114 protein-coding genes, 3 tRNA genes and 10 pseudogenes (1 of these 127 only partly in view) are annotated in these 115,343 nt (G+C 41.2%); 67 read left to right on the top strand and 60 right to left on the bottom strand.

What is annotated here, in order from left to right; all coding sequences use genetic code 11:
* Positions 1–154: 154 nt before the first annotated feature.
* A complete protein-coding gene (locus NSTC731_RS08125; protein WP_445630362.1) occupies positions 155–337 on the bottom strand; it encodes a type II toxin-antitoxin system HicB family antitoxin in 183 nt (60 codons plus the stop codon).
* Between the two features lie 232 nt (positions 338–569).
* Between NSTC731_RS08125 and NSTC731_RS08120 the strand changes: the two genes are divergently transcribed.
* From NSTC731_RS08120 to NSTC731_RS08100, 5 genes and pseudogenes are all read left to right on the top strand, one after another.
* Positions 570–992 (top strand): hypothetical protein, encoded by a 423-nt coding sequence (locus tag NSTC731_RS08120; RefSeq protein ID WP_445630361.1) that lies wholly within the window; start codon positions 570–572, stop codon positions 990–992.
* A gap of 139 nt (positions 993–1,131) precedes the next feature.
* Complete coding sequence (locus tag NSTC731_RS08115) at positions 1,132–1,356, top strand: DUF433 domain-containing protein (protein ID WP_445630360.1); 225 nt, start codon at positions 1,132–1,134, stop codon at positions 1,354–1,356.
* A 2-nt stretch (positions 1,357–1,358) separates the two neighbouring features.
* A complete protein-coding gene (locus NSTC731_RS08110; protein WP_445630359.1) occupies positions 1,359–1,718 on the top strand; it encodes a DUF5615 family PIN-like protein in 360 nt (119 codons plus the stop codon).
* Between the two features lie 9 nt (positions 1,719–1,727).
* Positions 1,728–2,087 (top strand): annotated as a pseudogene (locus tag NSTC731_RS08105) (XisI protein).
* Between the two features lie 18 nt (positions 2,088–2,105).
* Positions 2,106–2,585, top strand: a complete 480-nt coding sequence (locus NSTC731_RS08100) for a hydrogenase maturation protease (RefSeq protein WP_445630358.1) — start codon at positions 2,106–2,108, stop codon at positions 2,583–2,585.
* 22 nt (positions 2,586–2,607) lie between these two features.
* Here NSTC731_RS08100 and NSTC731_RS08095 read toward each other — a convergent pair whose 3' ends face one another.
* The 5 genes from NSTC731_RS08095 to NSTC731_RS08075 form a co-directional block, all read right to left on the bottom strand.
* Positions 2,608–2,982 carry a hypothetical protein gene (locus NSTC731_RS08095; RefSeq protein WP_445630357.1) on the bottom strand — a complete coding sequence of 125 codons (375 nt, stop codon included), beginning with the start codon at positions 2,980–2,982 and terminating at the stop codon, positions 2,608–2,610.
* Between the two features lie 18 nt (positions 2,983–3,000).
* The gene (locus NSTC731_RS08090; protein ID WP_445630356.1) at positions 3,001–4,287 is read right to left on the bottom strand and encodes a nitroreductase family protein; all 1,287 of its coding nucleotides are present in this window, start codon (positions 4,285–4,287) and stop codon (positions 3,001–3,003) included.
* Entirely contained in the window at positions 4,250–4,738 is a 489-nt protein-coding gene (locus NSTC731_RS08085; RefSeq protein ID WP_445630355.1) for an ankyrin repeat domain-containing protein, read from the bottom strand. Before NSTC731_RS08085 ends, NSTC731_RS08090 begins: the two co-directional genes overlap by 38 nt.
* 327 nt (positions 4,739–5,065) lie before the next feature.
* Positions 5,066–6,205 carry a homocitrate synthase gene (gene lysS / locus NSTC731_RS08080; RefSeq protein WP_445630354.1) on the bottom strand — a complete coding sequence of 380 codons (1,140 nt, stop codon included), beginning with the start codon at positions 6,203–6,205 and terminating at the stop codon, positions 5,066–5,068.
* Positions 6,206–6,240: 35 nt separating this feature from the next.
* The gene (locus NSTC731_RS08075) at positions 6,241–7,122 is read right to left on the bottom strand and encodes an AAA family ATPase (RefSeq protein ID WP_445630353.1); all 882 of its coding nucleotides are present in this window, start codon (positions 7,120–7,122) and stop codon (positions 6,241–6,243) included.
* A gap of 296 nt (positions 7,123–7,418) precedes the next feature.
* On the opposite strand from NSTC731_RS08075, the gene NSTC731_RS08070 reads away from it, so the two are divergent.
* The gene (locus NSTC731_RS08070) at positions 7,419–7,628 is read left to right on the top strand and encodes a TOBE domain-containing protein (RefSeq protein WP_322667910.1); all 210 of its coding nucleotides are present in this window, start codon (positions 7,419–7,421) and stop codon (positions 7,626–7,628) included.
* 415 nt (positions 7,629–8,043) lie between these two features.
* Here NSTC731_RS08070 and NSTC731_RS08065 read toward each other — a convergent pair whose 3' ends face one another.
* From NSTC731_RS08065 to NSTC731_RS08010, 12 genes and pseudogenes are all read right to left on the bottom strand, one after another.
* Entirely contained in the window at positions 8,044–8,343 is a 300-nt protein-coding gene (locus NSTC731_RS08065) for a 2Fe-2S iron-sulfur cluster-binding protein (RefSeq protein ID WP_445630352.1), read from the bottom strand.
* A 228-nt stretch (positions 8,344–8,571) separates the two neighbouring features.
* Positions 8,572–8,943 carry a HesB/IscA family protein gene (locus NSTC731_RS08060; RefSeq protein WP_322681497.1) on the bottom strand — a complete coding sequence of 124 codons (372 nt, stop codon included), beginning with the start codon at positions 8,941–8,943 and terminating at the stop codon, positions 8,572–8,574.
* A gap of 280 nt (positions 8,944–9,223) precedes the next feature.
* A complete protein-coding gene (locus NSTC731_RS08055) occupies positions 9,224–10,021 on the bottom strand; it encodes a HesA/MoeB/ThiF family protein (protein WP_322709710.1) in 798 nt (265 codons plus the stop codon).
* Positions 10,022–10,031: 10 nt separating this feature from the next.
* Complete coding sequence (gene nifW / locus NSTC731_RS08050; RefSeq protein ID WP_322674579.1) at positions 10,032–10,349, bottom strand: nitrogenase-stabilizing/protective protein NifW; 318 nt, start codon at positions 10,347–10,349, stop codon at positions 10,032–10,034.
* Complete coding sequence (locus tag NSTC731_RS08045) at positions 10,346–10,561, bottom strand: CCE_0567 family metalloprotein (protein ID WP_265270016.1); 216 nt, start codon at positions 10,559–10,561, stop codon at positions 10,346–10,348. The genes nifW and NSTC731_RS08045 overlap by 4 nt, the downstream gene beginning before the upstream one ends.
* A 178-nt stretch (positions 10,562–10,739) precedes the next feature.
* On the bottom strand, positions 10,740–11,216 hold the full coding sequence (locus tag NSTC731_RS08040) for a NifX-associated nitrogen fixation protein (RefSeq protein WP_445630351.1): 477 nt from the start codon (positions 11,214–11,216) through the stop codon (positions 10,740–10,742).
* Positions 11,213–11,626 carry a nitrogen fixation protein NifX gene (gene nifX / locus NSTC731_RS08035; protein WP_445630350.1) on the bottom strand — a complete coding sequence of 138 codons (414 nt, stop codon included), beginning with the start codon at positions 11,624–11,626 and terminating at the stop codon, positions 11,213–11,215. The genes NSTC731_RS08040 and nifX overlap by 4 nt, the downstream gene beginning before the upstream one ends.
* Before the next feature lie 191 nt (positions 11,627–11,817).
* A complete protein-coding gene (nifN, locus tag NSTC731_RS08030; RefSeq protein ID WP_445630349.1) occupies positions 11,818–13,155 on the bottom strand; it encodes a nitrogenase iron-molybdenum cofactor biosynthesis protein NifN in 1,338 nt (445 codons plus the stop codon).
* Entirely contained in the window at positions 13,156–14,538 is a 1,383-nt protein-coding gene (gene nifE / locus NSTC731_RS08025) for a nitrogenase iron-molybdenum cofactor biosynthesis protein NifE (protein ID WP_445630348.1), read from the bottom strand. It lies immediately after the preceding gene.
* 155 nt (positions 14,539–14,693) lie between these two features.
* A complete protein-coding gene (locus tag NSTC731_RS08020; protein WP_445630347.1) occupies positions 14,694–15,041 on the bottom strand; it encodes a Mo-dependent nitrogenase C-terminal domain-containing protein in 348 nt (115 codons plus the stop codon).
* A gap of 207 nt (positions 15,042–15,248) precedes the next feature.
* Positions 15,249–16,784, bottom strand: coding sequence for a nitrogenase molybdenum-iron protein subunit beta (nifK, locus tag NSTC731_RS08015; protein ID WP_445630346.1), 1,536 nt, complete (start codon positions 16,782–16,784; stop codon positions 15,249–15,251).
* Positions 16,785–17,004: 220 nt separating this feature from the next.
* Positions 17,005–17,172 (bottom strand): annotated as a pseudogene (locus NSTC731_RS08010) (nitrogenase molybdenum-iron protein alpha chain); the annotation flags it as partial.
* A gap of 296 nt (positions 17,173–17,468) precedes the next feature.
* Between NSTC731_RS08010 and NSTC731_RS08005 the strand changes: the two are divergent.
* The 4 genes and pseudogenes from NSTC731_RS08005 to NSTC731_RS07990 all read left to right on the top strand — a co-directional run bounded on the left by NSTC731_RS08005 (position 17,469) and on the right by NSTC731_RS07990 (position 20,138).
* Positions 17,469–18,810, top strand: a pseudogene (locus NSTC731_RS08005) (site-specific integrase).
* 43 nt (positions 18,811–18,853) lie between these two features.
* On the top strand, positions 18,854–19,129 hold the full coding sequence (locus NSTC731_RS08000) for a hypothetical protein (RefSeq protein WP_445630345.1): 276 nt from the start codon (positions 18,854–18,856) through the stop codon (positions 19,127–19,129).
* Positions 19,114–19,413 (top strand): PIN domain-containing protein, encoded by a 300-nt coding sequence (locus NSTC731_RS07995; protein WP_445630344.1) that lies wholly within the window; start codon positions 19,114–19,116, stop codon positions 19,411–19,413. The genes NSTC731_RS08000 and NSTC731_RS07995 overlap by 16 nt, the downstream gene beginning before the upstream one ends.
* A 203-nt stretch (positions 19,414–19,616) precedes the next feature.
* On the top strand, positions 19,617–20,138 hold the full coding sequence (locus NSTC731_RS07990) for an alpha-ketoglutarate-dependent dioxygenase AlkB (RefSeq protein WP_445630343.1): 522 nt from the start codon (positions 19,617–19,619) through the stop codon (positions 20,136–20,138).
* Positions 20,139–20,198: 60 nt separating this feature from the next.
* On the opposite strand, the pseudogene NSTC731_RS07985 reads toward NSTC731_RS07990, so the two are convergent.
* A pseudogene (locus tag NSTC731_RS07985) lies at positions 20,199–20,768 on the bottom strand (Uma2 family endonuclease).
* A gap of 123 nt (positions 20,769–20,891) precedes the next feature.
* On the bottom strand, positions 20,892–21,494 hold the full coding sequence (locus NSTC731_RS07980; RefSeq protein WP_445630342.1) for a hypothetical protein: 603 nt from the start codon (positions 21,492–21,494) through the stop codon (positions 20,892–20,894).
* Positions 21,495–21,730: 236 nt separating this feature from the next.
* Between NSTC731_RS07980 and NSTC731_RS07975 the strand changes: the two are divergent.
* Positions 21,731–22,087: pseudogene (locus NSTC731_RS07975) on the top strand (XisI protein).
* A 65-nt stretch (positions 22,088–22,152) separates the two neighbouring features.
* Here NSTC731_RS07975 and NSTC731_RS07970 read toward each other — a convergent pair.
* A complete protein-coding gene (locus NSTC731_RS07970) occupies positions 22,153–22,692 on the bottom strand; it encodes a DUF2267 domain-containing protein (RefSeq protein ID WP_445630341.1) in 540 nt (179 codons plus the stop codon).
* Between the two features lie 448 nt (positions 22,693–23,140).
* Between NSTC731_RS07970 and NSTC731_RS07965 the strand changes: the two genes are divergently transcribed.
* On the top strand, positions 23,141–23,938 hold the full coding sequence (locus NSTC731_RS07965) for a dienelactone hydrolase family protein (RefSeq protein ID WP_445630340.1): 798 nt from the start codon (positions 23,141–23,143) through the stop codon (positions 23,936–23,938).
* Positions 23,939–24,139: 201 nt separating this feature from the next.
* Here the strand turns inward: NSTC731_RS07965 and NSTC731_RS07960 are convergent, their stop codons facing one another.
* Together NSTC731_RS07960 and NSTC731_RS07955 are read right to left on the bottom strand one after the other, a co-directional pair.
* On the bottom strand, positions 24,140–24,787 hold the full coding sequence (locus tag NSTC731_RS07960; protein WP_445630339.1) for a class I SAM-dependent methyltransferase: 648 nt from the start codon (positions 24,785–24,787) through the stop codon (positions 24,140–24,142).
* 396 nt (positions 24,788–25,183) lie between these two features.
* Positions 25,184–27,370 (bottom strand): sensor histidine kinase, encoded by a 2,187-nt coding sequence (locus NSTC731_RS07955; RefSeq protein ID WP_445630338.1) that lies wholly within the window; start codon positions 27,368–27,370, stop codon positions 25,184–25,186.
* Between the two features lie 378 nt (positions 27,371–27,748).
* On the opposite strand from NSTC731_RS07955, the gene NSTC731_RS07950 reads away from it, so the two are divergent.
* On the top strand, positions 27,749–28,633 hold the full coding sequence (locus NSTC731_RS07950) for a glycoside hydrolase family 75 protein (protein ID WP_445630337.1): 885 nt from the start codon (positions 27,749–27,751) through the stop codon (positions 28,631–28,633).
* A gap of 291 nt (positions 28,634–28,924) precedes the next feature.
* On the opposite strand, the gene NSTC731_RS07945 is transcribed toward NSTC731_RS07950, so the two are convergent.
* Positions 28,925–29,350: a hypothetical protein gene (locus tag NSTC731_RS07945; RefSeq protein ID WP_445630336.1), complete on the bottom strand. Its 426-nt coding sequence runs from the start codon at positions 29,348–29,350 to the stop codon at positions 28,925–28,927.
* Positions 29,351–30,142: 792 nt separating this feature from the next.
* On the opposite strand from NSTC731_RS07945, the gene NSTC731_RS07940 reads away from it, so the two are divergent.
* Both NSTC731_RS07940 and NSTC731_RS07935 read left to right on the top strand, forming a co-directional pair.
* Positions 30,143–31,420: a hypothetical protein gene (locus NSTC731_RS07940; protein ID WP_445630335.1), complete on the top strand. Its 1,278-nt coding sequence runs from the start codon at positions 30,143–30,145 to the stop codon at positions 31,418–31,420.
* Entirely contained in the window at positions 31,404–32,480 is a 1,077-nt protein-coding gene (locus tag NSTC731_RS07935; RefSeq protein WP_445630334.1) for a hypothetical protein, read from the top strand. The genes NSTC731_RS07940 and NSTC731_RS07935 overlap by 17 nt, the downstream gene beginning before the upstream one ends.
* 145 nt (positions 32,481–32,625) lie before the next feature.
* Here NSTC731_RS07935 and NSTC731_RS07930 read toward each other — a convergent pair whose 3' ends face one another.
* Positions 32,626–33,276, bottom strand: a complete 651-nt coding sequence (locus tag NSTC731_RS07930; protein ID WP_445630333.1) for a TraX family protein — start codon at positions 33,274–33,276, stop codon at positions 32,626–32,628.
* 274 nt (positions 33,277–33,550) lie between these two features.
* On the opposite strand from NSTC731_RS07930, the gene NSTC731_RS07925 reads away from it, so the two are divergent.
* The 10 genes from NSTC731_RS07925 to NSTC731_RS07880 all read left to right on the top strand — a co-directional run bounded on the left by NSTC731_RS07925 (position 33,551) and on the right by NSTC731_RS07880 (position 41,320).
* Positions 33,551–34,129, top strand: a complete 579-nt coding sequence (locus NSTC731_RS07925) for a hypothetical protein (protein ID WP_445630332.1) — start codon at positions 33,551–33,553, stop codon at positions 34,127–34,129.
* A 61-nt stretch (positions 34,130–34,190) separates the two neighbouring features.
* The gene (locus NSTC731_RS07920; RefSeq protein ID WP_445630331.1) at positions 34,191–34,538 is read left to right on the top strand and encodes an immunity protein TriTu family protein; all 348 of its coding nucleotides are present in this window, start codon (positions 34,191–34,193) and stop codon (positions 34,536–34,538) included.
* A 193-nt stretch (positions 34,539–34,731) separates the two neighbouring features.
* Positions 34,732–36,315, top strand: coding sequence for a phytoene desaturase family protein (locus NSTC731_RS07915; protein WP_445630330.1), 1,584 nt, complete (start codon positions 34,732–34,734; stop codon positions 36,313–36,315).
* A 326-nt stretch (positions 36,316–36,641) separates the two neighbouring features.
* Positions 36,642–37,136 carry a COP23 domain-containing protein gene (locus NSTC731_RS07910; protein WP_445630329.1) on the top strand — a complete coding sequence of 165 codons (495 nt, stop codon included), beginning with the start codon at positions 36,642–36,644 and terminating at the stop codon, positions 37,134–37,136.
* Positions 37,137–37,276: 140 nt separating this feature from the next.
* A tRNA-Tyr gene (locus NSTC731_RS07905) sits at positions 37,277–37,353 on the top strand.
* Position 37,354: 1 nt separating this feature from the next.
* A tRNA-Tyr gene (locus NSTC731_RS07900) sits at positions 37,355–37,430 on the top strand.
* A gap of 398 nt (positions 37,431–37,828) precedes the next feature.
* Positions 37,829–38,128 (top strand): hypothetical protein, encoded by a 300-nt coding sequence (locus NSTC731_RS07895; RefSeq protein ID WP_445630328.1) that lies wholly within the window; start codon positions 37,829–37,831, stop codon positions 38,126–38,128.
* Positions 38,129–38,311: 183 nt separating this feature from the next.
* Positions 38,312–38,384 (top strand) — tRNA-Ile (locus tag NSTC731_RS07890).
* A gap of 407 nt (positions 38,385–38,791) precedes the next feature.
* A complete protein-coding gene (locus NSTC731_RS07885; protein ID WP_445632043.1) occupies positions 38,792–40,318 on the top strand; it encodes a slipin family protein in 1,527 nt (508 codons plus the stop codon).
* 597 nt (positions 40,319–40,915) lie between these two features.
* Positions 40,916–41,320, top strand: coding sequence for a hypothetical protein (locus NSTC731_RS07880; protein ID WP_445630327.1), 405 nt, complete (start codon positions 40,916–40,918; stop codon positions 41,318–41,320).
* 314 nt (positions 41,321–41,634) lie between these two features.
* Here the strand turns inward: NSTC731_RS07880 and nifD are convergent, their stop codons facing one another.
* From nifD to nifS, 5 genes are all read right to left on the bottom strand, one after another.
* Positions 41,635–43,077, bottom strand: coding sequence for a nitrogenase molybdenum-iron protein alpha chain (gene nifD / locus NSTC731_RS07875; protein WP_445630326.1), 1,443 nt, complete (start codon positions 43,075–43,077; stop codon positions 41,635–41,637).
* A 148-nt stretch (positions 43,078–43,225) separates the two neighbouring features.
* Positions 43,226–44,119, bottom strand: coding sequence for a nitrogenase iron protein (gene nifH / locus NSTC731_RS07870; RefSeq protein ID WP_445630325.1), 894 nt, complete (start codon positions 44,117–44,119; stop codon positions 43,226–43,228).
* A gap of 338 nt (positions 44,120–44,457) precedes the next feature.
* Positions 44,458–44,814 (bottom strand): globin domain-containing protein, encoded by a 357-nt coding sequence (locus NSTC731_RS07865; RefSeq protein WP_322709718.1) that lies wholly within the window; start codon positions 44,812–44,814, stop codon positions 44,458–44,460.
* 224 nt (positions 44,815–45,038) lie between these two features.
* A complete protein-coding gene (gene nifU, locus NSTC731_RS07860; protein ID WP_445630324.1) occupies positions 45,039–45,938 on the bottom strand; it encodes a Fe-S cluster assembly protein NifU in 900 nt (299 codons plus the stop codon).
* Positions 45,939–46,041: 103 nt separating this feature from the next.
* Positions 46,042–47,250: a cysteine desulfurase NifS gene (nifS, locus tag NSTC731_RS07855; RefSeq protein WP_445630323.1), complete on the bottom strand. Its 1,209-nt coding sequence runs from the start codon at positions 47,248–47,250 to the stop codon at positions 46,042–46,044.
* A 136-nt stretch (positions 47,251–47,386) separates the two neighbouring features.
* On the opposite strand from nifS, the gene xisF reads away from it, so the two are divergent.
* Together xisF and NSTC731_RS07845 are read left to right on the top strand one after the other, a co-directional pair.
* Entirely contained in the window at positions 47,387–48,931 is a 1,545-nt protein-coding gene (xisF, locus tag NSTC731_RS07850; RefSeq protein ID WP_445630322.1) for a fdxN element excision recombinase XisF, read from the top strand.
* 182 nt (positions 48,932–49,113) lie between these two features.
* Positions 49,114–49,695, top strand: a complete 582-nt coding sequence (locus tag NSTC731_RS07845) for a Uma2 family endonuclease (protein ID WP_445630321.1) — start codon at positions 49,114–49,116, stop codon at positions 49,693–49,695.
* A gap of 260 nt (positions 49,696–49,955) precedes the next feature.
* Here NSTC731_RS07845 and NSTC731_RS07840 read toward each other — a convergent pair whose 3' ends face one another.
* From NSTC731_RS07840 to NSTC731_RS07810, 7 genes and pseudogenes are all read right to left on the bottom strand, one after another.
* Positions 49,956–50,084 (bottom strand): hypothetical protein, encoded by a 129-nt coding sequence (locus NSTC731_RS07840; RefSeq protein ID WP_445630320.1) that lies wholly within the window; start codon positions 50,082–50,084, stop codon positions 49,956–49,958.
* Between the two features lie 299 nt (positions 50,085–50,383).
* Positions 50,384–50,764, bottom strand: a complete 381-nt coding sequence (locus tag NSTC731_RS07835) for a transposase (RefSeq protein WP_445630319.1) — start codon at positions 50,762–50,764, stop codon at positions 50,384–50,386.
* Between the two features lie 22 nt (positions 50,765–50,786).
* Positions 50,787–50,942 carry a hypothetical protein gene (locus tag NSTC731_RS07830; protein WP_445630318.1) on the bottom strand — a complete coding sequence of 52 codons (156 nt, stop codon included), beginning with the start codon at positions 50,940–50,942 and terminating at the stop codon, positions 50,787–50,789.
* Positions 50,939–51,307: a hypothetical protein gene (locus tag NSTC731_RS07825; protein ID WP_445630317.1), complete on the bottom strand. Its 369-nt coding sequence runs from the start codon at positions 51,305–51,307 to the stop codon at positions 50,939–50,941. The genes NSTC731_RS07830 and NSTC731_RS07825 overlap by 4 nt, the downstream gene beginning before the upstream one ends.
* A gap of 54 nt (positions 51,308–51,361) precedes the next feature.
* Positions 51,362–52,215: pseudogene (locus NSTC731_RS07820) on the bottom strand (protein kinase domain-containing protein); the annotation flags it as partial.
* A gap of 496 nt (positions 52,216–52,711) precedes the next feature.
* Positions 52,712–52,960: a hypothetical protein gene (locus NSTC731_RS07815; RefSeq protein WP_445630316.1), complete on the bottom strand. Its 249-nt coding sequence runs from the start codon at positions 52,958–52,960 to the stop codon at positions 52,712–52,714.
* Between the two features lie 112 nt (positions 52,961–53,072).
* Positions 53,073–54,608, bottom strand: coding sequence for a phytoene desaturase family protein (locus tag NSTC731_RS07810; protein WP_445630315.1), 1,536 nt, complete (start codon positions 54,606–54,608; stop codon positions 53,073–53,075).
* A gap of 922 nt (positions 54,609–55,530) precedes the next feature.
* Here NSTC731_RS07810 and NSTC731_RS07805 point away from each other — a divergent pair.
* The gene (locus tag NSTC731_RS07805; protein ID WP_445632042.1) at positions 55,531–55,710 is read left to right on the top strand and encodes a hypothetical protein; all 180 of its coding nucleotides are present in this window, start codon (positions 55,531–55,533) and stop codon (positions 55,708–55,710) included.
* Between the two features lie 402 nt (positions 55,711–56,112).
* Here NSTC731_RS07805 and NSTC731_RS07800 read toward each other — a convergent pair whose 3' ends face one another.
* The 3 genes from NSTC731_RS07800 to NSTC731_RS07790 all read right to left on the bottom strand — a co-directional run bounded on the left by NSTC731_RS07800 (position 56,113) and on the right by NSTC731_RS07790 (position 57,919).
* The gene (locus NSTC731_RS07800) at positions 56,113–56,976 is read right to left on the bottom strand and encodes a DUF6671 family protein (protein ID WP_445630314.1); all 864 of its coding nucleotides are present in this window, start codon (positions 56,974–56,976) and stop codon (positions 56,113–56,115) included.
* 170 nt (positions 56,977–57,146) lie between these two features.
* Complete coding sequence (locus NSTC731_RS07795; protein WP_445632278.1) at positions 57,147–57,347, bottom strand: hypothetical protein; 201 nt, start codon at positions 57,345–57,347, stop codon at positions 57,147–57,149.
* 140 nt (positions 57,348–57,487) lie between these two features.
* A complete protein-coding gene (locus tag NSTC731_RS07790) occupies positions 57,488–57,919 on the bottom strand; it encodes a hypothetical protein (RefSeq protein WP_445630313.1) in 432 nt (143 codons plus the stop codon).
* Positions 57,920–58,946: 1,027 nt separating this feature from the next.
* Here NSTC731_RS07790 and gnd point away from each other — a divergent pair.
* Together gnd and zwf are read left to right on the top strand one after the other, a co-directional pair.
* Positions 58,947–59,969: a phosphogluconate dehydrogenase (NAD(+)-dependent, decarboxylating) gene (gene gnd / locus NSTC731_RS07785; RefSeq protein ID WP_445630312.1), complete on the top strand. Its 1,023-nt coding sequence runs from the start codon at positions 58,947–58,949 to the stop codon at positions 59,967–59,969.
* 11 nt (positions 59,970–59,980) lie between these two features.
* Positions 59,981–61,360: a glucose-6-phosphate dehydrogenase gene (gene zwf / locus NSTC731_RS07780; protein ID WP_445630311.1), complete on the top strand. Its 1,380-nt coding sequence runs from the start codon at positions 59,981–59,983 to the stop codon at positions 61,358–61,360.
* A 453-nt stretch (positions 61,361–61,813) separates the two neighbouring features.
* On the opposite strand, the pseudogene NSTC731_RS07775 reads toward zwf, so the two are convergent.
* Positions 61,814–61,984 (bottom strand): annotated as a pseudogene (locus NSTC731_RS07775) (transposase family protein); the annotation flags it as partial.
* Between the two features lie 169 nt (positions 61,985–62,153).
* Between NSTC731_RS07775 and NSTC731_RS07770 the strand changes: the two are divergent.
* From NSTC731_RS07770 to NSTC731_RS07705, 14 genes are all read left to right on the top strand, one after another.
* Positions 62,154–62,519, top strand: a complete 366-nt coding sequence (locus NSTC731_RS07770) for an ATP-binding protein (protein ID WP_445630310.1) — start codon at positions 62,154–62,156, stop codon at positions 62,517–62,519.
* Complete coding sequence (locus NSTC731_RS07765; RefSeq protein ID WP_445632041.1) at positions 62,422–63,093, top strand: response regulator transcription factor; 672 nt, start codon at positions 62,422–62,424, stop codon at positions 63,091–63,093. The genes NSTC731_RS07770 and NSTC731_RS07765 overlap by 98 nt, the downstream gene beginning before the upstream one ends.
* A gap of 18 nt (positions 63,094–63,111) precedes the next feature.
* A complete protein-coding gene (locus NSTC731_RS07760) occupies positions 63,112–63,318 on the top strand; it encodes a hypothetical protein (protein WP_445630309.1) in 207 nt (68 codons plus the stop codon).
* 186 nt (positions 63,319–63,504) lie between these two features.
* The gene (locus NSTC731_RS07755) at positions 63,505–63,819 is read left to right on the top strand and encodes a DUF4278 domain-containing protein (protein ID WP_445630308.1); all 315 of its coding nucleotides are present in this window, start codon (positions 63,505–63,507) and stop codon (positions 63,817–63,819) included.
* Positions 63,820–63,926: 107 nt separating this feature from the next.
* The gene (locus NSTC731_RS07750; RefSeq protein ID WP_445630307.1) at positions 63,927–64,439 is read left to right on the top strand and encodes a hypothetical protein; all 513 of its coding nucleotides are present in this window, start codon (positions 63,927–63,929) and stop codon (positions 64,437–64,439) included.
* Positions 64,440–64,471: 32 nt separating this feature from the next.
* Entirely contained in the window at positions 64,472–66,025 is a 1,554-nt protein-coding gene (locus tag NSTC731_RS07745) for a GMC family oxidoreductase (protein ID WP_445630306.1), read from the top strand.
* Between the two features lie 515 nt (positions 66,026–66,540).
* Positions 66,541–67,149 (top strand): helix-turn-helix domain-containing protein, encoded by a 609-nt coding sequence (locus NSTC731_RS07740; protein WP_445630305.1) that lies wholly within the window; start codon positions 66,541–66,543, stop codon positions 67,147–67,149.
* Positions 67,149–68,309, top strand: coding sequence for a phosphotransferase (locus NSTC731_RS07735; protein ID WP_445630304.1), 1,161 nt, complete (start codon positions 67,149–67,151; stop codon positions 68,307–68,309). The genes NSTC731_RS07740 and NSTC731_RS07735 overlap by 1 nt, the downstream gene beginning before the upstream one ends.
* A 22-nt stretch (positions 68,310–68,331) precedes the next feature.
* Positions 68,332–69,447, top strand: coding sequence for a T3SS effector HopA1 family protein (locus tag NSTC731_RS07730; RefSeq protein WP_445630303.1), 1,116 nt, complete (start codon positions 68,332–68,334; stop codon positions 69,445–69,447).
* Positions 69,448–69,870: 423 nt separating this feature from the next.
* Positions 69,871–70,080: a hypothetical protein gene (locus NSTC731_RS07725; protein WP_445630302.1), complete on the top strand. Its 210-nt coding sequence runs from the start codon at positions 69,871–69,873 to the stop codon at positions 70,078–70,080.
* A gap of 127 nt (positions 70,081–70,207) precedes the next feature.
* Positions 70,208–71,161 (top strand): aminoglycoside phosphotransferase family protein, encoded by a 954-nt coding sequence (locus NSTC731_RS07720; RefSeq protein ID WP_445630301.1) that lies wholly within the window; start codon positions 70,208–70,210, stop codon positions 71,159–71,161.
* Positions 71,162–71,178: 17 nt separating this feature from the next.
* Positions 71,179–72,222 (top strand): T3SS effector HopA1 family protein, encoded by a 1,044-nt coding sequence (locus NSTC731_RS07715; RefSeq protein WP_445630300.1) that lies wholly within the window; start codon positions 71,179–71,181, stop codon positions 72,220–72,222.
* 18 nt (positions 72,223–72,240) lie between these two features.
* On the top strand, positions 72,241–73,260 hold the full coding sequence (locus NSTC731_RS07710; protein ID WP_445630299.1) for a ThiF family adenylyltransferase: 1,020 nt from the start codon (positions 72,241–72,243) through the stop codon (positions 73,258–73,260).
* A gap of 63 nt (positions 73,261–73,323) precedes the next feature.
* Entirely contained in the window at positions 73,324–74,253 is a 930-nt protein-coding gene (locus tag NSTC731_RS07705; RefSeq protein ID WP_445630298.1) for an MsnO8 family LLM class oxidoreductase, read from the top strand.
* Here the strand turns inward: NSTC731_RS07705 and NSTC731_RS07700 are convergent.
* The 4 genes from NSTC731_RS07700 to NSTC731_RS07685 all read right to left on the bottom strand — a co-directional run bounded on the left by NSTC731_RS07700 (position 74,235) and on the right by NSTC731_RS07685 (position 80,369).
* Positions 74,235–74,999 carry a peptidylprolyl isomerase gene (locus NSTC731_RS07700; RefSeq protein WP_445630297.1) on the bottom strand — a complete coding sequence of 255 codons (765 nt, stop codon included), beginning with the start codon at positions 74,997–74,999 and terminating at the stop codon, positions 74,235–74,237. The genes NSTC731_RS07705 and NSTC731_RS07700 overlap by 19 nt on opposite strands.
* Before the next feature lie 104 nt (positions 75,000–75,103).
* Positions 75,104–76,633, bottom strand: a complete 1,530-nt coding sequence (locus tag NSTC731_RS07695) for an HlyD family efflux transporter periplasmic adaptor subunit (RefSeq protein WP_445630296.1) — start codon at positions 76,631–76,633, stop codon at positions 75,104–75,106.
* A 46-nt stretch (positions 76,634–76,679) separates the two neighbouring features.
* Positions 76,680–79,748 (bottom strand): peptidase domain-containing ABC transporter, encoded by a 3,069-nt coding sequence (locus NSTC731_RS07690; protein ID WP_445630295.1) that lies wholly within the window; start codon positions 79,746–79,748, stop codon positions 76,680–76,682.
* Between the two features lie 75 nt (positions 79,749–79,823).
* Positions 79,824–80,369, bottom strand: coding sequence for a helix-turn-helix domain-containing protein (locus tag NSTC731_RS07685; RefSeq protein ID WP_445630294.1), 546 nt, complete (start codon positions 80,367–80,369; stop codon positions 79,824–79,826).
* 1,188 nt (positions 80,370–81,557) lie between these two features.
* Between NSTC731_RS07685 and NSTC731_RS07680 the strand changes: the two are divergent.
* Positions 81,558–82,492 (top strand): annotated as a pseudogene (locus NSTC731_RS07680) (IS630 family transposase); the annotation flags it as partial.
* A 337-nt stretch (positions 82,493–82,829) separates the two neighbouring features.
* Positions 82,830–83,304 (top strand): annotated as a pseudogene (locus tag NSTC731_RS07675) (transposase); the annotation flags it as partial.
* A 61-nt stretch (positions 83,305–83,365) separates the two neighbouring features.
* Here NSTC731_RS07675 and NSTC731_RS07670 read toward each other — a convergent pair.
* The 4 genes and pseudogenes from NSTC731_RS07670 to NSTC731_RS07655 all read right to left on the bottom strand — a co-directional run bounded on the left by NSTC731_RS07670 (position 83,366) and on the right by NSTC731_RS07655 (position 87,017).
* Entirely contained in the window at positions 83,366–83,686 is a 321-nt protein-coding gene (locus NSTC731_RS07670; protein WP_445630293.1) for a 4Fe-4S binding protein, read from the bottom strand.
* A 103-nt stretch (positions 83,687–83,789) separates the two neighbouring features.
* Positions 83,790–85,235 (bottom strand): nitrogenase cofactor biosynthesis protein NifB, encoded by a 1,446-nt coding sequence (gene nifB, locus NSTC731_RS07665; protein WP_445630292.1) that lies wholly within the window; start codon positions 85,233–85,235, stop codon positions 83,790–83,792.
* Between the two features lie 1,036 nt (positions 85,236–86,271).
* Positions 86,272–86,613 carry a XisI protein gene (locus tag NSTC731_RS07660; RefSeq protein ID WP_445630291.1) on the bottom strand — a complete coding sequence of 114 codons (342 nt, stop codon included), beginning with the start codon at positions 86,611–86,613 and terminating at the stop codon, positions 86,272–86,274.
* Positions 86,595–87,017, bottom strand: a pseudogene (locus NSTC731_RS07655) (element excision factor XisH family protein). Before NSTC731_RS07655 ends, NSTC731_RS07660 begins: the two are co-directional and overlap by 19 nt.
* A gap of 114 nt (positions 87,018–87,131) precedes the next feature.
* Between NSTC731_RS07655 and NSTC731_RS07650 the strand changes: the two are divergent.
* Positions 87,132–88,094, top strand: coding sequence for an NAD(P)-dependent alcohol dehydrogenase (locus NSTC731_RS07650; protein WP_445630290.1), 963 nt, complete (start codon positions 87,132–87,134; stop codon positions 88,092–88,094).
* 271 nt (positions 88,095–88,365) lie between these two features.
* Here the strand turns inward: NSTC731_RS07650 and NSTC731_RS07645 are convergent, their stop codons facing one another.
* Positions 88,366–89,973 (bottom strand): PQQ-dependent sugar dehydrogenase, encoded by a 1,608-nt coding sequence (locus NSTC731_RS07645; protein WP_445630289.1) that lies wholly within the window; start codon positions 89,971–89,973, stop codon positions 88,366–88,368.
* A 156-nt stretch (positions 89,974–90,129) separates the two neighbouring features.
* Between NSTC731_RS07645 and NSTC731_RS07640 the strand changes: the two genes are divergently transcribed.
* From NSTC731_RS07640 to NSTC731_RS07565, 16 genes are all read left to right on the top strand, one after another.
* Positions 90,130–90,303 carry a hypothetical protein gene (locus tag NSTC731_RS07640; RefSeq protein ID WP_445630288.1) on the top strand — a complete coding sequence of 58 codons (174 nt, stop codon included), beginning with the start codon at positions 90,130–90,132 and terminating at the stop codon, positions 90,301–90,303.
* A 340-nt stretch (positions 90,304–90,643) separates the two neighbouring features.
* Positions 90,644–94,255 carry a HEAT repeat domain-containing protein gene (locus tag NSTC731_RS07635; RefSeq protein ID WP_445630287.1) on the top strand — a complete coding sequence of 1,204 codons (3,612 nt, stop codon included), beginning with the start codon at positions 90,644–90,646 and terminating at the stop codon, positions 94,253–94,255.
* Positions 94,256–94,270: 15 nt separating this feature from the next.
* Positions 94,271–94,501: a hypothetical protein gene (locus tag NSTC731_RS07630; protein ID WP_335215026.1), complete on the top strand. Its 231-nt coding sequence runs from the start codon at positions 94,271–94,273 to the stop codon at positions 94,499–94,501.
* Entirely contained in the window at positions 94,494–94,754 is a 261-nt protein-coding gene (locus NSTC731_RS07625) for a type II toxin-antitoxin system RelE family toxin (protein WP_445630286.1), read from the top strand. The genes NSTC731_RS07630 and NSTC731_RS07625 overlap by 8 nt, the downstream gene beginning before the upstream one ends.
* Positions 94,755–94,756: 2 nt before the next feature.
* The gene (locus NSTC731_RS07620) at positions 94,757–94,981 is read left to right on the top strand and encodes a type II toxin-antitoxin system HicB family antitoxin (RefSeq protein WP_445630285.1); all 225 of its coding nucleotides are present in this window, start codon (positions 94,757–94,759) and stop codon (positions 94,979–94,981) included.
* 25 nt (positions 94,982–95,006) lie between these two features.
* Entirely contained in the window at positions 95,007–95,261 is a 255-nt protein-coding gene (locus tag NSTC731_RS07615; RefSeq protein WP_445630284.1) for a hypothetical protein, read from the top strand.
* A gap of 9 nt (positions 95,262–95,270) precedes the next feature.
* Positions 95,271–95,714, top strand: coding sequence for an HNH endonuclease (locus NSTC731_RS07610; RefSeq protein ID WP_445630283.1), 444 nt, complete (start codon positions 95,271–95,273; stop codon positions 95,712–95,714).
* Between the two features lie 90 nt (positions 95,715–95,804).
* Positions 95,805–96,281 carry a hypothetical protein gene (locus NSTC731_RS07605; protein ID WP_445630282.1) on the top strand — a complete coding sequence of 159 codons (477 nt, stop codon included), beginning with the start codon at positions 95,805–95,807 and terminating at the stop codon, positions 96,279–96,281.
* 286 nt (positions 96,282–96,567) lie between these two features.
* Positions 96,568–96,846, top strand: a complete 279-nt coding sequence (locus NSTC731_RS07600; RefSeq protein ID WP_445630281.1) for a hypothetical protein — start codon at positions 96,568–96,570, stop codon at positions 96,844–96,846.
* Between the two features lie 569 nt (positions 96,847–97,415).
* Positions 97,416–98,156: a serine O-acetyltransferase gene (cysE, locus tag NSTC731_RS07595; RefSeq protein ID WP_445630280.1), complete on the top strand. Its 741-nt coding sequence runs from the start codon at positions 97,416–97,418 to the stop codon at positions 98,154–98,156.
* A 52-nt stretch (positions 98,157–98,208) separates the two neighbouring features.
* On the top strand, positions 98,209–98,439 hold the full coding sequence (locus NSTC731_RS07590; RefSeq protein WP_069070444.1) for an Asr1405/Asl0597 family protein: 231 nt from the start codon (positions 98,209–98,211) through the stop codon (positions 98,437–98,439).
* Positions 98,440–98,745: 306 nt separating this feature from the next.
* Entirely contained in the window at positions 98,746–98,943 is a 198-nt protein-coding gene (locus tag NSTC731_RS07585; protein WP_094349915.1) for a DUF2949 domain-containing protein, read from the top strand.
* Between the two features lie 371 nt (positions 98,944–99,314).
* Positions 99,315–100,448 (top strand): homocitrate synthase, encoded by a 1,134-nt coding sequence (nifV, locus tag NSTC731_RS07580; protein WP_445630279.1) that lies wholly within the window; start codon positions 99,315–99,317, stop codon positions 100,446–100,448.
* Positions 100,435–100,722 carry a nitrogen fixation protein NifZ gene (locus tag NSTC731_RS07575; RefSeq protein ID WP_445630278.1) on the top strand — a complete coding sequence of 96 codons (288 nt, stop codon included), beginning with the start codon at positions 100,435–100,437 and terminating at the stop codon, positions 100,720–100,722. The genes nifV and NSTC731_RS07575 overlap by 14 nt, the downstream gene beginning before the upstream one ends.
* Positions 100,697–100,900, top strand: coding sequence for a putative nitrogen fixation protein NifT (gene nifT / locus NSTC731_RS07570; RefSeq protein ID WP_069070440.1), 204 nt, complete (start codon positions 100,697–100,699; stop codon positions 100,898–100,900). The genes NSTC731_RS07575 and nifT overlap by 26 nt, the downstream gene beginning before the upstream one ends.
* Positions 100,901–101,036: 136 nt before the next feature.
* Positions 101,037–101,579 (top strand): (2Fe-2S) ferredoxin domain-containing protein, encoded by a 543-nt coding sequence (locus tag NSTC731_RS07565; RefSeq protein WP_445632040.1) that lies wholly within the window; start codon positions 101,037–101,039, stop codon positions 101,577–101,579.
* A 132-nt stretch (positions 101,580–101,711) separates the two neighbouring features.
* On the opposite strand, the gene NSTC731_RS07560 is transcribed toward NSTC731_RS07565, so the two are convergent.
* The 5 genes from NSTC731_RS07560 to NSTC731_RS07540 all read right to left on the bottom strand — a co-directional run bounded on the left by NSTC731_RS07560 (position 101,712) and on the right by NSTC731_RS07540 (position 106,849).
* Entirely contained in the window at positions 101,712–102,053 is a 342-nt protein-coding gene (locus NSTC731_RS07560) for a protochlorophyllide oxidoreductase (RefSeq protein ID WP_445630277.1), read from the bottom strand.
* Positions 102,043–102,549 (bottom strand): hypothetical protein, encoded by a 507-nt coding sequence (locus NSTC731_RS07555; protein WP_445630276.1) that lies wholly within the window; start codon positions 102,547–102,549, stop codon positions 102,043–102,045. The genes NSTC731_RS07560 and NSTC731_RS07555 overlap by 11 nt, the downstream gene beginning before the upstream one ends.
* A 648-nt stretch (positions 102,550–103,197) precedes the next feature.
* Positions 103,198–104,127 (bottom strand): XDD3 family exosortase-dependent surface protein, encoded by a 930-nt coding sequence (locus tag NSTC731_RS07550; RefSeq protein ID WP_445630275.1) that lies wholly within the window; start codon positions 104,125–104,127, stop codon positions 103,198–103,200.
* Between the two features lie 498 nt (positions 104,128–104,625).
* The gene (locus NSTC731_RS07545) at positions 104,626–106,008 is read right to left on the bottom strand and encodes a 1-acyl-sn-glycerol-3-phosphate acyltransferase (RefSeq protein ID WP_445630274.1); all 1,383 of its coding nucleotides are present in this window, start codon (positions 106,006–106,008) and stop codon (positions 104,626–104,628) included.
* Positions 106,009–106,279: 271 nt separating this feature from the next.
* Positions 106,280–106,849, bottom strand: a complete 570-nt coding sequence (locus tag NSTC731_RS07540; protein WP_445630273.1) for a Uma2 family endonuclease — start codon at positions 106,847–106,849, stop codon at positions 106,280–106,282.
* Between the two features lie 174 nt (positions 106,850–107,023).
* Between NSTC731_RS07540 and NSTC731_RS07535 the strand changes: the two genes are divergently transcribed.
* Entirely contained in the window at positions 107,024–108,832 is a 1,809-nt protein-coding gene (locus NSTC731_RS07535) for a proline--tRNA ligase (protein WP_445630272.1), read from the top strand.
* 562 nt (positions 108,833–109,394) lie between these two features.
* The gene (locus tag NSTC731_RS07530; RefSeq protein ID WP_445630271.1) at positions 109,395–110,006 is read left to right on the top strand and encodes a GerMN domain-containing protein; all 612 of its coding nucleotides are present in this window, start codon (positions 109,395–109,397) and stop codon (positions 110,004–110,006) included.
* Between the two features lie 71 nt (positions 110,007–110,077).
* On the opposite strand, the gene NSTC731_RS07525 is transcribed toward NSTC731_RS07530, so the two are convergent.
* From NSTC731_RS07525 to efp, 3 genes are all read right to left on the bottom strand, one after another.
* Positions 110,078–110,425 (bottom strand): ArsR/SmtB family transcription factor, encoded by a 348-nt coding sequence (locus NSTC731_RS07525; RefSeq protein ID WP_094349905.1) that lies wholly within the window; start codon positions 110,423–110,425, stop codon positions 110,078–110,080.
* A 62-nt stretch (positions 110,426–110,487) separates the two neighbouring features.
* A complete protein-coding gene (gene accB / locus NSTC731_RS07520; protein WP_445630270.1) occupies positions 110,488–111,045 on the bottom strand; it encodes an acetyl-CoA carboxylase biotin carboxyl carrier protein in 558 nt (185 codons plus the stop codon).
* Between the two features lie 108 nt (positions 111,046–111,153).
* Positions 111,154–111,711, bottom strand: coding sequence for an elongation factor P (gene efp, locus NSTC731_RS07515; RefSeq protein ID WP_109012189.1), 558 nt, complete (start codon positions 111,709–111,711; stop codon positions 111,154–111,156).
* 345 nt (positions 111,712–112,056) lie between these two features.
* On the opposite strand from efp, the gene NSTC731_RS07510 reads away from it, so the two are divergent.
* Positions 112,057–113,163 (top strand): peptidylprolyl isomerase, encoded by a 1,107-nt coding sequence (locus NSTC731_RS07510; RefSeq protein ID WP_445630269.1) that lies wholly within the window; start codon positions 112,057–112,059, stop codon positions 113,161–113,163.
* A 44-nt stretch (positions 113,164–113,207) separates the two neighbouring features.
* On the opposite strand, the gene NSTC731_RS07505 is transcribed toward NSTC731_RS07510, so the two are convergent.
* The gene (locus NSTC731_RS07505) at positions 113,208–113,795 is read right to left on the bottom strand and encodes a Uma2 family endonuclease (RefSeq protein WP_445630268.1); all 588 of its coding nucleotides are present in this window, start codon (positions 113,793–113,795) and stop codon (positions 113,208–113,210) included.
* A gap of 89 nt (positions 113,796–113,884) precedes the next feature.
* On the opposite strand from NSTC731_RS07505, the gene thiL reads away from it, so the two are divergent.
* Positions 113,885–114,928: a thiamine-phosphate kinase gene (gene thiL, locus NSTC731_RS07500; RefSeq protein ID WP_445630267.1), complete on the top strand. Its 1,044-nt coding sequence runs from the start codon at positions 113,885–113,887 to the stop codon at positions 114,926–114,928.
* A gap of 72 nt (positions 114,929–115,000) precedes the next feature.
* On the opposite strand, the gene NSTC731_RS07495 is transcribed toward thiL, so the two are convergent.
* Positions 115,001–115,343 carry the final stretch of a type I glyceraldehyde-3-phosphate dehydrogenase gene (locus NSTC731_RS07495; protein WP_322681363.1) on the bottom strand. The gene runs 671 nt beyond the window's last position, so only the last 343 of its 1,014 coding nucleotides appear in the window; its start codon lies beyond the right edge, outside the window; its stop codon occupies positions 115,001–115,003.

Raw genomic sequence — 115,343 nt, 5'->3', positions numbered from 1 at the left:
ACCAGCACTAAAAACATATTAACCGATCGTCAATGCGGATTAGCTTAAGTTTTTTTGATACACACAGTTTGCGGACAGCAGGAAGTAGCTCAGTGAGTGTCATGTTTCGCGCTTCATTTATCCAACTAGGCTCACTTACAGCTTACTAGATTGGTCATCCAACTGAGCAGAAGCCCAGATCCTCGTCCTCTAGAAGCATTTCAATAACTTCATGCAAATTTTCCTGCAATTCATCCAAGGTTTCACCTTGAGAATGCGCTCCAGGAAAACCAGGAACATAGCCGACATAAAACTTAGTATCAGGATCTCTTTCAGCGATCGCAGTAAAAGTTTTCATATCACAATCATCAACAACGCTCACTTACAGCTTACTAGATCGGTCATTTACCTGAGTGATTGTCCAAAAGATAAATTTGGGCAAAATGAGGGAAAAATAACCTATGCCCAATGCCCTATTCCCAATGCCTCATATTCAAAACTCGTAGCGTAACACACTAAAACTTATAGAAATAGTGCGTTAGGCTTGCCTTAATTCACTTCAACAAAACAGAAATTTACAAGGTAAGCTTGTGTCTGATTTAGCGCTACATAATTATCTCCCTCGCGTTCCCGATGCAGCATTGCAAGAATACATAGAATGGTGTGTTTTAGAGCAAGCTCAAGCCGCAGAATGTAACTTTACTCCAGATAGAAGTAAGTTAGATAATTTGCCACCAGAAGAGTACGTTCCTAAACTTGTCGATCAGTTCATGAAAGTTAAACCAGACCCTATTAAAGCCGGTTTGGTAGCTGCGATCGCTGGCAAAGAAGCTGACAAACATAATTTATCCGGTTTAGCGATCGCTGCTGATTTTGTATCTCTTTATGTCAAGTATTTAATTCCTAAAGAAGGAAGTACTAAAGAACAGGCTGAAGAGATATTAACTCAAGCATCACAACATCAGTATGAGAAACTGACTGAAATTGCCAAGCAACATGGTGTAGCTTTATAGTTTCCTGCTGATAAATTATTTTTCAGAGGCTTTGTCTATCCCATCATTCAAAGCCTCGTATTTTGCAGATTATGGCAAAAACTCGAAATAATCAATTTTATTTTATAATTTAGGAAACATATTATTAGTTTATAATTATATGGACAGAATCGTAGTTAATTCTCAGATTCATTTCGGTAAACCTTGCATCGCAGGAACACGCATCACTGTACAAAGCATTCTTGAACTGCTCAATGACGGACTCTCATTTGAAGAAATTATCCAAGACTACTATCCAGACCTAAAAATTGAGGATATTCGTGCTTGCTTAGGATACGCGATCGCTCTAGTTGCAGCTGAAGACATTCGCCTAGTATCTATTTGAGCATGAGATTATTACTAGATCAAGATGTGTATGCGGTAACAGCAAGATTTCTAGTTGATACCGGACATGATGTAGTTCTTGTTGCTCAGATTGGTCTTTCGCAAGCAAGTGATGAAGAAATACTTAGAACAGCACAGGAACAGAACCGTATTCTCATCACGCGAGATAGAGATTATGGAAATCTTGTTTTTGTTCGAGCAATGGGATCTGGAGTCATCTATCTCCGAATCCTACCTACAACTGTGAATAAAGTTCATAACGAACTAATACGAGTTATAGAAACTTACTCGGAAGTCGAATTGGTAGGCGCATTTGTAGTTATAGAACCAGATGGACACAGGTTTAGAAAAGTATCTTTGTAAAAGTTTCAAATGGATAAACTAAGTAACTACAGAAATATTATTAAAAATATTCTCATAGAATATGACCGCATCTGCAATAGCTCGCCTGATGAGGACTTAGAAAGCCTTTTAGCACTCGATGATGAACGCGATCGATATCTATGGTTTCAGATTGGCTAGCAAAAAAATCGCCGAATTAAAGGTATTACTGTACATATTCGGATTAAAAATAACAAAATTTGGATTGAAGAAGATTGGACTGAAGAAGGTATTGCCACTGACTTATTAAACGCCGGCGTTCCTCAAAGTGATATTGTGTTAGCCTTTCATCCTCCGAGCGATGCCTACGGCGGTAAACTACGCGCTTTAACTAAATTTGCAACTAATTAAACAATTAAATCTCATCCCATGCTCACTATTATCGGTTGTGGCAATCTAAATCGCAGTGACGACGCTGTAGGCGTAATCATCGCCCAACGCTTACAAAAATATCTAGCTGAAAACCCCAATCCTAAAGTGCGTGTTTATGATTGTGGCACCGCAGGGATGGAAGTAATGTTTCAAGCTAGAGGTAGTAAACAATTAGTAATTATTGATGCAAGTTCAACTGGTTCTGAACCGGGTGCTGTGTTTAAAGTTCCAGGAAAAGAACTGGAAGCAATGCCCGAACCTAGTTATAACTTGCACGATTTTCGTTGGGATAATGCTTTAGCCGCCGGACGGAAAATCTTTCAAAATGACTTTCCCGAAGATGTGACAGTTTATTTAATTGAGGCTGCAAATCTTTCTTTGGGACTAGAGTTAAGCCCTGCTATCAAACATTCTGCTGATTTAGTTTTTGAAGAGGTAGCTGCACTCATCAGCCAAAATAATGAGCAGAAATTTTAAACTCCTAACTCCTAACTATTTTTTAAGCCCAATCCCGATAAACAGAAAGTTCATCTACTCTCATCTCAAAAGGTACACCTTGACTTTCTGGCGGACAAACACGAATTTTAGCACTGCTAACAATTCCATATAGCAATGTCCCCATTGGCACAATTTTTTGCAAAACCCGCCAATTAATAACTTGATCTGGACATTCAATTACTAATGTTAGAGCATTGGCGTGGGTTGTGACATACCAGCGACAATCAGACAGAAGATTTTGAATTGTGCGATCGCAAGCGTCATAAAAGTATCTACTAATAGAATCCTCTAGCTGCTGCCGCAGTATAATATCTGCCGATGTCGGTTGTATTGGATGTGAGTCATCATTATTAAAGTAATACATATTTCTAACCATCTCTGTTTCACTTCCTGCTTATATTCCAATCACCATTCCATAAAGTACATCTTTATTTGTTTCTAAGAATTCCTGGGTTTCATCATCATAATAAGCACCAATACCACTACACTGAATACCCAAATAATTACTAGTTAAATAAAGCCTATGTCCAAGAAAACCAGCTATTTGTATAGCAGTTTGATAGTTTAAATAATGTGACACAAAAAATAAAGTTACAGCGCCATCTCTAGCAATAGCTTGATTAATACATAAGTAACCTGTCTTTTCACTAAAGTTACCTGCTTTAACCAGATACGTACCTTTATATAACCCAGGTGTCATTCCTTCTACTCGATGCACCACTGAGTAAATTTCTATCTCCTCATAGTTTTCTGTCGGTATTGACTGCTGAAGTTGTTGCACTACATATAAATAATCTTCTTGAGAAATAGCCTCTTTCCGGAAACGTCTAATAGAACGTCTATTCCAAACAACTTGATAAAATTTATCCCGATCAAAGTCAAATTGAGGATACTCTAACTTCTGCTGGCGACTCTTTTGTAGAGCAGTTGCTTGATAAGCATCTTCAATCAATTGATTGGATTCAAAATAATCAGTACCGCAGACAAAAGGAACTTTCAGCCTTAAGCGTCTGATTTTCTTGTCTTGTACTTCTCCTGACACCGCACAAGCAGTGATAAACTCCTTATTCTCAAATCCTAAATCCGAATTGAGAGTAAGTTTATCAAAGTCAAAAACTAGTTGTATATCTCGGTTGTGGAGAAAAGCTGAAGCGGCAACTGCACCTAAATGGTGTCCGCTATCTAAGAAGCAATATCTTATGCTCCTGTTTTGATATTTCCAGCTAGACCTATAATAAACACAACTAATTAAAAAGATGAATCCGTTGATACATTTACCAGGTATAATATAATTCTCTAACCCATCATCAATTAATTCATAGATGAGAGTTAGACAATTATTCTCAACTTCTAGATGGTATATACCATTTACTATTCCCTCAATGCCGCGAACCTGTACATAAACTTCTGTAGGATACAGAGCGCCTGCTGATGGATTTACTCGCAGTTTTAATGGGCCATCTTTATATACTTTTTCTAGTGTTATCGCACTGGTTAATGAGATAAAAGAGTGAACAGGATTATTGAGATTTAATTTCACTCTCCGATAAAACTTGGGATAAACTTTAAATGAAGATGGCTGTGTTGAAGCATCTACATAATTTGGATCGAGTTGTACCGATAAGTAAGAATGCTTGGTAGCGTCATGATAAGCTTTGCCCGATATCTGACTTGATGGCATTTTTAATTATCCTCAAAACTTCTACGTTGCTAGCAAAATCTATTGCTTTATAATCATCTAAGTTTTTTAAATATAAATTAGGATGATGTTGTAAAAGTAACTTTACGACTTCTGTCTTTCCGGCTGATGCTGCGTACATTAAAACAGTTGCACCGTTATCATTTTGGTTATTAATATCAATGTTATGAGCTAACAGTAAATTAATTAAATTGTAGTGATTTCCAAAACAAGCAAACCACAAAGCATTGTTGCGATCGCTATTTCGAGCATTGATATCCGCACCGGCATCAATTAATTCTTTAACGACTGTATAAACTCCTTCTCTTGTCGCTTTCATCAAAGCTGTATCGCCATTTTCACCCGGCTGATTTAAATGGTTAAGATTATAGCCTTGTTCTATTAACCATTGGGTTGTTGCTTCACTCAATTTTTGACTGTTGGTTCGATTCATAACTACTCCTAAGTTAACTTTTTTACTAATATAAATTTGCTTGGCAAATAGAATGGTGAGCAATGCTCACCATTTTTGCAAAAATGTTATTTAAATTCTTTTAACTTACATATATGCTATCAATTTTATAAGTTTAAATTATGAATTATTTATAAATAACAGCAAATATTCTTTTTAAAAAAGCTGGAAAAAGAATGGAAAAGCAGTAATTTTTACAGTTTTATTTTAGAAGATAGATTAATAGCAGATATAAGTGGATTTAAATCTCCGACTTCTTCAAAAAGTCGGGGATCTGTACTTGAATAGTAAGTGCGTATATTTTTAAATTTACTGGCAATGATAAGAATATAAAATCTTGTCTACATCTTCGATAGTAAGATTTTGTTTGTCAGCTAAAGTTTTTAGCATATTGGTAATATCTTGAAGCTGGGATAAATTAAAGGAAAGTCCTAATTCATTAGCTCGGTGATTAACCGCCTGTTTTCCAGCCAATTTATGATTGATTAAAATTGAGCGCGTTACACCAAAACTTCGGGGATTAATAGCTTCATAAGTCTCAGAGTTATTAAGCATAGCCTTAGTATGAATGCCAGCTTTATGACTAAAAGCACTCTCACCAAAAACACAGTGGTTAAAAGGAATAGAAATTCCTACTTTTCTTGCAACTAATTCATGCAAGTAACTAAGTTCTTCCAAGCGATATTTCGACTTAATCTGCTCAGGATTTGTAGCATATAACCTCGCAATAAATCCAGCTAGTGAGGTAATACCATTGCGCTCACCAATTCCCAAAACACAAGTGTCAATATGAGTTGCTCCCGCTTCTAATGCTGTATAACTGTTAGCATTTGCACATTCTGTATCATTATGACCGTGAAACTCAATATCTAAATTGGTGAACTGGCGTAAAGTCTTCACTAATTCAAATACTTGCATTGGCGTAATAATTCCTACTGTATCAGCAATTCCTATGCGTTTGACAATTCCTAATTTTTCAATCTCGGAATAAACTGTGATTAAATCTTCTATGGAAGTACGTGACGAATCCTCAGCTGAAAACCGTAACTCAATATCGGGAGCTTGTTGATGAATAAAAGTTAAAACTTCAGATGCTAAATCAATAATTTGATTAATATTTTTACCATGACTGAACTGACGCATCAAAGAAGAACTACCAATAGTTAAATTAATTCCGGCTACGCCTGTTGCTAAAGCAACTTTAGCATCTTCTAAGTGACAGCGAATGTGAGTTAATATTTTGGATGGCAAGCCTAACCGAGCCAATCGTTCACAGTCTTGTCTAGACTGAGGTGAAGCAATTGGTGACGTTAACTCTATATATTCCACTCCAAATGCAGCAAGGGCCTCAGCAATTTCGACTTTATCATCTGAAGAAAAATTGGCTTTGACGAATTGTTCGCCCTCACGGAGAGTACTTTCTACAATTGCAAATTCAGATAGCGACATTGAGCAATCCCTATACTAATTCTGACTAAGGATATTCACTTATTAGTTTTTATATTAGCAGATTTGCATAATCGAGAAATAATTGCTTTGGCTGATTCTTGGGGACTGGCTATAGTATCAATTATAAGAGAGCGATCGCTCGTATCCATCGTCTCTAAAATCTGTTTCGTCGAAACCGAATCATAGTTCTGACTTTCTTCGACAAATATTTTTAGTTTTTCCTGCAATTCTAGACTGGTGACAACTTGTTTACTGACAAGCTCTAAGATTTGTTGTTCTTCTTTAGGAGTAAAATAAGCAGAAGCTTCTGGTACGCCCAAACTAGCAAAATTGCTCAGTACTTTGGGAATAATTTGCATCCGATCGTCTAACTCTTGATTAGCAATTCGATCGAAAGAATCATGACGTTTTATAAGTCTTTCTAAACGTACAGTATTTGGTACAGTCAACATTACAAATTTAGCATTTTTTAAAGCCTTAGCTGCATAGCGAATCTCATTTTCACCACGTAAACTATCGAAAACTAACATAGAGTTGACTTGTTGTGGATTAATATGTAGCGAAGCTAAAATGTGACCCATTCCACCAGGAAAGTGTTCTCGATAAAGGCGAGTATAAGTTAGGCGTTTAATCCGGCAATGGGGTTGCATGAGTTTCTCTTGCATTTTTAACATTGGCGCAATTATTACGCGTTCGGTTAAAACACGACGATTAGGTAAAAGTGTAAAATCCAAGCCTTCTTCAGCCAAAGCTTTCGCGATCGTGCTTTTTCCAACGCCAGTCATACCTACTATGATTAGTAAAGGGAAACTTGTTATTGGCAACCAGTCTTTAGGAACAGGAAATCCTACGCCTACACCTAGACTTAAATGTTCAAAAAATAGATTTTGCCTTGTTGTATTAACTCGATCCTGCACAATATGAACCTCTTTTTAAACTAGTTATTATAAAGATGCAATCATATTAGTACCTCAGTATTTCCACATAACAAAATAGCCATCTTAAATTGATGATAATATACATTAATAGTTAGTTTTTTAAAGTTTTTGTCTTACTTTTTGGAGCAAATGACCGTCCCACCTATTTGCGTAATGCTCGTCAAACAAATAAGGTTATTTAAAAATTATTAAGATATTTTAATAAAAGCTATTTTTAAAATCAAAACTTGCTAACTTACTAAAGTATAAATAGTTCAAATTAGTGGATTAAAAACATGGAAATTAGCGCTCGTAATTCTCTGAAGGGTACTGTCAAAAAAGTTGTACATGGTTCAGTTAATACTGAGATAACTTTAGAACTAGCGCCAGGAGTAGAGCTAGTCTCAATTATCACAAAATCATCAGCAGAAAAGCTATCACTTGCAGAAGGTAAGCAAGCTTATGCTGTGATTAAATCATCAGATGTGATCGTTGCTGTTGATTAAAAAATAGAGTTGGCTTCCTTTGCGAGCCACTCTATTTTTTCATATAAAATTGCATTTATTTATACAATTAGAAAACATAAATTGCTCGGATATTTTCTAAATCTAGGACAAAATCTATGTTATCAAGATTGAGGAAGGATCAAATAAAAAAAATCTTGTTGCAATCTGATATGAGTTTTTATTATTATTCCTATTAATACAATTTTTTTCAAGATTGTTTTATTTTGAGTTTTATAAAAAGTTGCGATTCCTCGCTTTTCCATTCTCAATAATTATAATGAACGGCCAAAAACACAAAAGCAGATAAATATTTTAATTATAAATTAGGAATTGTGAAAGGAGGAAGGAAGTATATTTTCATCCTTCATCCTTCATTTTTTATTTGGTTGCGAAAGGCAGCAACCAAAGTAATAATTTAGACCAGATATGCTTCTTGATGTGTTTTAATTGTGCAATTAGAACGAGGATAAGTTACACAAAGTAGAGCGTATCCTTTAGAAACCTGATCGTCATCTAAAAAGTTTTGATCGTCTTGATTAACTTCACCTTCGACAACTTTACCAACACAGCTAGAGCAAGAGCCTGCATGACATGAAAAGGGCAACTCAATACCATTTTCTTCTGCTGCTTCTAAGATGGTAGTCTCTTCGTCAACTTCAATTGTGGTGTCGAGGTCTTCTTTTTTGTTGATTAATCTAACTTGGTAGGTAGCCATTTTCAGATTCTCCTCAAACGTTATACAGTTGGTCTAATTTCCGAATTTTTTGAGCAACCTATCCTACTTTTTGCTTCCCTTCTTCTGACAGAGATGCTAAGTTTAGTTAGCTTTTTTATAGAGATAAGGGATGCAATGCGAACTAGAAGCTATCTCAAGGGCATTGAAACTCTGCGGAGTGCGTTGATGAGAAGTCTCTACAATTGACTTAGCACTAATAGAATGATGTTAGCTGCAAGGTACACCAGTAGGCGTACAGTCGCCTGCTTTAAAAGACTTTCCACAACCGCAGGTATCAGTTGCATTAGGGTTGATGAATTTAAAACCGCTTTCCATCACTCCCTCAACAAAGTCAACGATAACTCCGTCTAATAAAGGCGCACTTTTAGCATCAACGTAAACCAGTACTTTGCCTTGCTGACTTACTAAATCATCTGGTTGGGGCTTGCTGGTGATATCGATCGCATATTCATAGCCACTGCAACCACCATCTTTTACAGAGATACGGACACCTTTAGTTGCGCCATCAGCATCGGGTGCGGAACCTTTAAGGAATGCCCGCAGATGAAATTCTGCTTTTTCTGATAAAATAACGGCCATCAGTTCTCCTGATTTGTAGCGATTAGTTGTTCTGATTTTAGGTGGGGTTGTCCTTCGTCATTTGTCCTACACTGCGGGTTCGCCCTTGGCGTTCTCGTTCGCGCAGCGTCTCCGTCAGGAGAAGAGTAGCCGCAGTAGCGTCTATGTCATTTGTTATTTACTAATGACCAATGACCAATACTTCTCTACGAGAGGCTGCGCCCGAAGCGTAGCTATGCCGCAGGCTTTACGACTACGCGGTAGTTGAGCTCAGTCGAAACTCAGTACAAGTGACCAATGACTAATGACTATTGACTGTGGGTTCCATCGAATTGGATTGCGCGTGTCTCCAAGGCGCACTATTACCGCATACTGGACAAGAGCGATCGCGGTAAGAACGGCGTTTCGCAAATTCCATCCGATTTAAGTCGATTGTCAGCAATTGCGACAATAGAGGCTGACTAAACCCGGTGATCAGCTTGATAGCTTCCAAAGCTGTTAGACAAGCTAGTGTTCCAGAAACAGCGCCTAGAACTGAAAAGCCGCGCTGATCCCAATCAGGCTTTTCTGGAAACAGACAAGATAAACAAGGAGTCACACCAGGAATAATCGTTGTCAGGTAAGCCTCCATCCCATTCATTGCGGCTTCTACCATTGGCTTACGCGATCGCACACAGGCTTCATTTAACAAATTGCGCTCTGTAAAATTGTGGGCGCAGTCAAGAGCCATATCCGCAGATTGCACTAACGAATCTACATTTTCCGGGGTGATGTAATCATGAACAGCTTCCACTTGGACATCAGGATTAATCGCATCCAGAGTTTCTTTAGCTTTGAATACCCTTGGCTTACCTACCCAATCATCAGTCATAAGAACTTGACGATTCATATCATCTAGCCGCAAGTCACCACCCCGGACTAAGATTAGCCGCCCAACGCCCGCTACTGCTAAGTAAAGCGCCGCCGTACCGCCTAATCCTCCCACACCCGTAACCAAAACTGTCGCTGACTTCAGGCGTTTCTGTGCTGTTTCGCCAAAATTCGGAAGCATCATTTGGCGACGATAGCGTTCTAATTCGGTAGGCGTTAGGTTAACCAATTTATACCTCCTAATCAGAAGTGATTTCTGTCAGTGTGACTACATTTTTCGGCTTGTCGTTAAATACTTTGAACAGCTTTTGTTCGTGGGGTGTTGATTCGACAAATACCTGATAAGCTTTTTGCAAAGCCAAAGAATATTGATTTAATCTCTCTTCTTGATTCAAGTCAGGAGAATTATCATCAATTTCCTGGATGTATTGAGAAAACTTTTTCAGAATATGTAGACGATTTACATTCACAACTTCTAAATCGTAGGACATATTAAAGAATTGAAAAAATTCTTCTGCATCTACGAGTTTCTTGAATTCATCAATAGTTCCAGTCATTTCGCATTCTCCAATTGTTTTAGATGTTGCTTAAGTTCATCTAACTGGCGATAGATTTCATAAGTTGCGGCTGCAACATCCATAAGTTGTTTGTAATCTGTTGGCAGACCTTCAGCTAAATCATGCAGATCCATCTTCATTTGACCTGCTTTGCTGTTGAGCCGTCTGATTTGTCCCTGTAGTTCCTCAATACTCGTTTCTTCTGCTTGCACAATCAGCCACTCCTTTTCAGTGCTGAGTACTGAGTGCTGAGTTATGAGTTACAAGTAATGAGTTAGAAGTTAGAAGTTATGAGTTGAAAGTTATAAATTATATAATTTTTAATTTATAACTCTTCACTATTTACTCTTAACTCTTCACTCAGCACTCATGACTCAGCACTCAGCACTCTTAAAGTTTGCCAACTTCAGGAAAACGCTTCGCCAAATCAAGACCTTTTTTGACGTAGTTCTCTCCCTCTTCTGCTAATTTTTCTAGGGAGTCAAAGCCAAAACGATGAGCATCTCGCAAAGTTTTCACAGTTAGCAAAAGACGACCAGAAAAAACTAGCGCCCAGCCAAATCCTTCATGGCTCAAATCAACTACAACCTGGGATATCAAACCTGTTTCTTGTTCAATCCCAGCCGCTACAGCTCGAAAAAATGCCAAAATCCGGGCTTGAGTTACCGCATCAACTTCGCCCTCAACGGAGATTTCCCGTTTCTTTTGTTTGCTAACAATAAAGGGTTTGAGAATCAACTCATCCGACCAAGTACGATAAACTCCATAGCTGTCTTGACCACGGATTTGTTTGATTAATACCTTAAGAAAAGGTGAGTTCAAGACTTCAGTTGTAGCGGTTCCGTTAACACTATTATTTGCGGTCATACTGTTGCTTCGTCTTCGATTTCATCAGCAAAGTTTGTGGTTTTTGGTTGTAAAGCTTTACGCAACCAAGGTGGAGGATTACCTTTGAGGGTTTGCACTAGCTTGTTTAGCACTTCACTAATTTCTTCTTCTTCCGATCGCGCCTTCACTGGGGTGACACCTTTCTTGATTAACCGAGCGGCGGCACTACCACCAATTGCTGTTACGTAAATAATCGTACAGTCGCCTATTGCTTCAAGTTTTGGGGTGATTTTGTCTTCATTTCCGTCTTCTTTGAGTTCGCCTTCAAAGGTGAGGGTTTCTACGAAGTGATATCCCTCATCGGAAATTTCGTAAACATCAATCATTTTTGCCCATCCGAAGTGAGCGTTAATATGAACTCGGTCGCTCGTTGTGAAGGCTATTTTCATTGTAATTCTCCTCTCTAAAGTTTTGAATTTTGAAGCAATACGGTTCAGTTAGTAATATTTAGCTTCGGAAGATCCCCCCAACCCCCCTTAAAAAGGGGGGCTAATTTAAGACTTGCTCTATTCCCTCCTTTTTAAGGAGGGTTAGGGAGGATCAACTCTTAACTGAACTGTTTTGAATTTCAAGTGTGAATTCAAAACTCTGCGCTGACAGTTCCGAATTCTTGGAACTGCTTAACTCTCGCTTCTTCTGCCTCTAAAAACAGGTTGCCGATGCCAAACAAAAGTTCCATTGTGCCTCGATAGCCAACTTTGGTAAATTGACCATTACCTAAGCGGTCATAAATGGGCAATCCTAAACGATAAAGAGGAATCGAAAGGCGTTTTGCGATCGTACCCACATTTGAGTTACCAATCAGCAAATCAGAACCGCCTGCTAGACTCTCAAAGTCTTCCAAGTCGCCGATGGTGATGCTTTTAACCGGGAGTTTTTCTAAGAGAGGCGATCGCGTGGTTGTCACCACTGCATGAATTTGCGCTCCCATCGATTGCAAGAAATGCACTGTTGACCACAACAAATCTGGTTCCAGTGCTAAGGAAACTCGTTTTGCACCGAAGTAAAAGTGAGTATCCAGCATCGCATCTTGCAACTGACGACGTTGGCGGCGGTATTTTTCGGGTACGCTATTACCGCTCAGAATCGCCAATGCTTGGATAAATTCATCTACTGGTTCTAATCCAGTCAGTTCGCCAAACACTTCGTAAGGTGTGCCAAAGCGTTCTTCGAGAATCTTGGCAGCACCCCGCATACTTTCACCCAATGCCAAGGTGAAAGCAGAACTACCCACTTCTCGTAGCTGTTTTAAGGTAGTTCCACTGACTGTAACCGCACTATAATTATCCTCTAAATGTCCATCTAGAGAAGCGCCAAGGTCAGGTACAAAGATCGGCACTAATCCAAAGGAGGTGACTATCTCTTTGATTTCCTGTACATCCCCAGGTGTGAAAGCAGAACCCGCCAAAATTGTGACTTGTTCAGTTCTGAGTCCACCTGCGCGGGGGATTTCCTTAACTATGCTTTCCACAGCGACGGCAAAACCATCTTGCAACGCACCTTTAAAATCTGGGGTAGGTGCAAAAACGATCGCTAAATTATTCAATTCGGGATGGCGATCGCGGATTTCCTTCAGAAAACCTTCAATATCATCGCCTCTAGTTTCCGTTAACCCAGTACTACATAAACCAATAATTTCTGGGTTAGCCTTTTCTACCAGAGTCAGAATTGCTTGCTCCACATTTTCTTCACCACCCAAAATGGTCGTGACTTCCGTCATTGCTGTCGTAGCTAAGGGAATCGCTTCCCGGAAATGTCGCACTAGGACAACTTTGGCGAAAGCAGTACAACCTTGAGAACCGTGGAATAAGGGCATCGTCCCTTTCAATCCCAAAAAGGCTAAGGTTGCGCCCAAAGCTTGACTTTGCTTGAGGGGATTAACTGTCAGTGCTTTGTTAGAAGCGGTAACGATCGCCATTTAAACTTCCTCCTCTTCTTCCCAAGGAGCGGGTTTGCGTATTTGTTCCCAAATCGGGCTATACAGAGCTTCGTACAGTTCCCGCGCCATCTCAATCATTCCCACATAACCTGCATAAGGATGGTGGCGTTCTTGGTTGATATCAAGGAAAGGAATTCTAGCTTTCAAAGCGGTGTATTGGTTACGTCCACCAGCAATCAGCATATCTGCTTTGGTGTTTTTAACCAGTTGTAGCAATTCTTGAGCGTTGCCTTTCTCTAGCATGATGCCATCGTTGCCAATCAACTTCTTGATTTTGGCTTTATCTTCTTCAGTACTTTTCCGAGTACTGGTAGCAACAACTTCAATGCCTAAGTCTCTAGCCGCCGAAATAATCGACCAACTCTTAACACCACCAGTATACAAAACAACCCGCTTACCTTTGAGTCGAGCGCGATAGGGAGCCAGTGCCAAATCTAAAGCAGCCGTTTCTTCTGCAATCAGCTTTTCTGTCCGCTCTTGTAAATCGCGATCGCCTAATTTAGCGGCGATGTTTCGCAGACAGCGATTCATATCATCGATGCCGTAGAAAGACTCTTCAATGTAAGGGATGTTGTAACGCTCCTCCATCTTTCTCGCCATATTGAGCAGCGCTCGCGAGCAGATCATGACGTTGAGCTTGGCGCGGTGGGCGTAGCGAATTTCATTGTAGCGAGCATCGCCCGTAATTTTAGACAAAATACGGATGCCTAATTTTTCTAGCAGTGGTGTTACTCCCCACATTTCCCCGGCGATATTGTATTCACCGATTAAGTTAATATCATAGGGCGTTGTATGTTCCGGTTCTGCTGTGCCGACAACATATTCTAATAAAGATTCACCGCCAAAACGGTTGCCCAGATTTTTACTGCCAATGAATCCTGGAGCAATGACGGGAACAACAGGAATACCAATTTTCTCAGCCGCCGCTTTGCAGACAGCATCCATATCATCGCCAATTAAGGCTGTAACGCAAGTGGCATAGACGAATACTGCTGCTGGTTGGTAGCGCTCGTGAAGTTCCAAAATTGCTTTGTAGAGTTTCTTTTCGCCACCGAAGATGACATCATTTTCACCCAAGTCAGTCGTAAAGCCCATTTTGTAGAGTTGAGGGCCAGACGACAGACTACCACGACTGCCCCAGGAATTACCAGCACAGGCGATCGGCCCGTGGACTAGATGCGCTGCATCTGCGATCGGCACTAAAGCAATCATTGCACCATCAAAGGCACAGCCCCCTTGAGCCGCGCCAGGTTGTGCCTGTTGAGCGCATGACTTGTTTTTCTTTTCGGATTGTTTGTGCTGATTATGCTCGCATCCTGTCTCAGTCAGCAGCTCGTTGATTTTGCCTTGGGTGCTTTTCATCTCTCTTCTCTTAATTGTTAATTGTCCTTTGTCATTTGAATCGACTATTGTACAGACGCGTAGACGCTCGAAGAGCGGCTTCTCGCAGAGTATAATCGCGTCTCTACCAATGACTAATGACTAATGACCAATGACCAATGACCAATGACTAATGACTAACAAATGTATTTTGTGACATCCTCTCCACAGACATCGGTCAGGTAAGATAGAGCGCGGAAACGCAATCCTACAAATTCGTCATATAAAGGATTGAGTTTACATAGTGGTGGGATATCAATACACTTTCCAAATAATTTAATTTGTCGCTCAAAGGGACAACAACAAGGAATTGTTTGACAAATTAGATGAGCGAAGCGATTATTTTTAACCTGAATTCCATCCACTACACCACGCAACGGATTCAGAAGATTGTTGAACCATCCTCGTTTTTTCTGATTAGGTGGATGGTAATTAGGATGAGGATGAGTGTGAGTATGTTCGTGAGTGCGATTGATGGTTTCCATTTATAAATCCCTTGGGTAAATGCTATCAAGAAAAAGGAAAGTTGGGGATGGGGGATTGGGCATCGGGCATTGGGTTTGGATATTTCCCTATTCCCGTTCGGCTACGCTACTTCGACTGCGCTCAGTACAAGTCACGGCAAGCCTATTCCCTATTCCCTATTCCCCTTCTTTACCCTTTAATTAACACGTTGTGTTTCTACGCAATTTCTAACGAATCAAGTCGTAGGAAATATCTGTCTTAGAAGGAATGTTGGTGTTGCGATCGATTTCTTCAAACAGGGTATTTACAGTCCAGTTGAGGAGGTTGATCACACCTTGATAACCAATGGTGGCGTAGCGGTGTAAGTGGTGGCGATCCATGATGGGGTAGCCGATTCTCACGAGGGGAATCTTGGTGTCGCGCCACAGGTACTTACCGTAGGTGTTACCAACTAAGAAGTCTACTGGTTCGGTGAACAACAATGAACGCATGTGCCACAAATCCTTACCAGGCCAAACAGTTGCATGTTGACCGAAGGGGCTAGAAGCAAGCAATTCTTTGATTTCTGCTTCAAATACTTCGTTGCTGTTGTGAACCAAGATATGCACAGGTTCAGCACCCATTTCTAGCATAAAGCCAACTACGCTGTATACTAAATCTGGTTCGCCGTAGATAGCGAAGCGCTTACCGTGAATCCATGCGTGAGAGTCAGTCATGGCATCAACTGCCTGACCGCGTTCAATTTCCAATTGTTCGGGAATGGGGATACCGCTCAATTCGCTGAGTTTCATCAAGAACTCATCAGTACCCTTAATGCCCCAAGGACGGGAAACTGAAGTTGGTTGGTTCCACTCTTTTTCAATGTACTCGCGGGTTTTGGGGGTAGAGTGTGCTTGCAGAGCGATCGTTGCTTTTGCATTGATTGAATCTGCTGCATCTTCTAACTTTGTACCACCTGGGTACATATCGAACTCACCTGTGTTAGGTGAATCCAAGTAGTCGCTGTTATCAGCTAGAATTGTGTAGTCAAAGCCGAACAGCGAAGCAATCCGCTTGATTTCGCGGTTGTTACCTACATAGGTGTCAAAACCTGGGATGAAGTTGATTTTACCATTGCTGGTTTCTTTCTTATGACCTGCGGTCAAGTTAGAAAGAATTCCCTTCATCATGTTGTCGTAACCAGTGATGTGGGAACCGACAAAGCTTGGGGTGTGAGCGTAAGGTACTGGGAAATCTTGAGGAACTGAACCAGCTTGTTTAGCGTTGTTGATGAAGGCTTGTAAGTCATCACCAATTACTTCTGCCATACAGGTGGTGCAGACAGCGATCATCTTGGGCTTGTAGAGTTGGTAAGAGTTCGCCAAGCCGTCAATCATGTTTTGCAGACCACCAAACACGGCTGCATCTTCAGTCATTGAAGAAGATACACCAGAGAATGGTTCTTTGTAGTGACGGGTTAAGTGGGTGCGGAAGTAAGCAACGCAACCTTGAGAACCTTGAACGAAAGGTAGAGTACCTTCAAAACCAACAGCAGCAAAGATTGCTCCTAGTGGTTGACAACCTTTAGCAGGGTTAACGGTTAAAGCTTCACGAGCGAAATTCTTTTCACGATAATCCCAACTCTTTGTCCACTCTGCAACCCGTTGTACTTCTTCGGTTTCGTGACCGTTTTCAAACTGCTTTTTGTTTTCAAATAGCTGTTGGTACTCAGGCTGGTGGAATAACTCGACGTGGTCTTGAATTTTTTCTGGATTCTGAGGCATTTCTGGATCTCCAAGCTTACTGAATTCTTTACTAATCGAGGTGGAAGTGGGAGAGAGGCAATTAATCGCGTCTCTACAAGGGAGTGAGAATATGATTCAAAATTCAAAATGCAAAAATCAAAAGAAATTTTAATCTTTCAATTTTGAATTTTGGATTCCCAACTCCCCCCTGGGGTTTTAAGCCCCAGGTTATCCTTACTTATCGCTCTCTCCCATTTGCCTAGACGGCAGCCTTAGCCTTAGCTTCAGCCTTCTTAGCCTGAGCTTTTTCATTCCAAGGAGCGCCAATTAATGACCAAGTTGGGCTGTTGAGTGCCAAGTCCATATCGCGTGCGAAGATGGCGAAGCCGTCATAACCGTGATAAGGGCCGGAGTAATCCTTTTTGTGGTTTAATTTTTTTCTACTGTCTAATGTTTGCAGTAAGCAATGTCTCTGCTAAACATTGTTTTCTGAGAACACATTTATTTTTAGCCTAAATATAGGCTAAAAACACAGCGATGCATAATCAGGTTCAGGACTCACGCATCATCTAAATGTTGTCCTGAGCCAAGGCGTTGCTGAATTAAGTGATGATTCTTGTAGGGTGGGCATCCTGCCCGCCTGGAAATACAAGGGACGGGCTTTTCGGCCCATCCCACAAAACCAGCAAAATCATCTCGCAAATATGCAACACCGCCCGGTGTTTGTGTTCATCTCTGCAATCACAGAAACAAAGAGCGCATGATCAGAGCAAAAGTACTACTGGAATTAGAGAAAGTTAATCTGCGTTTGAAGTCTGCAAAAGCAAAGGTAACAATTAGAGAATCGAATGGAAGTCTGCAATTACGGGCGACGTTGCCAATTAAACCAGGAGACAAAGACAGCAACGGTACTGGCAGAAAGCAATACAATCTCAGTTTAAATATTCCCGCTAACTTGGATGGACTCAAGACGGCTGAGGAAGAAGCTTATGAGTTAGGGAAATTAATCGCTCGTAAAACTTTTGAATGGAATGATAAATATTTAGGTAATGAAGCAATTAAAAAAGATTTTCAAACTATAGAGAAATTACTTGAAAAATTTGAAGAAGAGTATTTTAAAACTCACAAACGCACAACTAAAAGCGAACATACTTTTTTTTATTACTTTTCCCGTACCAAGAGATTTACCAATCCTCAAGATTTGGCAACTGCGGAAAATCTGATCGGTTCAATTGAGCAAATTGATAAAGAATGGGCGAAATATAATGCAGTGAGAGCGATCGCTGCATTTTGTGTGACATTCAATATCGAAATTGATTTATCTAAATATTCCAAAATGCCTAACAATAATTCCCGCAATATACCAACCGATGCAGAAATAACTGAGGGAATTCTCAAATTTGAAGATTATCTCAATAGTAGAGGCAATCAAGTTAATCAAAATGTTCAAGATAGTTGGCAGCTTTGGCGATGGACGTATGGAATGTTAGCAGTTTTTGGTTTACGTCCAAGGGAACTTTTTATTAATCCCGATCTTGATTGGTGGTTGAGTCAAGAAAATGTAGATTTAACATGGAAAGTTCATCAGGATTGTAAGACTGGTGAGAGAGAAGCATTACCATTACATAGGCGATGGATTGAGGATTTTGATTTGAGAAGTCCGAAGTATTTGGAGATGTTGAGGAGTGCGATCGCTAAAAAAGATAACACTAATCATGCTGAAATAACGGCGTTAACACAGCGAGTTAGTTGGTGGTTTCGCAAAATAGGATTGGATTTTAAACCCTATGATTTACGTCATGCTTGGGCAATTCGGGCGCATATTTTGGGAATACCAATTAAAGCGGCGGCAGATAATTTGGGGCATAGTGTGCAAGTTCACACCCAAACTTATCAGCGTTGGTTTTCGCTAGATATGCGGAAGTTAGCGATTAATCAGGCGTTGAATAAGAGGAATGAAGTTGAGTTAATTAGAGAGGAGAATGCTAAGTTAAGGATGGAGAATGACAAGTTAAGATTGGAAATTGAAAAGTTGAGAATGGAAATGGTTTATAAACAAAGTTAAACTTGCCCAAATAATGATAATATAATAAGCTAGGAGGCCAATTATGGAAAGCATTAAAATTAGAACATATATAGGTGATGATGGAATTCTGCAAATCCAGCTTCCGCCTGAAATTGCTAACCAAGAATTAGATGTAGTGATTGTCTTTCAACCTGTCATACAAAAATCCTCACAGTCTCCAAACAAAACGCCGGAAGAACTAGGATACTCTCGTAAGTTTGTTGAAGAAGTAATAGGTAGTTGGGAAGGCGATCCGCTTGAACGTCCAGAACAACTTCCCTTTGAGGAGAGGGAGGAGATTCAATGGCCTATCTCCTAGATACAAATGCATGTATCCAAATTTTGAATTCACTAAATTCACCTGTAGCCCAAAAAACTTTATTAATTGCTTCTAGGGAAATTTATATTTGTACGGTTGTTTATAGTGAACTATATTACGGAGCTTACAAAAGCGCAAACGTTAATAGAAATCTCACTCATCTAGAAGATTTATTTACTGAATTTGTTGATTTACCACTCGATCGTCAAGCTGCAAAAATAGCTGGAAAGATTCGCGCTCGTCTCAATGCTTTGGGAACTCCAATTGGGCAAATGATTTGTTAATTGCTGCGTAGGCGTAGCCAGCCGTAGGCATCGCTTTAGCAAATGACCTTACTCTTGTTACCCACAACACCCGTGAATTTAGCCGTATTGATGGCTTGAAATACGATGATTGGGAATAGTTATGTATGAATGAAAGAGTCTAAAATATAAATGTTATATAAAATAATTATGCACAATGTAATAATATAGTTAACTCCTTGATTATGGACGCACCTGCTATTTATCTCAAATCGGATTTTATCCACTCAGCCGATGCTTTATTTCAGCACCTAAAAGAGTCTGTTTCTTGGGATGAGCGTATGAAATCTCGCAAGACTGCAAGTTTCGGTGTCTCATATAATTATTCTCAAATTTCTTATAAACAAACCTCTATGCCTAGCCAGATAGAGCAAGTTTGCACAGAAATACATAGGATTCTTGGTTTTTTTCCTAATAATTGCTTGCTAAACTATTATCCGAATGGCAACTCTTCTATGGGTTTTCACTCTGACTCTAGTCAAGAGCTTGCTGAAGGGACGGGTGTGGCAATTGTTTCATTAGGATCTGTGCGTTCAATTGTGTATCGTCATAAACATAAAAAAGACATAGAGTTTAGCTACCCATTGCCTAATGGCTCACTTCTTTATATGTCAAATGAAATTCAAGAGCAGTGGCTCCATGCAATTTTGAAAGCTCCAGAAGTTGGGGAAAGGATTAGTCTCACGTTTAGATTAATAGTTATATGATGTCTACGACAGGCAACGCCTATGCACCCCTCCCAAAGCATACATCGTCACAAAGCTGATTTACTCAAAAATAAGGCTGCGATAAATTTCTGCCATCGATAATGCAATCGCAACTGAATCTAAAGAAATAGATACCTCTAAGCTGCTAAAATCACTGAGCAACCAACCTTCTGGTTGTTTACTATAGCGTTCCACAAAAGGTTCATCTTGCTCGACTAATAAATATTCGCTAAAACTTGGAATTGATCGATACATCCGAAATTTACTTTGGCGATCGTAATCTGCGGTGGAAGGTGATAGAACTTCAACAATCAAAATGGGATTCAATACTTCATCTAAACCTTCTGCATTTAGTTGCGGTTCGCCGTCAAAAACCATTACTTCTGGGTATACTCCGCGTCGATGTTCGGGAATCCCAGGCGTAAATTGCTGTTAATTGGCCCGAATTGAGTATCGCGGAACACAGAGGTAACAATAGATCAAAATGTTTCCACCGATGCGGCTGTGTTTGAGCGTTCCTCCAGGTATGGGTACAATTTCTCTATCTCGATATTCGCTGCGTCCTTCGGCTTTTTCTGCGATCGCCCGATATTCATCTAAGCTGTAGCGGCGCGAGATAGTAGAAATCATAGATTGTAAGCGTTGGCGTAGCCCGCCGGCAGGCATCGCATTAGCGATAAAATAACAATATTATTTTGTCACAGATTTGCTTCTGAGGTGATATCGTACTGCAATGCGATGCCCACGCATCTATCAACTATTTTGAACCATCCAAACTAAAAATCCGAGAATTTGTTCCACAGGTGGAAGGGGATAATCCGTCAAATCGATAGTGACAAGATTATCCTCCAGCTTCAGGAATCGCCATTGTGTACCACTGCTAATAGAACCATAGATTACAGCAATTGGACGATTTTTTGCGGCGTTGAATCTTTGTGCTGCAACCATTTCTGCAATACATTGTCCAAACCCTGTTCTTAAATCAGCTTTTTTTGCTTCCAAAATTACAATTGCAGGTGCTTCAATTTCTAGAACTTCCGGCGAACGACTTAAAAGAAAATCACACATTCCATTAAGTCCAACTGCTTCATCAACTGTAAAATCTTCTCCAGAGAATAAGCTAATTTGGCGATTTAATATTCGTCTAACTTCTAATAATACTGGGTAAATAATTCCTTCTGAACGCGCTTTTTCACTTGCTGAAGAAGCAAGTGGCAGACTTTCTTCAAGATATGCCGTCAGTGTAGCAGATACTTCAATTGGTTCAGTGGCAGGAATAAATCGCCCACCTTCCTGCGTTTTTAACCCGAAAGCTTCTTTAACTTTACTGATAGTTGTAAACTGACTATAAGGCATAATTGGTAAAAATCATAAGTCGTAGGCCGCCGGAGGCATTGCACTGGCTATAAGATAAAAATATTATTTTCTCACAGATTTACTTGTGAGGTGATACGATCTTGCAGTCTATATATTCTTTTTTCTACAAAAGACTGCGCGATCGCTTTCAGGTTCTGCAAATTTATTCAAACGGTCATTGTCTGTAACAAAATTCCCCTTTTAGTGTATGACACAGAAAAACAGAAGATTGCAGAATGGATAAGCTAAATTTGTATCGTGAACTAATTCAGAAATTATTGACGGCGCGAGCAAAGTTGCGTTCTAAGAGCGATCCAGTAGAAAGTCAAACCATTTTTGATACTACAAAAGACCACTATCAGCTTGTGCATGTGGGATGGAAAGATAATAGTACCCGGATTTATGGCTGTGTGCTGCATATAGATATTAAGGATGGGAAGATTTGGGTGCAGCATGACGGAACGGAGGATGCGTAGGCGTAGCCCGTCGTAGACATCGCAGATCAACTTGTGAGGGAGGGAGTGCCTAAGCAGGATATTGTCATAGCATATCATGCACCTCATGTACGGCAGTATACATTTGCTGTAGGCTAAACCTATTGAAAAAGTCTGTTTGCGATCGCTACTCGCAAACAGACTTGACTTTTTCACCTTTCTAATTAAGCCTGTTCCCAAAGCTGACGTACATCATCAGGGAGCGCGCCAGCAACTTCCTGAATCCGCTCTGGGGAAAGTTCGTCTTTGGTAGCAGAAAACACCGCTTTAACTGCCTGTTCTGCGTTGACCGATCCTGGAACCCCTCCTTCATTAGCAACCCGCGTTAGAAATAGTTTGGAATCAATTCCAATAGGAGCCGGGCCTTTTAAAGGTTGACGGATTTTACTTATAAATCTCACAATTGGATTGGTGTCTTTCCAGAGTTCAGCCACTTCTAACTGGAGTGCTTTTTCATCTGTGGACACAGCCTCTGTATGCAGTTCTGACTCGACGCGATCGATTGTGTCTGTAGTCATTAAGTCACGCATAACGCGATACACAACTTCGGTAAAGTCTCTTGCATCATACAAATCTGCAAATCCGCTTTGAACCATAACTTTTTCAAGAAATGAGTGATGTTCGTCGGCGATCGCAGTTCGATTATCTTCAATCTCCGTTGGGTCAACTTCTGGAATATCTGTTCTAAAACTTTGATCTGGCATTGTTTTTTCTTCTGGTTATTAATTTTGAGTCTTTATGCTTACCTTATGTAAGGTCGCACAAATCAAAAACCCTTAGTATCATCCAGAAGTTTGAGATGCCATCTATTCAAAAGTTAGAAATTCATCTGATTTGCATGGATACAGGTAGCAGGACTACGCCCCAACAAAGGTTTTGGAGGGCACATATTTAATTTCTGAAAACATCATATCTATTAGATATCTTGGCATTTGTAACTTTTGCCTTGACGTTGGGGTGCATGTGAAAGGTTACTGGGTTTGAGAAAATTCCATCCTTTACCCTTTCCCCTTTACCCTTTACCCCACAAATGCCAAGAAATCTATTGAGTAGAGCAATACTCCTAGTGTTTTTGCTTGTTGTAGACATCGCCCATTGGTACCAAAAAACAGTCAAAATAAATGAGTTAGTATAAAAGTAGCCGAAACAAAGATGCTAGAAACAACAAACGTCGAAATTCACACTTCCCATGTCAAAGTTCCTAACAATGACTTAAAAATCGATGCTTATTTAGCTCAACCAGCACAAAATGGAATCTTTGGCGCGGTTATAGTTTTTCCAGAAATTTTTGGTATCAACAGTAATATTCGAGATATCACCGAATTAATCGCCAAACAAGGTTATGTAGCGATCGCTCCGGCAATGTATCAACGTATTGCTCCGGGTTTTGAGGCTGATTTTAGCGCTGAAGATGTTGGATTTAGTCCAGAAGCCTATCGGCTGGGGTTGGAATATTATCAACAAGTAAAATATCAAGAGATATTCAGTGATATTCAAGCTACCATTACTTATCTCAAAACTTTACCCAATGTCAAAGATGATGCGATCGGTGTGATTGGTTTCTGTTTTGGCGGTCATGTTGCTTATATGGCTGCAACTTTACCGGATATCAAAGCCACAGCTTCGTTTTATGGTGGCGGGATTACCACTGCTAGTTATGGTGAAGACACTCCAACCGTTAATCGTACCTCGGAAATTAAAGGTACTATTTATGCATTTTTTGGTACAAGAGATACATTAGTTTCCCAGGAAGAAAACGAGCAAATTGAAGCAGAATTAAAGAAACATCACATTAATCATCGTGTATTTCGATACGATGCCGGACACGGTTTCTTCGCCGGATTCTTCAAAGACAAGTACCCATTTATGGAACAACACCCAAGTTATAATCCTGAAGCGGCTCCTGATGCTTGGCAACATGTTTTAGAACTGTTTCAAAATCACTTGTGAAATGTAAGAATTCAGGAATCAGAAGTCAGAATCCAGAATGATTATTAAATTAAGGATGCTATAACTTCTTAATTATTAAGCTTGGTTTCCAAAATCTTCTTAATTTTGTAGCATCGCTTTTATTTCAATTTGCCAAAATTTTGAGTAATAACGCACATACTGCGATCGCACTCATTGGACAAGAGTGCGATACTGTTGTCTTTAAGCTTTTGAGTTTTTCAGCAGTAATTGACAACCACATAAAAACGGGTTTGGATTTTCTATGCGATCGTCTGCAAGCACTTCAATGGTAAGCTTGCTGTTGTAAATCAATTTGTCATAATCCATCAATGCATCCCACTTGATCTTGCCAGTCGGGAAGCCTAGCTGTGAAGCTGAATCAAATATCAACTCTTGCCATTTCTGAATCTCTGGATCTTGTGATTTGCAGTAATCGAGAATGGCAATTAAGGCACCAGGCTTAGTAACTCGCAGAATCTCTGCAAGGGCGCGGACTGGATCGCTAACGACACAGAGGGTAAATCCCGATGCTGCTGCATCAAAACTATTATCAGGAAAATCCAGATTGCAGAGATCCGATACCTTAAAGGTGATGTCTGCGGATACGCGCTTTTTACGTGCTTCATCCATCATCTTCTCAGAAAGATCGACACCAACGACACTTACACCTTCAGGATAGGCTGGAAGATTAAGGCCAGTTACTACCGCAGCATCCAATATGGTTTGTCCTGGTTTGAGCTGCAAGGAGGCAATTAAGGGTTCGCGCTCAATGTGCCAGTAACGCTTCATAATTGCGTCATAATCCATCGATCCCCGATCGTAGGTTTCAATCACCTGATGTATGTGCATAGATTTTTTAACAAACAGAACTACTGACTTTAACTATCTGTTCAACTGTATAATCTGTTCGCGCCCAAAACTTGTATATTCTCTAACCAACAAAAAAACTTTATAGTATATTCTCTAACCAACAAAAAAACTTTATAATAGATAAATTCTCCGATATCCTTTGAGCGAACAATATCTATAGCAGCGAAGTGACAAGAGTGGTTGGTGTATTATCAAAAATCGCGATCGCCCTAAACAGCAAATCATTGCTCAAGCTTCGTAAATTAGCAAAGGTATTGTTACTTACAGCAGTTTACAAGTCAATGAAATACACCCTTCCTCAACTTGAAATCTGCTGTATAATTCAAAACTCTCTACATCTTCCTGTGCCCCCATGCCTCAGCCATAATTCATAGTTCAACCATTCTTTAGCCGCAGAGGAATCTGAATGATAAACTCGGTTCCTTTTCCAGGAGTTGAGAAACACTCCAGTTTACCGTTATGTTTTTCTGTGACAATTTGGTAGCTGATGGACATACCCATTCCGGTTCCTTTGCCAACGGGTTTAGTGGTGAAAAAGGGATCGAATATTCGTTGCTGAAATTCTTGAGAAATACCAACTCCGTTATCAGCGATCGCCACTTCTAACCACGTTGAATTAACTACCGATGTGCGAATTTTAATTTGACTGGGATTTTCCTTAATTTCCTCATAGGTAAGTTTAGTATTATTTTCTTCTAACGCATCAATCGCATTTACTAAAATATTCATAAATACCTGATTGAGTTGTCCGGCATAGCATTCTACTAGGGGTACAGTGCCATAGTCTTTAATCACCTGAATTTCAGGTTGTTCTGGTTTAGCTTTGAGGCGGTGCTGCAAAATCATCAAAGTACTGTCGATGCCTTCATGAATATTGACCCGTTTAAATTCTGCTTCATCGATGCGAGAGAAATTCCGCAGCGACAGTACAATTTGGCGAATGCGATCGGTGCCTACTCTCATTGAAGACAACATTTTTGGCAAGTCTGACTGCAAGAACTCTAGATCGATGTCTTCAGCAACGGTTTGAATTTCAGCAGCAGGGTAGGGATTATATTGCTGATACAACTGCATCAGTGCTAATAAATCCTGAGTATATTCCTGCACATGGGCGAGGTTGCCATGAATAAAGTTAACCGGATTATTAATTTCGTGTGCAATTCCAGCAACTAGTTGTCCCAAACTAGACATTTTTTCACTTTGAACAACTTGAGATTGAGTACGCTGCAATTCTCCCAATGCATTTTTAAGTTCAGTGGTGCGTTCTTCTACCCGTTCTTCTAGTTCTTCTTTGCTTTTCTCTAAAGCAGTAAAGGATTCATGCAATTGCCCTGCCATCTGGTTGAAAGAGTTAGATAGGGTATTAAGTTCTTGAATGGAACTAGTTTTTAATGTCTGATTGAAATTACCAAACGCCATTGCCTCACTTGCCCAACTCAAGCGCAGAATCGGGCGGACAATCCAATGGGAGGTAAACACGCCCATCACAGAAGCAACAACTAATGCGCCAAAACAAAGAGCGATCGTGGTGCGCGTGTTGGCGTTAATTTGGGACATAAATGTGTTTTCTGGCACACTCACTACCATCAGCCAATTCAAACCATATTTGTCACGCCAAGGTAAAACATGGACAAAATGCCGTTTTCCTTCCATCTCAATTTGAAAATCTGTGTCTTGGGTAATAGACCCAAACCCAGAAGTTTGGAAATGTTTGCCAACGTTCTGGATGATTGGGTCAGAACTATCGATCGAGTGCAAGCGCCGGGTCTGTTGATTGACCACGACAAAAGGCTTCTCTGTACCGGAACTGGCAATTAATGTGCCATCCCGCTCCAAAAGGAACACTCGCCCAGACTGACTAATATTCAAACTGCGTAAAAAATCGCTGAGTTTTAGTAGGTGAATGTCTGTTGCAATCATTCCTAATAAGCGATTTTGCGAATCATAAATCGGACGACTAGCAGAGGCGGCAATGTAGGGGCCAGTGGGATAATTTCCAGCTACAATCTTTGCCCAAATAGGTTTACCAGCGGCGATGGGTTGGGTATACCAAGATTCAGTAAAATTGTTCCAAGTCCATCGGGTATTTATTTGAGTTCGATTACCTCGATCGTCTGTGGCATAAGTGAAAGTATTATTGGAAAGCTTGGCAGTCCAATCATCAATGGTAATAGTTTTGCCATCATAACGAGCGACTCCCAGCCCCTCACCCGTTGTTAGTCCAATACCAATATAAGTTAGGTCATAAGCCTGCATCTGATCCCAGAAATACTTGCCAAGGGTTTGGCGATCGTCCACATCCAATAGTCCCCTGTGAATAGCATCTGCGTTGATCTGATTAAGGGTTTGTGGAATGGAAAGATAAGACTTGAGGTGTTCATCCACTACATCGCTGGTGCGATTTATCAACTGTTCGGCTAGGTCGTTAACTGCTCTTTGCCCATTTTTAAAAGACAAATAACCTACTAAGCTGACTGCTGCAAAAATTTGGATCAGGAAGGGAACAATAAGAACAATCTGTAATGGGAACGCCTTAGCTTTGCCGAGATAGGGAGTTTTCATTGCTGGAAGCTGAAAGTTGTGCTGATTTGATTTGCTTCTATAGTTCCCAAGATGTTCGCATACTCACATTTGTTGAAATTTTTTTGTCCAGTCAAAGTCGGCTTTAGGGTGGAATGGTACTTTCTTAGGCAAAAATTGCTGCCCAGATTCCCAACTTCTACCCTTTGGGGTCTGCAAGCAGTTGGGGATCTAAATCCAGCGATTTAGTAAGTGACATTTAGATTTAGGGTGCGTTGCAGAAGTTATTTTTCGTGTATTTGCCTTGCTTCAAAGCAGGAAAATCAGAGTTTAATTCTAGATATTAGCAATCACATCAGCACAAAATTTGATTTTTTCAATGTATTTTGAGGAGTTCAACTTTTAAATTTGGAGTAATTTATGCAGCAATTTCAAGTAATCTCAGATAGTTTGAATATACGTTCAGCACCGATTGTTGATGAAGCTAATCAATTAGCATCTCTTTCAAAAGGATATATTGTATCTAAAATTCAAAATTCTGATAATGAAAAGTGGTGGAAGGTTGCAACTATTATTGAAGGAAAAACTTTAGAAGGTTTTGTCGCTCAAAAATTCCTGAGTCCAGTCACAAAATTTTCTATTAAGACCGTTCTGAAAATTGGTGAAATTCCTATTCTCCAGGCGAATGGAGAATCTGCATTTTTCTATGAAGCAGGGATGAGCATTAATGCTGATGGTGCGCCTAATGCTTATCACCCCGCAGATAAAGGGATTGATTTTTTGGCAAATGCTGGGTATTCAGATAACTGGTGGGCACTAGCTGTAGATAAAAACGGCAATCCATTTATTCAAGGCAGTACCGATCCATATCCTGGATACTATATTTCTACAACTGCATTATGCGACTCTGGATTTGCTAAACAAGATCCACGTCGCTATGTTGATTCAACAAAGATTCCGTATATTGTTCTTCCAGGAAATGATGGTTTTAGAAAAGCTACAGGCGTTAAATTAGGAGATTTTGCAGTTGTTTACAACACTAACAACAAAAAACTCGCTTTTGCAATTTATGCTGATGTTGGCCCTAAAAACCAGATTGGAGAGGGTTCAATAGCTTTGTCTCAGGCTGTTGGAAACGATCCATTAGTACAATCAAGAGTCAAGCGAGGAATTCCCAAGGATATCGTTTATATTGTTTTTCCAGGTTCTGGGAATGGACAGCCAAAAACAATTTCCGAAATAGAAGCTGAAACTCAACGATTCTTTGAAATATGGGGTGGCGTAGAACGGATCGAGTCTTTATAAAAGTGTACCTGATGGAAAATTTGAGGTGCGATCGCATCTCAGAGTTCGGTTACAACTAAGGGAACTCCAAGAAATAAATTATCCAATATTATGGACTGGATCGGCTTTTCGTCCCAGTCCATAGGGCGGGCGAGACGCCCACCCCACAATAAATAGTTGTATATTTTTTTATTTGGAAGTCTCTAATACTTGTCAGGTTTTGGGGAAGGAGAAAAGGGAAAAAACCTTTTCCCCTTCCCCTTTAACCTTTTCCCCAAACCTAATTCGGAATTTTGAGTAATAACCCACATCCTAAGTTGTCGTTGCTGGTTTGTTTCCATTCTTGCTCTCCACACTGGCAACGAATGACGATTGCTCATTACTGGGAGTTGGTGACTCGCCTCGTAGTCTCTGACGACGCTGATTTTTAGGAACTCCTCCCGCCATCCCGTACTCCACACTGCTTTTGCCGTATCGAGTCCCCACTGCCATTAGCATGTGTTCTGTCATATCTGCCAATTCGCCTTCTGTTTCCAGCATTTCACGATACAATTTATCCAAGCTGGAAAGGGCACTATTATATGCATTTTCTTTAGTTCGCATCGTTTCGATTAGAGTAGAAAAGGCAGGTAAAGTAAGTCCATTGCCTAAATCTAAACTTGGATCGATTGAGTTGATGCTAGCCGCACGACGCACTGCTTTTTCTAGCACTAGAGAAGTTCTTTTTCTCCGAGCCACGATCTACACCTTTTAATAAAGTACGGTTAATATTCTTTACCTTAAAAGGCTTACGTATAATTCAGCCTGAGAGAATTCTGGCAAATCTGCAATGGTTTTTGCTACAAGCGCGATATTTGTCATGAATGCGCGAAATACTGAAATGAGAAAGCAAACTGGGGTTTGAGAAAGTAAAAGTTGCTTTTGCTTGCGGAAAACACCAAAATGAGTAAGTAAAAGCTGCTTTTGCTTGCGGAAAACACCAAAATGAGAAAGCAAAAGCTGCTTTTGAGTAAGTCAAATGCCATTTTGCTTGCGGAAAACACTAAAATGAGAAAGCAAAAGCTGCTTTTGAGTAAGTCAAATGCCATTTTGCTTATTAAATTTGACTTTATCTATATTTTTGGGCTGTGATGACTAGTTTCGATCGTTGTGATGGTGGTGCGATCGCTGTTTAATTATAGGATTACTCTAGCTCAATCTTTTGCTGTCAAGTTTAGATCGAGCTATGATGTTGACAGTCATAGATTAAGGCTGCATCCGATGAAGTGTCCTCGAAGATAATAGCCCTGCTACAATCCAAATATCCATACAGAGAGATTGTCTAAACTGTTTACTTACAAGTTTTAATGCGCTGCACTGTGGACAACACACTTGCCAGCTCTTATTAATTTTAAAGAATTGGATACCAGCTTTCTTAAAGAAAAATTTATTTCATTTACGAGCGCCGGACAATCAACAAATTATGTTACGCTGTCAGAGTTATTTGCCAGATAATCAATAGACCTAAATTCCGAAAATTAAAATCACGTAATGCAGCTTTCTCTTTTTACTGATTCCATAGATCCGGCTCTTGCACCAACGAATCTTACAAGCTCACGTCATCCTATTCATAGGTGGGTAAATTTCATAGCTGGATATTCACCTGAGTTTGTCTCAGCATGTATCCGAGAAGCAGGTTTATCTTCGGGAGATACAATTTTAGATCCTTTCGGTGGTTTAGGAACTACACCAGTCCAGAGTTTACTTGATGGTTTCAGTTGCATTGCCTGTGAAGCTAATCCTTACTTTGCCGACCTTGCAACAGCAAAATGTCAAGCTGCACTTGGTGCTATTAACCCTGATGAAGTTTTCTCTATTTTACATCAACTTGCTCCTTATAAAGGAGAATTAACAGATATTTATTCAGTTGATGCTTTAACATTTCTACGAAAACTAGTTCCAGAAACCGAACTTAAAATTCTTGTGAATGCAAGACTAAAAGAATCAGAAATTACTTCAGATAATAAGCTTTTTTATAAATTGGTAGTCTCTATCATTCTTGAACTAACTAGTAAATCTCAAACTGATGGTATTTACAAAGCACCTACAACCAAAAAAAAATCAAATTCATTCCAAGATGCTTTGCTACGTGTTGAGTCACAAATACTTACAGACTTGAACTTAGTCATCAAAAAACAAGATATCAACTATGAGATTATTAAAGGTTCTGCTCATAATTTATATCAAAAGACTTCTTCTATAGCATCTCTATGTATTACTTCTCCACCATATCTTAACAATTTTGATTATGCAGAAATGAGCCGAATGGAGTTGTATTTTTGGGGATACGCTTCATCTTGGCGAGAGATTACAAATATAGTAAGAAGTATACTGATACCAAATACAACAACTATTCCCAGAGAAATTAAAAATAATCATGAACTTTATGCTCAACAATTAAGTAATAAGTTTATAGAATCTGTCAGCCCAATTATTAATGAGCTAAAAATTATGAAAAATCAGAGAGCAGGAAAAAAAGAATATTATTCTCTCATTTTTCCGTATTTTGCCGAGATTAAAAAAGTTTGGTCTGAATGTTTTAGACTACTAAAATCAAACGCTGAAATTCATATTATTGTTGGTGATGCTTATCTTTATGGTATACATATTCCCACTGGGCAGCTTACTCTATCTTTGCTTCAAGAAATAGGTTTTGAAAAAACGGAAATAAAGCTTTTGAGAAATAGAGGAAGTCGTTGGATTCAATCAAAACGTGAAGGTGCAGGTACACCCATAGGAGAGTATTGGATTTATGGAAGAAGACCTTGAGTTTTCTCAAAATAGCGAGATTGATATCACAGAATCTACTACTCTGTACAAAATAGCATTTGATGCTATGGAAGACTGTATTGAAGTTTATCTCGGTCTTAGCAAACAGTCTAATGGGTTTTCAAATATTCAAAATCTTGATTTGACTTCTCGTAATAGTCGTATAGTTGTTATACATGGGCTTTCATTGGAGTTAGATCCAGAGACTTCAACCTCAGAAGAAATTAAACGTGAGGCGGAACGGATGTTAGCGGTAAATTTTGATACAGAATCAGCAATTACAGCAGGAGTTTATGAAAAAATGCGTTTTTTTGCTAACTCTTTGGTGGATAATTTATTTAAAGAGACTGATGAACTCAAATTTTTACCGCCAGAGTATTTGTCATCTAACCCAGGATTACTACCGTTATTTCAACAGCTAGCAGGATTTAGAAGCAAATCAGAACTAAAGCGGGAAGTTGGTAATGCTTCTGACAAAAAAATATCTAAAATTGTTGCAAACAAAATAGCAGAGCGTATTAGCCGCAACTTAAAAATTCGACCTTTCTCAAAAGAAAGACTTTTGCAATCTGTTGAACCTACTTTAGAAGGAATAGTGCGCGATTTAGTAGGAAAAGTCCTACTAGAAAATATAGTTGCTGATGCATTATCTGATTTACAAGTACCTTTTATGCGTGAATCAGAATATGAAAGCCTTAGGGGAGTTATTTATGATTTCCGTGCTGACTTTGTAATACCAGATGCTAAGAATCCACTTGCTTTTATTGAAGTGAGAAAAAGTTCTTCGCGCCATGCTTCACTATATGCTAAAGACAAAATGTTTTCTGCAATTAATTGGAAGGGAAGAAATAAAAAACTTCTGGGTATTGTGGTTGTAGAAGGAGCTTGGACAAGAGAAACTCTTCGTGTCATGGCAAATGTTTTTGATTACGTTACACCTTTAACTCGTGTTTCTCAAGTTGCAGAAGTTATCAGAGCATATCTAAATGGTGATGAGACAAAGCTGAAATGGTTGGTTAATTTTAATATTGAAGAGGCAAAGCCCAACAACGTCACCTAACACTGCGTTGGGGCAGATAAAATAGACCTCTTGCAGAAAAGTTTTGTGATATGCTTAAGATTTTTATAAAAAATCTATACCATCATCTATACAGAGAATTTTTGTTACCTCGTTGAGATGTCTGACAGAGATAGATATAGAAATCTTACCTAAACCGGATTAAATGATTGATTATACCTAAAATAATTAAATGAGCCGGGTAAAACACATAAAACCATCTAGCTCGTGAACCTTGTTTTCCATTGAATTGAAAAACAATGAATCCTGCAATAATAGCCCAATATTGCACTCTATCACTTATAAATAGAGTTACTAAAATAAAGTGAAAGAAGCACCAGTAAAGCAACCATACATTAGGCTTTAGTTTTTCTATTAGGGACATTAAAAAAATTACTCCAATCCCATATACTCTATATTCAACGCCCAAGCCCTCGGCAACTACTGCACACAAGCCGATAATTATTAATTGCTGCCATAATTGCGAATAACGCCTTACTAAGCGCAACATCACAAGTCCCAGAAGAAGCGTAAAGAGAATATTAAGTGCTAAACTCTGGAAAACAATACTATAAATAGGCTGAGATATTATTGCTGTAATTAATAGTCTCCTCCCATAGCGGTATGCATTTTGGGTGTGTTTTTCGCCTTTAACCAGAAGCCATGCAAACAGGGGAAAACTGAATCGCCCAACTAAGTGCAAGATTCTTAACTCTGGCATTAGCAAATAGCACACATGATCCATAACCATGAACACTGCGGCTAAGATTTTAATGTTAAAAGCTGAAACTTTAATCACAATGTCACAGTTACCTTGGATTCTTTTATATAATAGAATCCCAAAAATTTTATTTAATTTTATTTATTTAATATAAGAGTTATTCAAAATACTAGCAATTTGATAACATATACAAAAAGGGCAATGTCTACGATGGGCTGTTACCCTCCTGTGTCGCTTTAAGCATACTCCTACGGAGAAGCAAGCTACGCGTAGCGTCTCAAAGAGAGCTATGCCAGAGGCTTTACGCTACGCTATTGGTGACGCCCTCTTCAGCAGAAAATCCAGAAACACTATGGCAAAGCGTAAAAAAAGCAATCTTCAGTGGATAAAAGAAACCCTTGAACTAAAACCCGATCATCGCTGGGAATCTCCATCAGGTTATAAAATTTTTGTCGCAGATCGAGGCGCTGTTCGCTTCAATGTACCCCAAAATTGGGTGTTTGAGCCACAAGAGAAATCCTTCAAGTTCATGGATAAAAAACCGCCCAACGATGATTGCTGTCTGGAAGTATCTTTTAATCGCCTCCCACCCAACGACTGGAGCCAGTTTCCGCTAAAATCCACATTGAAGAAAATCCTGGAAGACGACAGCCGCAACGTCATTGAGAGAGGAGAAATTATTACCGTTAAGCGTCAAACTGCCAGAATTGTCTGGACAGAGATGAAGTTCATTGACACTCAAGAAGAACCACGGGAAGCTTTTTCGCGGACTTGCATTGGTTTGGGGTCGAATGTTCAATGCTTAATTACATTTGATTATTGGGCAGATCAAGCAGAACAACTAATACCCGTTTGGGATGAAGCAATCCGTAGTCTCACGTTAGGGCTGTATATCCGTGACCCTATGACTGGTTTGGCTTTCCCAGATTGAGCCATAAAGATGAATCGTGAGAAGGGTAGAATTAATAATACTTCTGCTTTCAATATCGGGAATGCATCTAAATCCACTCACGCAGCTAATTTTAAAACGAGGTTTTGACAGATTTCAATCAGGATTAAGATCGCGTTTCGCTGTTTATAGGCTGAAATATACACTGACTTACTGTGAACCTAGTGATAATTCAGCTATGCGTCTTGATTTTGAAAGTTCATTACATCTTGGTAGAGTAACAGTTTGGGAGTCAGGAGCTTGTGAGATGGATATTTTAGAAATATCTACTAGTAACAATGTCTTTTATGAAAGTCACCAGTTCAATAACGAAAAAGAATTTCATCGAACCTATCCAAGACTGGTAATTTTTATGCGTGATATGTTGCGACTTAATTCAGACGATATTTAGTTAAAAACCATTATAAATAAGTGCTAGCGTTTTCGTTTTTCTTAGTGTATCAATCCTATTTGATTTGCTCTCTATAAACAGACTCAGATCCTCAGGGGAAAAGCATTTAATTTGTTTTGACAAAATGTAACTCACTTGAAGTTGACAGCGACAACATCTACATTCTTTGTGAGAATTCTTTGTGAGAGCAACTATGCTAACAACAACTCGACAGCAGCAGTTTGATGCAATTGTAATTGGCTCTGGAATTGGTGGGTTGACGGTTGCCGCGCTCCTATCTAAGCTTTATCACAAAAGCGTTTTAGTGTTAGAACAGCATTTCACCCCTGGAGGATTCACCCATACCTTTGAGCGCAAGGGAAAATTTCTTTGGGATGTGGGGCTGCACTATGTTGGAAATATGGGAGATGGAGGCACTGGCAAAGCTGTGTTTGACTATCTCACCAATGGCAATTTGAATTGGCACAAGATGCCCGATCCGTTTGAAAAATTTGTCTACCCGAACTTCACCTTTGAGGTTTATTCTGACCCCAATCGCTTTCAGTCCGATCTAATCCAGCGCTTTCCTCGCGAGCAGACAGCTATTCGACGGTACTTTAAGGATGTCCAGAAAGCGGCATTTTGGTTTGGGGCGCATTCAATGTTGGAGCTATTTCCGGTATTGCTGCATCCTCTACTCAGGCGGTTTGTTCGTCATTTTGGGGCTATTGCTAGACAAACGACCCAGCATTATTTGAACAGACATTTTCAAGATGCCCAACTCAAAGCATTACTGGCTTCCCAGTGGGGAAATTATGGCTTACCGCCATCCCAAAGTTGCTTTGGGATTCATGGTGCGATTGTTACCCATTATTTTAAGGGCGGCTGGTATCCTGTGGGTGGGGCAAAGGCGATCGCCCAAGCCATTATTCCCGTGATTGAACAGGGGGGTGGTGTCGTCATCACCCAACGCCGAGTCACAGAAATCTTGTTGGAATCCGGGGTGGCAGTGGGAGTGAAAGCCCAAGATACAGCACATACCAAGGCAGACCTGGAAACGTACTTTGCACCTATTGTGGTATCTGATGCCGGAGCCTTCAATACTTATGTGAAGCTGATTCCACCCAACTACGCGCTGGCAGAGCGCCAGAAAATTCAAGCGTTTCCAAAAAGTAGCAGTATGGTGACGGTATATTTAGGGTTAAAAGATAGTCCACAGCAACTAGGGTTTCAGGGTGAGAACCATTGGATTTACACGACCTATAACCACGATGCAATTTTCCAAGATCCACCCATCTCTGCTGATAATTTACCTAAATTCTGCTATCTCTCGTTTCCATCGCTGAAAGATCCATTAGCTGAGGGGCATACGGCAGAAATCATTGCCTACGTTGACTATGATTTCTTTTCGCAGTGGCGAGAACAATCCTGGCGACGGCGAGGCGCGGATTACACTGAACTCAAAGCCCAAATTACCCAATCCCTGATTCAGTTAGTGGAGCGCCACTATCCTGGCTTTCAGGATTTGATTGAGTATACCGAACTCTCGACTCCACTGACGGTGGAACACTTTGATGCTAGCGATCGCGGTGCTATCTTCGGCATTCCCTGTATTCCTGAACGCCTCGATCAATCCTGGATCGGGGCTAGAACACCAATTAAAAATCTATACCTGACCGGAGTCGATACACTTTCACTCGGCATTATGGGAGCGATGATGGCTGGAGTGAAAACAGCAGGTGTTTTAAATGGAGCATTCGGCTTTTTTAAGATTATGACAACCATCATGAGAAGGTGACAGAGAAAGCTTTACGAGTATATAACATTGATAAACTCAGACATAAGATATTACTTAAGTCATAATTTAACTAGTTACTTTTATCCCTAGTCTATAGCTGTTTGAAATCATATTCTTATAAACATAAGACATCAACCAGATTAAGGTTTCCAGAACTTTAATCATACAATTTACTAAAGGAAATTTAGTCATGAATATCAAACAAATTCTTGCTAGTGCAGTGCTTCTTTTACCATTTGCTGTTATATTCTCTCTCTATTTTTAGTAGGGAGAGTGTGAAATGCAAGGTAAATAAAAACTTTTTACTGAAGATTTGAGAGATAGTCATGAAATTAGCATCAGTGACAAATGTTTTGGTTGCAGGTGCGATCGCTCTCGGCGCGACTGCAACCATCAATCAGCCAAGTCAAGCCGAAAGTAGGCGAGGATTTTATTGTGACACATCAGGAAACAAACCCGTAACGGTGTACACAAATTTTAGAGGTGTTTCTGAGCCTTGGATTCGCTGGACTTCCAATTACTTCAGAGACGCTGGCTACAATAAACTAACGCGCTGTCAAGACGTAAGCCACCGTTTGGAAACTTACCGCCGCAACAGAGAACTGAAGTTTATTACTGTCGGCAAAATGAATGGACAAAATGTGGTTTGCACCGCAAATCAAGTTAGTGGACGCTGTGAAAACTTGATATTGACCCTCAAACCCAATGAAGATGGTGTGCAAGCGCTAAATAATCTCCTAGCTTGGCACCAACCCCTGAGTAAAAGCAATAGAACACCTTACGTTGATTTGAGAGAACATCTAGGGATTCCTAAAGAATAGATTACAGCGTTTTTCCTGTGCTAGATTTGAAGCGGGATAGTAATAAAGTTACAAAGCTATAGTTTAGGTTCTATACGCCTAACTGGTGCGCCAAGCTTTTGCATAAGCGTATACCGCCGAGGGCTTTAAACTATACCATCGTTTGATTAGCTCAGTTGGCAGAGCGATCGACTGTAACATCGATACGTCACAGGTTCGACTCCTGTATCAAACACCAAAGGAAGTTAGCTCAGTTGGTAGAGCAATCGACTGTAAATCGATGTGTTGTAGGTTCGATTCCTATACTTTCAACCAAAACCCTGTCCGGGTTAAAAGACAATACCCTTCCAAGGTAGCCAATATGGTACGAATCTTAACAGATTCGAGACCCCTCATTTTCTCAACTCTGCGGTGCAGTGTTCTGCTGTCGGTCATCACTCGTAAGGGTGATGTTCGGTAGCCACAGTCAAGGAGTAAGCGCAACTGCATTTTTCCCTAACTTGAGTATGTCCCTTCGTTTTCTACATCTAGTTTTCCTTCGGGGATTCTAGATTGGTAAATTGAATGGTATATTTGAGCGCGGTTCTTTTTCTAGATTGTTATTGAGCGGTTTGGGAAAAGTAACAGCAATCTTAATCCAGCTTTGGAGAAGCTTTTGCCCACACCTAAACTGTAAACACTTGCACTTGCAGAGTAAAAAAATATTTTGTATTATGTACGGCAAAAATCTCAGCACTACCTCATTAGCGACTGAAAGTAATCTAGAAAAGTTGCGAACTGATAATTTAGCACTTTTGCGATCGCATGGTTTAGCTGAATATAATACTGCCGAAGAAATAGCCTTGGCAATGGGGATAAGCTTAGAAAAACTGCGCTTTTTAACAACTAGTACATCCCTAACTACACATTACCTCCCTTTCAAAATTTCAAAAAAGACAGGTGGAGAAAGAATTATTTCTGCACCAAAGCCCGAACTTAAAGCTGCTTATTTAGCTAGAAAAGACTCATTTTAGGTGTACCTCAGCCAATAATAGCCAGCGCGAATGAAATTCACCCTTTTAACTTTTTACCTGTGCTAGATTTGAACCGGAATAGTAACAAAGTCACCAAGCTGTAGTTTGGGTTCTGTATACCCGACTGGTACGCTAACCTCTGGTAATAGCGTATACCGCCCAGTACTTTCAACTATTTCACCATGAAAGTTAGCTCATTTGGTAGAGCGATCGGTGTATCGCCGATTATTTGTAGGTTCGATTCCTATACTTTCGGGCAAAAACCCTCGCCCTGGGTACGGGCACCTTGTTAGGGACAAGGCCGCAGAATTATTGGGTATTCAAAAAGACCCAATCAAAAAAACTTTTTGTTTTTTCTACTCTGTTATGCAGGTATTTATAACAGTCAAGGAGCTAGCGCAACTGAATCTCTCCCTAACTTGAGTATGTTCCTTCCTTTTCTTACATTTGGTTTTCCTTTGGGGATTCTGAATTGGCAAAGCGAACGGCATATTTGAGCGCGGTTCTCTTTTTTTAGATTGTCATTGAGCAATTTGGGAAAAGTAACAGCAATCTTAATCCAGCTTTGGAGAAGCTTTTGCCCGCACCGGAACTGTAAAAACCTGCATTGGCAGAGTAATACCAATTCATAAGCTATCACACAAATTATTTATGCAAATTACTATGTGGCAAACGTTTTATATTAAACCTAACGAAATCGGTATCTTATATCACCGCAGTGACTTTAAGAAAATTTTGCAACCCGGTACGTATACATATTTAGGTTGGCATTGGCAAGTAAAAATTTATGACCTCAATCAGCCACTAGCTCAGATTGAAAACCTAGAACTGTTGTTGCGAAATCACCAAGCCGAACTACAAGAACACTTATTGATTATCAGAACCGCATTCAATCAAGTTGCATTAGTCCGCTACGGTCAAAATTGGGTAAGCGTTGCACCAAATAAATTGATTGCTTTTTGGCGTGGTTTTATCGAAGTAGAGTCTCATATATTCAACTTGGAAGAAAGCTTAGAATTGCCTAGTTCCTTTGTGCAGCAATTGCGCTCAGTTACGTTGAATGGAGTGAAGAAGTTCCAAATCTCAGAGTATGAGATTGGTTTACTATATGTGCAAAATAATTTTGTGCGACCTCTAGAACCAGGAGAGTATGCTTTTTGGTCGGTAGATAGAGATGTTACAGTCCGAATTCTCAGCCGGATTATCCCTAACCCAGACTTTCCCCTCGAAGATGTACTCATTGAAAAACATCCCGACTTTATTGCTGCTTACTGTGAAACCGTGCAATTACTGGCTTCGCAAGTTGCAATTGTGCGATATCGAGGGAAAGTGATTTCTATTTTGCCACCCACCAGCCGCAAGCTATTTTGGCAAGGTGTTGCAGTGGAAATTCTCGACATCAGCGCTGATGCTCAGTTACAGCCTAACTTAGTAGCTGAGTTAGTTGAAGGTTTAACAGAAGTGAAATTGCTCAGTCGTAACTGTTTGCATATTTGCCAAGTTCCCGCCCAGCACGTGGGACTAGTATACATTAATCAAGAGTTTCAAGGATTGCGATCGCCAGGGACACACGCTTGGTGGTTATTTGGCCGCTCTTTTCAAACCGAAACCATTGACTTGCGACTACAAAATATGGAAGTATCCGGTCAAGACATCCTTTCTAAAGATAAAGTACCTCTGCGGTTGAATTTGACGGCTGGCTTCCGCATACTCGACCCATTGAGAGCAAAAAACGGCTTATCAGATATTTCTGGTTATTTGTACAAAGAATTGCAGTTTGCTTTGCGTGGTGCAGTCGGCGAACGCAACTTAGATGCTTTGTTAGAAGATAAAGGTGCAATGGATAGAAGCATCTCTGAATACATTCGCCAAAAAGCCGCAGACTATGGAATTGAAGTAGATTCTGTAGGTGTCAAAGACATTATTTTACCTGGCGAGATTAAGAGTATCTTGAGTAAAGTAGTCGAGGCAGAAAAAGCTGCTCAAGCAAACGTAGTCAGACGTAGAGAAGAAACTGCTGCTACCCGCAGTATGTTAAACACAGCCAAAGTGATGGAGGATAACCCGGTTGCGTTGCGTTTAAAGGAACTCGAAGTGTTAGAGCGGATTGCAGAGAAGATCGATCGCATTCAAGTTAACGGCAGCTTGGATAATCTTTTGACAGATATGATTCGGATGAATCCGCAATGATTTAGTTATTAAAGGCGATCGTACTATCTCGTAAATTAGTTTTATTAACACGCAATCATCGGGATCTTAGCAAAGTACCCGAATTGTTAATTGCGGATTGGACAGTTTAATGCGTAGGCGCAGCCCGTCGTAGACATCGCCTAGTTTATTTTCGAGTAAAGGCGATCGCTACAATGCTTTACTTCTTATGCATCTCACACACAATCTCTAAATATAAAGTGGTGTGTTGTTGATTAAAGGCGAGCGCTACAACGGTCTACTTCTTGTCCAAAATTTTGTAAATAGCAAGATATTAGTAATATAAAAAAATCACTGGTATCATCAAAAAGCCCAAAACCCTTAATTTAACTTAGTTGCTAATACTGTTATCTATCTAGTAATATTCAGTATAATTAGGTGATTAAAAAGCGGCAATTTTGGGTATTATCTTCATAATGATACATTTGCTAAACGATACTGAAATACCAAAAAGTGATAAAACTTCAAAAAAAACTATATTTCATATTTGATGCAGCTTTTATAAAAATGCCACTTTTTTTAGCTCTAGTATCTTCATAACTCTCAGTGGTCAAGCAAATCTTATGAACTCTGTTAAAGTTGAGTAACTTTTTTGCATCTCCAAACACAGGGATGATAGGAGAATTAATTACTATTTTAAATAATGAATATGAATTAAAAACAAACAATCAAGTGTTTAGACTAAACCAGGCACAGTTTAACAAACTGATACAAGTTCCAGACACTATACTTCACTTATTGAACTGCCCAGAAGAAATATCGTTAGCAACTAATAAGCAACTTATAGATTCTTTTCTTGGAGCAGCTAAGGTGTTGTATTTTGATGGAAAAATGGAATATACAGTGCTTGAAGAATGGCGAGAGAAGCTTGGTTTTATATTTTCTAATGAGATGTCTTCAGTAACGAATTATGGCGACTCATTAGAGTATGGCGGTCTATATCTGTGTGGGGATTGGAGAGATGATTACGATCCACGTTACTAAATTTTGACCTTGAATCTGTTTTTCACTTCATAATACATACTACACCAGACAGGTAATTACTTCTAATAATGCAAGAAGTTACTTGCCACAAGTTAGGTAGTTAGTGCTATTGCTCCTGCAAAGCGAGGTTATCGCATTTACCCTTCAAAGCGATCGCACCATTTAATCTAAAAAATCGTCATTAAAAATAGTTTTTTATTTTACAGTTTTTCTTGGAGCAAAATGCAAGCAAAATCCAAAAACTAGACTCCATAAGAGTTATAGTATCTAAGGCATCAAAACAGATTGTTCTTATATAACCCTGCAACAGGCATTTAGGCTAGAAATAAACTCTTTTTTCTCTTGCGGCGAAAAAACCTTGCATTATATAAATTGTAAGAGCGATCGCTAGGTTCGGAGTAATCCCAAGAGTGCATTTGACGGAAAGGTAGACCCATCTTTTGGAAGACGTACTTCTCTTTCACACCAGAAGCTACCAAATCAGGCTTCAGCGCTTTGATAAATTCCTCGAATTCGTAAGCGGTAACGTCGTCATAAACGATGGTGCCGTTTTCGATATAGTGAGTGGTACGTTTGTAGTCATCGTTATGAGCGAACTCATAACCTGTACCAATCATCTTCATGCCCAAGTCTTGGAAAGCTGGGACAACGTGGCGAGGACGTAGACCACCAACCATGATGGCAACGGTCTTACCTTCCAAGCGGGGGCGGTACTTAGCAACTACCGCATCCATTGTGGGCTGATACTTGGCAATTACCTTCTCAGCGTTTGCTTGGATTGTTTCGTCAAATTTGGAAGCGATTTCCCGTAAAGATTCAGCAATCTTGGTGGGGCCGAAGAAATTGTATTCCAACCAGGGTATACCATAAGCTTCTTCCATGTGACGGCTGATGTAGTTCATCGACCGGTAACAGTGGATGAGGTTCATCTTCACATTGGGGGTCATCAACATTTCGTTGATGGTGCCATCACCTGACCACTGAGCGACTACGCGCAAGCCGATTTCTTCTAACAGGATGCGGCTAGCCCAAGCATCTCCACCGATGTTGTAGTCACCAATGATGGCTACATCATAAGGAGTACTTTCAAACTGAAGTGTACCGTCTTTTTTCGCTTTGTCTGCTCTGGTGAATACCCAGTCACGAACCATGTCGTTCGCAATGTGGTGTCCCAAAGATTGAGAAACACCCCGGAAGCCTTCGCAACGCACAGGTACAACTGGCTTACCAATTGTTTTCGATGTCTTGCGAGCAACAGCTTCGATGTCATCCCCAATTAGACCGATGGGACATTCAGATTGAATGGAAACACCACGGTTGAGGGGGAAAAGTACATCTAGTTCTTCGATCAGCTTGACAAGTTTCTTGTCACCGCCGAAAACGATATCTCTTTCTTGGAAGTCAGAGGTGAAGTGCATGGTACCAAAGGTATCAACACCTGTGGTACCGATGTAGTAGTTACGACGACCAGACCAAGACCAGTAACCGCAACCTACAGGCCCGTGGCTGATGTGGATCATGTCCTTAATAGGGCCCCAAACCACGCCTTTAGAACCGGCGTAAGCACAACCACGAGCGGTCATTACCCCAGGAAGGGATTTGATGTTAGACTTAACGCCGCAATCGGACTTACCTTCTTCGTATACGCCTAAGTGCTTTTCGCGCTTTTTAGCAGCTTTTTCTGGGTAAGCACTGAGAACTTCTTTAATTAGTTCTTTTCTTTCTTCGATGATGTTTTGATTTTCTGGAGGTGTCATATTTAGCCTCTGTGATTCGTAAGGATCGGGGCATAGGGGGACTAGGAGTCCCCTCTAAGGTTAGGGGGGAGATGCTAGAGAGAGGAAAAGGTAAGATATAAAACTCTTCCTTTTTCCTTGTGCTAAAGCGTTATTTATTAGCAGCGACTTAGACTACAGGAGCTTCAGCAGCAGTCTTACCAACTAACTTGGCAGCATTTTCGTCGCTTTCGAGAATACCGAATTCAATCAACAATTCTTCTAGTTCTTCCATTTCGATGGGTGTAGGAATAGCCAGATTCTTGTTGTCGATAATTTTTTGAGCCAAAATCCGATATTCGTTAGCTTGGTTGCTTTCAGGTGCGTACTCGTTAACAGTCATCCGGCGCAATTCTGCGTGTTGAACAATGTTGTCACGAGGTACGTAGTGAATCATTTGGGTGTTCAACCGGCTTGCCAAGGTTTCGATCAATTCGATTTCTCGGTCTGTGTTACGGCTGTTACAAATCAAACCACCCAAACGCACGCCACCTGTGTGAGCATACTTAAGAACACCACGAGCGATGTTGTTAGCAGCGTACATCGCCATCATTTCACCAGATGTAACGATGTAGATTTCTTGTGCCTTACCTTCGCGGATTGGCATAGCGAAACCACCGCATACAACGTCACCTAATACGTCGTAAGATACGAAGTCTAGGTCTTGGTAAGCACCGTTTTCTTCTAAGAAGTTGATGGCGGTGATAATACCACGACCGGCGCAACCTACACCAGGTTCTGGACCACCAGATTCTACGCAACGTACACCCCGGAAACCGGTGAGCATTACTTCTTCGATTTCGATATCTTCTACTGCACCACGTTCTGCGGCGAGGTGAAGAACGGTTGTTTGAGCCTTGCTGTGCAGCATCAAACGGGTAGAGTCAGCTTTCGGGTCGCAACCGACGATGAGGATGCGTTGACCCATTTCTGCCATAGCTGCTAAGGTGTTTTGGGAAGTGGTAGATTTACCGATACCGCCCTTTCCGTAGAAAGCTATCTGTCTTATATTTTCGTCTGTCATGGTTCGTATTTCCCTGCAATTGGTTGGTTAGTGGGTCTGTGCGTTTGTCAGTTGCGTTCACGCCAGTTGAGCGACAGTAGTGAGCGCGTGTAGAGCATCGTTGGTAGCGTTGGCATAAATGCCTGCTGGGGGCGATCGCTCCACAGCTAAAATGATTGAGAGTAGGTACATATATTTCGTGGTTAAATTTCTTTTCTTTTTGTCCTTTGTCCTTTGTCAAAAAATGACAAAGAACAAAGAAAATTACGCAATTTACAAATACGTCATAATGTGTTTCAGCTTGCAAGATTCAATAGGACTTGATGTTGTTATTTGTCAACAATCAATGCATGGTCCTATTACTTGTTCAAAATAGCGCCCTTGAAATTTGAGATGCGCTCTAGTGCAGCTTTGGTATCTTCTGGCGACTCTCCACGCACAGCCATTGATTCACCCAGGAGTTTTGCAATCTCATCGAAGTGTTGTTGCTGTAAATTCAATCCTGCGTGGGTTTTGTCCATTGGACGACCGGCGTACTGCTTTGGCCCTTCAAATATTTGAGATAAGAAAGCAACTAGATGATTACGTTGCTTCGCCATATCTGTACCAGCAAAAATGGGATTGAGGAGGCTGTCTGTGGCAATGCGTTTGTGGAGTTCATCTACTATTTGTTCAATAGCTGATTGTCCACCAAGTTTGTCGTACAATGTGCTCATATCCTGTTCCTTTGAAGCGAGTTGGATGATGAAAGAAAGCAAGTAGGCGCTTAATGTATGAAGCCTATATGCTGTTAGCCGTGATAGCTAATCTAGCTATCGGTTCTCGGTAGGATTGAAGCATTGATGTGGAGACAATTATATGGTTCAAATCCTACTTTCTGTTACTGGCTGAATGCATATTAGAGCGTATTTGTAGATTACGTTAAGTCCTACAGCAATTCCTAAACTGCTTCGACTACAAGGCTCTTGCTGACACGATCTTGTAATCTGGCTTCGATCGCAATTTTTAGGGTTGCTGTACTACTTGAACAGGAACCGCAAGCACCTTGCAGTACAACTTTAACGCGATCGCCTTCGACATCATAGAGTTCTACATCTCCCCCGTCAGCGATGAGTACGGGTCTGACTTCTTCATCAAGAACCTTTTGAATTAGAGCAATCTTTTGCACGTTTGTTAGCGATCGTTCTTTGGACGTAACAATTTCTGTGGCAACTTGTACGCCGTAATTGTTGAGAGCAGGTGAGGCGTATTCCTGTTGAACTGATCTAATAATATCATCAATGTTCGCCAGACAGGAACCGCATCCGCCACCAGCTTTTACATAATTTGTTACTTGTTCGGCATCCGTGAGATGATTTTCTAGAATCACGCGGCGAATTTTGGACTCGCTGATGCCAAAGCAACTGCAAACTAATGCACCTTCATCGTCATCATCGTGGGAAGCTAGAGGTATGCCACGATAATTATAGATAGCAGCTTCTAGCGCTTCTTGTCCCATCACAGAGCAATGCATCTTTGCTTCTGGCAAACCACCCAGGTAATCTGCAATGTCTTTATTGGACACTTTCAGAGCTTCATCTAAAGTTAAACCTTTGACCATTTCGGTTAATGCACTAGAAGATGCGATCGCACTAGTACAACCAAAGGTTTGAAAACGAGCATCTAGAATCTTATCAGATTCTACTTCCACTTTCAGGTGCAATCTCAGAGCATCACCGCAAGCAATGCTACCGATTTCTCCCGTTGCAACCTTAATTCCAGGTTCGCTCGTTTCTTCAATTTCTCCCTGATTTTTGGGATCGTAAAACAGTTCTAATACTTTATCGGTGTAGTCCCACATAACGAATTTTAGATTTTAGATTTTGGATTTTAGATTGGGGATTGGGCATGGGGCATAGGTTCCATTCTTAATGCGCTATGCCCTATTCCCTATTCGCTAGTTCCTAACGATGCGCTAGTGCTTGTTCTTGTCCTTGCAACCAACCTGCATCATCATTTTTGAATGGTGAGAGAGCGCGTAAACGTTCTACAATACTGGGCATTACCTCTATGACTCGATCGATTTCGGCAACTGTTGTGTAGCGACAAAGACTGAAGCGAATTGAACCGTGCAAAGTTGTGTAGGGTAAGCCCATTGCCCGCAGAACGTGGGAGGGTTCTAGAGAACCGGAGGTGCAAGCAGAACCGGATGATGCACAGATACCGTATTTGTTCAATAACAGTAGAATTGCTTCACCTTCGATGTACTTGAAGCCGATATTGGTTGTGTTTGGCAATCTCTGCGTAACGTCACCATTGACTACACAATCGGGAATTTTAGCTAGTAAAGTTTGTTCCAGGCGATCGCGCAGCTTTCTTTCTCTGGCTGTCGCTTCTTCTAAGTGTAACAGTTCTAGTTGGGCAGCTTTGCCCAAGGCAATAATTCCTGGAACATTCTCTGTTCCCGCCCTACGTCCGCGTTCTTGGTGTCCCCCAATCATGAAGGGACGGAACCGAACTCCACGCCGGATATATAAAGCACCAATTCCTTTCGGGCCGTGCAGCTTGTGACCAGACAGGGTTAACATATCCACCGTGCTAGTCTTCATATTCAAGGGGATTTTTCCCACTGCTTGCACCGCATCTACATGGAAGATAGCGCCATATTCTTTGACGCGCAACCCAATTTGCTCAATCGGGAAAACCGTGCCGGTTTCGTTATTAGCATACATAATTGTCACCAAGGCGGTGTTACCCGTCAAGGAAGCTTCTAGTTCATCTAGATCCAGCTGCCCTTGATGATTTACTGATAAATAGGTAACAGTGTAACCTTGGGTTTCTAATTGTTTGCAGACATTGAGTACTGCTGGATGTTCAACTTGGGTGGTGACAATATGTCGCTTTTCTGGTTGCGCCAACAGTGCGGCTCGAATCGCCGCGTTATCTCCCTCAGTTCCACAACTTGTGTAGACAATTTCAGATTCATCGGCTCCCAAGATGGCTGCAAGTTGTTCTCTTGCTGTTCTCACTGCTTTACCGACTTGCCCACCAAAGGTATGCATACTGGATGGATTGCCGTAATAATCTGTAAGGTAAGGTAGCATTACCTCTATAACTTCTGGGTCTACCTTAGTGGTGGCATTATTATCGAGATAGATGCAGTTATTTTGCATTGTTGTCTTCAATTATGAATTACGAATTACGAATTACGAATTGTTTGGGGTTGGCGCTTTTGCAACTGTTCCGAGTATTTCTGGGAATAGAAGTATCTGCTATCAAATATAATAAAGGTTGTGTCAATGCGTTGTTATGGAAAATTGGGGTTACGCAAGAGTTAGCGGTGAGGAGCAGCAGACAGATAAAGGTGCGTTGCGTAAACAAATAGAACGCTTGCAGGATGCTGGATGTTCAAAAGTATACTGGGATATTCAATCACGGACAACCGAAGTCAGGGAAGGACTACAACAATTAATTAATGACTTGAAGACATCTTCAAAGGGTAAGGTAAAATCACTTCAATTTACCCGGATTGATCGTATCGGCTCATCATCGCGTTTGTTTTATTCATTGTTGGAGGTATTGCGCTCCAAGGGAATTAAACTAATAGCTCTAGATCAAGGAGTTGACCCAGAGAGTCTTGGTGGGGAATTAACGATTGATATGTTGCTTGCTGCTGCCAAATTTGAGGTAAGAATGGTGACAGAGAGGTTAAAGAGTGAACGTCGTCATAGGATAGACCAAGGAAAAAGTCACCGAGTTGCCCCATTGGGATACCGTATCCAAAAGGATAAATATATACGCGATGACTCACTATGCGTTTGCTTGTTGGAAGGACAAAGAGAATTAACGGTGTCTGACCTGGCCCGATATATTTTTAATACTTTTTTTGAGTGCGGTTCAGTTGCTGCTACTGTTCGTAAGCTGCACTCCGATTTTGGTATAGAAACAAAAGCTTTTGCTTGGAATAAGCCTGAAACAAGTTCACGGATTATCAGCGACGATGACTTAGATAAAATGGTATTTACACCAAATAAAGCTAATCATCCCTTGCGTTATCCGTGGTCTGGACTGAGATGGTCAATTGCAGGCTTAAAAGCATTATTAGTAAATCCTGTTTACGCGGGAGGCTTGCCTTTTGATACTTACGTTAAATCAAAGGGAAAGCGAAAACATTTTGACGAGTGGAAGGTAAAATGGGGAACCCACGACGAAGAGGCAATCATTACCTGCACAGAACATGAACAAATAAAACAGATTATCCGAGGCAATCGACATAACCGATGGGCTTCAAGAGACGATAACGAAGTAAACCCGTTTTCTAATTTAATCAAATGCGCTCATTGCGGAGGTTCAATGACGCGCCATGCAAAACGGGTAAATAAGGATGGGCAAGCTATCTATTATTTTCAGTGCCGTTTGTATAAAGCTGGCAACTGTAGCAATAAAAATATGATTTCATCAAAAATATTAGACATCCAAGTAGTAGATTTCTTGGCACAAGAAGCCGAACGGTTAGCAAATTTGGTGGAAACAGATGAGCAAACTGTTGTAGAAGAATCGGCAGAAGTCAAAACTCTGCGTGCATCGCTGAATACTCTGGAAACGCTTCCACCAAGTTCAGCAATCGAACAAATAAAAAATGACCTCAAAGAACAGATTGCGATCGCACTTGGAGCAACAAATAATGCAATCAAACAATCTTTGATTGCTAAGGAACGAATTATACTGGCTTTTTCTAATAAAAGTTACTGGCAAGGGCTTAATGCCCAAGATAAAAGAGCAATACTCAATGGCTGCGTTAAAAAAATATGCGTAGATGGTAACTTTATTACAGCCATTGAGTATCGTTACTAGATTAAAGCGTTTTCCACATCTCCTAAATGTCACAATCGCACTGTTACATTGCAACCATGACAAATTTCATGCCGTGTTGCAGGTATGGTAAAAAAGGTGCGATCTGACAACTATGAATATCTGAGGGAGAAAAACACCCTACCCTATTCGCTAAAATCAAAACAAACTGGAAAAATCTTGCTATGGTAGCCATCTCTCAACAACCGCAAAAAATGACCATCGAGGAATATCTTGTATGGGAACCCCAGCAAGACCTTCGCTACGAATACATTAACGGTGAAGTTTTTGCGATGACAGGTGGTACAATTCCCCACAATGATATTGCACTTAATTTTTACAGAGCCTTATATCCACATTTACGTGCTAGAGGTTGCCGGGTGAATGTGTCGGATGTGAAAGTGCAAGTTACGCCTATAAGTCCTTACTATTATCCTGATGTTATCGTCAGTTGCGACTCTCAAGACCTCAATGCCCGCAAATTTATTCAAAACCCAAAAATAATTGCCGAAGTTCTCTCCCCTGGTACAAGCAGCAAAGATAGGGGCGAAAAATTCACTAATTACCTGAAAATGCCTTCTTTACAAGAATATTTATTGATAGATTCAGAAATAATCTCCGTCGAACGCTACTCTCGTGGAGAGGGAAGAATGTGGCTTTACTATCCCTACACTGAGGGAGATATTATTACCTTATCCAGCATCGAATTTGAATTTGCGATCGCACTACTGTATGAAAGGGTTATATTAGGAGCCGAAGCAGAATAAAGTTTGAAAGTACCGGATTAAAAAATTACCTGAAACAACAGATTGCGATGGCGTACCCGCCCGCCATAGGCGATCGCATTAGGAACAACAAATAATGCCTCCAAAGAATCTCTGTTTGCTAAGAAGAGAATTATACAGGATTTTTCTAATAAAAATTACTGGCAAAGACTAAATACTCAAGATAAGAGATCAATACTCAATGGCTGCATCAACAAAATATGTGTAGATGGCAACTTCATAACAGCCATTGAGTATCGTGACTAGGCAGTTTTGGGTTTGCGCTTTGTTTTTTGTTCGGGAATAACCGAGGTAGATTTTAGCTCTGCTTTACGTTTTTCCCATTCAATAACTGTGCGAATTACAACTTGTGACCAAGATTCGTAAGCCATAAGCACTATTGTTAGTTAATATGAGGATAGCGAAATTTGAAAACTTTTCTGTTCATGGCAAGCCAGTCGCTTCCAATAAAGTTTTTTGGGAGAAAATTTTCAACAAGTAGTTTAGATGCCCAAAACTGAGAGACTGACAAAGGGACTGAACTAGTTGGAATAAAGGAATTTGACACTTTTTCCGTAGAGAAAGAAGTCGCCTTGCAATAATTTTCGGAGGATTTGAAAATCTGTTAGAGAATTAAGTGTTATGGAGCGGCTTCAGATAGTTAGTAATAAATTATACTAAACAATTGAGATTAATCAAGTGTTTCAGTCACAGTATCAGAAGATTTGAGGTTTTGTAACTCTTGAAAGCTCAAAAAACGCAATTCCGCCATTCTTTGCTTGACTAGGCCTAAAAACTCTTTAAACTGAGGACAAGACTGACACTTTAGCTGATTACCTGGAATTAGACATTCACACACAAACCATGGTCTTTCTTGAAATGTGCGATCGCAGTCATTGCATAGATATTTTTGGATACCATTATATCTACTATTTTTTACAAGCCGAGTGGAATTGCATCGAGGACATTCAATACCATAAGTTTTAGGCTGCGGTTGCCATTTCTGTAGAGCTTGTTGCATAGCAACTTCACATCTAAGTTTATTTAAATCAAAAATTTTTTGAGTGTTCATAAGCCCAAATTAAAATAAACCTTCAAATTTTGACAGTAACTTCTTTAACTTCTCTGTTTTGGACAGTGATGTTATGGACAATTTGCTGAAAAATTGTGACTTTATCATCAGGAGAAAGTGTGTGCCAGATTGCCAAGTTATTCCCTGCACGAATGATTTCCTTCGTACTCTTATTCAAAAGAGAATCAGAAATAAAAGGATTAATTTCCTCCTCAATTTGCTGGCGAACCTTAGCCTTGAGGTTTTCCAAGTCTGGATCAAAACCCGGAATTCTATGGAGAGCATCATCGGTAATGAGTCTGTGTTCGGGATGTGTATTATAGATAAATTCCCAGTTTTTACGCTGATTTTGTCTTTCTCTTTTTGCTCAGATATTAAAATTCCATTAGCCTTAAGAACAAAATCTGGTAAAAGCCCAAACCCTTGAATATAGTCGTTTCGGCTGGGCTTTTCTTTGCCTTGTATATTCAATCTCCAGATTATTGGATTGTAGATACCTATTTTCAATTCTTCTGCCCGCAAGAAATTTTTATTTTGATTCATTTTTTATCCTCTTAATAACTAACCAAATAATTAGTGGCAAATATCAAGAACATTATAAATTTCTTGCACTAGGGCTGATTTGCCAATCCCTGAATAACCTGTGACAAGCATCATCTCACTTTGAGGCTTGCCCTTTGTGGATGCATCTACTACTGAACTTGAGGCTGTACTGATTCGCTCAAACGCTGCCAATAACTTCTCAACTTGAGCTTCACGTCCATAGAGTTTTTGCGGAATCTGAAACTTATCATAAACATCGTGACTACTTAATTGGAACGCTTCCATTCCACCTGTGTTTTCTAGCTGGTGCAGACATTGCTCTAAATCTGCTTTGATTCCCCAAGCACTTTGATATCGTGACTCAGCATTTTTCGCCATTAATTTCATGATGATGCCAGAAACAATTTCAGGAATTTCTGTATTCACTTTGTGGGGTGGAACAGCCTCAAGAGCAATATGACTATGCACCAATTCCAGTACATCTGTTGCGACAAACGGCAATTGCCCAACTAGCAGTTCGTAGAAACTGACTCCTAGCGAGTAAAAATCCGTGCGGTAATCCAGCATCCGGTTCATTCTTCCCGTTTGCTCTGGTGAGATATAAGCAACGTGCCTTCTAATACATTAGGGTTTTTAAAGCTCGGATTCGTGCGAGCAAATCGTGTAGCAATACCAAAATCAATAATTTTTACCGTCCCAGTAGCTGGGTTGAGAACGATATTACTGGGGTTAATGTCCTTGTGGATGACATTGTTGCTGTGAATGTTACCCAATATCTCTGTGAGCTGAATCGCCAAACGCAAGAAATCAGGCAGGGACATTGGGCTAAACTCGGGCAATTCAGAACTCAATTTTGCTAATGACTCCCCACCAAAATCCTCCAACACCATCACGAGTGTTCTTTGATATAAAACTATACGCATGAGTAAAACTTTTCTTTCTCCCAGTAACCCAAACTGCACACTTGATAAATTCATTAGTCAACAAGAAATTTTTGATAGCAATGGATTCATTCATTACCGTAATCATGCTTTAAAATGGAATCCTTGCCACCGAATATTTGCTGACTATGAATTCTTACTCTAATGTGCTAAAAAATATGGAATTAGTACATTTAAAGTCAATCCTCAAGTTTTAGTTAATTATATTCAGTCGTCTGAAGGAACTATTGGCACTTCAACTTATAGACAGTGGGCAGAAGAACTCAAACAAATAATCAAATCAGCTTCTTTTTACTCACTTGAATCATATCAAGTTGAGCGTCTACAGGAACTTACTAGAATGTATAACAATATAGCTAATAACCACGCACCAGCATTTGTATAGTGTGCAAATTTGAAAGCGATCGCCTGGGAGCAAGCCGCAGAGAATCTACGTATAGGCAATCACTTTCAAATTAGGGCTTTAAACACCAGGATGCATGGTCAAAAACCCGTTTTTCTCCCAAACTTCTTTGGGTGGGGTGGAATTTTTTACAGGTGGGGATTGATGATAGTCTGGAACCAAATCAGTTTTACGTTGGTAGCCAAAATTGTAATCTAACATCTTGATATAGGTAATGTGTGCAGTCCAGACATCAGTAACTCGGTTACCTAGAGAGAGCAGGGAAAACCCATCTAAATATTGACAAAGTGGTAGGTAAGGTGTGTACAAAGTAGTACAAAAAAACTAGAAAAGGGCATCAGGAGCGATCGCTGTTGTGTGCCCAGTTTGGCAAATCTATACATAGCAAGCTTTTTGCCTTTTTCTAAGCGTCGAACTCACGTTAACTTATCTCCTCCAACATAGCTAAATGCTTACTCAAAGGAGCCAGGGTATTAGCAACAATCATCCCACTAGCGACGACGGCGGGTAAACCGATGCCAGGGAATGTGGAGTCACCGCAGCACATCAACCCCGCTAAAGGTGTACCGTGACCAGGAAACAAACCTTTAGCGGCAGAAATTGCCGGGCCATAGGAACCACGATGGCGGCGTAAAAAACGTTCGTGGGTGAGGGGTGTACCAACCAGGGTGATTTCGCAACGGGTGCGGATATCGCTGATGATTCGTTCTAAAGCTTGCCACATCACCTCGGCACGCGATCGCTTTAGTTGCTCATATTCCTGGCTTCTCCTATCTAGCCCTTGCCAAAGTGTGTAGGGTTCATTACCGGGAGTGTAAACGTGAATTACGTGTTTACTTGGGGGTGCAAGCGATGGGTCAAGAATTGAGGGTATTGATACCACCACAACATTTTGCGGTGCAGTAATGCCCAATTGCCAATCATTAACCACAATATAATGACAAGCTAAATCTGCTGGTAAACCTTGAGCATCAATACCAAGATGCAAGTGCATAAAACTATCACACTCTGGTATGGCTTGGCGTTGGCTGCGGAATTTTTTTGGTACTGCCCCTTCTGGTAATAGTTTTAACGTATCCCATACCGAAGCATTAGAAACAACTGCTCGCCGCGCCCGAATTTCTTCCCCATTTCGCAGCTTGACACCTACCGCCCGTTTACCTTGTACTAAAACTTGCTCAACATGAGAGCCTAACATTAATTTCCCGCCATGTTTTTCTAGTCCTTGCACCAGTGCATTGACTAAAGCACCACTACCACCAACAGGGTAATCTAACGCTACTCCTGGTTTGTACCACTCCGCAAACATAAATGCGACTTCTGCGGCATTAGTTCCTGACGCTGGTAGTCCAGAGAGGAGAAAACACAACAAGTTCAACCAGTTAATAATAAAGGGGTCATGGACAACACCATTCACGATCCGGTCAAAAGACCCCGTTAACTTGAGAATATTGGCAGTATGTTTAGCTAACGATGGAGCAAATTTACTGATAGTCAAAGCTGCACCTATATCTAAACGTAATGCAGATGCAGGCAGAGCAATCGCCGCTGCGGTTAGTGGTGTCATCACCGCTTGCAAGCGTTGCCATTCGGACACTGCATCTTCACCTCGCAGTCTTGCCAGCACTTCACAAAACTGTTCTGCACCCACAGATGTATCAAAATCACCTTCTGGTAGCCGACACCCCCAAGTATCATAAGTCACACATGGCAAATCCACACCAATTACATCTAGCACTTGTCGTAAAGGGTTAATGGAAGGAGTGTAAGACAACCCAGAGTAAAGAGAAGGGCCACTATCAAACTTAAATCCTTGACGTTCAAAACTGTGCGCCGCTCCACCAGCAATTGTATGACTCTCACAAACAGTCACATCAAAGCCATATCGCGCCAAAACAGCAGCACAACTCAACCCCCCTATACCACTACCAATTACAACTACATCTTTTTGGTTCATAGTCATTAGTCATTAGTGCGTAGTCTATAGTTATTGTGCCAAGTTTTTCACTCTCAATAACTGAGGAGAAAGCAGATTTTCTAATATTTGGGTTTGCTGTGTCATTTTTCAAAGCGGGAATTTTGTTAGTGGGACTTAGACAAAAAGTAGCCAGAAAAAAGCCTCAAATTTATATACAGAGAGCCTTTAACATGGTTTTGTCTAGTTTCTTGATATATCTGGGTTTACTGATTTTTGAGCATTTAGTGTATTTTTCTTGCCCTGTATGGGTTTGAGGATTGTTTGTGCCTCAAAAATGTGCAGGCATTCATCTTCAAAGCTTGGGTAAGATTGAACGAGGCATGACTACCAAGCTCAATAGTAAAAGTCAGCGTGGGTTAGCCATTGCAGATTCCATGTGAGTACCTTTATGCTGTTGTCCACGGTGTACCAATAGTCGCGTCAGATGTTCTGAAATTTTGCCCTCACTGTTGGACTCCAGGCAAAGGCTCTTAAGAGATATGGTTATTGCCGCGATCGCAGTTTTGTTTTCTGTGCGGAACTGGCTTACGTAATAGTTGCACCCAGTGTAATGAACCAATTACATCATTAACGCCAAATTTTTTGACTGAGATGGTTGCAATTCTCTCTCGATAGTTAGTCAAGTGTAGAGGTAGTAATTAAACTAAATATTTTGCCGTATTAATTTTTTGTATATTTTATTATATAAAACTTAAGTACAAAGTGGGAAAGTGGGTTTAGTAAAACGTTTTATAGTAACCCTTGATTCTGTTGTTGATATCCTGTACATTAGTAAGTACTATTATATAATCAGTATAAAACTATACAAATGTGCTTAATGTAAATTAAAAAAAAGGTGGAGAAGTAAAGCGTTTAGCTTACGAGGTAGCTTGAACTTTTAAACTCTCTATGCTGTGCAGTTATCCGAGGTAGTGCAATCAACCAAGATGGACGTAGTAATGGACTGGCTGCTCCTAATCTGCAAGCACAACAGGCACTACTACAGCAAGTTTATCAAGATGCCAGCAAGATCCACAGGAAGACAAGTTCAGTAGACCGCAACTATGGGGTAGCCTGCGAAGTTTATTTACCGTCCGGCTGATGTTTGTTGGTTTTTGGAGTTTATTAATAAGCTAAATTTATCATTTATCCAAGTCTTTCAGCTTTTGCACTTTCTCCAAAAACGGTATCACAGACTACTATTTTTTAGCGATGGCTGCGCCCGCCGAAGGCATCGCAAAACTTTTCGGTCTACTGACAATGGCTTCATGTTGCAAATTCTTTTGTTGCAATATAAGAAACCACAATTTTAACTGCGCTGAACATTCATTAGTGATTGTTTTGTCAAGTTATGCAAACAGATTTTAATACTAGTTCATCAGGTAGTGATTGACCATAGCAGTATTTTAGGTGTTAAGCGATGGATGCCTACGGCGGCAAGCTACGCACCCCCAGCAATCGCAATTTTGACCAATCCCCCACATCCTCCCCGTGTAGAGATAACCTACGGATTACAGTACATACATTGGGCTGGATTCGCAAATTCCATACCATTAGGAAATAGTTTCTCTTGATTAAAACCACATTTTTTACATTGATAAATTGCGGTCAGTGGTAAGGTGGTTGGGAGCTGACAAAATTCACAGGGTAATCCCTTAATTATTTCAGTTATTTCAAAACCAGGGGTATTACATTTTGGGCAACAACTACTAATTTTATTGATTAAATTATGGGTAGCTTTTGCAATATTTTTCATCCGAGTGGGATTATACATCGCCCGCATATCTGTCTCAATATTTACCTGACTATTTGGTGAATTATGTAATGCAAAATCAACTAATGTTATCAAATCTATTTCTTTTGTAATACCTTTCGTTATCTCATTACGTCTCTTTTCTAAGTTTTCAAACCAGACAACTAATCCATGTTCTGGAAAACCAACTTTTTTAGCAAAAATATACGCCTCTTCTAAATTTGTTATAATTTGATGATTAAAGTTAGTATCTGTAGAAATTTCCTGACCAATAATTTCTAGATTGTTGATTTTATCTAAGAAAAAAACTATTTCTCTATTACAGTAAATGTAAGGAACTAATGGATGGGGTGTAAAACTACCTTCGCTGGCGATCGCTAAATTTTCTCCTGTGAATTCTAAAGCTTTCTCTGCTTTGAATTTAGCTGCGGCGATTTGTGTTCCCGGACGTTTTACTTCTCTAGTAAATGTGCCAAAAATATCAGTATTAAAATCCTGTGGTACTATAACGTTGATACCTAACTCTTGTTCTAATAGTGGAGCAATTACCTTTTCTTTTTGGTGCATTGTCGCCAACACAGCCAGACGATCGTTAAATAATTGCTGGTCATTCATTCTGCGCTAATCCCTATTAGTTAAGTTTGTAGCTTTTCGTAATTTTAAAACGGCTGATTCTTCTGATTTTATCACCGCAAACTAGCTTGAGCTTCTTAAGAGCAAGCGTACTGGCAGCGATGCCTGCGGTGGCCACTGAGCTTTGCCGAAGTGCGGGCTAGGGCGTGTTTTCAAACTCGTTGTATCCTAAAAAATAGGCGAACGCAGGCATAGTGTGTTGATGAATCGAGGTGAGTTAAGTAACGAGCAGTGGGAGAAGTTAAAACTGCTACTTCCACATCGATTAACTTATGTCGCTTCGTGCGGTCTATGCGTGGGTCTGACATCTGTGCAAAATGGTCAGCAATGGTGATTTTGGGCTTGAGCTTCACGCTTTTTTTGGGGGCTTTACTCTACTTATGACTTTACCATTACAGTCCAATTAATAACCCTCACTCAAGCCAGCGATCGCTCCTGATGCCCTTTTCTAGTTTTTTTGTACTACTTTGTACACACCTTACCTACCACTTTGTCAATATTTAGATGCGTTTTCCCTGGTAGACCCATCTATTACTTTCACATTTCGTCCACACCATAAATATTCTGTAGTTACTTTTTGTTCTAAGCTTTGTCCAGTCTCACGAAAAAGTTTTTGTAATAATATTTCTGGTAATCTCGACCAAGCTTGACAATAGGCACTTGTATCAGTTGATGGGATTTCTACTCCTTCTCCTGCCAAAGAAGCAATGATTTTACTCACCGGATTATGACAACTTTTATCAGTATCCAAAACTTGAGATAAAAACGCCCAAAGCGTTACTATTGGGTCAAATAATCGCTGATAATATCTAATGTTTAGCTCCTTCATTACTTGTTCAATTATACTTGTTGGTAACAACTCTTTAAAAGGTAATCCCAAAGATGAATTAAATTTATCCTTGAGGATTTGTATTAGTAGTGTCACAGTAGTATTTATGATGTTTGCTTGCTCGTCTCAAGGAAAGTATTCCATGAACGAGTAAGCTTTTCCTATCTAAAAATTTTTGGGACAACCCGTACATCTTTGCACTGTCTGGAGTTAGGCATCGTCTAGTTTACCGCCGCAAGCATCCCAACAAGGCGGGCGCTTACGCCAGGAGCAAACTTTATTAGCGATCCCAACACTTCATCAACGACAATCGCCTGCCCCGTCCCTACACTGTTTAAATCTGTAGCACCTATCCTGTATAGCTTAGAGCTTTTCTTAGTGCTATTCCGCTCGAGCAGAATGACCAAACACAAGTGTTAGAGAAGCAGAACTAAGCATGACGGCCAAACTAGTTCCAGTTAACCAGGTAGTTCGGGAAAATAGAGAAGTAGAAAGTTTTTGGATATACATTGTGTGTTTTTCCTGCCTTGATGGCAAATAATTTGAGATGAACATCAATACATTGACTTATAGTTTGGTGTTGAAAGTTTTATGCAACTGCCCATCATTCACGTTTAAATTTGGTATCGGAACTATGTTCCTAAATTAAGCTACAGTGGTTTAGAGAGAAGTTACGGAAATTTTTTAGCGCGAAAAGAATTTTAAACCAACCTTTAAAAGAAGAGATACAACAACTAGAGAAATATACAATAAAAATTTTCTTGCCTATAACCTATTGCCTGATTCCAACGATAATCATTGACATCAACTTATACCAACAACGGATAGCTGGTATCCTTTGAGACTTATGAAACTACCTGATGGTAAGGATTTTCTATTTAAAATCCCAAATTGGTATGATTTATTTTTTGGAAGTCCCTGAGTATAATTCTGACTGGCGTCGCGCTTTCTGATACCTAATGAATATTAATTATCGCGATCGCCTTGATTACCAGTTTGTTATTGAGCAGTAAAATTACACTTGCTTTAACTCAGTCTGAGCGTAAGTGTCTCAACAGAGGAATAGCAGCAAGCGTGGCTGCTATTGAACGCAAAAAGCTGAAAACCAGGAGGCGAAAAACCTATGGAACTTGGAATGATTGGACTCGGACGTATGGGCGCAAACATGGCACAGCGTTTGATGCGTGCTGGGCATCGTGTAGTCGGCTATGTCCGCCGTACTGAGAAATTGGAGGCAATGGTCAGCGAAGGTGTAATTGCAGCCGGAGCAAGCTCAATCGCCGATCTAGTCAGCAAGTTATCTAAACCCCGCGCCCTTTGGTTGATGGTGCCTGCGGCTTCGGTGGATGAAACCATTGAAACGCTCATTGAGCTACTCGAACCAGACGACATTATTATAGATGGCGGTAACTCATACTACCACGATGACATTCGTCGAGCGGCCACACTCAAGGAGCGAGGCATTCACTACGTTGATTGCGGTACGAGTGGAGGTGTTTGGGGATTGGAGCGGGGTTATTGCTTGATGATAGGTGGCGAACCAATGGCCATCAAACGCCTCGATCCCATTTTTGCAACTCTAGCTCCGGGTGTAGGAGCAATTGAACGCACTCCAGGACGAGACAAGGCAGGCGGTACTGCCGAGCAAGGCTATCTCCACTGCGGGCCCATCGGTGCGGGACACTTCGTCAAAATGGTGCACAACGGTATTGAATACGGGGTGATGGCGGCGTATGCAGAAGGGTTGAATATTCTTCACCACGCCAACGTCGGCAAGAATCAGCGCGAGATCGATGCTGAAACCACACCATTAAGGAATCCAGAGCATTATCAGTATGACTTTAATCTCGCAGATATTGCCGAAGTCTGGCGTCGGGGTAGTGTAATTGCTTCCTGGCTATTGGATTTGACAGCGATCGCCTTATTGACAAGCCCGAATTTAGAAGAGTTTGGCGGTCGCGTATCGGATTCTGGCGAAGGTCGTTGGACAGCGATCGCGGCGATCGATGAATCTGTACCAGCTCCGGTGTTAAGTGCAGCGTTGTTTGCTCGCTTTAGCTCCCGTGGCGAAGCAGACTTTGCCGACAAACTTTTGTCAGCCATGCGCTATCAGTTTGGCGGCCATCATGAAAAAGCTAATTCCTAAAGAGGTTAGTCATGGGAACTCCTGATTCAGACGCACTAGTATTTTTTGGGGCAACAGGTGACCTAGCCTACAAAAAAATCTTCCCCAGCCTTCAGGCAATGGTACGGCGGGGTCATCTCAATGTCCCAGTCATTGGCATTGCCGGACGACCTTGGACGACGGAGCAACTTTGCCAAAGGGCACGCGAGAGCTTAGAACATCATGGCGGTGTAGATGCAACCGCATTTGAGAAACTTTCGGCACAACTCCAATACGTTGCAGGTGACTACAACAAACCAGAAACTTACGAAAAATTACGTCAAGCCCTTGGTGATGCAACCAGCCCCCTCTACTATTTGGCAATTCCACCGAGTCTGTTTGCACAAGTAGTGTCAGGATTGGGCAAATCAGGCTGTGCTAAAAATGCGCGGGTGGTAATTGAAAAACCATTTGGACGGGATTTGCAATCAGCACGCGAGTTAAATCAAATTCTGGCATCAGTTTTTCCCGAATCATCCATCTATCGCATCGACCATTACCTGGGCAAAGAACCACTGCTGAATTTACTCTATTTTCGGTTTGCCAACTCTTTTCTGCAACCGATCTGGAATCGCAACTACGTTGAAAGCATCCAGATTGTGATGGCAGAGGACTTTGGCATTCAAGGACGGGGGCGCTTTTATGAGGAGACTGGTGCGATTCGGGATGTAGTGGAAAACCACATGCTGCAAGTATTGGCTTCAGTGTGCATGGATGCTCCCGCTAGTACGGCTTTTGATGCCATCCGCGATGAAAAAGAGCGTATTCTTAAAGCTATACCTTCACTGCAACCTAATGAGATTATTCGCGGTCAATTTCGCGGTTACCGCAACGAAGAAGGTGTTTCTCCTGACTCCCAAGTAGAAACTTTTGCTGCCGTGCGGTTATTTATTAATACCTGGCGGTGGTCAGGAGTTCCTATATACATCAGGGCTGGGAAGAATTTGCCTGTTAAAACTACTGAGGTGATGGTCAAGCTCAAGTGCCCGCCTTTAGATGTCTTCCAAGAAGGAGGAAAAGAAAACACTAATTATGTTCGTTTTTTACTCGATCCGGAGGTAATTGTGGGATTGGGCGCTCGCGCTAAAATTCCTGGAGAAGATATGACAGGCTCTGCCCTTGAACTCCTAGCCTTTTACGGAGGTGGCGACGAGATGGAACCATACGAACGTCTATTGGGTGATGCCATGCGGGGCGATCCCACCTTATTTGTACGGGAAGATACCGTGGAAGAGGAATGGCGGATTGTCCAGCCAATTCTCGATAACGTCACACCTGTTTACGAGTATGAACCAAATACATGGGGCCCGGCTGAGTCAGATAAACTGCTCTTACCAAGCGATCGCTGGTACAATCCTTTGCCAAGAGAGTAGCAGATATTGCTCAGAAATCAAAAATGATTGTTATTGTAAGCAATAGGCAATGGCATAGGTAAGAGATCGAGGTAATGGCACAAATGTCTGCGAGGGTGCAGGAAAAGGAGACAAATCCAGCGATTGAGGCTGGCTTTCGCAGCGTTTTACCTGTCCCTTTCCTTATCCCGAACTCAGGTTAAATTAGCTGCTCGTCAACCGAATAAATCTTTATCAACAGAGATAAATTCACGCTTTTTGCTAGAGAAAAATAATTTACTTACTCCCAAATGAATCAAATATTTTTGATAGAATATGCTAGGTAACTATTTACAGTCTTTAGAGGCTAATTCTAAAAGTCTTTCTAAATATTTATTATCCATTGCTGCGAGAAATTGTTTATTTTTGATGCCCAGGTTGACGCGCTTCTCTTGACCTAAAATATTGACTGCTAAATGTTTTTAACTACTCATATTTCGCGCAACCGTACATTTCGATTGCCACCCAGTTATCTGCTCCACATATTACTGCACAAATGGCTATAGTCACTATATCGATTAACTTATGTCGCTTCGTGCGGTCTATGCGTGGGTCTGACATCTGTGCAAAATGGTCAGCAATGGTGATTTTGGGCTTGAGCTTCACGCTTTTTTTTGGGGCTTTACTCTACTTATGACTTTACCATTACAGTCCAATTAATAACCCTCACTCAAGCCAGCGATCGCTCCTGATGCCCTTTTCTAGTTTTTTTGTACTACTTTGTACACACCTTACCTACCACTTTGTCAATATTTAGATGCGTTTTCCCTGAGCTGTGTACCGCATTGTACAGGAAGGTTTGACTAATATCTGTAAACATGCAGAGGCTACAACAGTTCAGTTACAGATTCAAACGACACTTACTGAACTTTCACTCACGCTACAAGATAACGGTAGAGGTTTTTGTATTGATGAAAACCAAACTGGCTTTGGACTACAGGGGATGCGCGAACGAGTCTTGGCACTAGCTGGACAACTGGAAATTACCAGCGAGCTTAGCAATGGTTGTAAAATTACAGCCAAATTCCCTAGAATATTGCTATATTCAGGTTTTACTAGTCGAAGATCAAGAAATTGTCCGGCGGAGTTTGAAAACGCTACTAGAAATCAAACCCGACTTTCAAGTGGTTGCAGAAGCTAGTAACGGTCAACAAGCCATTGACTTGGTTAAAATACTACACACTAAATCTCAGCCACCAGATATTATTCTCATGGACATTCGGATGCCAGTTATGGATGGTGTTACAGCTACTCAACAACTGTGCCAACTGTTTCCGGCTAGCAAAATTTTAGTACTTACTACCTTTGATAATGCCAATTACGTCGCAGAAGCCATCCGCTTTGGAGCCAAGGGATATTTGTTAAAAGATACCGCTTCAGAGGAACTCGCAGAAGCCATCCGCTGCATTCATAAAGGCTACACTCAGTTTGGCCCTGGCATTTTAGAAAAAATTGCAGCCACCACACCTTCCAATGAGCCAAATCAACCCCAAGAACTCCCACCAGGATTTGCAGAACTCACACCCAGAGAACGACAGGTTCTCAAAATGATTGCAACAGGTTCTAGTAATCGAGAAATTGCCCAAACACTCTTCCTGTCTGAAGGAACAGTTAGAAATCATATTTACCACATTTTGACTCGCCTCAATTTACGCGATCGCGGCTTGAGTGCGATCGTCGCCAATACCTATCTCTCTTTTTTGGAGAATCAGTAAGCGGTTGATCAAATTGAGTTGCAGACCGATGCAATCGAATTGCAGACCAATGCAATCGAATTGCAGACCGATACAATCGAATTGCAGACCGATGCAATCGAGTTGCAGACCGATGCAATCGAGTTGCAGAGCTATTTGGCAATTTCGTCACGCGAGTTTTTCCCCAAGACCCCACTCACGCCACAATTCCACTCGGTTTTTACCTTTTCCCCTTCCCCTGCTTGATAAAACAGTTTGCAAATTCGCCCTAGTAAATTTCCAAAATTGGAAAACTCATTTCTTAACTTAACGATGCATTTCTAATTAAATCTATCTATTCTGAGATTATGGAACGAAAAGGTCAAATACTAGTCTCTATGTAATTTTATTCCACAAGCAACCACTCTTTATTCACAATTAACGAGGCGAAATATGAAACTTTACTATCGCGGTTTCAGCTACGAATTAGATTCTTCAAAAATTGCCAGCAGAACAACAGAAAAGCCTTTTCAACCAACGCCTAGTATTGGATCAGCTTATAATCTGGCTTACCGTGGGGTTAATTATCGTGTTGATGCTAGTGCCAAATCTGCGGAAATTGCTTTACCTCCAACAACTTATAAGTTGAGCTATCGAGGCATTAATTATTTAGTAAATAGAAATGTGCAAAGAGAAATTACCTTAATATCTCAATCGGTAAACTCATCACAAGCTGGTACAATGTCACAGTTGCAAACATTATCCTAGTATCGCTTTTCGGAAAGTTTTAGTAGCTTAGGTGAAAAACAATCTTTACTATAAGCTATACCTAAGCTTAACTTTCTTAAGTGAACTTGATTAATGGAGTTAGCCTCATGATTCATCACATTTCTATCGCTGCTCAAAATCCCCTTCGCGTTGCCAGCGTACTGGCAGAAATTTGTCAAGGTAAAGTCTATAATTTTCCACTTCCCGGCAGTTATGCCGTGATTGAGTTTGATGAGTATGGTACTGGAATTGAAGTCTTTCCTTTAAGAACTGTATGCGTTCCCGCTTCCGACACAGAACCGAGCAAAACCATCCAAACCTCCAATCCGCCAAGCTTTGTACCAACTTATGCTGCAATCTCTGTCCCTGCTACCCAACAGCAAATTGAGCAAATCGGTAGGCATGAGGGTTGGCAAGTTGTGCTTTGCGTTCGCGCAGCGTCTCCAACGGAGAATCGCGGGGTGTTTCAAGTGATTGAGTTTTGGGTGGAGAACTGGCTGTTATTCGAGTTTTTGCCTCCTGAGCTTACAACTCAATATTTAAACGCTATTAACCCTCATATCGCAGAACAAGTGTTTGGTCAGCCAATTTTCATAGCTCCAGTTGAAGTTATCAACTAGAGACAACAGAATTACAGAATAAGGATAATTTTATGACTGAATATGATTATATTGTGATTGGTGCAGGCTCGGCGGGCTGTGTTGTTGCCAACCGCCTCACAGAAGACGGTAAAACAACCGTGTTATTACTGGAAGCAGGCAATCCGGCTAATAAACCAGAGCATCAAGCTCCTCTAGATTGGACAAAACTCTGGGGCACTGAAGTAGACTGGGCATATTTTACGGAAGAAGAACCTTACCTAAATAACCGTAAAATCTATTGTCCGCGTGGAAAAGCCTTAGGCGGCACCAGTTCAATCAACGCCATGATTTATATTCGCGGCAATCGGTATGATTACGATCGCTGGCAAGAATTAGGCAATCCTGGTTGGAGTTACCAAGATGTGTTGCCCTACTTCAAGAAATCTGAAAACCAGCAGCATGGCGCGTCTGAATTTCACGGGGTCGATGGATTGCTGAGTGTCACAGATCCCTTGGCACCTGCCCTAACATCATATCGATTTATAGAAGCAGCAGTTGCACTTGGCTATGAGCTTAATCCTGATTTTAATGGCGCACAACAAGAAGGTGCAGGACTTTATCAGTTAACTATTAAAGAGGGGAAGCGGCACAGTACAGCAGCAGCGTTTTTAGTACCAATTTTGAATCGCCCTAACTTAACCGTTACTACTGGTGCGTTAGTCACTCGGTTATTGTTTGAGGGAACACGCACTATTGGAGTGGAATATCTGCACGAGGGAACGATACATCAAACCTTTGTGAATCAGGAAGTAATTCTTTCTGCTGGCGCGTTCGATTCTCCCAAACTACTCATGCTTTCTGGAATTGGCAATGCAGAACATCTGCGATCGCTAGGCATTCCTGTAGTTGTTGATTTGCCTGGTGTCGGTCAAAACCTCCAAGACCACCTGACTGTCGCCGTTGCACATCAAGCGACTCAGGATTTAGAACCTGCTCCAACTAGCAATATCGCCGAAGCTGGATTGTTCCTGCATACTGAGGGTCGTTTAGATGTTGCGCCAGATTTACAGTTTTTCTCTGGCCCTGTTTTGTGGACACATCCTGCATACGCCCGTCAAGTCCCTGGATTTGCAGCTACAGCCTGTCTGACAAATCCCCAAAGTCGTGGTAGTGTCACCTTGCGTTCTGCTTCCCCCCATGACTCACCCGTAATTCGGATGAATTGTCTTCAAAGTGAATCCGATTTGCAAAAGCTGGTTGCAGGAATCAAAATTCTCCGTCAAATATTTCAATCAAATGCATTTGATGACTTCCGAGGTGAGGAAGCTGCTCCCCTTACTGATGTAACTAGTAATGAAGCACTGGCAGCTTACGTCAGAGAAACCTGTGATACTGTATACCATCCCGTCGGCAGTTGTAAAATGGGAACCGACTCCGATTCAGTGGTAGACCCCGAACTGCGGGTACATGGTGTTGAGGGTTTGCGCGTTGTAGATGCATCAATTATGCCAACTATCACCACGGGAAACACTAACGCACCCACCATTATGATTGGCGAAAAAGCAGCAGATTTAATTAAAGCTAGCGATCGCGTTTCAAAGCAGGCAGCTTTAACAACTGTGTAGACACTGGGAGCGGCGAATCATGACCCAGAAAAGTTTGACTCGCCGGAACTTTTCAATATTACGCGATCGCCTGAAATATCTTTCTTTATTCCAATACCGTTGCCAAATTAAGAGGGTTCAACGCCACAAGAAACGGGATGAGTCACGAAGAGGGATATTTTAGCGATGGCTACGCCCGTCGTAGGCATTGCTCGTTTTTTGTCTGACTTGAGAAAATCGTGTTGCTCCCAGTCACTCTTCGTCTGTGAGGCTGCTAAAGTATGGTATAACTGCTGGATACAACTTATTTGCGGTAACTTTACTTCAACACAGTGAAAGATGTCAAATGGGTTCTATGGTTTTGCCCGACCCTACTAAGTTTATTAAGAGCTTTATTGCAAATTACTTCATCAGATAGAAGTAAAAATATAGCAGAGCACATTTAAATTGCATTAATCTCAAATCCCAAAATAGTAAATTAATGGAAAACTTTAACTTGTTACAAAGTTTTGTATCAAGCAGTTTGATTTGATTATATGTCTCATAACCGAGCAAAAACTGATGTTAAAGGCCAGGACAACCCAATAGGTAAATTTTTAACAGCGTTTCAGCGCAAAATGCTGCAAAAAAGTTTGCAAGACGATTTACCTGAGTCTTATCGCCAGCGCATTGAAATTATGTTGCTAGCAGACCAGGGTAAATCTCAAACCGAAATATGTCAAACCTTGGGGTGTTGTCCAGCAACAGCAAGGCATTGGATGCACATAGTACGTAGTGGGATGGCGCACCAATGGCAGGAGTCTGCAATTGGTCGTCCTAAAGTAGTGAATGAGGAATATTTGGAGCGTTTGAAAGAACTGGTAATCCATAGTCCCCGTGATTATGGATATCCATTTGGGCGCTGGACAGCGCAATGGTTAAGCAAGCACCTAGAGAAAGAGTTGGGGATTTCGATCTGCGATCGCAATATTAACCTTTTGCTTAAGAAGATGGGGCTTTCGACTCGAAGAAAATGCGAAACAGTAGACAAAGTAAGCGATTCGTCTCGCATCGCAATTCGCGATCTCGAATCTTCCTTTGAGCCTAATGTCCTCTGTTCGCTCAATTTGATTAACTCCAATAACAATAGCAATTTAGAAGTATAATGACACTGCTTTTAAGCTCCCAAAACGTAGGTGATTATTTATTTCAGCTGGGTCTTTGTACCCAAGAAGAACAAACCCAGCTTCAGATTGAGTTAGTCACTGCCAAGAATTTTAACTTGAGAGTGAGTTTACCAGATGGTTCTAAACTCCTTGTCAAGCAAGAGCGGCACTATCAGGATGGGAAAACATTTGGTGAGTTTTTGGGAGAATGGCGAGTTCAAGAGTTCTTAAACCAATTTCCAGAACTGGATCGCCTTCGCTCATTGCTGCCGATAGTGCTCAATTTTGACCCAGAGAATTCAATTATTGTCTTCAGGTATCTGGATGACTATCAAGATTTGACTGATTTCTACGCTCAGGAAAAGAACTTCCCAAGCCAAATCGCCTCTGCAATTGGCACTGTTTTAGCTACTATCCATCGTGCCACCCTCAATCGTCAGAACTATCAAGAATTCCTCCATCAAAATCAAAAGGATGTCCTCACTGGTCATGTGCCTAACTTGATTCGGGGGCTGGAACGGATTGGACCGGAAATTTTTGGAGGAGTGCCCGTAGATGCGCTAAAATTCTTTTCGCTCTATCAGCGCTACGATAGCTTGGGGGCAGCGATAAGAGAACTGGGCAGCGCTTTCGCTCCTTGTTGCCTGACGCACCATGACCTGAAGTTGAACAATATTCTCTTGCACACCAATTGGGAACAATCGAGTGACAGCATTGTGCGCTTAATTGACTGGGAGCGCTGTAATTGGGGAGACCCAGCTTTTGATTTGGGAACACTTATCGCCAGCTATCTGGAAATTTGGTTAAATAGTTTGGTCATCAGCAATGCACTCAGTATTGAAGAATCTCTGCGCCTAGCGGCGACTCCCCTTGAGGTGCTTCAGCCTTCGATCGCTGTCCTGACCCTAGCTTATTTCGACACCTTCCCAGAAATCTTACAACAGCGCCCTGATTTCTTGCGGCGTGTGGTGCAATTTGCCGGTCTTGTATTGATTCAACAGATTTTGGCGATGATTCAGTATCAGAAAACCTTCGGCAATATCGCAATAATCATGCTTCAGGTAGCTAAGACGTTGTTATGCCGTCCAGAACAATCCATGTCAACGACTTTTGGCACTGCTGCTGCTGAATCTGGACGTTTGAACTGTACTGCTGCTTAAGATGTTTAGTCGCAACTCAACTATGACACAATTACTAGATTCTCTAATTCAACAGCCAGATGTAGCAACTAAGCGAGTGCTGGATGCTCTGCAAGAAATTGCGAGCAAGGTTCAGATCGAGTCTGACTTCAGCATTCGTCATCCAGATTACAAACCCTTTGAACTGCCAGCAGAGGCGATCGCCCGCTTTGAGCAAATCCCTGTAGAGATTCAGCGCAAATATGTGAGCCTGCAACTGCGCTCTTTTCTGTACGGCATCTATTACAACGGTGGTATGCGAACTACCCACGCAAAACTAACAGATTCCAATCCTCTGCCACTGGATCTAGAGAACAATACTTTTTTGGGAGTAGACTTGGGTTTTTACAATCGCTTGCACGAAAGTAATAGCGGCACTGGCTACTTTGACTCTTGTTGGTATGTTCTCTGGGAAGAAAGTGATGGCACCGTAGCCGTGACTAAGAATGGTCTTCGGTTGCATATTGAGCGCGATCGGCATCTGCAATCAGCACAAGCTACTGTTGTGGTGGGTGAAGAGGTAGCTATCCGTATGCCGAAAAATCTGATCCAAAGCGGTTTTTATGTGGCGGTGGGCAATGCAGGATCAATTCGTCTCGATTTAGAGGGTCATCAGCAGACTGTGCGAATCTACTTTAATTTGACTTCAGAAGGTGCAGTTGCGGTTATGAGTGCTCTCACGCAGCATCTGAACGAAATGGCTATTCCTTTCAACTTCAAGGTTTTGTACAACCCAGCTGATTACAAGCGCTACGACTCAGGAGTTTTGTACTTTGACAAGAGCGACTATGAAGCGATCGCCTCTGTGATTGAGACAGTTTACCAATTGCGATCGCATTTTCGGCCAGAAGTTCCCCTATTTACCAAGCTGCTTGCACCAGGGTTGGGGTTAGCAGAAGAACCAGACCACAAGTTTACTGACCGAGAAAGCTTTGGGATGAATCGGTGTCAGATTGTCGCTAATGGATTGCTGGAAGCTTGCGACAAAGGGGATGACTCACCAGAGGGGAGGTTGACCTCTATTTTTGAGCAATTCTCCCGACTGGGAATTGACTGGCAGCGTGCCTACCTCAATGCCAACTCTGAAGACATCTATGCACCAATCAAGCTATGCGATTGATACTTCCAAATCTCTAAATAAGTCGTTTGTAGGGGCACGATATATCGTGCCCCTACTTTTTTAGTTCAGCGAGGATTATTAAGAGAAATAATTGCTTTAGTTATTTCTCTTACTATCAGTAGATACATTTATGATTACTTTAATCTTTTCTCATACTTTCGGCTTAGATACTTATTAAATGCATCTAACTTAGAAAATGTTTTTCACAAATAATCCTCGTTATCAGGAATATCTAATCAGGTAACTTATGGCTTAATAAAGTTGTTACTAACTGGAATTTCAACAATAAATATAGATATTATGTCCGAAAAGTCAGTCAATAATGCTTGAAGTTTAGAAGGTAAATTCTTAGTATGTAATTAAGCAATCAAACAGAAGTGTTTGAGCCAAAACTAAAAAACATTGATTTCAAGGAGAACACAAATGGCTGATATTACTGTTAAGGATTTAAAACCCGCAGGAACTGAATTGTTTTTCAACGATCCGGAAAGTTTTATTACTGAAATCGGTTCTGAGGATATTGCTAATGTCCAAGGTGGTAGCATAGGTATAGGTGGTAGCATAGCTTGTAATGTAGGTGGTAGCATAGCTTGCAGTGTGATCATTATTGGCAACACTTGCAGCCGAACCTAAATATTGTATCTAATGCTCATTTGCTTGTTAGTCGCAATCGAGCTTTTATCTAAAGTGGGAGTAAGATTTATAATTTTTATCTTTACTCTCACTTTTATATTAGACGCGATCTAAAGAGGATACACTTATGAAAACCATACTAAACTATAAAAATATCTATCAATACTTGCTTAATAGTTGTATTTGCCCAGAAGAAATAAAAACTATTTCACTAGAATATATAAAGCTAGATAATTTTTACAGGCAAGAGAAAGCTTTTCCCTCTACCATTGCTGCCCAATTAGGGACTACTTTAGCAAGGCTACATCGTGATAGCCTGAATCATCAGGAATTATACCAATTCATTGCTGAAACAGATCCTGGTAAATTAGGTTATCAAAATCCTAATTATTCTGCTCAACTCCTAAACAGGATTGAGCCAGAATATTTCAGTCATTTTACTCAGGAAAGCATTATTTTTTTCAAAAATTATCATCGCCATGAAAGTTTTACATCAGCAGTAGCGGAGCTTACTCTCAATCAACATCGCTGCTGCCTGACATATAATACCCTCAAGTTAAATAACATTTTAATATCCAGGGATTGGGAGAAACTAATTTCTCAAACAGAACAGTCAAATCAAGGCATTATTAAGTTGATTAACTGGGAAAACTGGAGTTGGGGCGATCCAGCGTTTGATCTGGGAACAGTGATTTCTAACTATTTACTAATATGGCTTAACAGTTTAATTGTGCATCCGGTTATTGAACTGCAAAAATCTCTGCAAATGGCAACAATACCTTTAGAGGTACTTCACCCCTCAATTGTAGCTCTTACCCAGGCGTATCTCAGTAGTTTTCCCATTCTAGATTACTATCCTAACTTTATGGCGCGAGTTATTCAGTTTGTCGGTCTTGGCTTGCTGTATGAAATTGTAGAAATAAGTCAGTGGCAAAAAAACTTTAATAATAGAGGTCTTTGCATACTTCAAGTTGCTAAGAGCTTATTGTGTCGTCCAGAACAATCATTTAACGCTGTTTTCGGGATGGCAGAATCAGAAATAACTAATTTAACTAATTTAGAGCCATCCTCTATTAAATAGCTTCAAGAGTAACTTTTATGCAACTGCTAGAGTCCCTTCAAGACATTGCTACTCAGGTTCAAATTAAATCTGACTTTTGTGTCAGTCATCCTAATTACAAAGTAGAGCATCCAGCCGAGGTAGTAGCCCAGTTGCAACAATTACCTCAAGAAACTCAGGCTAAGATCCTGAGTTCAATGCTGCGAGAATTTATATATGACATTTACTACAACGGTTCACTTGTGGGAGAAGCAAGTGAAGCCGTGATGGCTGATTTCTCTGTCTTAGGGGATAAAATTGTTGCAGGAATAGATTGGGAATTTTGCGAACAACTAGATAAGAGTAATAAAGGGAAAGGTTTCTTTGAGTCGGGATATCGCGTGTTAAAACAAGAACCAGATGGTAGTCTCTTAGTAGAAAAGCAAGGCATGGGTACGAGGATACATATCCAGCCAAACCGCCATCTCCAATTAGTAGATCGAGCAGCAGATGTAGGGGACTTGGTTGTAGTCACGATGCCCCATAGTTTATTTCAACTTCGATGCTATGTGGCAGTTGGAGATGTAATTGGTAATAGCAAAAAAGAATACTCTAAAGTTATAATATTCTTCAACTTCAGCCCTGAAGGTGCAGTTGCCGTCATGGAAAGTTTAACGTCGCAACTGAACAAATTTAAAGTACCCTTCGGCTTCTATGTTTTAGACAACCCTTTGCATTTTGGACGCTATGATTCAGGAATTCTCCGAGTTCCTGTAGATAGCTACGAATTAGTTCGGTCAGTTTTACAGACTGTTTACGCAGAAAACAAATCGCACTTTCAGCCGCAGGTTCCTTTGTTTACTAAGGTACTTGCACCGGGACTGGCTTTAGCAGAAATGCCTAAATCTAAAGAAGATTTTGGTAGCATCCGTTGCCAACTTATTGCCAATGGTTTAATGGAAGCGAGGCTCAAGGGTGATGAATCAAAAGAAGCTAGGATGACACATATACTCCAACAGTTCGAGCTTCAAGGAATAGACTTAAAACATCCCTACCTCGACCCTAACTCTGAAGATATTTACACACCATTCGACTTCTTCTAAGATAAATTTGCTAACTATATGAATATATTGAATAAATTCCAAACAGGAATTGTTTTAAAACATAGCACATCTTTATCGTTCATATCTGAGGAACAAAAAACCATATTGAGCAATGGTCTGCGACATTTCATACTATCGAATATCCCTGACCAGGTAGTGCAAGCTTTGAAGCAAATGGTCGCAGGAACACAACTTGACAAATTAGCCACTTTACTGCCGGGGGATAGGCTGGAGAAACTTATTTCACTTCTGGATTCAAAGGGTGTAGTACGACCTTTGTATGAAAATGACTTTAAGGAGACGCGGTTTGAGAAGCAAGTGGAGTTTTTCTCAGATTTCGTTGAAGACCCCAATACTGCACAAGAGAGGCTTTTAAAACAGTTAGTATGTATCATCGGTTGCGGTGGAACCGGAAATATTGCAGTTCAACATTTAGTAGCTGCTGGCGTTAAAAACTTTATATTGATTGACGACGATCTTGTGAACATAACAAACTTTAATCGCCAGTTTTGTTTTAGCCAAGCTGACATCAATACGCCGAAGGTTGAAGCACTGCGTAACTACATTTTAGCGAGAGACCCTGAGATAAAAATTCATACTCGTAAACAAAAAATTAATTCTGTAGAAAGTTTATACCAAGCTTTAGAGGGCTTAAAAAAGCCGGATTTTATTGTGTGTTGTGCTGATACCCCACCAATTACCATTCAGTCATTGATCGTACAGTATTGCCTACAGGAAAATGTAGCGTGTACGTTCTCAGGAGTGAGAGTTTATGATGGCTTAGTAGGCCCACTCTTGACTGAGAAGAGCCACATGGAAAAATTTATTGAGCACAATCAACAGATAGAAAAGCACCGATATGAAAATTCTCCAACAGTCATATCGTCGTCGATTTCATACCTCAATACAATGATCGCAACCTTAATGATCGCAGATGCGATCGATCTGCTTGCTGGTATTAAAAAGCCGCTCTCTTTGAACACGACCTTACAGTACAATGCTGACCAGGCAAAGATGATCACGATTTCTGAGTGGTAGCAGTTGATTTACTAAGTCTGTGACAAAAACAATCCGGACTACTACTATTAGGTTACTTAATTTATGAGCGAAAAACTTAGTCTTGGCGTTCTCGATTTCTGCGATTCAATCACTACGACAATTAGACTTGCTCCCCGGATTGAAGCTTTTGGATATTCCCGCTATTGGCTAGCAGAGCATCATGGTGATGGTCTTGCCAGTCCGGAACTGTTAATTCCTATTCTTGCGGGACTAACTAAGAGGATTCGCGTGGGAATGGCTGGAGTTCTTCTTTCCTTCTATAGTCCCTTAAAGGTAGCCGATAATTTTAAGTTGCTCGAATTATTATTTCCCCAGCGCATTGACTTAGGGATTGGTCGTGGTGGCGCAGATGCATTGACAACTCAAGCTCTTCTTGACGGTAGAACTAGGGAACTGGATCTCGACCTTTACAAAGAGAAAATAGAGTACCTGATAGACTACTTGCAGGGAAATTCACAGGTGCGGGCAACACCTGCTATCTCTACCTACCCGGAGGTTTGGGTTCTCGGTACCGGGTTCAATAGTATGCATGTAGCTGCACATAAAGGTCTTGCCTACAGCCATTCGCTCTTTCATCGAGGATGTCTTGATGACCCCAGTATCCTCAAACAATACCGAGAAACTTTCCAGCCCCACGGTGAAAAAGTCCTAACCCCCCGATGTAACATAGCCGTGGCAGGCATTTGCGCGGACACTGAAGTTCGGGCATACGAATTACAACAACAGCACGCCAACAATTTTGTTATGCTCAACATAGTAGGTACTGCCAATCAGTGTAAAGAGAAGTTGCTGGCGTTGCAAGAGCGTTATGACGTTAACGAAATCATCTTTTTTGATGTCTGCCGGGAATTTAATGACCGCCTACGTTCTTACGAATTGCTTGCTGCTGAACTTAGATTAACAAGTGTGTCTGCCCAAACCAAACAGTTGGCAGTACACGCTTCTAACAACTCCTATGGAAGTGCCACTTGAGTACGATCGCAATTAAGCTGCGTCACGATTTCTAATTCCGCAATTTGTTGCTTTAACCAAACTGCAAACAAATCTGCCAAAATTTTAACACGCAGCTGCTCGTTTAATTTGGCTTCAATAATTTCCTCAACCAAAATTATATGCACCCCTTTTGGCGTAATTATCGGCTTGAGGATCTGTGGTGGAGTGGCGGCAAACACCGCTGCTGCAATCTCCGGTCGGAAATCTTGGCGGCGTTGTATTCCGCGATATCCCCCGGCGCGGCGGATTTCTGGTTCTTCAATGTATTGGCGGGCGATTTCTTGGAAACTAATTTCGTTTTCTTTTAAGGCACAAAACAGTTCCAGAGCCAAGTCTTCATCATCCAAAATTACTTCATAAGTGACCGCTCCGGCATAATCGAGTTGGTGTTCATAAAAGAACGGTTCAACTTGCTCTGCAAATAGATGTGTCGCTAATTTGTTAGAGAGCTGGTTTGTGTATGCCAATGCTTCAAACTCATCTAGGGAAAGATGATGTTTTTCCAGCCATGCCCAGGTATCTTCAGCTTTGAGGAGTTTATTGGTTAACCGCAAGTTATCTGCTGCCTGCTGAAGTTCTTCTAGTTCGAGTTTAATGCCTACTTTCTCGGCAGTATCGGTAATAATTTTGCGACAGGCGATCGCTTCTACTAAACCAGGAAATTGAGCGGAAATTTTGATTTGATAAAGGATGTCTTCGTTGGATACATTGAGCGATTTTGACATATTGTAATTCCTCCTATAATCAATGGATTTTGTTATTTGTTCAGTGCCCTTTATTTTGTAATTAACTAAGGACTAATCTACAGACGTTGCATACAACGTCTCTACTAAAGCTCTAAACCGCCTTTTTGCAACTTCTTAAACGGATCTAAGATTAAGTCACTCACACGACGCTGCCGAATAATCACCTCAGCAGTCGCTGTCTGACCTGGCGTTATTAGAATACGTTTGTTGCCATTTTGGATATACGGCTGCTGTAGGGCAATATCCAAGTCAAAAGTTTCTATCTTGCCAGAGTTAGTTTCTTTAACTTTCGAGTCTGGTGAAATATGACTGACGCGCCCAAGCATTACTCCATAATCTTGGAAGGGATAGGCATCAAACTTGATTTTGACCCTCGCTCCCACCTTCAAGAAGCCACTCTGTTGGCTAGGCATCTCAGCTCTTAGTACAAAAGGAGATTCCTTGGGGGAAATTTGAGCAATCATCTGACCGGGTTGTACTACAGACCCTGGCTTGTCGATGGGCAACGCAAAAATTGTGCCATCAATAGGCGATCGCACTACTCGTTGCTGTAACTGGAAATTTAAGGATGCGATCTGGCTTTTGATTTGAGCAATCTCTGATTGCAGCGCTGCAATTTGTGATTGCAGGTCTTTTAGCTGTTCGACCGTTTTCAGCACAGCCAGTTCGCCTGTATGAATCAAGCTATCTTGGTTACGTTGCTGCTCTTGCAAGCGGAGTTGCGCTTGCTGAATATCCGCCTCTGCTTGATTAATAGCCCTCTGATAACTGTTTTGTTGCTCTTGCAAGCCCGACTGAGCCTGAGCTATCTCCGACTTTGCTTGTTCTAGGTTTTGGTAGTTTTCTTTGACCGACTGTTCCACTTCTAAAAACCGATCTTGTGCAATTGCACCTTCTTGATAAACTTTTTTATATCGTGGTATTTTTTCCTTGGCACCCTGGAAACGAACTTGGGCTAACTCGCGGGCTGCCTTGCTTGAATCAACCGCTTGCCGCGCCTGATTGACTTTAGCGAGTTTTTCTTCTTTTTGTAAGTTGTAGGCACTCTTGAGAGTATCAAGGTTCTGTTGCGCCTGCTGCACTTGCGCCAGTTTTTCTGATTGTTGCGCTTGGTTTTGCTGCTGCTGGGTATGGATAGTCAGCTGCAATTGATTTTTGAGGAGTTCGAGTTGCCTCTGCTGATTTAATTGCCCAGAAAGCTTTGCCTGCGCTTGCTGCAAATCGGTTCGCAGCAAATTAGATTCCAGTTCGAGCAGAGTTTGCCCTGCTTTGACAGTTTCACCTTCTTTTACTCTCACAGTGATGACGTTTCCTGACGCTGGAGAGTCTATTCTTTGCGTTGCGCCTAATGGTTCAATACGTCCTCTGGCGCTTCCTGTTTCATCCACCTGAGAGAGCATCGCCCAAGGTAAGGCGATCGCTGTAAAGCCTACGATCAAATACAGCATTGAACGCGTCCAACGCCGAGGCAAGGCATCCAGTAGTTCCTCGGTGCCGTAAAACCAATCGCTGGTTTGAGTTTGTGCTGGCGATCGCTCTTTAACCTCACTAGAATCTTCAGCTGATTTAGGTGCATTGACTAGGGATGATGAATTACGAGATGGGTTAGGCATAGTTTTTTAGGAGTGAGGGGTGAAAAGTCATAACTCATAACTTTTACTAAGTTTGAGCCAACTGTTGCTGGTTGAGGTAGTAGTAATGACCTTTTTTGGCGATTAATTGCTTGTGAGTACCGCTTTCGACCAATATGCCGCCGCGATCTAAAACCAGGATCAAGTCTGCATTACGCACGGTGGAAAGACGATGGGCGATTATTAGGGTTGTCCGCCCTTTGAGAATGGTGTTGAGGTTGTTTTGAATGATCCGTTCGGATTCAGCGTCGAGGTGACTGGTTGCTTCATCAAAAATTAATAAGCGGGGATTCCCAAGCAAAGCACGGGCGATCGCTAACCTCTGGCGTTGTCCCCCAGATAACATCCCGCCACCTTCACCGATTTGGGTTTCATAACCCATTGGCAATTGCTTAATAAATTCGTCTGCTCCAGCCAGACGCGCTGCCTCAATAATCTCCTCAAGAGTGGCTTGTGAATGAGCGATGCTTAAGTTTTCCCGAATCGTACCGCCAAACAAAAAGGTATCTTGATCGACAACACCAATTTGAGAACGGAGCGAGTTCAGGGAAATGCTTGTCACATCTTGACCGTCGATCAACACATTGCCATCTGTCGGCGGATATAAACCCAAAATCAACTTGGAAAGGGTAGTTTTCCCAGAACCGCTACGTCCCACCACCGCCACAGTTTGCTCTGGCAGTACCTCAAAACTGAGATTTTCCAGCACGTTAATATCGCTTTCTGGGTGATAGCGGAAAGTGACATTATCAAAGCGAATTCTCCCTTGAAGTCTGGGTAAGTACTGGCGGGGTTGATGTTGTAAATCTTCTTCTGGCTCCGCCTCAAGGACATCATTAATCCGCTCACTAGAAACAATCACTTCCTGCACTTGATTCCACAGCACTGCCAGCCGTTGGAAAGGATGAATGATGTTGCCCAACAACATATTGAAAGCAACTAATTGTCCAATGGTGAGTTGGTTTTGAATCACCAGCCATGCCCCAAACCACAGCAATGCTGTAGTGGCAACCGATTCGATAGAGGAACTGAAAATTTGCAGGCGGTTAGCAATCACCTGCCCACCAAAGCTTTTTTTAATCAAACGATGGAGCTTTTCCTCCCAATGCCAGCGCACTGTCTGCTCAACTGCCATTGAGCGGACAGAGCGAATCCCTGTGAGGGCTTCAATCAGATAACTGTTCTCATTGGCTGCGGCACTAAAAATCTCTCTGGCGATGCGACGCAAGAAAGGCGTTGTCATCAGTGCCAGTAGAAAAAATAGCGGTACAATCACCAGCACCAGCAATGCCATTTGCCAGCTGTACCACAACATCAATCCCACATAGATAAACACTGTCAGCAAATCGAGAATGATTGACAATGCTTCTCCGGTGAGGAAGCGCTGAATTTTCTGATTTTCTTGGACGCGAGAAACAATATCGCCAACGTAACGCGATTCAAAGAACGCCAGTGGCAGCCGGAAGGTATGTTTAATAAAACCTACCATCAGCGCTACTCCGATGCGGTTGGCAGTGTGATCCAGCATATATTGCCGCAGTCCGTTCGTGGCGACGCGGAACAAACCAAAAATTAGCAACCCTAACCCGACGGCGTTTAAAGAGAGGGTGCTGCCTTGGACAATCACTCGATCCAACAGCAGTTGGGTGAATAGTGGCGTCACCAGTCCAAACACCTGAATAAACACAGAAGCGATGAACACTTCTAGCAGTACTATCCAGTGGGGTTTGATTAACTCAAAAAACTGCCAGAATGGTTGAGTTGCTTCCTGGCTTTCTTTGAGTAGGGCTGTGGGTTGCAATAACAATGCATACCCAGTCCAACCTGCATTGAATTCTCTATTTGTGAGGGTGAGTTGACCAAGGGCCGGATCGCCTACAATGACCTGCTTTTTGGTAATTTCATAGACGACAACGTAATGTCTGCCTTCCCAGTGGGCGATCGCAGGCAGGGGTTGTTGTGCCAATTTGTCAAGGCTGGCTTTTACTGGACGAGTAGAAAAACCGATGGTTTCTGCCGCAGCAGCTAGACCTTTTAGTGATGCCCCACTCCGACTCGTGTTAGTTAAATCCCGCAGGCGATTTACCGACAAGTGCTTGCCCCAATAGCGACTTATCATCACAAGAGTTGCTGCACCACAATCAGAGGAGCTTTGTTGTGCAAAGAACGGATAGCGCTTGGCGATCCTTCGCCACCAATGCCCCACCGTCACCTTGGGACTGGGAAAGTAGGCTCCTCGTTTCTTTTGCTTTTGTTTTGGCTCTGAAACTGGCTGCGGAAATGGAATAACATTACTCTCATTCTTCAATCCTTCTGGGAAAGATGTGCTATGAGGCATCTGTTGGTCATCTGAGGCGGTAATTGAGTCAGAGTCAACCAATGCCAACTCAGGCCAGTGCTGGAGTGCTGTTTGCCAATCAGCATTGCTGAGACTGTACAGAATTGTTGGTTGCACTGCCTGCCAAATACCTTTTCCAACAGCGCAGATATTCGCAGGTGTCAAGGATTGACCGGATGAATGTTGCAGTTCTCCCCGGCGCAGCAGCCACAGTTTGCAATCTTGGGATAATGTTGGACTCAGGGTGCCAATCTCCAGATTGTGCCGCGAGAAATAAGATAAGGCTCGGAGCATTTCCTCAACAGAAGTGTTGCGAGGAAGTTGATTCTCGCGGCAACACAACAGCAGCAAATCCCAAAGTTCTGCTTTGCGGTATAAGCGATCGCTCAGACTGACATATTTGCCCATCAAAGGTTGCAAAACTTCATCCTTGAGATAGCAAAGCTTTAAGCTTGTAGAAGCTCTAGCGGTGTAAGGTTGAAAGACATCTTCTGCAAACAGAGTCATTTCGCCGAATGATGCCCCGCTTGTTAGGGTGGTGATTAAGTTATTAGAGCCGTCCATTAGTCTGACTTTACCCGCAACGATGATGTAGATCCCACCCTTTGCAGTTTCTGCTTGCCAAAACTGCTTTGCTACTGGTGGCTCGACGATTTCCACCGCATTGACACAGTTTGCCAGTTCATTTGATGAAAGCGAATTACCCAAGCTAGCGGTAATTTTTTCACTAAGCTGTTCCTGGGAAAATACTAATGGCATTCCCTCACCTCCAACACACAATTATTTCTTGGTCTAAATCAAATTGAATGACTAATGATAACTAGCCTCATTGGATTACAAGTCGCAGATCGTAATACGAGTATTCTTGGTATGGTTTGTTGCTCCTTTAGCAAAAGAGCGTTTTTGTTTTGTGGAAAGCCCCATTTGTTTCAGCAACCGATTAATGTGGCGATCGCTAATTTCAATGCCAAATTCAGTCGCTAGATGTTTGCTCAACCATTGGGCTGTCCAGCACCCAAATGCATAGCCATACTCACCAGGGCTATGGCTCACTAATTCCTTCAACCGTTCGATATATTGGTCGTTTACAGTTTTAGGTCTGCCTATCCCCCGCTCTTGCCATGTATGCGCCAGACCTGCTTGTGCTACAGCACTCCAGTAGCGTGCCATCTCCTGAGAACAACCTAACATTTGACAGATTTGGGTTTGAGATTTGCCCTGATCTGCCAACAACATAATTTGCAGCCTCCGACGATATTCTGGTAGCAAATTCAAATGTAAATTCTTCAGCAAAACCTTCCGTTGAAAGGGTGTTAAGAACTTACTCTTACTAAAGTCGTAGCTTTCAAAAGCTTGTTTTTGATTGAAAGGATATGTCATCACTATTACCTATTGCTTTCAACTGTAAAATATGCGCGAGTTTCTTCTTTGCAATTGTTGCTGAAATCCCAAATCATAAGGGTTCATATCTATCAAGTTAATTAGCAAAAGATATGCTAATTAATTAGTCACGTCATAAGCAATTAACCCTGAGAGTTTCCTCTAGGGATTTGGCAGTATCAGGGAGTTGTTCCTGGGTATCCTAAGATTTTAATTTTCTATCGAAGCCGGGTTAATGAACATTTGTTAGAGCAAAAAATTGCTGTTTATGAAATGTTGATAAAAATTGGAAAACTCATAGAAACCTTTTGACGGCTTTAGAGGTTGTTTGAAAAGTGGTTAGCTGTGATTTTAGGCATTTCTTGATCCCCCCTAGCCCCCCTACAAAGGGGGAACTGGAATCAAAACCCCCCAATTTATCGGGTGATTTAAAACGTTTTGCTACCAACAAAAGGACTTTTCAAACATCCTCTTCAACTATGAAGTTTCGCTATGTTAAGGAAATCTGGGAAACAAGTTAATAGTTTAACCTTCATATATTTACGTAGGTTAAGTTTGATTCTCGAAGAAATTTGAGCCATTTTGTATGGCTGGAAAACTAGAAATAGCTAAATTTTAGCCCTTTTCTAATCTAGATATTGCTGTAAATCAGTAGTTCTCTAAACACGATTCCAATGAAAAATCAAAATTTCCTCCATTTCCTCCATTTGTATTCTGGACTACTTTTTTTCTCTGATGATATTTTGATACATATTGTGAAAGGTTTTCTTTTTTTAATAATTTTTTAACAAAACTTTATAATAAAAATAAGTTAAGCTTAACTCATTCTTAATAATAGATAATACATCCATCAAAAGAAGTAAATATTATATTAATCAATCTATATCGTTGTAGAGTTTAAGGCTCTATAAACTTGTCTAAAAATGAATTTTGCAGAAAAAAACGGTTTTTTAGTGCCTAGCAGACAAAAATTTTAGCGAAAATCCAATATAAAGCTGAAGTTATCATATTAATTTAAAACTATAATAGTTGCCATACTTGACTTAGAGAGTAAAGTTACTGTTAACTATATAGGAATCATATTTGATTTCTGAAAGAGGTTGCGAGATAATACGGAAGGAGATATCTGTCTAAGAGCAAACAATGATAAACCAGTATATAAAAGCAGCGATACCTTCGGAAAGCTTTGCTAATGCAGAACTACAAGAATTTATAGATAATCGCCCAGATGCCCGTAAAGTTAGGAAAGCTTTAGCAGTGAAACTGGTTTATCAAGGCTATAAGTATGAGGAAATTCAAACAATTTTAGATGCGTCTGTTGGTTCGATTAACCTGCTGCAAGAACGCCTATAAGGAATATGGAATTTCGGGACTACGCTTAAATTATCAAGGTAAAAAGAGTTATTTGAGCGATGAACAGAGGGAAGAAGCATTAAATTGGTTGCAAGCTAAGAATATTTGGGAACTGGGTGAACTGGAGTACAAATTAGCATTTAAATATGATGCGATCTACGAATCAAAACGAAGCTATTAAGATTTGTTTGACGCGGCAGGAATTAGTTGGAAGAAAACCACTGTCTCGAATCCAAAAGCTTACAAAGAGGCTGTTGCTGCAAAAAAAACAGTCTTGCTTCATTGTTGGTAAGCAACAGAGAGGAAATAAAATCAGGAAGAGTAAGAGTATTTTTAATAGATGAGTGTCATCTACTCTGGGGAGACTTAACCGGATACGTTTGGGGAAAAACCGATCTTGAAATTGCAGTGAGAGTTATTAACGAACGAGATAAACAGACATACTACGGGGCGGTTGACTATTCTTTTTGGCAAGTTACTTTTGAAAGCTTACAATGCTGGTAATTCTGACAATACGATTGATTATTTACGTTATTTATTAGACCAGTCTCCTAACCAACGATTACTTCTTTTTTGGGATGGCGCTTCTTACCATCGTTCACATCTAGTTCAAAACTTTTTAGGCGAAATAAATCAAGGTTTATCTCCAGAGCAATGGAAAATTCACTGCGTCCGCTTTGCTCCTAATTGCCCATCACAAAATCCTATAGAAGATATTTGGTTACAAGCTAAAACTTTGGTGCGGCAGTTTATGTGCTTTGATTTCTTCGGGGAACGTTAAACAGTATATTTTGATTCATTCATTGACCTTGCAACTATCCATATATGGATTCAAAGGATTTTATTAGTGGGATAGGTTCGTATAAAAGTAGTAATGAGTACTATAAATTACGCAATGTTGGCTATGTAGTGCCAGTGTAGTGCTTAATCGTGAAGCGATCGCATCTATCACTATAGCAGTCCACTTTGATTTTTGTACTTACTTGCACAAGGTAAGAAATATGGAATAGCCAATACCTTCGCCAAAAAAAGAGTATGAAGAGATAGGGCTGACGTAGTAGAGTTGTTGTCTCTCACAACGACAACTCAAAAACTACTCTTCAGCCCATGCCAGATATCCTATCACTGTTACTAATGCCTGCTGCCGCAGATCAATGCTACAACTATGCGGCAATTGAACCAGATAATCATCGCCATGTTAGCAATGAGCGGCCGAGTCACGATGTTAGGAATTTGCCGTTGGACAGGTATTGGTGGTAGTTATCGAACGATGCTGAGATTTTTTCATACAGTCATACCTTGGGCTACGTTGTTTTGGCTATTAGATGGCCACTTTGGGAACAATAGTGCCTTACAGATGGCTAGACAAGTTAACTTGCACATAATTTCCAAATTGCGCCATGATTCGGCATTATATATACCTTATCAAAATCCTGACCCAAATCGTCGCTCTCGTCATAAATACGGCGATAAGCTGGATTATTGTAATATACCTGACGCATATTTGTGTAAAAGTGCTATTGACGAGGATATCAAAACTGATATTTATCAAGCTACTTTACTCCACAAGGCATTGAGCCGAGATGCGCGACGTGAAACGCTTTAATGTGGGGTACAAGCTTATGTACTCAACAAACTTTTACTTAGTTTGATACCATAAACTGATAGGAATAACAGTTAAACCAACGTTCCCAGTAATCTTGTTTATTTGTTAATTTAGCGACTACGCGGTTGTAATTAGCAAACCAGCCTTCCCAATAATCGCTAGGCTGCTTAACGCAACCGTCACAGGTGGGACAACCAGCTTTACACTGAGGCACGGTATGAATGCTACCAATACAGTTTGTACAAAGTTCAGGGTCAATCCAGTGCTGTCCGTCAACCACTTTAACTGCATTTGTGGGACATACAGATAGACAGAGATTGCAGGAAATACACTGGCTAGTAAGAATTTTGTAAGCCATGATTTATTCTCCTTTTGGGGAACGGGGCATTAGAGTTAGGGTAGAGGTTACAGGTGACAGATGATAGGCAATAATCTGTCCTCTGTAACCTGTAACCTATTTCCTAATTACCTAATTCCTTAACGTATTGCTCGTAAAACTCCAAAGCAACCTTTTCAATTACGTCGTAAGCTTCAACAGTCTTGATTCCAGCTTCTTGCAATTTTTCTTGAGGACAGTTACCAATCTTAGAGACTAGAACTGCTTTGCAATCTGCGATCGCTTTCATAATATGCTCAAAAGAAGCTTCTTCGCCGTATCCACCTTGGCAGTATTGGTCAATTTTGCGATGACCGATAAAGCGAACTTCGTTTCCACCCACTTCGTAGATTTGGAATTCTTTCGCATGACCGAAGTGTTGGTTAACTAATCCGCCACCTTTGGTTGCTACTGCAACTAAAACTTTCGGACTATTGGCAATTTTCTTACTGGCTAGCGCCTTATCTTTGGCTACTTTAAGTTCTTCTTTAAACTTCTCAATTCCTTCGTGAACAGTAGCGCGTTGTTCCATGTCATATTCGGGAGCCATTTCCAAGAATTTCTCTTTAGAAAACTCTTGGCTGCGGTCTTCTCCCAATAATCCGACTGCATCGGCACGACACTGGCGACAGTGACGCATCATTTTCATGTTACCGGAGCAGTTGTCTTGAACTTCTTTGAGTTCTTTGGGTGTGGGGCCGCGTTGACCGGTTAAACCGAAGTGTGTGCCATGTTCTGGTGCAGAAATCAATGGCATGATGTTGTGCAAGAATGCACCTTTTTCACGGATGACTCGATTCACTTCGATTAAGTGTTGGTCATTAATTCCAGGAATCATCACGGAATTGACTTTGCACAAGATGTCAGCGTCTTTTAAGGCTTGCAATCCTTCCATCTGTCTTTCGTGGAGGATTTTTGCGCCTTCAAGACCTCTGTAACGCTTGCGTCTGTAGTGAACCCAAGGATAAATCTTAGCACCGATCTCTGGATCTACCGCGTTAATGGTGATCGTAACGTGATCTATATTTAATTGTTTAATGCGATCAATGTAGTCTGGCAGCATTAAACCATTGGTTGATAAGCACAGCTTGATGTCTGGTGCTTGCTCTGCAATCAACTCAAATGTGCGGAAAGTTTTTTCTGGGTTCGCCAATGGGTCGCCAGGGCCAGCAATTCCCACAACTGTCATTTGCGGAATCTTGCCACCAATGACCAAAGCTTTGTGTGCGGCTTCTTCTGGTGTTAGCAATTCGCTAACTACTCCAGGACGGCTTTCGTTAGCGCAATCATATTTGCGGTTGCAATAGTTGCATTGAATGTTGCAAGCGGGAGCAACTGCAACGTGCATCCGGGCGTAGTGATGATGAGCGTCTTCGCTGTAGCAGGGATGTTTCGCAATGCGTTCTTGGAGCTTTTCGTCCCTTTCCACGGTGGTGCTGCTGGTGCTGTCGCAGCCGCAACCACCTGATTTTGCTTGGGTTGGCGATTCCGTAGCGTTGGAGTTGAGGAGTCGTGTAGACGGTGATGTCATTGAGTTTCGCAAAAGGTCGGTGGACTTGGCTGCCACTGTGGGAGATGCTGTTGCTACTCTTTCATGCCCAGAATTGAAGTCGGGTCTTCCACACTACCTGCAAACCCTTGGGTTCGGGTAACTTGTTTTCAAGTAAAGCAGGCGATAGATATCTGATGTTCTGCTGGTGTGTGTCAACGTTCGGTTCTTGGGTAGAATTTGTGCCCCAAGGCGCGACTTCTATTCACTTCTGGCATGGTGCTATGTCATCCCTCCACTCACTCTTCGCTTTGTTTTAGAGCGTTAGGTGATTGGCGATATAAGATTTATAGCAGCCGTCTCCCAGCCAGATGTTGCATCTCTCTAGGATAGAATTTATTGGATTTATTACTTTTGTACTCAAATACTAAAAACCCTAATTCTTCAAGCATTACAAGAATTAAAAAAAATTTTTTCAGGTAGGGGTTCTGGTATTTTTTGGTTGGGGTTCTAGTGTTTATAGATAGGGGTTCAAGATTTCTTTGTACTCAGCCACAACCCAATCCCAGCAAAGAATTTAATCTATTTGCAACAGGGTTTTAGTTATTTAAATGTGTACTCACATTGCCCTCAATTTGCATCAAAAGCAATAAATATTAAGGGTTTGAGGGGGAAAAACTGAAGTAATCTATATTGTTCTACTCCATAAACGCGCTAAATTGAATTCTGTATCTAACATATCATTTTTTTGAGGGTAAAAATGCACTTCATATTCTTTTAAGTTTTCTTTGAAAATGATGTTCAATTATGCCTTTAAGCCTTGTCTGGTAAGCCATATAAGCTAGTGGGAATAGATGTATTGCTGCACATAGTTTTCAAAAAACTTAACTTTTCAGTTCTTTTTTTTCATTCCCACAATGAGGAGATGGGCAGGAAACTCTCAGGTTTTGTGTTTAAGAGAAACAACAAACTATAATCTAACATGATTGAGCGATCGCAATGAATTTTCTGAATTGCTCACTACAAACCTTAACAAAAAATCTCACCCCCTTCCTGCATCAGAAAGAACGATTGCACCTTAGGCAACTGCATAGCCTGTGTAGGGTCTTAACTCCGGTGGACGAAACCCCAGAACAATATGTTCTTTAGGAATTCCAGCCCGTTCTAAATCGGCGGCAATGCCTTCTTCCGTGCCATCTCGTTGAATCCAGATTTTGCCATCAATCAGGTCAATATGAACCAGACAACCATGAATCCGGCGATCGCCATCCCAACCTAAATCCATCCACAAATAGCGATTGCGGCTTCGATCGAACATCACTTCCGATTGAATATTGGCATAAGAATAGGGTAGTGAAGCATATTCACTGAGAATAGTTTCAATTACCTGGCGATAGTTGTCTAACTTGGTGTAATCCATTGTTTAATGACCTCCTGTTTTGGATCGAATGTAATCAGCTTTAAACGATGATTTCTCAGTAACAGTTTGCCGATAGGTTCTTCAAATAAATCATCAAAAATACTATTAGGTACTGCAAGATATAGTATTCGTTCCGGCTCCAATTCCATCAAGATATCCTGATATAAAATATACTGACCCAATGCTTTTTCTAAATCATCAACATCCGATCTGCCAGTAAAACTTTTAATCTCAACTGCAATTTTTTATTCTGCTTTTTGCACCGCCAACAGTTGTCTAGCACCTAAATCAACATACAAATCTTTTTTACCAAACTTTAGAGTCAGTGGATCGTGAGTAATTGTCCATTTATCTTTAATCAAAGCATTTTTAACATTGTTGCGATCAAGCTCTCTAGCTGGCATACAGGTGTAGTTTTAGACTGATATTTCTATTTTAGGAAATCGCTACACTAGATTTATCAGGAAAAACAGGCTGTCTGAGTTCATTCAGCAAAATATGGTAGCAGGAGGAATGTGATGAAAGCAGTCGTTATCCGTCGGTATGGCGCGACTGAGGTGTTGCAGTATGAAGACGTGGAGCAACCGAAAATTGAGCCAACACAATTACTTGTGAAAGTTCGTGCTAGTAGCGTTAATCCCATTGATTGGAAAATTCGTCAGGGAATGTTGAGTTTAATTACTGGCAGCAAATTTCCGAAGATTCTGGGGTTCGATGTGGCGGGAGATGTCGTAGCTGTTGGTTCTGGTATCACCCGTTTTAAACCAGGAGATGCTATTTATGGCTGTACTGGCTTCCCTGGAGGAAGTTATGCCGAATTTGCAGCTGTTCCAGAAAACTTGGTGGCGCTTAAACCAACGAACTTATCTTATGAAGAAGCTGCGGCTGTGCCGTTAGCAGCGCTCACCGCTCTGCAAGCGCTACGAAATGAGGGAAATATTCAAACAGGAACTGTATTGATTAATGGGGCTGCGGGCGGTGTGGGCACTTTTGCAGTCCAAATTGCTAAAGCTTTAGGGGCAGTGGTGACAGGAGTTAGCAGTAGCAAAAATTTGGATTTGGTGAAATCTCTGGGAGCAGACCGCGTGATTGATTATACGCAGCAGGATTTCACTGAAGATATAGCGCAGTATGACATTATCTTTGATGCAGTGGGTAAGCGATCGCTCTCTCAAACCAAAAGAGTCCTCAAACCCAATGGAATTTATATCACCACACTACCCAGCCCCGAAGTCTTCTTAGAGAGCGTCTTAACAGCGTTGCTTCCCGGCCAAAAAGCGAAATTTATTTTGCAAAAACCCAACACTCAAGATTTGATTTATCTGAAAGAATTGATTGAAGGGGGTAAAATTCGTGTGGTAATCGATCGCACATATCCCTTACAAGAACTAGCAGCGGCTCATGCTTACAGCGAAACAGGTCGTGCAGTGGGGAAAATTGCGATCGCGCAGCCCGTCGTAGACATCGCAGTTTCTAGTTGACTTTTCAAACATCGTCTTATCTCATGTCTGGCTAAGGACTTATAATTTAGACCGCAGAGAGCAGGAGGAAAGAGGCGTTTCCGATTTTTGCACAGATCCGGTAATCATAAGTGATTAACCGGACTTGATATCAGACCTTTTGAAATTTTGGACTTTCTTGCAGAACGCTACGCGTAGCTTGCTTCCCCGGAGGGGTACGGCGTAAGCGTTCAGTAGAAAACTTTTAAAGTATTCAATCCAAAATTTAAAATCAACAATTCGGTGAGTCGTGCTACTTGACCTCTATAAACGAGATGATATTATCAAGGTCATTTCCAAGGGATTTATAATCACCAGCAGTATATTCACGGCATAAACCGTTACCATTTACATGTTGGCACACACGTACCCGTGTACCTGGTGGTATACTGAATGAACTAATAGTGTCATTACCAACAATATTTAAGTCACCTTGGTTGGCTTGGTATACTCCTGGAGTTGTAGGAAAAGATTGGGAAATTCCGCCAAAGTTAGGGTCTCTGTAGACCTTAACTTGTTGTGACGGTGTGTATGAAAGCTTATAGATAGCGCCGCTGTAGTCATCCGAAATTAACAAATTACCTTGCTGGTCTACTACCATATCCACGGGTCGCCCCCAGGTTTCTTGCGTTGTCGGAACTACCCAACCGGTGACTAAATCTATCTCTTGTCCTGGGGTTTTTGTTGTACTGTTCCAGGGAAAGTAAGCTATTCTGTAGCCCGTTTTCTTCTGCCGATTCCATGAACCATGCAACCCTGTTACTACCCCATTTGAGTATAGACTGGGAAAGTTGGTATTTTGTAAGAATGTTAGTCCCAAGGGAGCTGAATGGGCTTGGATACCTTTGCTAATCCTGTCCATTGCATTGCAATTAACACTTCCATTAGCATTGAACTGATAGTCGCGGTCAAATGGCATATTGTCAAGGCCATTTGAGGTGTCAGGATTGGGATTGCAGAATGGCCAACCGTAGTTACCGCCATCTCGAACTTTCGTAAACTCTTCTGGTGGGTGGTTGTCTACATAAGAGGGGATAATCTTACCGTAATTGCCACTGCTATCGTTGAAGGGATAGGCGATGTTATCTCGATTATTAACGACTACCCAAAGATCGTTTGTACCAGGTAAGAATGCTAACCCTTCGGCATTACGTAAACCTTGAGCAAAAAGCCGCTGATTGGTTCCATTAGCGTTGTACTGGTAAATTGCACCACGCTTTGGAGTACTGACGGTATCTTCCTTACAGGCATTGCATGTAGAGGCGATCGACACGTAAAGTTTATGGTTGGCATCAAGTGCGATATTTTTCAGTTCGTGACCATAAGCGCCTTTGAGTTCCCGTGTGCTGCTGTCTGGTAAGGCAACTACAACGATTTGACGATTTTTTGCGATTAAGTCTCCAGAGTTGTAGATGAAGCGGTTAATTTGATGACTCTCAGAGATATAAACGTATGTGGTGTTATCAATCTTATGAAACACAATGTCGTGTGGTTTGCGTAGACCCGTTACAAAGTCAGAAATAATCGGGTCTTTGCTGCCATTTGGGCGGACAATTAACACTTTACCGGAACTGGGCTGTGATACTAGAAGATCCCCATTGGGAGCAACTGCCATAAAGCGAGCTTTGTTAATGCGAGCATAAACAGAGATAGAAAAATTGGGCGGCACTTTCAAGTAACGGGGAATATTAAAGGGCCAAGAGGTCATTGTACTAGGCACTTTCAGCTTGGTTTCAACAGACGCAGGGGGGGGTTGACCGATCGCTGCGTTGCTAAGAACCTCTAAGGACATCAAACTAATTAGTGATGCGGATAGTATGCGTCCAAGTATCTGTGTTGGTTTTAGAGTAGATGCAACCATTTTGAACTTCCCTCTAGCTTGGTAGCGATATATTACACATAATTCTTGGCTAGCCGATTCAACCAAGAATTTGAACAAAGTTAACTCAGGACTATTATTTTTTTTAAATACTTAAAATATCTTTATCTACTGCTATTTTTTCTAACTCATCAAAAAATGGGTGAATCGATAAAAAAGGCAGAGCGATCGCTCTTGTCAACTAACATATTTCTCAAGCTACTTAGCCTCGAAACCATTATGCAGAGCGTCTTAACAGCTTTCCTTTCCGGTCAAAAAGCCAAGTTTGTGTTTGACAAACCCAACGCTGAGGACTTGGTTTTTCTCAAATAGTGGTAATTGATTGCACGTATCTTTTGGTATAACTAGCGGCGGCTCATGGTTGTAGCGAGAGTGAGGTGAGGTGAGCCTGCTATGGGGGAAATTGCGATCGCTCGGCATAAATCCAGATAATCTTGATTAATCTGCGAAAAACTAACACCAAACCTACCCCCTAAGCCCTTTCCCGAAGCGTGAAAGAAAAAAAATTCAAAGTCTCTCTCCTTTTAGGAGAGAGATTTAGAGAGAGGTTCTTCAGATACCTGTGATGTTTCTGCGATCGCCCTGAAATCTGGAAACATGACTCCAGCTAGTGGATATACTCGTAATCAAACTCTCAACAGAAGCGAGTATTATGCTGGACTGGTTAGCTATGTGGGGTATAACTCAGACCGCCGGGTTGATTTTTAAACCCATTCTGGAAGACTTAGCCAAGGATGCAGCTAAAGATTGGGCTAAAGATTTATTAAAAGGCATTCCTGGCAAGATTTTCCAGAAGCTTAAGAAGGAAGACATAGAAATTGCTGCTGGTAAAGCCTTAAAGGAATTTTTGCAACTAATGCAGCAGCAGTTAAAGGTTCGTTGCAAACTTGCTGAAACTGAGATTAAAGAGTACACCAAAGATATCCAGAAATTTATCAGCGATAAGTCGGTTGCAGAAACTCTTGGTAAGGCTTTTGATATTAATTGTGAATCTCTAGACGCTAAAACTCTAGAAGATAGTTGGAACAGGCTGCAATTAAAACCTCTGCCATCTAAGTTTAACTGGCAATCACTTACAGAACAGTATTTTACACAAGTCCAAGAACTTCTTTTAGATTTAAAAGAATTACACCATATCCTAGAATTACAAAAATTATCTGATATTGAAATAAATACCAAAGAAATTGCTGGTGTTATTGTAGATTTTAATTTAGTGAAATATCAAGAAGGAATCCGCGAACGCTATGGAAATCTCAAGTTAGATAGCTTAGATACTAGCGGCTATGCCTATAACGAACTGAAATTATGGCGGATTTTTACTGCTCAAAATGTCCGGGAAACTCATCAAGTTTTAGCACAAGTTCACGAACTGCCTAAAGAACATCTTAGACGGCTGCGAGAAAGTGACCAAGTAGAAGCTGTTGAATTAGAAGAATTAGAACGCCACAAAAGAGTTTATTTTGAACAACCGATCCGTTCAGTTTTAGATGTTGTCAATAAAAAGCAAGATTATAAATATCTTGTGATTTTGGGCGATCCTGGTTCAGGTAAGTCTACATTGTTGCAATTTCTGGCTTTGAATTGGGCTGAGTCTCCCCTGGATAATGTTATCTCATTACCAATTCCGTTGCTAATTGAATTACGCACTTATATGCGGCGACGGGAAGATAAAGAGTGCAATAATTTTCTCGAATTCTTCCATCAATGTAGTGGTGCAATTCATCATCTCAATCAGCTTGAACTAGATAAACAATTAAAAGCTGGTAATGCCTTAGTGATGTTTGATGGTTTGGATGAAGTCTTTGACCCTGGTAAGCGAGAGGATGTAATTACTGATATTCATCGCTTTACTAATGACTATCCTGATGTGCAGGTAATTGTCACTTCTCGGATTATTGGCTATAAACCGCAACGATTGCTTAATGCTGAGTTTCGCCACTTTATATTACAAGATTTAGACTCAGAACAAATTCAGGATTTTATCAACCGTTGGCATGAGTTAACTTTTACCGATGCAGTAGATAAAGAGAGAAAGCGGGAACGGCTAAAAAGAGGAATTGCAGCTTCCAAATCTATTGCAGAATTGGCGGGAAATCCTCTGCTGTTGACGATGATGGCAATTCTGAATCGCAATCAAGAGCTACCAAGAGATAGAGCCGAGCTTTATAATCAAGCATCGCGGGTACTGCTGCATCAATGGGATGTGGAGCGCGTTTTGATTGAAGATAAGAGGTTAGACCCCAAGACTATTGATTATAAAGATAAGCAAGCGATGCTGCGTCAGGTTGCTTATCTTATGCAAACTGGTGAGAAAGGTTTGGCAGGGAATTTGATTAATGAAAATGATTTAATCAAAGTTCTGACTGATTATCTCAAAACCATAGAATTTGATAAACCTAGAGAAGCTGCGCGGGTGATGATTAATCAACTGCGGACTCGCAACTTTATGTTATGTTTCCTGGGTGCGGATTATTATGCTTTTGTGCATCGAACATTTTTAGAATATTTCTGTGCTTGGGAGTTTGTCTGGCAGTTTAAAGAAACGCAAACGCTGACTATTGAGGAACTTAAGAATGAAGTTTTTGGCAAACACTGGCAAGATGAAAGTTGGCATGAAGTTTTGCTGCTAATTGCGGGAATGATTGAGGCTAAATTTGTTGGGGAGATTCTTGATTATTTAATGGAGCAAGATGGCGAAGAGGAAAAGTTTGTCAATCTCTTTTTAGCGGCTAAGTGTCTTGTCGAGGTGAGAAATCGCTCGGCGATCGCGTCAACTGCTACTAAATTACTTAACAAGCTAAAAGATTTAACTAAATATGACCTCTGGTACTATTACGTGCCCTATCAAGATGAAGAAGAAACTAAGCTAATTCAGGAAATTCGTACTCAAGCAGTTGCAACAGTCGGCTCAATTTGGAAAGATAATCCTGATACATTACACTGGCTTAAAGACCTTGCTACTGTTGAGAAATCTGGAAATGTTCGACGTTCAGCCATCCAAGCATTGGCCAAGAATTTTAAAGATGACCCAGATACCCGCCCCATCTTCCAAGACCGCGCTACTACTGATAAATCTGAAAATGTACAACGTGCAGCCATTGTGGCATTGGCTAGAAATTTCCCAAATGATCCCGATACTCAAACCTTTTTTCTAGATTGCACCACTGCTGATAATTCCGATGTGCGATGTGCAGCCATACGAGCATTAGCTAGAAATTTTCCAGATGATGCCAATACCTGTACAATCCTTAAAGCTCACGTTTGTGCTGATAAATTTGCAAATGTGCGACTTGCAGCCATCCAAGCATTAACTAGAAATTTCCCAAATGACCCGGACACCCATACCATTCTCCAAGACCGTGCCATTGGTGACTATAATTCGGATGTACGACGTACAGCTATTGAAACATTAGCTAGCAATTTTCCAGATGACCCCAATACCTGCACAATCCTGCAAGACTGTGCCACCGATGATAAAAGTGAGGATGTGCGACTCGCAGCTATTCAAGCATTAGCTAGGAATTTCAAATATGACCCCAATATTTGCACAATCCTCCAAGACCGCGCTACTGCTGATAAGAATGAGGATGTGCGACTTGCGGCCATTCAAGCATTAGCTAGGAATTTCAAATATAATCCCAATACTTGCACAATCCTCCAAGACCGCACCACTGCTGATAAATCTAAGAATATACGAATTGCAGCCATCCAAACATTAGCTAGAAGTTTCAAATATGATCCTAATACTTGTACAATTCTTCAACACTGCGCCACTGATGATAAAAATGAGGATGTTAGACTTGCAGCCATTCAAGCATTAGCGAGCAATTTTTCAGATGATACCAATACTGATACAACCCTGCAAGACTACGCCACTAGTGATAAATCTGGGAATGTACGACTTGCAGCCATTGAAACATTAGCTATCAATTGTCCAGATGACCCCAATACCTACACAATCCTTCAAAAACAAACCACACATGATGATTCGGATGTGCGATGTACAGCCATCCAAATATTAGCCAAGCACTTCAGGTATCAACCTGAGTTATTTGACACTTATTATAACTGCGCTTTCTGTGACCCTTTTGAGCGTAAGCAAAGCAGCGACACTAACCCTCGGCGGATTGCACTAGAGATAATTATCAAGCAATATTCTCAACATCCCCAGACTTTGCCACTATTGCGTGACCGAGCAGAGAATGACCCAGATAAGAAAGTGCGGGAGTATGCTCAGAAAAAGTTGGCACAATTAGAGAAGTAAAAGAGCAGTGAAAATATGAACAACACAGAAGTTCGTCAGCAAATTAACCAATATCTAGATGGATTATCTTCAGAACGCTTACAACTGGTTGCTGATTTTTTAGCATATCTAGCAGATAAGGAGAGTGAAGATGCTACCCAAGAGTTACTTGATATCCCTGGATTTATTGAATCATTTGAAGAAGGTAAAAAAGATATTGCTGAAGGTCGGGTAAAAAGCTGGAGAACAATTCGGTCTGATGTATAACGTTGTGTTATCCGCTAAAGCCGAGGATCTTTATGCTACAGCAGACCAAGCTTTAGCCAAAAAGGTTGCTAGATGCTTTGAGCAACTAGAACAAAATCCTCGGTTTCATCCTAATGTTAAACCTCTCAAAAGTGACTTTGCAGCTTATTATCGCTATCGCATTGGTAACTATCGAGTAATTTATCAAGTTGATGATGCAACAAATAAAGTTATGGTAACTACTATTGCTCATCGGCAAGAAGTTTATGAATAAATATGAAATATACAATTGTGATTCAATGGTCAGAGGCAGATCAATGTTATGTGGTTTCGCTACCTGAGTTTACGGACATAATGCAGCCTTGCACTCACGGAGAGACTTACGAAGAAGCTCTTAAAAATGCTCAAGAAGTTTTAGAAATGCTGATTGAGTCATCTTTAGCTGACGGTGAAACTTTACCAGAGCCTCAAACGCTAGGACAGTCTTTGGAAGTTGCATAAAATTTAGGAAGAAAAAAGGTAGCTTATGAACACATCTATAAATACAGCCAAAGTCTACGATGAAATTATAGAGTTTATTGCTGCTGGAACCACTCCCCAAAGTGTTATCGATTTCAAACTCTCGGATGCAGCCAAAGACCGTTTAGAGGATTTAGTTTATTGCGCAAAAACTGAAGGTCTTACTGGAAGTGACCAGCGAGAGTTACAGCATTTCCTCACCCTAGAGCATATTATGACTTTAGCAAAAGCAAGAGCTAATCAGTACATTAACCCTAAGTAAGTATTCAAAATGCCTTGTCCATATATTAATGCAGAACAGTGGCGTTTAGTTTGCGATCGCGCCGAGCATATTTGCGAGTACTGTCTCGTCTCTGAAGTAGATAGATCGTCAGGTTGTCAAGTTGACTATATAATCAGCGTCAAACACGGCGGCGCTACAACAGAAGATAATCTCTGCTATGCCTGTATCTTCTGTAACCTGCAAAAAGGGACAGATTTAGGATCAATTAATTGGCAAACTGGCGAACTTGTACGGTTTTTTAACCCACGCAGAGACTTTTGGGGCGATCATTTTCGGCTAGATGAGGCTGTAATTCAGCATCAAACAGATATCGGTGAAGTTACCGCACGCATCCTAGATTTTAACGGCGATGAAAGGATTATAGAACGACAAGCTTTGATTGCATCTGGTCAGTATCCCTCAGCATCAGCGCTAAAACTGATAAATAAATAGGTTATGATGTGCGATCGCATCTACCAATGGGAATTCTATACTTAGCAACTATTGCTACTTCACCATTAGAACTCCCAAGGTAAATATATAATGGCTTATCAGAATATTGCAGCCACCCTTTCGCCACAAGATATTCAAGAAATTAAAGCCGCGCTACAGACAGTCCAAAAAAAGATGCCGTTTCTGATTACTCTCAGCACTGAAGAACGGCGTAAGTTAGTAAAAATGGGCGATAAAAGCCTAGCCTTTGTGAACAATAGCATTACTGCTGCTCAGTCTAACCGCGAAATTCTTCCAGCCACTTTTGACGTTGACGAACTGGTTCAAGATTATCAGTTAGCTGCTGCGCTAACCGAACTTTTAATCTCAATGCAGCAACTCACTGAACAGGTAGATGATACCCTAATGGCTGTCGGTAGTGAAGCTATGACTAGCAGTTTGACTGTTTATGATTACGTGAAGACTGCATCAAAAAAGACTCCGGGCTTAAAAACTGTCGCTGAACAGTTGGGCGAACGTTTTAAAGCTATTGGTAGAGGCAAATCTGCTAAAACTCCTGTCTCTTGATAAATTAATACTCATCGGCGAGTCTCATATTTTTTTCAAAAATCTTTGTGATATAGTGCTTCTCGCTTGTACGCAATACATTTTGACCTCTCTCCAAACCTCTCTCCTAAAAGGAGAGAGGCTTTGAATCTTACTCCCCTTCCCTTGTAGGGAAGGGGTTGGGGGTTAGGTCTTTATTGAACTCAACACAGAAGCACTATAAATAAATTCGCTGTAGGGGTGTACAAATGTACGCCCCTATTTTGTTTATCCACCTTTTATCTCCGTCAACGAGTATTTGAACTGGATGAATCCACCTTTGATCTCCGTTGACGAGTATTTGAACTGGATGAATCCACCTTTGATCTCCGTTAACGAGTATTTGAACTGGATGAATCCACCTTTTATCTCCGTTAACGAGTGTTTGAACTGGATGAATCCACCTTTGATCTCCGTTAACGAGTGTTTGAACTGGATGAATCCACCTTTGATCTCCGTCAACGAGTGTTTGAACTGGATGAATCCACCTTTGATCTCCGTCAACGAGTGTTTGAACTGGATGAATCCACCTCTACAGGTTTATTGAGTAGGGGCGTTATGAGAACATTTACCTATTCTGCTGTTCTAAGATTTTGCGATCGCTATTCTCACACATCTATATAATAAGAAAACAGTTACAATAAGCGATAACTATATTTTGAAACGTATACATACATACAGACAGCAAATCCTAAAAGAAAATAAAGAAACCTGTCTTTTGCCTTACCCAATAATAAGATACTAATAGTAATAGGATATACAAAAAATAGATTTATAGCCTTACCAAATTCATATTTGAGTGCATCTGAGTACAGCTTAATATATTGCAAAATATCTTGATAAAATCTTATCAAATGCTTACGGGTAAAGTTTCTTGTAGCATGAACATAAATTCTTAACCCCTGCCCCAAAAATACTAGTACCCCCATCATTAAATACTAGCGCCCCTACCCCAAGATAAATTTTAAGTTTATCTAGAGTCGGGGTTTTGGCGTTTGAGTACAACCTCAATCAATCCAATAAATCCAATCAGCATTGGGTTTTCTATCGAGTTGGATGTCACCTGATATAAGCATAAAAATAGCAGATGACTCTTCTACCAGATAGACATTACCGATGCAACAGTCTTTAGACAGTATTAGCGATCCCCCAAGTACCAAAATGCAGGATTCTGCCCGTACATCCATGCTGAAAAATTTACTCTCTGGCGTTTTTTTTGAGCCATTATTGAGTGATTTTCGCATTATTTTTGAGCGCGACCCAGCAGCACGGAACTGGCTAGAAGTGGTGTTTTGCTACCCTGGATTGCACGCGCTATGTTTGCATCGTCTTGCTCACTGGTTACATTGTCGAGGAGTCGGTTTTATCCCCCGTTTAATTTCTCATTTGGGGCGATTTTTGACAGGAATTGAAATTCACCCAGGTGCAGAGATTGGTGAGGGCGTGTTTATCGACCACGGAATGGGTGTAGTCATTGGTGAAACTGCGATCGTGGGTGACTATACACTGATTTATCAGGGCGTCACCCTTGGCGGAACTGGCAAAGAAACTGGTAAGCGTCATCCCACAGTCGGCAAAAATGCGGTGATTGGGGCGGGTGCGAAAGTTTTAGGTAATCTGCAAATTGGCGATCGCGTCCGTATTGGCGCAGGTTCCGTTGTCTTGCAGAATGTCCCTAGCGATCGCACTGTTGTCGGAATTCCCGGTCGAATTATTTCTCGCAACGAAAACGCCAGCCTTTCTCCTCTAGAACATGGAAAGCTACCCGATGTGGAAGCAACCGTGATTCGTTCTTTGCTCTCGCGCATCGAAGAACTCGAAAAACAACTGCAAACTTTAAAAGTCAAGAGTCATTAGTCATTAGCAAATGACAAAGGATAAATGACAACTGACAAAGGACAAATGACAAATGACAAATCACGTTTTGCAGATTCCTTTGAGCGATCGCTGGCGAATCTATCACCGTTTGCAAGAGTTAAAAATTAATTGCTCTTGCCCCCCCGATGGTTCTTTACGAGTGCAAGTGAACAATTTGCTGGAAGTAATTCTAATTCGTAGTACAGTTATGCAACTTCTCGCTTCTCGTCACGAATTATTAGAATGGCTAGAGCGTTGCTGGCGTTACAGTGATGAGTCATGATTATTTCAAAAAGACCTAATTTAGGCACGATTAATCTTGAATTCATGACGCAAGTACTGGACTTCATCGTTTTTGTTCATAGATGCACAAAGCTCAAATAGGTTTAGAGTTTGAAGCTACTGTCCGCTAGCAGAATTTGTTGCAGACTGAGATGGATTAGATGGGGTTTAGATTTTGTTGGGTCTACTTAATCTGAAATTTCTCTGACATATAGCAACAATTAAAAAGGCGAAATTCCTAAATATAAATTGGAATTTCTAATTTTTAACTATTTCCCAAATTAAGAAATTGAAAGTTCAATCAATTATGGCGACTCGGAACAGAGATATAAAACTACTCAATTTTTTGCACAATGAACTTGAACTTTCAAATGCCGATATTGCTGTAGCTCTGCGACACCGTGAATTAGAAAATGGCCCGCTACCGATGCTTCTGTGGCAGTATGGTTTCGTTGACTTGGAGCAACTAGGAAAAATTTTTGATTGGTTAGCAGACCAAAGTTAGCGAATTTGCACCTTTTGACGTTGAGTACCATTACCTGCCTAAATTACACCCACATACACTAGAAAAGATGAGGTTACGAAGATGATTACATCCTTAATTGCTGGCTTTTGTGTATTACTTTGTTCCGGATTTGCTAATAGTTATATTAGTTCATTGCTACTCGAAGACATTTCAACTGACATCGGTAAAAACGATTAGTAATTTATACATTGATTTAGTTCCCTGCCATACAGATGTGATGCTAATAATGGGGCAATAATTAAGGATCATGTATCCTACATTATGAATTGTGATATTTTTAGCATTTACCATCACGAGGGATTGTAGAGGGAAAGGATATTAAGAATACTTCCAAGAGAGGGATATTTGCAATGAATCAAATCATAATTAATGACACTACATTACGTGATGGCGAACAAGCAGCAGGTGTTGCCTTTACTCTACAAGAAAAAGTAGCGATCGCGAAGTTTCTCGATGCCATTGGTATACCGGAATTAGAAGTGGGTATACCGGCAATGGGTGACGAAGAAACGCGTGCGATCGCCGCAATTTCTAACTTGGGTTTACAAGCAAAACTCTTGGGCTGGAACCGCGCTGTCATCTCAGATATCAAGGCTTCCATCGCCTGTGGTTTGAATCGGGTGCATATTGCCATTCCCGTCTCTGGTATCCAAATTGCCACTAAATTTCATGGTCAGTGGCGAGTAAGTTTGCAAAAACTCAAAGACTCAATCCACTTCGCCCTCGACCAAGGTCTTTGGGTAGCAGTCGGCGGAGAAGATTCTTCCAGGGCTGATGAAAACTTCCTCTTAGATGTAGCACTTTATGCTCAAGAGTGGGGTGCATCCCGCTTCCGTTTCTGCGATACCGTCGGAGTTCTCGACCCCTTCACCACCTACACTAAAGTCCAAAGGCTGGTTTCAGCGTTGACGATTCCCCTAGAAATCCACACGCATAATGATTTTGGTCTGGCAACTGCTAATGCTCTTGCGGGTATCAAAGCCGGAGCTTCATCAGTGAATACCACAGTCAACGGATTGGGTGAAAGGGCAGGGAATGCAGCATTAGAAGAAGTTGTCATGGCGATTAAACGCATCTATGGCGTTAATTTAGGCATTGACACACCCAGTTTGCTGGAACTGTCTCAACTAGTTGCAGCCGCATCAGGAGCTAGCGTACCACCTTGGAAAGCGATCGTTGGCGAAAACACCTTTGCTCACGAATCTGGCATCCATGCTCACGGGGTATTGCAAAACCCCATCACCTACGAACCATTTGCTCCTGAAGAAGTGGGTTGGGAACGGCGTTTAGTAGTAGGTAAACATTCTGGACGGCATTTAGTTGCTAACTTGCTAGAACAGCATGGAATTTTCTTGAACTCTCAAGAAACCCAATCTGTTTTAGATGCAGTACGCCATCAATCGGTACAGAAAAAACGTAGTTTGACGACAGAAGAACTATTGAATTTGGTCAGAGAACAGAGGTACTCTCATGCAACGCGATGAATTAGAACTAAACTTGCCACCCGCTTTTGAAATCGGTGAAAAAGTCAGAGTTCGTAAACTGCTAAAAAACGATGGTACCTTTCCTGGTAGGGAAGTCGGCCAAGTTTTAGTCAACAAAGGAGATATCGGTTACATAGCGAGTATAGGCACATATTTGCAGACTTCCTATATATATGCTGTGCATTTCTTAGAAACAGGGTTTGTCGTCGGCTGCAAGAAAAAAGAACTAGAATCGGTTGAGGAGTCTCATGAAAGTAATGCTACGGATGAATGATGCCGGCACTTTAGTAGTTTACGTTGCTAAAAAAGACCTGGAAGAAGAAGTCGTCAAACAAACCGATGGAAATGATGGCAAGATTCTCACCCTAGCAAATGGTTGGGAATTAGAATTTCGTGAATTGCCAGACACAGCAAACTTACCTCAAACAGTAGAAGCTAAACGCCTAGCTTAACCAGAATAGGGAGTAGGGAGTGGGAATTTTAGATTTTAGATTTTGGATTTTGGATTAAATTTCAATCTAAAATCTAAAATTGAATTGACCCATGCCCAATGCCCCATGCCCAATTCCCAATAACTTTTTATCAATCATGGGTAACAAATATTTGACGTTATCAGAATTGAACCTTGAGGGACAGTTACTAGGTTTTGTTGGTGGTGAACCAGGAAAATATAAATACTTGCAATTGGCAGTTCCATCTGGAGATGTGGAAATTAAACTGCCTAAAGAGTTGCGTCGGTTACTAAGTTCATCCTTAGTTCCTGGTCAGAAAATTCGCGTTTGTGGTCATAGTAAGATAGACTCGCGCACAAGTAAAATTAAAATTAAAGCCTATAAGGTGACACCAATTGATGTGTGTCAAAAGCAAGATTTACCACCTCAAACCAAAGCGAGGATTATGGTATGTCAAAAGGGCGGTTGCTTGAAACGTGGTGGTAAAGGTTTATTATCAGATTTAGAAAAAACTTTGTGCGATCGCGGTTTGTTAGACAAAGTTACCATTGAACACACAAGTTGCCAAAAATGCTGTGGCAGCGCTCCCAACTGTGTTTTACAGCTTGGTAAAAAGAAATACAAGAATATTCACCCTGAAGCGATCGCATCTTTGCTAGAAAGTCACTTAACAGAGTAATAATCTTCTCTAGCTATTCTTAAAATAATACATAAATTTGTAGGGGTAAAAATTTTACCCCTATTTCTGTTGGTATAGTATAGCACCCTTGTCAAACTGCGATCGGCTAAAAAGTGTTTTCCTTTCTACTACTTATACTGTTAGCATTGTTTTTCTTTGGTATGACTTTTTTTCAAGACTTGAGTGATAGAGATACATCCAAGATACAGTTCTGAACCATTTACCACGACCTTTTCTGCAAGGCTCTAACATCTCATACTGAAACTTATGTTCGCTAGAGGATAATATATCTACATCATCCACAAATTTTGCTTGATTACTTAAAGCATGGTTGTGGCTTTTTGAATCTTCGACTTCAGGTAGCAAATGTGCTACTCCGAATAGTTGTCCCAAAGGAGACGTTTTCAGGAAAGCTTGCCTTTGGGTGTGAGTCATAACAACTTTTGACCCGGCTTTTATTGTATTACTGGCCATATAACTTTGGCACTCCTCTTAAGCTTTCTTGTTGATTACAGAAGGATAGGGCTGCTTTTCGCAAGAATCTGAAAGCATATCCATCTTCTTCTGGAGCGATTGTGACAGACCCCAAATATTCCATCCCCACATTATTACTATAATAGGACAAAGCCGTATCTAGAGCAACCAGGACAACCAGTGGTTCATCTGTTTCTGTTTGACACAACTCCAATGCAACCTTGGTTGCATACCAAATTAACCATTTGCCGATTGGTTCCATAAAGCGTTCAGCCCTTTCTCCTCGACTTGTAGGGTGAGCTTCTATCTGTTCTATCTCTAAAAACTTTGGAGAGCCGGGATAGGGATAAAGACCATATCGCACTAATCCCCAGACTTTACCCTCATAAACAAGTTTGACAATGTTTTGACAGTCAAAATCGGTATTCTGCCACAAATTAAACCAGTTAAAAGACCAATTAGTAGGCATATCATTGTTTGTAGCTGGAGAAAGCATAGCAATTTCCTCGACTGCCGATTTAATTCGGACTTTTACCTTATAGGAGCCAATGGTAGTCAATTAAGTTGTATAAACTTTTAGTAGCAAGGTTTCAGATTCATCGATTATAAAGAACTACCTAGTCAGATAGCAATTAACAGTTCAAGATAATTTATAGATTGCAATAGTAGAAGGAGAGAAATAGCCTCACCATCCCAATCAAATCAATCCTTCTATTGTGTGCTGAAAATCATTCGCTACATCAGCAACAGCTTGCCTATCACCCAAACGATTTTCTTTATAGGCTGGGTAACACTCAGAAATAGATATGGACTCACCTATAGTAATTTTGACTTTTTGTTTGCCTAATTATTGATGGATGCTGTAACAACATTTACCAAGATGGTTTAGAGAATTGCCTGAGTAGTTTTGTATTTGATAACTATATTATAAAAAAATGCCCTTACTAAAAAGTAAGAGCATTGAAGTTTACCTATTTAATCTTTAGTGAGTAAATCCATACAGCTTGGGATACTTTTCGCTTAAGCTTCATCCAAAATTTATTGACTCCAGCTATCATTTATTACGAGATAAAGTAGTCTTTTATCTTGTCTATAATCACTGAAGAGAAATCAAGCCCTATTGCGAATAGTCCCTACCCAATTGCTACGCTAATTTCTTACGTAGCTTGCTACCAGCCAAAGCCAGACCGACGATTCCTAAACCAGCGAGACTAGCAGGCTCAGGAGTCGATTGGACAATAGAAGATTTCTTGAATTCAAATGCAATGGTTTGTGTACCATTAAATTTGCTGGCATCATAGCCAGTGGTTAGCAACTGCTGGGTTATATTACCCTGCGCTAAAAACGAGATTCCACTCAGATAATTTCCAGAGTTGATGACATTGAGATTAAATGTATTGTCCTTGCCGTTATTGGTAAAGTAACTATTGGTCAAATCACCATAACCGACAATACCACCACCTTGTTTTACCTGACTTTCGTAAGAATTCCCTCCTCCTGCTAAACCACCATATGTAGCAATGGTGTAGCCTTCTTTGATATTAGTAACTGTCTTTGCCTGAACATTACTATAAACACCTAGTTGTTGTACCCCTGAAGCATTCGCTGAAGCGAAATGAATACCAAACAAATCTCCGCTGCTCATAGCATTGCCAAAGGTCTTACCGGCCATATTGAAGAACAAATCACCATATCCAATCTGGCCACCGGCAGCACCCTGTTCAGCCTCTCCTGTTAACTTCATATTGCCATTGATTGCCACAATGACGCTGGTAGCAGTTTCTTTGATAGCCATACCAGAGATATCGTAGGGATTTACTTTCCCTGGCGCGGCACCAACCCAGTAATTCCCGTTCATCCCATCTTTGTTTGAATCAAATGCATACTGCCACCCGTTAGCATCAGTGGAGTTTTTACCCATCAAAAGACCGGTAGTGTCGTTCAGACACTCCAAAGAGATGCTAAATGCTGTTCCCTTTAAGTCTGAGGCATAGGCTCCTTGACCAGCCACAAAGAAGATTCCAAAAGTAGCAATACCAACCTTCAGTAAATTGAATAAGTTTTGAGTTTTCATTATTTATAAATTGATTGATTTAGAGAATCACAATTTTTTGGACTCCTCTATTTGTAATTGGAATTACAAAAATATAAAAGCGTGATTTTTCGGAAAATATAATTTGGATAACTTAACGCTAATTTTATAAAAATCAAATAAAGAATGACATATTTAGTTACAATTGCCTTTATTTAACCCAATTGTATTAAAGTGAAATAGCAGCAAAGCCAAGTAGGTGTAGCAGACTACGATTATCTGCACCCATTGAATTAGATAGTTTTAAAAAACTTTTGGGTTTGTGTAAGCTTAATAAACTATATCCCGCCAGCATCTCCGTACAAAGCATCTAAACGCGCGATCTACTTTAGAAAGTAATATCCGATTCGGATGAACATTTGGGCATTTTCATTGCAACTTGCTATTTAAGGAAGTCAGGAGGCAGGGGTCGAAATGAATAAGGCTCCTGACGACTGACACCTTTATTCTGGTTTCTAGCAAAAAATGCAACCTTTCTAATCAAATCAAACCTTCCAACGCGTGTTGCAAATCGTTTGTCACATCAGCAACAGCTTGTTTAGCACCCAACCGATTTTCCTTATATACCGGGTAACGCTCAGAAATAGATATGGGTTCACCCACAGTTATTTTTACTTTTTGCTTACCTAATTGCGGACGCTGCACAGTTTTATTGCCTTTGATTTTAGCAATCATTTGCCATAAAATTAAAGTCGTCTCAGCAAATCTTTCTGCTGTTGGATTTTCACGAATATAATTACCAGAAACAGCCACAAAACTTTCTACTAAACGCATATGCCACATCCGCGCATTCGCTTCTTCTGCAATGCGATCGCCTAAAGCTCTTTCAACCGCAGATACTCCTTTGACATCTTTAAATTCTTCTCTAAATATATAATTCCAACCTGCTTGCTCGACTCGCCGGCAACGGTCACTCAAACTACCTTTTGACTGCAAATTAAAATACTGTTCTGAGATAAGCAGCGCTGCATTCAATAAAGCTTGTAAACGAACTGCTAATGCTTCATTTCTATCGGGAATTTGCCCGTTGACAATCTTGGGATCTGGCAGTTTTTGATGATAAAACCGGGTGTAAAATTCCTCCATGAGCAAAAGTAAATGTTCTGCCAAAGTCAACAACCGGGGATAAAGCGACTCTATAGAAGCATTTTCTGCTGGATTCACAGGTAAACCACTAGCCGCTTCCAATTCACTTAAAAGATTTGCGATCGCATCCCAAGGAGCATCAACGTAACTATATTTAATCCCAACTGGTACAATTAAAACCTGTTCGGGGCGTTCAGCTTTTTGCAAATCTTCAGCACACCAAAAGCCTAATTGGGCGATACCAGGTTCTAGCGGGCTGATATTTTCCGATAAACCATTGGTTGCACCCTCTGGCGCAGCCGCCATTGGGAATTTGCCATTGGCGAACAAGTCACGCGCCGAACGTAACCCCGTCCAGTCAGCCTTACCTCGCTGAATCGGAGTCCCACCTAAACGAGAAGCAATCCAGCCAACGTAGGAACCTGCCCAGAGAGGAATACCGCGATCGTAGATAAAATGAGCGTGAATGGGATGTTGTAGTTTTGTACCTTGCGATCGCGCTGTCTTTGGTACGAGTTGAGATAGCAAGTAGCCCAAACAAAACGGATCGTCTGTCTTCGGATGGCGAAATGCCAGCATAAAACGGATTTTACCCTCCTGAAACTGGCGATAGAGATCCACTAGAACCTCTACGTTATCTGCTTCAATTTGGCTAATAGGTGTTTGCCAGTTTATCCAACTGGGTAGTAATAGATGGACAACTCGTAGTAATAAAGGATTAAACGCGGGAGGAATAAATTCTAAGGGTGCCTGTGCTTGATAAATTACATCTGCCAAAGTAGTTTCTCCTAAAGATGCCCTGATTATAATCGCCTGATGGTTATTTTTTTAAGATATCCTAACGGCTGTAATATGCCCTGAGTAATAAAGTCGAAGTAAAACTGGTCTATTGTGCTGTGCTTGGCACATTACTCAGCTTAGAAAACTAGGATACCTTCTTAGTCTACGCAGATTATTTTAATGAAGCGTATTTACGCAGACTTATAAAGTATTTTCTGCTGCAATGGAAAGTGTTGGCAGATGTGGAGATTTAGCAGCACTTGCAAACTTAATAACAAGAAAGACTCAAACTAAATCCTGGCAATACATCTTCACCCGATAATTGTGTGGGTAAATTTTGCACTTTCGTATCTTGTTTTTGGCGATAAATTTCTACTTGCTGCTGTTGAGGGTTAATTAACCATGCCAATTGCACCCCTGCATCTATATATTCTTGCATTTTGGAACGCAACATTTCCAAATCATCTGTTGCTGACCTTAATTCAATCACAAAATCGGGTGCAATGGGGGGAAATTTGCGTCTTTGTTCGGGTGTAAGTGCTTGCCAACGTTCTCGTTGAACCCAAGCGGCATCTGGGGAACGGTCAGCACCATTAGGTAATTTGAATATAGTAGAAGAACTGAAAGTGTAACCGAGGCCAGTTTGCCGATTCCAGATTCCTAGATCGATAATTAAATCTGCTTCTCGATTGCCGCTTTCACCTCCAACGGGGGACATGATGATTAATTCTCCCTTGGCAGTGCGTTCAAATTTCAATTCGCGGTTATTTTGACATAAGTGATAAAATTGTTCGTCACTCAAGTGAACGGTGTCTAGTTTTAATGTCAAAGGACTCATAACCTAGACCTAGATTAAATAGTTGCAAAGATTATATCATGCGATATCTTAATGGCTGTAAGATGCCGACCGCACACCACGCAAGTTCAAAAACTAAGATGCTTTTCTGACGCGTGATTTCTAATCGCCAGTTGGTTTATAAACAAATTAGAGATTCTGGAAAGGGAATAAACGATGCGACTTTCACAAATGTTATTTGTTACACTGCGGGACGATCCGGCTGATGCTGAGATTCCCAGTCATAAATTATTACTCCGTGCAGGTTACATTCGTCGCATCGGTAGTGGTATCTATGCTTATTTGCCGCTAATGTGGCGGGTACTGCAAAAAGTTTCCCAAATTGTGCGGGAAGAAATGAACGCTACAGGCGCACAAGAATGTCTTCTACCGCAATTACAACCTGCTGATTTATGGAAGGAATCGGGACGCTGGGACACTTATACCAAAGCTGAGGGGATCATGTTTTCCCTAATTGACCGCCGGGAGCAACAATTAGGATTAGGCCCAACTCATGAGGAAGTAATCACAGCGATCGCTCGTGATATGATTCGCTCTTATCGCCAGCTACCACTAAATCTCTACCAAATTCAAACCAAATTCCGCGATGAAATTCGTCCCCGCTTTGGTTTAATGCGCGGACGAGAGTTTATCATGAAGGACGCCTATTCTTTCCATACCGATGAAGCTAGCCTGAAAGAAACTTACCAGGATATGTATAAAGCCTACAGCAATATCCTGCGGCGTTCTGGTTTAGCTTTTCGGGCAGTGGAAGCTGATTCTGGTGCAATTGGTGGTTCTGGTTCTACAGAATTTATGATTTTGGCGGAAGCTGGCGAAGATGAAGTTCTCTACACTGAGGATGGTAAATACGCAGCTAATGTAGAAAAGGCTGTTTCTTTACCAATTGACGCCGAAACCTCACGGTTTACAACCTATGAGAAACGCGATACACCTGGAACAGAAACGATTGAAAAGGTGTGTCAACTCCTCAACTGTTCTGCGACTCAATTGGTGAAAAATGTCCTTTATCAGACAGTTTATGATAATGGTGTAACGGTGTTAGTTCTGGTAAGCATTCGAGGCGATCAGGAAGTTAATGAGGTCAAATTGCAAAATGAACTGACTAAATTAGCTTCTGAATATGGCGCTAAAACGATTATTAGTTTGAATGTACCAAATGTAGAAGCCCAGCAAGCATGGACAACTAAATCTCTGCCTTTAGGCTACATTGCGCCAGATATCGCAGATGAGTATATTACTGCTAATAAACAGATCCATCCCAAGTTTTTGCGCTTGGTGGATCGAACAGCAGTTGATTTAAAAAACTTTATTACAGGCGCAAATGAAGCTGGTTATCACGTAGTTGGTGCTAATTGGGATGAGCAATTTAAGTTACCAGAGAGAGTAGTAGATATTCGTAAGTCAAGACCAGGCGATCGCGCCATTCATAATCCAGAACAAATCCTACAAAGCGCCCGTGGAGTTGAAGCAGGTCATATCTTCCAATTAGGTACGAAATACTCTCAAGCGATGGGTGCAACTTATACCAACGAACAGGGTGAAGAAAAGCCGCTAGTGATGGGTTGTTTTGGTGTCGGTGTGTCACGATTAGCCCAAGCTGCCGTCGAGCAATCTTACGATAAAGATGGGATTATTTGGCCAGTTGCGATCGCACCTTATCACGCGATCGTCACAATCCCTAACATTAAAGATGCTCAACAAATCGAAATCGCTCAAAAACTTTACACAGAACTCAATCAAGCCGGAATTGAAACCCTACTGGATGACCGCGACGAACGGGCGGGAGTGAAATTTAAAGATGCTGATTTAATTGGCATACCTTATAGAATGGTAACCGGGCGGGCGATCGCTAATGGCAAAGTTGAAGTTGTAGAAAGAGCCACCCGTAAATCTCAAGAAATTGCCATTGATGAAGTGACAACAACACTCAAAGGTTGGATTACAGAAGCAATAGGGCATTAGGAGTGCTGTTAGCGTCAGCGGGGCGTTTAGCCCGTGCTGAGTTAAGAGTAGAGACGCGATTAATCGCGTCTGTACAAGAGTTAAGAGTTATAGGGCTAGGTTAGGAGTTTTGTTTATCCCCTTGTCCTTTTGTCCCCAACTTCTAAGTAGATAGGTGCAAATAAAGATAACCAGTGTTCGCGCAGCGTCTCCTTCAGGAGAGGGTTGTCATTTGTCACTTGTACTGAGCGTAGTCGAAGTATTTGTCCTTATTCATTTGTAAGGGTTTTAGGTATATTTACATTTCGTAACCTAGTTAGGTTTTTTCTCGCCGACTTACTTAACTCCTAACTCCTAACTCCTAACTCTTAACTTTTCACTCTCGATTCTCAAAAATTTACATAATTTGGTAGGTGACGGATTAGAAATAAAAATTCTAAAATTGAATTAGGGGCTTACAGAATTAAGAAGCATTTAAGCCTCCTCTAGATTGTGGGAAACTCTCTACTTATAAGTATCGTCTTTAACCAGGCTGCTCCTCACATAACTACCATATCAGCCCTCAGTTAGGAAGGTTTTGAACATGAAAGACCAACAAGGATCTAATCGTATTTCTTCAGGCGTAATTGCAGCTGTATCAGCAGCGGTTGTAGCGGTGGGTGGCGGTGTAGCTTGGTTTACCACACAATCCAACAATCCTCCCACACCGTCAAACCCTTCTAGCCGAATTGAACAGCCAGCACAGCCATCAACTAGGCAGCCAGCTAATGAGCAAACCCCCAACGTTTATTGGCTAAGACCAAAAGACAAAAATGTTGCTTTGGTTCCCCAGCCTGTTAAAGTAGCTTCTGTACTACCCAACCAGGCTTTAGAAGCAGCTTTCCAAAGTTTGTTAGCAGGCCCAACAGAAGGAACAGATTCTACAACCATACCCAAAGGAACCAAGCTATTGGGGCTGAAGGCGGAAAAAGATGAAGTTCGCGTTAATTTATCTGAAGATTTTACTAGCGGTGGTGGTAGCACTTCAATGATGGGCCGCGTGGGACAAGTTGTTTACACTGCAACAACTTTAAATCCCAAAGCCAAAGTGTACATTGACGTAAACGGCAAACCGTTGGATGTTTTAGGCGGTGAGGGTCTAGAGTTACAACAACCACTCACTCGCGAACAGTTTCAAAAAGATTATCCGCTTTAGTCATTAGTCATTAGTCATTGGTCATAAGTTTTTTACAAATGACAACTGACAAATGACAAAGGACAAAAGACCTAACGTTTGCTATTTAATACGCGAAAATTACGGGCTTGCTGCTCCAACCTTGTGGCGAGGCGATCGCAAACCCGATTACACAACTCAAAAATCATTTGATCTTCCACCCGGTAATAGGCGCAAGTTCCTTCACTGCGGCGGCTAAGGATACCTGCTTGCCACATTACCTTCAGGTGCTTTGACACATTTGCCTGAGAAGTCTGTGTTGCCTCTACCAACTCTTGCACGCATTTTTCTTCATCCCGTAATAAGTGTAGCAGCCGTAGGCGCATTGGCTCACTTAATAGGCTGAAGTATTCAGCTACTTGTTGCACCACTTCTGGTGGTAAAGGCAACGTTTGTTTCATCAGGGTTGACCCACAAGGACTGAAAGTTTTAACAATGACTCATGTCATATATACATTAATACTTAATCAGGGTTAATTCGCATCAAAGGTTGACCATATTCTACAGCGTCGCCATTTTGGAGGAGAATTTCCATCACCTGTCCAGAGACTTCGGCTTCGATTTCATTCATCAGCTTCATGGCTTCAATGATACAGACTGTTTGACCCTTGCGGACGCGATCGCCCACTTCCACAAATGCCGCTTCCCCAGGCGCAGGAGCGCGATAAAACGTTCCTACCATTGGGGAAGGCACTTCTACTAATCTCTGGTCAATGGTTGAGGGAGAATTTACTGATAACTGCATTTGTGTGCTAGTTCCAGTATTCTCAAATACACGAGATGTGGACATCTCCGTTACCTGACTTCCGCTCATCTGGTTTCCCCCAGATGAACCTGATGTCAAGCCTGAACCTACCACACCGCCTAAAGTCCCTTGACCTACCGACAACATCTGATTGCTAATGCTCACAGCCTTACGGACTGTTAGCTCAAAATCATCGCTTTTGAGCGTGACTTCTGCAATATCTGTTTGTGCGATAGTTGCCAAAAGTTGGCGGATTTCATTAAAGTCCAATGGCACAGTTTTTATTACCTCGACCTATCCGTAAATGAGCATCTTAAGTGTGGCAGGGAATTAATCCCTATGTAGGGATTTAAATCGGGACTTGCATCTTTGTAGAGATGAAAGTTATTCCCTGCTGATATATTTGTCTTCCTGAGTATCAACCTTGATGCGTTCTCCTTGAGAAATAAACAAAGGAACCATCACAACTGCACCAGTTTCTAGAGTTGCTGGTTTTGAGCCACCTGTAGCGGTATCACCTTTTAAACCTGGATCTGTTTGGACAATTTCTAGAACCACAGACTTAGGTAACTCTACTCCCAGAACTTGGTCGCCCCACTTAATCACTTCGGCTTCCATACCTTCCTTCAGGTACTTGACGCGATCGCCAATTTGTTCGCGAGTCAATCTGCCTTCTTCGTAGGTTTCCATATCCATAAAGACAAACTCATCGCCTTCTTTATAGGTATGCTGCATCGTGCTTTTTTCTAGAGTGGCCTGCGGCACTGTTTCCCCTGCGCGGAACGTTTTTTCCATAACGCTCCCACTCTGGACATTTTTTAGCTTAGTTCGTACAAAGGCAGAACCTTTGCCTGGTTTGACGTGCAAGAATTCAAGCACTCGCCATACAGACCCATCCAATACAATTGAAACACCGGGTCGAAAGTCGTTACTGGAGATCATGAAACTTTCAAATTTTGGAAGACAATCGGCATTTATTGTACCCTTCAAGCGGAGTAATTAGCTATTTAGTCACGGGGCATTGGGCATTAGGAGTGCTGTTAGCGATAGCGGGGGGTTTAGCCCGTAGCTGTTAGCGTCAGCGGGGTGTTTAGCCCGTGCTGAGTTAGGAGTTAGGAGTTTTGTTTATTTCCTTGTCCCCTCGCTCCCTCACTCCCTCACTCCCCCCATCCACTTGCATTTATTTTCACTCAGCACTCAGTACTCAGCACTCAGCACTCATACTGTGGGAAGATTATTTATGGGTTACGTCCAGTCAACAATTCACTGCTGCATTTGAGTTATCCCATGCTTAACTTATTAAAATCCTGGCTGAAGAACAGCCTAATGGCAATACTGCTGATAACAATATTTTTAGGCATAACTACAGCTGGGTGGACTCCCTCCAGTAGCGCCGCACTGCCAGCCGGCAATGCAATTACCGACGGAAAGGCTTTGTTGCGGTATGCACTCCCGATAGATAACAAATCTGTGCGGCAACTACAAGGCAGCTTAGAGGACATCTCTGCCCAACTGCGGGCGAATCGGCGTTGGGGTGCTATTTCCAAAGACATCAGCCAAGCATCCCGCATTCTCGATAAACCTTCCCAAATCTTAACAAGCGTTCCTGAAGAACGCCAACCCCAAGCCGAAGCTTGGATTACCGAGTTGAAATCTGGGGTGAGTAAATTACAAGAATTGGCGAACAGCAAAGATAAAGAACAAATTCTGCAAGAGAGAAGCAAACTTTTGAATCTTGTTACTCAGCTAGAAGAGTCAATGGTGAAACAATTTCCCTTTGAAGTGCCTGCTGAGTACAGTAATCTGCCGCAACTTAAAGGTCGTGCCACTATAGAAATCAAAACTAACAAAGGTGATTTGTCCCTTGTCGTAGATGGTTACAGCGCTCCTGTGACTGCTGGTAATTTTGTAGATTTGGTGCAGAGGGGTTTTTATAATGGCTTAGAATTTACCCGTTCTGAAGAATCTTACTTTTTGCAAACTGGAGATCCTGCTGGTAAAGATGTGGGTTTCATTGACCCAAAAACGGGCAAATATCGCGCTATTCCCTTAGAAATCTTAGTTCAAGGAGATAAAGCACCTACTTATGGCATTACTCTAGAAGAAGCTGGTCGTTACGTTGATATGCCAGTTCTACCTTTTTCTGCGTTTGGTGCAGTAGTGATGGCTCGTCCCGAAAGTGAAGTAAATGGTGGTTCATCACAATTTTTCTTCTTTTTGTTTGAACCAGAACTCACCCCCGCCGGACGCAATCTATTGGATGGTCGTTATGCCGTTTTTGGCTATCTCACCGAAGGTAAAGAAGTTTTGGATAAACTGAAGGCTGGTGACAAAATTGAATCGGCAACCGTGGTTCAAGGAATAGAAAATTTGGTTCAGCCGCAAGCTGCATAAGATAGGGCAAGGGAGCAGGGGAAAATAATCTTGTACAGACGCGATTAATCGCGTCTCCCCTGATTCAGATTTCCAGCGGTGAATATCCGATCGACTGCGATCGCTAATTCTGGAAAAGTCCGCGATATAATTTGCTGGGTATCAGTAAAAACTGTTTCTTCGTAAAATCCATCTTCCAGTAGTAACACTGAAACTTTTGTTGCCAGTGGGTCTACAATCCAATATTCAGGAACCTCTAAAGCAGCATATTCCGACCGTTTATAACGATAGTCTCGTTTCATCGACTCTGGACTGACCACCTCGACAATTAGTAACGGTGGTGACTCAAATACTGCTGAGGCATTTAACAATTCTCTAGCTTGTTCCAGTGTCACTACACACAAATCAGTCAACCTAGATTTATTTCTACCCGTTCTCACGCCACTTTCTCGAAAAGTCAGCCAAGTAGAGTTACAACGTTTAATTTCTGCTTTCAAGGCAGTATCCAAAAAATCGACAATCAGAAAATGTTCAATAGTAGGTGGATTCATTAGCTCTAGCTTGCCATCCACCAGTTCATAATGGAAACCGTTGCTATCATCATAGGTTAAATACTCCTCAAATGTGATGCTGGTTACTGGTGTTGTGACCATTCCAACTGACTCCTAGACAATACCCTTATCTTAAACAGTAAAGTAAATCATCAGTTTTCTTCGTAATTTTGCAACACGGAAAACCGATTGTGAACAGTGAGTTATCTTCTCAACAAGTAAAAGACATTGGCGAACAAGGTCTTTTAGAAAGATTACAGCGTTTCTGCCCACCAGAAATTATCGGCGATGATGCCGCAGTACTTGAGACTGCATCAGAGCAATCTTTGGTAGTGACTACAGATGTACTGGTTGATGGCGTACATTTTAGCAACATCACCACTTCCCCAGAAGATGCTGGTTGGCGAGCTGTTGCTGCCAATTTATCAGATTTAGCCGCAATGGGTGCTTCCCCATTGGGAATCACTGTCGGGTTGGGACTACCCAGTAAACTTAAGGTGAGTTGGGTAGAACGCTTGTACCAGGGAATGACGGAATGCTTGCAAAAATACAATACCCCAATTGTTGGGGGTGATGTGGTGCGATCGCCTGTTACTACTCTGGCAATTACCGCTTTTGGTCAAGTTAACCCTAGTCAAATTATCCGCCGTTCTGCTGCTGTTGTAGGTGATGCGATCGTCGTTACAGGCGTTCATGGAGCCTCCCAGGCTGGCTTAGAACTGCTCTTACATCCCGAATTAGGACAAAACCTCAAAGATGCAGAACGCACGGCTCTAATCCGCGCACATCAACGTCCACAACCACGATTAGATGTCTTACCAATCCTCTGGAAAATCTTAACTCCTAACTCCCAACTCCTAACTCTTAACTCCCGACTTCCCATTGCTGGGATGGATAGCAGCGATGGTTTAGCAGATGCGATTATTCAAATTTGCCGCGCGAGTGGCGTTGGTGCTGTCTTAGAACACAGACAAATTCCCCTACCAAAAACTTTTAACCATTGGCTGACACCAGAGCAAGCGCTGGAATATGCTCTATACGGTGGCGAAGACTTTGAATTAGTGCTGTGCTTACCACAAGAATTGGCATCAGCCTTAGTGCAACACCTTGGAGAAGGTGCTGCGATCGCAGGCAGGATTACAGCCGGATCGACAGTAATATTGCACGACGAGCAAAAAAAATTCCCCGACCAAGTTCTGAGTCTTAGCCAGGGATTTCAACATTTTAGTCAATAGTGCTTTGTCCTTTGTCATTTGTCCTTTTTCTAATGACTAATGACTAATGACTAATGACTAATGACAAATTAATTATTGCCACTTTTCGGCTACCAACTCTGCCAAATCCAAGACTCGCTGGCTGTAACCCCACTCGTTGTCATACCATGCCATAACTTTTACTAGGTCACTGCCCATAACCAAAGTCAAGCTGGAATCGACAATCGAAGAGGCGTCAGTACCTTGATAATCAGAAGATACTAGTTCTAGTTCGCTGTAGTCCAAAATCCCTTTAAGTGGGCCTTCGGCAGCATCCTTGAGAGCTTGGTTAACTTCTTCAGTAATAGTACGCTTCTCAACCTGAACTACGAAATCTACCATTGAGACGTTCGGGGTTGGTACGCGCAAGGCAACGCCATTTAGCTTGCCTTTGAGG

The organism is Nostoc sp. DSM 114167 (assembly GCF_052692655.1).
This window is presented reverse-complemented; position numbering and strand designations above follow the sequence as displayed.

Bases quoted from the DNA above. Each gene is read 5' to 3' on its own strand.
- NSTC731_RS08125 (WP_445630362.1), bottom strand. From the start codon at position 337: ATGAAAACTTTTACTGCGATCGCTGAAAGAGATCCTGATACTAAGTTT.
- NSTC731_RS08115 (WP_445630360.1), top strand. From the start codon at position 1,132: ATGGACAGAATCGTAGTTAATTCTCAGATTCATTTCGGTAAACCTTGC.
- NSTC731_RS08110 (WP_445630359.1), top strand. From the start codon at position 1,359: ATGAGATTATTACTAGATCAAGATGTGTATGCGGTAACAGCAAGATTT.
- NSTC731_RS08100 (WP_445630358.1), top strand. From the start codon at position 2,106: ATGCTCACTATTATCGGTTGTGGCAATCTAAATCGCAGTGACGACGCT.
- NSTC731_RS08095 (WP_445630357.1), bottom strand. From the start codon at position 2,982: ATGGTTAGAAATATGTATTACTTTAATAATGATGACTCACATCCAATA.
- NSTC731_RS08090 (WP_445630356.1), bottom strand. From the start codon at position 4,287: ATGCCATCAAGTCAGATATCGGGCAAAGCTTATCATGACGCTACCAAG.
- NSTC731_RS08085 (WP_445630355.1), bottom strand. From the start codon at position 4,738: ATGAATCGAACCAACAGTCAAAAATTGAGTGAAGCAACAACCCAATGG.
- lysS (WP_445630354.1), bottom strand. From the start codon at position 6,205: ATGTCGCTATCTGAATTTGCAATTGTAGAAAGTACTCTCCGTGAGGGC.
- NSTC731_RS08070 (WP_322667910.1), top strand. From the start codon at position 7,419: ATGGAAATTAGCGCTCGTAATTCTCTGAAGGGTACTGTCAAAAAAGTT.
- NSTC731_RS08065 (WP_445630352.1), bottom strand. From the start codon at position 8,343: ATGGCTACCTACCAAGTTAGATTAATCAACAAAAAAGAAGACCTCGAC.
- NSTC731_RS08060 (WP_322681497.1), bottom strand. From the start codon at position 8,943: ATGGCCGTTATTTTATCAGAAAAAGCAGAATTTCATCTGCGGGCATTC.
- nifW (WP_322674579.1), bottom strand. From the start codon at position 10,349: ATGACTGGAACTATTGATGAATTCAAGAAACTCGTAGATGCAGAAGAA.
- NSTC731_RS08040 (WP_445630351.1), bottom strand. From the start codon at position 11,216: ATGACCGCAAATAATAGTGTTAACGGAACCGCTACAACTGAAGTCTTG.
- nifX (WP_445630350.1), bottom strand. From the start codon at position 11,626: ATGAAAATAGCCTTCACAACGAGCGACCGAGTTCATATTAACGCTCAC.
- nifN (WP_445630349.1), bottom strand. From the start codon at position 13,155: ATGGCGATCGTTACCGCTTCTAACAAAGCACTGACAGTTAATCCCCTC.
- nifE (WP_445630348.1), bottom strand. From the start codon at position 14,538: ATGAAAAGCACCCAAGGCAAAATCAACGAGCTGCTGACTGAGACAGGA.
- NSTC731_RS08020 (WP_445630347.1), bottom strand. From the start codon at position 15,041: ATGGAAACCATCAATCGCACTCACGAACATACTCACACTCATCCTCAT.
- nifK (WP_445630346.1), bottom strand. From the start codon at position 16,784: ATGCCTCAGAATCCAGAAAAAATTCAAGACCACGTCGAGTTATTCCAC.
- NSTC731_RS08000 (WP_445630345.1), top strand. From the start codon at position 18,854: ATGGAAAGCATTAAAATTAGAACATATATAGGTGATGATGGAATTCTG.
- NSTC731_RS07995 (WP_445630344.1), top strand. From the start codon at position 19,114: ATGGCCTATCTCCTAGATACAAATGCATGTATCCAAATTTTGAATTCA.
- NSTC731_RS07990 (WP_445630343.1), top strand. From the start codon at position 19,617: ATGGACGCACCTGCTATTTATCTCAAATCGGATTTTATCCACTCAGCC.
- NSTC731_RS07980 (WP_445630342.1), bottom strand. From the start codon at position 21,494: ATGCCTTATAGTCAGTTTACAACTATCAGTAAAGTTAAAGAAGCTTTC.
- NSTC731_RS07970 (WP_445630341.1), bottom strand. From the start codon at position 22,692: ATGCCAGATCAAAGTTTTAGAACAGATATTCCAGAAGTTGACCCAACG.
- NSTC731_RS07965 (WP_445630340.1), top strand. From the start codon at position 23,141: ATGCTAGAAACAACAAACGTCGAAATTCACACTTCCCATGTCAAAGTT.
- NSTC731_RS07960 (WP_445630339.1), bottom strand. From the start codon at position 24,787: ATGCACATACATCAGGTGATTGAAACCTACGATCGGGGATCGATGGAT.
- NSTC731_RS07955 (WP_445630338.1), bottom strand. From the start codon at position 27,370: ATGAAAACTCCCTATCTCGGCAAAGCTAAGGCGTTCCCATTACAGATT.
- NSTC731_RS07950 (WP_445630337.1), top strand. From the start codon at position 27,749: ATGCAGCAATTTCAAGTAATCTCAGATAGTTTGAATATACGTTCAGCA.
- NSTC731_RS07940 (WP_445630335.1), top strand. From the start codon at position 30,143: ATGCAGCTTTCTCTTTTTACTGATTCCATAGATCCGGCTCTTGCACCA.
- NSTC731_RS07935 (WP_445630334.1), top strand. From the start codon at position 31,404: ATGGAAGAAGACCTTGAGTTTTCTCAAAATAGCGAGATTGATATCACA.
- NSTC731_RS07925 (WP_445630332.1), top strand. From the start codon at position 33,551: ATGGCAAAGCGTAAAAAAAGCAATCTTCAGTGGATAAAAGAAACCCTT.
- NSTC731_RS07920 (WP_445630331.1), top strand. From the start codon at position 34,191: ATGCATCTAAATCCACTCACGCAGCTAATTTTAAAACGAGGTTTTGAC.
- NSTC731_RS07915 (WP_445630330.1), top strand. From the start codon at position 34,732: ATGCTAACAACAACTCGACAGCAGCAGTTTGATGCAATTGTAATTGGC.
- NSTC731_RS07910 (WP_445630329.1), top strand. From the start codon at position 36,642: ATGAAATTAGCATCAGTGACAAATGTTTTGGTTGCAGGTGCGATCGCT.
- NSTC731_RS07895 (WP_445630328.1), top strand. From the start codon at position 37,829: ATGTACGGCAAAAATCTCAGCACTACCTCATTAGCGACTGAAAGTAAT.
- NSTC731_RS07885 (WP_445632043.1), top strand. From the start codon at position 38,792: ATGTGGCAAACGTTTTATATTAAACCTAACGAAATCGGTATCTTATAT.
- nifD (WP_445630326.1), bottom strand. From the start codon at position 43,077: ATGACACCTCCAGAAAATCAAAACATCATCGAAGAAAGAAAAGAACTA.
- nifH (WP_445630325.1), bottom strand. From the start codon at position 44,119: ATGACAGACGAAAATATAAGACAGATAGCTTTCTACGGAAAGGGCGGT.
- NSTC731_RS07865 (WP_322709718.1), bottom strand. From the start codon at position 44,814: ATGAGCACATTGTACGACAAACTTGGTGGACAATCAGCTATTGAACAA.
- nifU (WP_445630324.1), bottom strand. From the start codon at position 45,938: ATGTGGGACTACACCGATAAAGTATTAGAACTGTTTTACGATCCCAAA.
- nifS (WP_445630323.1), bottom strand. From the start codon at position 47,250: ATGCAAAATAACTGCATCTATCTCGATAATAATGCCACCACTAAGGTA.
- xisF (WP_445630322.1), top strand. From the start codon at position 47,387: ATGGAAAATTGGGGTTACGCAAGAGTTAGCGGTGAGGAGCAGCAGACA.
- NSTC731_RS07845 (WP_445630321.1), top strand. From the start codon at position 49,114: ATGGTAGCCATCTCTCAACAACCGCAAAAAATGACCATCGAGGAATAT.
- NSTC731_RS07840 (WP_445630320.1), bottom strand. From the start codon at position 50,084: ATGGCTTACGAATCTTGGTCACAAGTTGTAATTCGCACAGTTATTGAA.
- NSTC731_RS07835 (WP_445630319.1), bottom strand. From the start codon at position 50,764: ATGAACACTCAAAAAATTTTTGATTTAAATAAACTTAGATGTGAAGTT.
- NSTC731_RS07825 (WP_445630317.1), bottom strand. From the start codon at position 51,307: ATGAATCAAAATAAAAATTTCTTGCGGGCAGAAGAATTGAAAATAGGT.
- NSTC731_RS07810 (WP_445630315.1), bottom strand. From the start codon at position 54,608: ATGAACCAAAAAGATGTAGTTGTAATTGGTAGTGGTATAGGGGGGTTG.
- NSTC731_RS07800 (WP_445630314.1), bottom strand. From the start codon at position 56,976: ATGAATGACCAGCAATTATTTAACGATCGTCTGGCTGTGTTGGCGACA.
- gnd (WP_445630312.1), top strand. From the start codon at position 58,947: ATGGAACTTGGAATGATTGGACTCGGACGTATGGGCGCAAACATGGCA.
- zwf (WP_445630311.1), top strand. From the start codon at position 59,981: ATGGGAACTCCTGATTCAGACGCACTAGTATTTTTTGGGGCAACAGGT.
- NSTC731_RS07755 (WP_445630308.1), top strand. From the start codon at position 63,505: ATGAAACTTTACTATCGCGGTTTCAGCTACGAATTAGATTCTTCAAAA.
- NSTC731_RS07750 (WP_445630307.1), top strand. From the start codon at position 63,927: ATGATTCATCACATTTCTATCGCTGCTCAAAATCCCCTTCGCGTTGCC.
- NSTC731_RS07745 (WP_445630306.1), top strand. From the start codon at position 64,472: ATGACTGAATATGATTATATTGTGATTGGTGCAGGCTCGGCGGGCTGT.
- NSTC731_RS07740 (WP_445630305.1), top strand. From the start codon at position 66,541: ATGTCTCATAACCGAGCAAAAACTGATGTTAAAGGCCAGGACAACCCA.
- NSTC731_RS07735 (WP_445630304.1), top strand. From the start codon at position 67,149: ATGACACTGCTTTTAAGCTCCCAAAACGTAGGTGATTATTTATTTCAG.
- NSTC731_RS07730 (WP_445630303.1), top strand. From the start codon at position 68,332: ATGACACAATTACTAGATTCTCTAATTCAACAGCCAGATGTAGCAACT.
- NSTC731_RS07725 (WP_445630302.1), top strand. From the start codon at position 69,871: ATGGCTGATATTACTGTTAAGGATTTAAAACCCGCAGGAACTGAATTG.
- NSTC731_RS07720 (WP_445630301.1), top strand. From the start codon at position 70,208: ATGAAAACCATACTAAACTATAAAAATATCTATCAATACTTGCTTAAT.
- NSTC731_RS07715 (WP_445630300.1), top strand. From the start codon at position 71,179: ATGCAACTGCTAGAGTCCCTTCAAGACATTGCTACTCAGGTTCAAATT.
- NSTC731_RS07710 (WP_445630299.1), top strand. From the start codon at position 72,241: ATGAATATATTGAATAAATTCCAAACAGGAATTGTTTTAAAACATAGC.
- NSTC731_RS07705 (WP_445630298.1), top strand. From the start codon at position 73,324: ATGAGCGAAAAACTTAGTCTTGGCGTTCTCGATTTCTGCGATTCAATC.
- NSTC731_RS07700 (WP_445630297.1), bottom strand. From the start codon at position 74,999: ATGTCAAAATCGCTCAATGTATCCAACGAAGACATCCTTTATCAAATC.
- NSTC731_RS07695 (WP_445630296.1), bottom strand. From the start codon at position 76,633: ATGCCTAACCCATCTCGTAATTCATCATCCCTAGTCAATGCACCTAAA.
- NSTC731_RS07690 (WP_445630295.1), bottom strand. From the start codon at position 79,748: ATGCCATTAGTATTTTCCCAGGAACAGCTTAGTGAAAAAATTACCGCT.
- NSTC731_RS07685 (WP_445630294.1), bottom strand. From the start codon at position 80,369: ATGACATATCCTTTCAATCAAAAACAAGCTTTTGAAAGCTACGACTTT.
- NSTC731_RS07670 (WP_445630293.1), bottom strand. From the start codon at position 83,686: ATGGCTTACAAAATTCTTACTAGCCAGTGTATTTCCTGCAATCTCTGT.
- nifB (WP_445630292.1), bottom strand. From the start codon at position 85,235: ATGACATCACCGTCTACACGACTCCTCAACTCCAACGCTACGGAATCG.
- NSTC731_RS07660 (WP_445630291.1), bottom strand. From the start codon at position 86,613: ATGGATTACACCAAGTTAGACAACTATCGCCAGGTAATTGAAACTATT.
- NSTC731_RS07650 (WP_445630290.1), top strand. From the start codon at position 87,132: ATGAAAGCAGTCGTTATCCGTCGGTATGGCGCGACTGAGGTGTTGCAG.
- NSTC731_RS07645 (WP_445630289.1), bottom strand. From the start codon at position 89,973: ATGGTTGCATCTACTCTAAAACCAACACAGATACTTGGACGCATACTA.
- NSTC731_RS07640 (WP_445630288.1), top strand. From the start codon at position 90,130: ATGGGTGAATCGATAAAAAAGGCAGAGCGATCGCTCTTGTCAACTAAC.
- NSTC731_RS07635 (WP_445630287.1), top strand. From the start codon at position 90,644: ATGCTGGACTGGTTAGCTATGTGGGGTATAACTCAGACCGCCGGGTTG.
- NSTC731_RS07630 (WP_335215026.1), top strand. From the start codon at position 94,271: ATGAACAACACAGAAGTTCGTCAGCAAATTAACCAATATCTAGATGGA.
- NSTC731_RS07625 (WP_445630286.1), top strand. From the start codon at position 94,494: ATGTATAACGTTGTGTTATCCGCTAAAGCCGAGGATCTTTATGCTACA.
- NSTC731_RS07620 (WP_445630285.1), top strand. From the start codon at position 94,757: ATGAAATATACAATTGTGATTCAATGGTCAGAGGCAGATCAATGTTAT.
- NSTC731_RS07615 (WP_445630284.1), top strand. From the start codon at position 95,007: ATGAACACATCTATAAATACAGCCAAAGTCTACGATGAAATTATAGAG.
- NSTC731_RS07610 (WP_445630283.1), top strand. From the start codon at position 95,271: ATGCCTTGTCCATATATTAATGCAGAACAGTGGCGTTTAGTTTGCGAT.
- NSTC731_RS07605 (WP_445630282.1), top strand. From the start codon at position 95,805: ATGGCTTATCAGAATATTGCAGCCACCCTTTCGCCACAAGATATTCAA.
- NSTC731_RS07600 (WP_445630281.1), top strand. From the start codon at position 96,568: ATGAATCCACCTTTGATCTCCGTTGACGAGTATTTGAACTGGATGAAT.
- cysE (WP_445630280.1), top strand. From the start codon at position 97,416: ATGCAACAGTCTTTAGACAGTATTAGCGATCCCCCAAGTACCAAAATG.
- NSTC731_RS07590 (WP_069070444.1), top strand. From the start codon at position 98,209: ATGACAAATCACGTTTTGCAGATTCCTTTGAGCGATCGCTGGCGAATC.
- NSTC731_RS07585 (WP_094349915.1), top strand. From the start codon at position 98,746: ATGGCGACTCGGAACAGAGATATAAAACTACTCAATTTTTTGCACAAT.
- nifV (WP_445630279.1), top strand. From the start codon at position 99,315: ATGAATCAAATCATAATTAATGACACTACATTACGTGATGGCGAACAA.
- NSTC731_RS07575 (WP_445630278.1), top strand. From the start codon at position 100,435: ATGCAACGCGATGAATTAGAACTAAACTTGCCACCCGCTTTTGAAATC.
- nifT (WP_069070440.1), top strand. From the start codon at position 100,697: ATGAAAGTAATGCTACGGATGAATGATGCCGGCACTTTAGTAGTTTAC.
- NSTC731_RS07565 (WP_445632040.1), top strand. From the start codon at position 101,037: ATGGGTAACAAATATTTGACGTTATCAGAATTGAACCTTGAGGGACAG.
- NSTC731_RS07560 (WP_445630277.1), bottom strand. From the start codon at position 102,053: ATGGCCAGTAATACAATAAAAGCCGGGTCAAAAGTTGTTATGACTCAC.
- NSTC731_RS07555 (WP_445630276.1), bottom strand. From the start codon at position 102,549: ATGCTTTCTCCAGCTACAAACAATGATATGCCTACTAATTGGTCTTTT.
- NSTC731_RS07550 (WP_445630275.1), bottom strand. From the start codon at position 104,127: ATGAAAACTCAAAACTTATTCAATTTACTGAAGGTTGGTATTGCTACT.
- NSTC731_RS07540 (WP_445630273.1), bottom strand. From the start codon at position 106,849: ATGAGTCCTTTGACATTAAAACTAGACACCGTTCACTTGAGTGACGAA.
- NSTC731_RS07535 (WP_445630272.1), top strand. From the start codon at position 107,024: ATGCGACTTTCACAAATGTTATTTGTTACACTGCGGGACGATCCGGCT.
- NSTC731_RS07530 (WP_445630271.1), top strand. From the start codon at position 109,395: ATGAAAGACCAACAAGGATCTAATCGTATTTCTTCAGGCGTAATTGCA.
- NSTC731_RS07525 (WP_094349905.1), bottom strand. From the start codon at position 110,425: ATGAAACAAACGTTGCCTTTACCACCAGAAGTGGTGCAACAAGTAGCT.
- efp (WP_109012189.1), bottom strand. From the start codon at position 111,711: ATGATCTCCAGTAACGACTTTCGACCCGGTGTTTCAATTGTATTGGAT.
- NSTC731_RS07510 (WP_445630269.1), top strand. From the start codon at position 112,057: ATGCTTAACTTATTAAAATCCTGGCTGAAGAACAGCCTAATGGCAATA.
- NSTC731_RS07505 (WP_445630268.1), bottom strand. From the start codon at position 113,795: ATGGTCACAACACCAGTAACCAGCATCACATTTGAGGAGTATTTAACC.